Here is a 113,870-nt window from a genome sequence, read left to right on the forward strand (position 1 = left end):
TCGCATCGACTTCGGATAGCGGCACCCCGCAAACCGAATACCGCATCGCGAGGCTAGCTCTTCTGGCCGCCGAGACCATGAGGTACCACCAACACCAAGCACGCGTGGCGAGCGTCGTTCGCGAGCAATTCATTGCAGACCTCGCAAACGGCTTGGGAGGCAAGGGTCACTGGTCGATCACACGAATCGCATCTCTTGTCGGACTGGGACCTTCCCGAGTGAGCATGATTCTGAACAGCCGCGACTATCGGAAGTAATACGAGTTCAGACCGGCCGTACCTTGCGTATACGCCACGGGTAAACCCGTACACACCGCCCAGCCCCCAGTTGTTTCGAGGACGACCAGGCGGCCTGATCGCATCGATCTTCTCGCTCGAAAATGAGATTCAGAACACGGCTACGGGCTCTGGTATCGACAGCGTGCTCCGTCTATCTCCGCGCACCGACGAGAGTCTTGGCGCGCCCTGACGGATCGCACCCGGAGAGCGGAATCTGCAATTTGCTCTAATTCACGTTGTATATCCGCTGCCTGGGCGTCTAAATTGTGAATCTTCTTTTCGCGTGGCCGTCAATCACGGATCCACAAGCGCGATCAGAGCGTGGGTCGGCTCACCTCTCGAGCCGGGTGAGATGGTAGGTGTGACGATTTCCGTAGAAGCTGGCGTGCGTAAGGACTTGCGCATTCCCAAGGAAAGACGGAGTGAACTGCGGCGGGAAGCGGTGATCGACGTCGCTCGCGAACTTCTTATTCAACGAGGCTCGCTGAACACGGGAATACCCCAGGTCACAGCATTGAGCAATTTGGGATCAGGAACTTGCTATCGCTATTTCAGCGATAGAGAGGACCTCATTCTGGGTGTATGTCAAAACGACCTCGACAGGTTGCTCCGTGAATTCACGCGCCATCTGGCCATCGGAGATCTAAAGACAACGGAGCAGGTCATCCACACTGCTCTCTCTGCCTTGGTGAGTATCAGAGGAAGTCGAAAAGGCGCAGTGCCTCTGTCCCTGTCCTCGACGTTCAATCGAGAAGAGCCGAGGGACGACATCCGAATCTACGTGGAGACCATCACCTCGGTCCTTGATCAGATATTTCCAAGGCCCGAGGTCGGGGCATCCAGTCTTCAACTCACGATAGTCATCACGCTTGCTGACGCCTTTCTCACCAAGAATTTACCGGCGATGGGCAACGACGCCGCGCTGGCCGCAGTCCTTCTCTTCGCCCGGATAGGAATAAAAGCAACCAATTCGTCTCTCGCGGGCAGCTAGAAAACGTGGCATCAAGTCGCCAGGTCTCAAAATTTTTTCTGAAATCAGATAAAAAACTCTGAACTCTCGTTATGAAACGCAACTCATTACGTCTGCGATATTGAGCTATTTTCTTTCTTTCATCTGATGTGCGATTTATCGGATACCAGTTAGTCAAGGCTCGTTACCGACAGCCCTGCAACGACCTTGAGAAGAGGCCCCGATGACCCGGTCCGGATCACCCGCGAGAACAGCGCCACCTGAGGCAGACAAGGTTGTCGCTGCCCTAAGCGGATCGCCTCGTCATACCAAATTCGGCACTGGCCCTTTCGCCCGCTCGAGCGTCACTTTCATGTCATCGAGTGGCTCGGTGGTTCGCGCCATCAGCTTGGGTCTGATTATGGCTCTCATGCTGTCGCTTCTTTCGGCTTGGCAGATCGCCGCTGCGCCACGAGCCAATGCAGCAACGGTTTCCTGCGTGAATACCGCTTATGCGGTCGACTGGAACAGCGGCATCGTCCGGCAAATCCAGTTCGGCGCGGGAGGATCTGCAGCCGGTTCAACGGTCAGCGCTGTTGTGGGAGATCTAGGTCCTGATCAACAAGCTTTCTACAATGGATTGGCGGTCTCGGGGGACGGAACAACGTTGTTCGCCGCCGGCGGCACCACGATCTACCGTATGGACGTCGCAACCGGTGCGACCCAAACAATTCCCGTGATATCCGGTATCGACGGAGGAATCCTCGGCGGCGCCATCAACCCCCAAAACGGTCAGTACATAGTTCTTTCGTTCGGGTCAACACTGGCGACCCTGTATGCCTACGACCCGGCAACAAACACTTGGCTGGGGCGCATCGGCTCGTTCCCCCTCAATGCAGCCGGCATGAACGCAACCAACATTTCCGACATTGCGATCGATACGGATGGAATTGCGTACATCACGGCGAATACGACCTCGAATGGACATTCTCTCTACCGGATAAACGGCGCCCTCCCGTCAACGTCAGGCAACGCGCCTCTGGCTCCAGTCCTTATTACGACGAACCTCCTTGCTAACAATCAGAACATTGGTTCTCTTGCTTTCGGTTCGAACGGCAATCTCTACCTCGGGCAGATCGCCTCCCCACAGATCATTCAGCTGAACCCTTCCTCGGGTGCTTTAGTAGATCAGTCCGCCGCACCCATCCCGGGCCTGCCGGTTGACTTCGCCTCGTGTTCCACCCCGAGCACCCTCACAGTGCAAAAAAACATCACGAGTCGGTTCAAAGCAGCCGACCAATTCGGTCTATCGATCACTGGACTACGTACCCCGGCTACCGCAACTACCAGCGGAACCGCAACCGGCATCCAGCCGCAAAAAGCCGGCACCGCAGTAGTCACTCCTGGCTCCACATACACCGTGGCGGAATCTGCGGCTTCGGGCACAAACCTCAGTGACTATTCCACGACCTGGCAGTGCATCAACGGTGACGGCACAGAGATCAGTTCCGGGACTGGTGTGTCCTTCAGCTACAGCCCTCCACCGGTGGTCGATGGAAAAGGGCAGGCAGTCACCTGTACCTTCACAAACGCACCCCTCCAACGGAGCTACACCGTTGCAAAGTCTGTCTCAGCATCGAGCCTGACACCTGGCTCAAGTCTCACCTACTCAGTAACGGTGACGAACACCGGCCAGCTTGCATACACGACTAGTAACCCAGCATCGTTCACTGACAACCTGTCCGATGTCCTCGACGATGCCACCTACCAGAACGACGCGACAGGTGGCGCAACGGTCACCGGTAACACCCTCAACTGGTCTGGTGCACTGGCGGTCGGTGAAACTCGAACCATCACGTACTCAGTTGTTGCGAACACGCCCGGCCAAGGCAACCACATCCTGAACAATGCCGTGTCACCCACGGGTGTCGGCGGAACTTGTGCAACTACAGGAGGATGCACCACCTCCACGCCCGTCCAAGCTCTCCGCATCACCAAAACTGCAGACCGCACACAGGTCGTTCCTGGACAACAAATCACGTACACGGTGACGGTCCAAAACGTCGGAGCAGTGGACTACACCACGGCGTCGCCCGCAACATTCTCGGATGACCTCACGGCCGTGCTCGACGACGCCACGTGGAGTGACAACGCCACTGCCTCGAGCGGAACCGTCACCTACACGCAACCCACTCTGAGCTGGTCCGGCGCGATCGCGTCCGGGGGAACCGTCACGGTCACCTATTCAGTGGTCGTGAACGATCCGCCAACAGGAGATTCCCAGATCAACAACGCTGTCACATCCACGACACCGGGAAACAATTGCCCCGTCGGTAACAGCGACCCTGCATGTATCGTGCGGATCCCGTCGTCGTCATATACGGTCAGCAAAGTCGCTTCAGCGACAGTTGCGAGCCCGGGAGACACCGTGACTTACACAGTCACAGTGTCTAACACAGGTGTCGAGAACTACACCGCGGCCAACCCAGCCTCATTTTCGGACGACTTGACGGCTGTTCTCGACGACGCGACCTACAACGGTGACGCGACGAACGGGGCAACTGTCACGGCGAACACCCTGACCTGGTCCGGTGCGCTCCCAGCCGGTCAGACCGTCACGATCACCTACTCGGTGAAGGTCAACAACCCGGATACCGGCGACAAGAGGATAACGAACTCGGTCGTTCCAACAAGCCCCGGCGGCCGCTGCCCGACACCAGGAGACTGCACGACGACAACAAACGTCAGGTCCTACACGGTAGCGAAGACCTCGTCAGTTGAATCGGCTGAGCCAGGCTCGATCGTCACCTACACGGTCACCGTCACAAACACCGGAACCGCGTCATACCCGGCAGACGGGCCAGCATCATTCGCTGACGACCTCACAGATGTACTCGATGACGCGACCTACAACAACGACGTGACAGCGACCGTAGGAACGGCAAGTTTCACGAGTCCCACCTTGTCCTGGACAGGCGCACTCGAGACTGGAACCTCAGTCACGGTCACTTATTCGGTCACCGTGAATGCCCCCGGGGCAGGTAACCAAACACTGACAAACACCGTCACCCCCACCGGACCAGCAGGCAACTGCGCCACGGATGGAGGCTGCACCACGACCACACCGGTGCAATCGTTCTCGGTGGTGAAGTCGGCGTCGTCGGCGTCGGTGACTCCGGGGTCGGTGTTGACGTACACGGTTACCGTGGTGAACACGGGTCAGGTTGCGTAGCCGGCGTCGTTCTCGGATGATCTGAGTGCGGTGCTTGATGATGCGAGCTACAACGGGGATGCCGAGAGTTCGGATGATGCTGGGGTCGTTGCCTTTGAATCGCCGGCGTTGACGTGGTCTGGTCCGCTTGCGATTGGTGCGACGGTCACGGTGACGTATTCGGTGACGGTGAATAATCCGGATGCGGGTGACCGGATTCTGACAAATGCGGTCTCTCCGACGTCTCCTGGTGGGGCGTGCGCGACAGCGGATGGTTGCGTGACGAGCACTCCGGTTCAGTCGATTGTGTTCACGAAGACGGCGGATGCGACCGAGGTTGTTCCTGGCGCGAAGGTCACTTACACGATCACCGCGACGAACACCGGCCAGGTGGATTACACCGTTGATGCGCCGGCGACGTTCACGGATAGTTTGGTAGCGGTCCTCGATGACGCCACCTACAACGCAGACGCCACCTGTCGTGGACTGGGCCGGTCGCGATCGGACAGACCGTCACGATCACCTACTCCGTGACCGTGAACGATCCAGACACGGGGGATAAGGTCCTCGCGAACACAGTGGTGTCAACGGTGCCAGGCTCCAACTGCGTCGAAGGCGTAGGAGATCCGAATTGTACGAGCACAGTTCCGGCCGGGTCCTTTGCCGTCAGCAAAACGGCGTCGACCAGCTCCGCTGTCCAGGGATCCACAATCACCTATACCGTGACGGTCACTAACACAGGAAAGGTTGCATATACAGAAGACAAGCCGGCGTCATTCCGCGACGACCTGACCCGAGTACTCGATGACGCGACGTACAACGGTGATGCCAACGCGAGTGCCGGAACGGTGTCTTACGAGAGGCCGAACCTTGCGTGGCAGGGTCCGCTTGGCGTTGGGCAGTCGGTGGATGTGCGTTACTCCGTCACCGTGAACAGTCCTGACCTCGGCGACAGGAAGGTCATCAACGCCGTTGTTCCCACTGGCCCAGGCGGAAGTTGTGCTGTCGGTGCCTGCACCACGACAACCGACGTGCCGCCAGGTCTCCTCGTTCACACGGGAGGCTCTGCGGTCACAGAAGGGTTGATCTTGGCGCACCTGCGATCTGTCGCCCTTGCGCTGCTGTCGATGCTTGGCCTCGGCGGGGTATGGGTGTACGCGCGACGTCGGCTGCGAAACTAGTCAATGCCAGTGACTCGAAGTACCCGAGCGCGTCGGCGGTGGATTATCGCCGCCGGCGTGCTCGTTGCCGCCGGAATCGCAGCGGTCGCGATAGTTTCAAACGGCGCGCTCTCAAGTCTCCCTCGCGACATGAACGGCAAGCCTGTTACTTACGAAGCGGACTCCGCTCCAAAATCGGAAGCATCCGCGGTTCCGAACGGCGATGGGCGATTAGTCGTTTCTTCGGTCGGGCTCGATGTCCCGATCGGATCGCTGAATGCTGTCGAGGGTATTGTCTCTCCGCCGGGATTCACATCGGCGTATCTGATCCGCAATTATGGGGTCACACCGAAGGACTCGGGCCTGGGAACGGTCTATATCGTTATGCACTCCCTCCGGAACGGAGGAACCGGTCCAGGAAATTACCTCATCGATGTCGAGAATGAGAAAGCTCAAGTTCGCCGAGGAGACGAAATCGATGTGGATGGTACGAAATTTCGCGTGACAGGCAGTCAGCGTTTATCCAAAGATCAACTACCGTCGAGCGAGATATGGTCCGCATCACCGAACACTCTTGTTGTCATTACATGTTTGCAACGCCCCGACGGCCAGGCCTCCACTGACAACATGGTGATTACCGCCGAGAGAGTTCTGAGTACATCACAATAGGCAGAAGTCCGATCGCACCTCGCGACCCACCCTCGAGTTGTACGCCGCACGAGCTCATTTAGACCGGTGACATCTGGTCAAGCGCCAGCGACGTCCGGTCGTCCCGCACTAATCCACTCTTCGTAACTGTGCTCGTGTCCTATGCTGCACCAACACGGCACCCGAATGATTCGACCACTACCTCGACCCCCAAATCTCTCGAAGTGCACGACCCCATTCAGAGGTGAATCGGAACTACTCTCCATGCTTGTTCTCGCTTCAAATTAGGGCGACTCGAAAGGCGAGTGTCGGTCGACCTACGCGACGACGCACCGATGCGGATAAAAGCGTCCATACCGAAATGATTTGTCTTGGCAGAGCCGACTCAGAGGCTCACTGACGTAGACGGCACGAGGACGCAAACATCACGCAGGCGCTGCACCTGAATTCGCTGCGCTAGAAATTTGCATCTCTCTACTTGGGCCAAATCGGTCAGCTGAAAAGTGCCGTACAAGCACAGATCTCCGTTTGGGGTCTTCCCAAAGGTACATAGCGGACCACTGAGATTGGCCCGCTGAATCGGCCAGATTCGTCCAGGACTGACCGGAATCGGTCGAAACCTGCAGGGGAATAGTTGATGCTCCCGTCAGGGTCACGGTGAACTGCGGCTGTCCCGAGGGTGAAGGCGATGAGTTGGTGACGGTCGAGGACACGGCAGGGAACGACAGGGTAAATTCCTTGGTCGAGGGAGGAGAGGTCCGACCGTCAGCTGTGGTCTGGCTGACGCTGACTGTGTTGATCGCCGATTTAAACCCTGTGAGCTGCGCAGTCTTCCACTCGCCGTCCGAGTTGGCAACGACATCGACCGGCTGACCCGAGCCACTACTTACTGACACCGTGGCACCCGGCAAAGCTGTGCCCGAAACAATTGGAAGAAAAGCCCCCCGCTGCACGTCGCTGCCGGTGTCGATCGCACTTATGGATGGAGAATCTATGGTCGAAAGTTCGGGTGCGAGTAGTTGACGGGGGTTATCAGGGCTGGGCTCCTCTCTGGGATCGGGGCTTGATTCCGAGGACTCAGGTGCGGGAGTTGTTTGGCCACTGTTAACCGATTTTGTTGGTTTGTCGGCTGCTGGCGTGGAAGGGACATGCGATTCGGTCGCCCGGGAAGTGTCTGTCAGCTCTGCAGGCCCTTCAAGGCTCATACCCAACGCCATTCCGAGTCCAATGACAGCCGAGGACGCTATGACTGCTACCAGGACCTTCCGGACTCGTGTGTGTCCGCTCTTCGTCATAGATGCCGCGTTTGCGGACGACGCGGGCGTTGCCAAGAATACTGTCGCAGGTCCGCCCACTAGGGGTATCAGCGCCCAGGGCAGCATTTGAGCAACGCGCACTGCTTCTGCTGCAACGGCCGTACACGGTGCGCACGAGGCGAGGTGGCTTTCGACGGCCACTCGTTCGCGTTTTCCGAGAGCCCCGCGAGTATAGGCGCCCAGGCGACTGATCGTGCTCGCGTGCTCTGGGCCCGTTTTGGACACGCCCAAGTGAACTTGAATCCAAGATTGGCGGAGACCCTCACGTGCCCGAAGAGCAAGAGAAGAAACCGCCGTTGACGACATATTCATCAGGGGAGCTATTTGTCGGGGTTTCAGGCCCTCCATCTCTGAATACCAAAGGACCTGTTGCCATCGATTTGGCAGACCTCCAAAGGCCTGCATCACCATGTTCTTGTCGATCGAAAAAAGAACCTCTGCGTCCTCAGTTTTAGGATCCACGACCGTGGTTGCATCTTCGAGTGAACCTTCTGAGGCCGCTCTATGCCAAGAGACCGCCACATTTCTCACGGTCGTCACCAGATATGCACGAAAAGCGGTCTGCGGTCCGCCTCCTGACATGATCAAACGCAGAATCCGAACAAAGGCTTCCGATACGAGGTCTTCAGGGTCGTGGCTTCCGGTAAATGCCCGCGCGGCAGCTCTACCTGCCGGCGCGTACCGTCGCCAAAGCTCACCGTAGGCTTTCGGGTCTCTCTCCCGTGTTAGTTCGACCAGCTCGCTATCAGTCGCGCTCTCTAGGCCGCCGTCCGGGCGTGGCATGAACGGCTCCTTCCATCGCGGCGTCACTCATTGAAAGCGCTGCCGAGAACGCATCCTTCACTCAGACGACTTCAGGCCCGTTTCATAACGCGAAAAATTAAGAAAATTTATGAACTACGGGCGCGGTTCGTATTCGACCCCGACTGTCGTGGCGGTGGGGGCCGGATCCGAAAATTGGAGCTAGCTCGTCGGCGGCGTCGGCTATCAAAATAGAATTATTTCGCTTGAACGAGGTCCGTTGCCTGACGAAGACAGACAGACCTGTTGTGAGGCGATGTCGAACCGCGTGACATCACCAGAAGATGCTGTTGAGCTTGCCCGCTATATGTGGACGCCTGCAGATGTGTTCGCAGCGAGCAACAGCCCGTCGGTATGGGAAAAACCAGGGGGCACGGCAGGTGGGTCCGGATCATCCACGTGCTCTTGCTGCTCCTCTAGTGCTGATCGCTGTGGAGACAACGAGGTGTCACAAGATCACGGCGCGACACGATTGGCAGGCTGGGTCTCTCATGTCTCCCTACCCAAGTGCATGGCTGTTCGTCCCTGATTTAGGAGCTCATCGAGTCGCTGACGTCCTGGGCGAGCATCCGATTCGTTGAGGCTACGTGCCGCAGCTTCTGGACTAGCGCGGTGGCGTCATCAGTCATCCGAAAAGCGGCGCACGTCCGACGACGACATCGGCCTTCACGTCGCTTTCCGTAGCGAGCCGTTCGTAGGCTGCGATGATCTCGTTGAGCTGTTCTGCTCCGGTCGTTTTGTCCATCGCCCGCTACCGCGCTCTCAGGATCGGACCGGTCTAGGGCTTTAAGTGAGACGCTCCTCGTGCGAGCGCATCAGTTCGGGCAGGTTTGCCAGCGCCGTGCGGGCCGTATCGGCTGCAGTACTGTCGCCCGCGCTGTCGAAGAGGTCGATCGCCTCGTTGAGCCGCGAGCCGGCCTGAAGGCGGTAGCCATCTTTAATGGCATGCCCAGCCAGCAATGTTGCTGCACGTCCCGCGTACCTGTCTTCATTAAGTTCCGAAGCGAGACGTTTCAGTAGCCAAGAAAACGAGACGCTCGCTGCCCGGTCCTGGTCGTCGAGTTCTGTCGTTGCCCGGAGGTACAGTGCAAACATCAGCGCATCGAGTATCTCTGGTAGTTCTGCATCAGATTGACCCAAAAAGGTTCGTCTGGTGCCGCGGGATGTAACCAGCGTCAGACTCCAGGCGTCGTCCGGGATTGCGAGGATCGCAGAGTGCGGCTCTTCCACGCTCATTGAGAGAGCAGGAACCCCGTCGACGTTGACTCGTTGCCAGCCGGGCTCCATCCGAACGTGACGTGCCCATCCCTCGAGCCTCATCAGCGCAGCGGTGCTCGCGGCATGGTCAACGGTCACAGGCTGGTCAGCGGTTATCGGCTGATCGGCCGTCATCTTGGTCCCTTGACCGAGAGTTTCCCTGGAGATAATTTTATCGAAAGTGGCTCTGCTGCCGGGTGGAGTTGGCTACCGGATAACCTGCAACGTGCGATGCCAGAGCTGGAGTGCATACGCGCGGTTTCCTCGTCCGATGCAAGCTCTGACCGGATGATCAACGCATCCTCATAGGATACGAAGGCTGCATACATCGATTTTTTCACTGTGCTGTGAGCCTGTGTCGACATGATTTCCTTTGACCTGTGTTGAGCTGTACTGGACGCCACGCGGTGCCCGCACGGCGCTCGATCAGATGGCGTATTGGGTGATTCCGGCGAACAGAAACGTGCTGAGAGCAACGGCCGCCACGAACAGCCCGGCGAGCACAACCTTCTCTGACAAACGTGACCGCGGTGTCGCCGAAGCCTGCCTTGGCACGCTATGCGAATCGATAGCGGTGGAGACCGCTAAGAATTTGGATTGCTGCGATGGACGAACCACTATGACCTCGTTCTCGGCTTGACTTCTGCCGACGCGAAAAACCTGCTCGCGCGGGGGTGCGGGAGACAGTGCAATCTCCACATATGAAGAGACGCCGACGATGTGATTTCATGACGCCGAGACGGGAAATTCGCACCCTAGAAATGGCGAATTTCCTCCGCGCGGTCAGTGCAGCGGTTCTCATGTTCCGTATTAGCGAGAAGGCGAATATCGACGCCGGTATCTCGGCGGGCAACCGTCACTAATGTGTGATTCATGGCCACCATTCTCCGTACCGTTTGCTGAACCGTTCTTGCTCACCCGATGACGCCGTAGCCCTGGCGACGAAGACGGTCGACACGTTAAATGAACGAGTCTTGGGCGAGGGATGACCTTGCACGTGTGAACTCACGGCTGTGACGTCGGGTTCGCGCGGCCGGCTATGCGAGCATTACTCGACTCGCCTCGTTTCGTTGAGCAGGGAGTGAAAGTAGTTGATGTGTTGACGGCAGATAGCGCACGCATTCAGATGCGCAACAGCTTTTATAGGCAGTACTGGTGGGCGACCTGATATGCGTCGAGCGTAACGTTGGCATTCGAATGTGCCGCGAATCAGGAGCAGCCGGAGTACTTCGTTTCCGAGAGCCCGGCGTGCCCGGTGCGCCGTGTTCGCAATGTTCTGGGGTGTCATATCGAATTCCCCGACTAGGTCTCTGGGGGGCCGCTTATAAATAGTCGTCTCGATCAACACGCGCTGCTGAATTTCGGTGAGATTGATAAATGCGTTGCGCAGAAGCTTTCGTTCTGGGGATGTCTCGATGTGATGGTGGAAGTCTTCATCGGAGTGGATGAGCCTTCCCGTGAACTCGGGTGCGGCGGGGTCTTGGAGTTCTTCTCGTGATCGTGGTGACCGGTAGTAATCGATCACCGCGTTCTTAGCGGCGCGAATGAGATATGCCTCAAGATGATCCGGTAATGTATCTCCGGCGCGGAGGCGCTCGAATAAACGCAGCACGGCGTCCGAGAGAAGGTCCTCCGGATCGAGCCCACCAGCGTGATAACGCAGAGTATTAATCAGTTTCTCTCGTTGCGCAAATAAGTGCTGCATAGCTCTGGTCTCGTCCTCCATTGGAACCCCCCAACGCGTCGGCTGCGGAGTCTTTCGCGCAGCAAGATGAAAGATCATTGGTGGTTCGGAATCCCAAACACAATCGGATTGCGCTGATACCGAGGCTCGTGCTCGCCGGGGTGGCCATCGGCTATCTCATCTCGGCCTTCACGTACTTCTTGCAGACCGTGGCCACACCCGGCCAGCTGCAGCGCGTGCTGTTCTGGACGCTGGGCAGTGTTTCCGGTGCAACGTGGCAGGACCTTCCGATTCTGGCGGTCGTCGTCGCCGGGGGAATGGTGTGGCTGGTCGCGAACGGACGGCGCCTGAACGGCCTCGCCGGCGGCGCCGAGCTGGCCTCCTCGCTGGGGATCAACGTGGGCCGGTTCCAGCTGCAGCTCATGGCCTTGGTCGCGTTGATGACCGGCGCGGTCGTCGCGGTCGTCGGGGGCATCGGCTTCGTCGGACTGATGATTCCGCACCTCGCTCGTCTGCTCGTCGGCGCCGACCATCGGCGAGTTCTCGTCGTCTCGCTCCTGGGAGGGGCGATCTTCTTGCCGCTCGCCGACATCGTCGCGCGCGTCCTCATCCCTCCCACGGAGATCCCGATCGGTATCGTCACGGCTGCGGTCGGCGCTCCGTTCTTCATCTGGCTGCTGGCGGCCCTCGGCCGATCGGGAGCCCGTGCATGAGGGTCGACGCCGATCACGTCAGCGTGCACATCGACAACACCCCGATCGTTCACGACGCGACGATCGCCGTCGCATCCGGATCGTTCGTCGGCATCATCGGCCCGAACGGATCCAGTAAGACGACGATGCTCAAGAGCATCCACCGCGCACTGCGTCCCGTGCGGGGGTCGATCACCGTCGGCGGAGACGATCTGTGGGAACTGAGCGCCCAACAGAGTGCCCGCCGCACATCCGTCGTGTTGCAAGACGACGCATCCGAATTCGCCTTCACCGTGAGAGAAACGGTCGAGACTGGGCGCCTGCCCCACAAGCGTCTCTTCGAGCGTCAGACGTCGACCGATGGCGATGCCATCGACGACGCGCTGGAGACGGCGGGCGTGGCCCACCTCTCTGATCGCCTGGTCGGCACCCTGTCGGGAGGCGAACGCCAACGCGTGTTCGTGGCTCGTGCCTTGGCCCAATGCGCGGCCGTGATGGTGCTCGACGAGCCGACCAATCACCTCGACATCTCGGCCCAGATCGATCTCCTCGAGCTGCTCACCTCTTTGCCGCTGACCGTCGTCGCCGCCTTGCACGACCTCAACCTCGCCGCGGCTTATTGCGATGACCTCTACGTGATGGCGGCGGGACGCGTCATCGCGCACGGCCCTCCCGCGGTCGTGCTCACGCCGGAGATGATCGGCCACGTGTACGGAGTCGCCGCGCATTGCTCCACGCACCCGTTGACAGGCAAGCCCCTGATCGCATTCGCTCCTGCGCGAACAGTTCCGCCGACACTCGACCCCCCCCTATCCGTTCAACAATCACGAAAGCAGAACAGTGAGACCTCACCACCGTCGCACCGCATCCGTCGTCGCCCTTGCGATCAGCGCAGGAGTCATCCTCAGTGGGTGCGCATCTCCCACGAGCGCGTCACCCTCGACGCCCGCCGCCTCCGGCTACCCGGTGAGCGTGGACAGTTGCGGCGTGAAGGGCAAGTATGCGCAGGCGCCGTCCCGCGTCGTCTTGGGGTACCCGCGCACCCTCGAGACGCTGGCCGCCCTCGGATTGGACGACAGCGTCTATGGCTACACGCTGGGTGGCTACGACGCGCTGCCGACGGACTATCCGGCGACGATCGTCGAAGTCTCACCCGACTACGCGCCGGCCAGAGAGGCGATGATCGCGGCTGCCCCAGACCTGTATCTCGCCAACGACGAGGGGCAGGTTCTCGGTGACGGCACGGTGAGCTACGACGATCTCGCTCAAGCGGGCACCAACGTCTACGTTCTCGGTCAGTACTGTGCAGATGCTCCCGCGCCCACGTCGATCACCCGCGTCTACGACGATGTCACAGACCTCGGCGCCATCTTCGGAGTGCCCGAGCGCGCCTCCGAGGTCGTTGCCTCGCTCAAAGACCGAGTCTCGGCGGCAGCCGCACGGAACCCCGGCGATCCCCTCTCGGTGGCATACCTGCAGGTTTACGACGGCAAGATCTATGCCAATGGCGGGTACCCGGCCGCAGGCATCCTCAACGCCCTGAATGTGACCAACGTATTTGCCGATCTGCCGCACAATTTCACCGAGATCACCAAAGAACAGGCGCTCGTGCTCACCCCCGACGTCATCATGGTCAACTACGTCGGCGCCGGCAATGAGCAGGCAGGCATCGACGAGGTGCGGGCGCTTCTTCCCGACAGCCCCGCGGTGAAGAACGGGCGCGTCTATGGATCGGATGAGACCGACTACGAGGCCGGGGGAGTGTCTCTCATCGCCAACCTCGAGTACGTGGCCGACACTCTGTTCCCGCGATGACGCTCGCGGCGCGGGGGATCCCGGACGGCCTGACGGTGTCGCTGCATCGCGCGCGCATCCGGCCAGGAATGGAAGACGAGGCCACTCGATGGATGCAGATGCTTAACGACCGGCACGACGAGGCCGTCGCAACCCTCGATCGAGAGCACATGGCCATCGAGATCGTCTTTCGATCCTCTGAACCGACCGGCGACCACCTGACCTGGGTCACGGTGCGCGGGCCGGGCGAGGAGGTCGGCACGAGCACCCACCCGCTCGATGTCGATCACCTCGAGTACGACCGACGAGTCCGTCTGCCGGGCTGGACGACGGCGGAGGTGCACCTGCTCCTCGTGCCCGAGCCTGTGCTGGCGGCGATCACCGATTGGGCCCGCGTGTCCGGGTCTACGTAGACTCTTGCGATGGACGTGGCCGAGGATTTCACTGTCAGCACCGACCTTGCGCGGATCGACCTCGACACCGTGCATCGATGGCTGTCGACGGACACGTTCTGGGCGAGGGGACGCGCACGGCAGACAGTGCAGCAGGCCGCAGAAGGCTCGATGAACTTCGGCGTCTTCGATCCAGACGGTGCGCTCTGCGCATACGCGCGTGTGGTGACCGACCGGGCCACGTTCGCGTGGGTGTGCGATGTCTACGTGGAGCCTGCCCGCCGCGGGCTGGGGGTCGGTCGACTCGTCGCGGATGCGGTGGTTAATGCTCTCGTGCCGTTGGATCTCACGAGGGTGATGCTGTCGACGCTCGACGCTCATGGGCTGTACGAGCAGGTCGGATTCGTACCCTTCCCAAACCCAGAGAAATTGATGATCCTCGACAACTCTCGCTGACGAGCGTCGTCGGCGCGGAGGGCGATCAGGCCGAGACGGCTTTCTCCGCCTCGTCGACAGCGGCCGCGATCGTATCCAGCGAGATGTCGAGGGCTGCTGCGACCGCCGCCACCGTTGCGAAAGAGGGGGTCAGCAGCCTGCCGGTCTCGATCTTTCGCAGTGTCTCGGGCGAGATGTTCGCTGCAGACGCGACGTTGGCCGCCGGGCGTTCACCGCGTGCCTGCCTCAGGTAGGCGCCGAGACGCCGGCCTCGCGCTATCGCTTCGGGCGAATGGGGCAGGCGAACCATCATGACCACCAGCTTAGCGGTATAGTTATCCTGGTATTTTTATACCGAGAGAGAGTGGCAGATGATCGAGATCTTCGCCCCGTCAGACATTGCACGTGCACGATCGACGGGCGCTGTCGTCGGCAGCATCCTTCGCGAGCTTCGAGACAGAGCGACGGTGGGGGTGAATCTGCTCAGCATCGACGAATGGACACGCGAGCTCATCGCCGCATCGGGTGCTCGGTCCTGCTACGTCGACTACGCTCCATCGTTCGGAACCGGACCCTTCGGCCACTACATCTGCACCGCGGTCAACGACGCCGTACTTCACGGGATGCCGCACGACTACACGCTCGTCGACGGCGACCTGCTCACTCTCGACCTCGCCGTGATCAAAGACGGCATGGCGGCCGACGCGGCCATCAGCTTCATCGTCGGGCGATCGAGACCGGCCGGTTCCGTCGCGTTGATCGATGCCACGGAGCGGGCTCTCGCAGCCGGTATCGATGCGGCTCGCCCGGGCAATCGGATCGGAGACATCTCCCACGCCATCGGCACGGTGCTCTTCGATGCCGGGTATTCGATCAACGTCGAGTTCGGTGGGCATGGAATCGGCACGGTGATGCACGGTGACCCGCATGTCGCGAACGCCGGCCGGCCGGGGCGAGGATTCACGCTGCGCCCTGGACTGCTTCTCGCTCTCGAGCCGTGGGTCATGGAGGACACGGATGTCTTGGTGACCGACGACGACGGCTGGACTCTGCGCAGCTCGACCGGGTGCAGAACGGCGCACACGGAGCACACGATCGCTATCACCGACGGTGCCGCCGAGATTCTCACGGCCTCGTCATGAGAGATGCCGGCGCCATCCGTCAGGACAACGGTCGGAGCTGGTCTTCGGTGACCGGAAAGGGGAGCGAGTAGTAGACCTGGGTGGCGCTCATGTCGCCCCAGTCGTCTTTCTTGACACGGATCGCGGAGGGAGACACCTCTGCGATCCGGACACGCAGCCAGGAACCGTCGTCCAGCCGAAACTCGTGCGGGTCAGCGAGGTAGGCGAGCCCGAGTTCGTCGAGCGTCTCCTCTGCCACCATCCAGTCCACAGGATCCGTTCGGTGTCGGCCCAGCAGATCGATGGCGACGAATCCCTCTCCGACCGGTTTCATCCACCCCACGAGTTCACGATCGTCCGATCGACGATGCTCGATCCAGTCGCTGTCCATGGTTAGAGGGTAGCTCTCCACGGCCGCAGAGCCCGGATGCCGCGAACCCCGGCGATCGGCTTCACCAGGGTGATCTCGCCGAAACGGTAGTCTCTCTCCGCCACCAGGCGTTCTGCGACATCGGGCCGCTGCTTCCAGAGGTGGGCGCGTGCTTTCTCGGCGTGCATGCTGTTCGACGCGATCTTCACCGTGTCGAACTCGGCCACGAGGTCGACGACGTTCGCGATGTTCTCCCAGGTTGTGCGGCTGTGTCGGTCGAGAAGGTAGGCGCCGTCGTAGCCGCGCCCGGCGCGGGCGTAGTCGAGCATGAGATCGGCTTCGGGCACATCGCTGGCGACGCCGCCTCCGCAGAAGACGAGTACTGTCTCGGTCGAGCGGGGGTCGACCGATCGCAGCGCCACGCGCACGCGATACCTATTGAGGTAGTTGGCGCGCGAGCCGCGGTTTCGGCATCCGAGCACCACGATCGCCTGTCTGCCCGGCCCAGACGGGGGATTACCCAGCCTGCGAGTGCTCGCGCCCCAATGCATCCATTCGGCCCAGGCCAGGATGCCAGCGATCGCTGCGGCCGGAACGACGGCGAGGACCCTCATTCAGACGTCGACGCTGTAACCGAGTGCGAGGTCTGCACCGTTCCGGCCTCGGATGCCCCAGTTCACTCGCGGAGTCTCTGTGATGGTGATCTCGACGCTCTGAGGCGGGATGCCGGCCTCGGTGTCGAAGCGAGCGAAGAGCTCTTCGATGAGAGCGCGTTTCGCCGATTCGCTGCGACCATCGAACATCGAGATCTCGACGATCGTGTAGTTCTCCCCGCGATCCTCGGAATAGATGAAGTCCTCGGCATTGAGAGCGATAAAACGATGGAACCTTTTCTCGGCGGGGTACGCGAGGGCGGACATGATTGCCCCGTGGATCGCGTCGGAGATGGCATTTCGGCGTGCCTCGATGCACTCTCTCCGCGCATAGATGGTGACCTGTGCCATGACACGAGCCTATTGTGCTGGCGCGGTATCGCCCGGCAACGTCACGCCCTCGATCGTACGCGCGACGGCCGCGATCGCATCGGTGACAGCATGCTCGCGCGCGCTGGCATCGTCGCGTTCGGACTCGTATACGAACGCCGTTGCCCCGCGGCGGCTGCCGCAGTAGTCGATGATCCCGTGCTCGATCTGAGTGCGCAGCGCCTGCTCATAGCCGTGACGTTTGTACACTCCGGCATCGTCACCGGCAATGGGAATGAGATGAACCATCAGCCGGCCGAGATTACGACGCATGCCGTGCTCCGTGTCGACATCGAACGCCCAGCCGTTGACGAAGACGCGGTCGATCCACCCCTTGAGCAACGCGGGCATCGACCACCAATAGACGGGAAAGACCAAGACCAGGTGGTCGGCCTCATCGATTCGCCGCTGTTCGATGGCCACATCGGATGCGACGACACGGCCGGTGCTGTACGTGCGGCGGTCATCGAGAGTGAACCGGGGATCGAATCCTTCCTCTGCCAGATCGGCGATCTCGACCTCGGAGTCGAGCACGTGAGCCAGTCGTCGGGCGACATCGTTGCTCAGCGATTCGGGATCTGGGTGGGCGGTAACGATGAGAGTCTTCACCTCCCTATCCTCCTTCGTAGACTGAACGGGTGCCCGTCGTCTCTCTCGAATCTCCTCGTCGCGACGACGTGCTGACGCTTCTTCAGCAGGCCGACGACTTCGCCTTGTCTTTGTACCCCGTCGAGAATTACCACCGGCTCGACATCGACGGCCTCGAGAAAGCGTCCGTCGGCTTCTACGTCGCGAGAGAGAACGGTGAGGCTCTCGGCACGGCCGCGATCGTCGACAGAGGCGATGGGTCGGCCGAGCTGAAGCGGATGTTCGTCACGGCATCGGCGCGCGGTCTTGGAGTGGGCAGGGCGTTGATGTCTGCAGTCGAAGAGCACGCACGCGCTCGCGGTGTCACTCTGATCCAACTCGAGACGGGCCTGCCTCAGACCGCTGCGATCGCGCTCTATGAGAAGTCGGGCTACCGCGCTATCCCCGCCTTCGGCCCGTACATCGACGACCCGACGAGCTACTGCATGGAGAAGTCGCTCTAGCGAAGAGCGAGCGTGGTCCGCGAGGAAGCCTTAGTGCTCGGGGCAGTGCAACTGCGTGCGCTCTCCCGAACGGTCGATGGTGTGCAGTGCCATCGACATGCCGCACAGTGGGCAGTGCGGGTCGGCCGGGGGAACGTACGGGTCTTCCTTGCGACCGATGCCCACCTGAGCCGGCCCCGTGAACGTATAGACGATGCGGTTGAGGTTGTTGATGAACCCCGGTTTGCCGTCGAACGGATTCATGGGGTTGGGCGTGCGGGCCTGCCTGGTCAACTCGGTTCCTCAGGTGCTGAGTGCTGCAATGATTAGTGCCCTAAGTATATCGCGGATCGGGAGCGTTGGGGTCTCAGGTCCACGCCTCGTAGCCGTGATCGCCAGCCTGAATTCGTGAGCCGATCACGCCGGGCATCATGACGACCCCGTTGCCCATTCGAAGGGGCGCGTACGTCGTCGAGGCCGTCCATGTTCGACCGTCGGCCGATTCGACGACCGTCTCGAACTCGGTCGATTCCTCGCTACGGCGCACCTTTTCGTGAACCCGGCCCGCGGCCGCGGCCGCGAGCATCTCGCGCAGCTCGAATGCGTGCTCCACATCGGCATCGAGTGAGAATTGACCTTCGCCCACCTTCACCGAGATGAGGTCGGAGCCGGCATAAGTCGACCGTGCCCACGAGATGCTCGCTCCCTGCGCAGAGAGCGGTTCTATCGTCACGGCCGCGCCCTCCTCGGATTGTTCGATCGTCGCGACCGTCGAGTAGGCGGCGAGCGCGTCATCGGCGATCGTGTCGAGCAGACGACCGAGAGAATCTGCCCTCAGCTGCGCTGCGCGCTCCTGTTCGCGCGCCGCGCGCTCTGCGGCCGCGCGACTCTCGTCGCTCACGACATAGGCAGGCAGCGCCGTATCGTCGTCGAGGTCGATCAGAAGAAGAAGTTCACCGTATCCACCGGTCTCGCGGGCATCGACACCGTCGAGCTCAGCCGACGACGCAATCGCATCTCCTCTTTCGAAGACCGGATGCGGGCCCGGTCTGCGGCGCTGTTCGTAGCTGACGCCGGTAACGCGAGCGACCGTACCGGTCACATCCCATTGCGGTACGTCGGCCGGTGTCTGGCCGTGGTGCTCTTCGAGAAACCGGGCCGGGGCATCCGGTGCGGTCTGGGCGGGGTCGAGCGCGACGATCGAGACCGTCGTCGTCTCGCCCCGCCTGTATGCCTTGCCGCAGCAGTGCTGTTCCCACCCTGAAACCACGACCTCGATGCGCATGTGCCCAGCCTAGAGAAGCCGCGCGAGGGGCGGGCTGCGGCCTGCCTGCGAATCGTCGTAGTCTGCTGGCATGGACGAGACCCCCTCCGAGCAGGTGCGCCGCCTGGTGGCGCGCAGCATCGAGGCGCTCGAGGCGCAGAACGTGCACGACGAGGCGCTCGGAGTGATGCGCGAGCCGCGCGGCTTCTCGGTGTTCAAGACCGCGCCGATGATCGTTCCCGCGGGCCGGGCGTGGAGACTCGGCGTTCTGCTCGTCGACCGCTTGGGCGGCGTCTACGAGACCGGTGACGTGACGAGAGCCATCGAGCCACTTCGCGCCGTCACCAACAGGTCGGCTGAAGCCGAGGCGCGGCGCGATGACCGCCGGGCTGCGGCTCGAGGCAAGTTTCCCCAGGGCGAGGTCGTGAACCATCGCTACGCCCCGCTCGCACTCGACGACGAGAGCCTGGCCGCCGGATCCGGCCCCCTGGAGGTGCGCGACGGCGCCGTCGTCGTGCACTGGGATCGGTCGAGCCCGGGGCGGGGAGTCTCGACGCTCGATCGCTACCTGGCCGACCGGGTGAGTGTGCTGACCCTCGACTGACTCTCAGCGCTGGATGGCCCCGCGATCGAGGCCGACACCGGGCAGGGGCGCCTCGACCCACGGCGTGGCCGGCAGGCCTCGTGCATCCGGATGCGCGGTGAAGAGGCCGCCCGCGTCGGGCCAGCGCATCCGTTCTGCTTCGTCGAGGTCGCGAGACGCGCTCGTGATGACGAGCTGGTCGAGCGCGGGCCGGGCGAACGCGACGCTCGACGAGTGCGGGGGCGGGATGCTTGCTCCGAGGTCTGCGAGCTCGTCGCCTCGGTCGTCGAAGACGCGAATGCCGTGGCCGCCCCAGATGGCGACCCAGAGCCGGCCCGCGGCATCGAGCGTGAGACCGTCTGGATTGACACCCTCATCGAACACGATGAAGGGCTCTCGTTGGCCGACGACGTCTGCGCCATAGCTGCGTCGGTAGATCGTGCGCGCGTCGGTATCGGTGGAGTAGAAGACGGAGCCGTCGGGCGACCAGCCGAGGCCGTTGCTCAGTCCGAGGTCGTCGTCGAGCACCGTGAGCTCGCCGGTGGTCTCGAGGCGGAGCAGCATGTTGTCGTTCGCGTCACCCGAGAGCGAGAGCGACCCCACGACGAGGCGGCCCTGCGGGTCGATCGATCCGTCGTTGAAACGCTGGTGGGCGGGCAGCAGCTCGGAGCCGCGGTCGACCGAGCCGTCGGCGCCGACGATCGCCAGGCGTCGGGTCAGCGCCACGAGCGTCCGGTCGTCGTGGAGGGGGATGGCGCAGCCCACGTACTCGCCCAGCTCTGTGCGGCGGATCACGGAGATGCGCCCGCGATCGTCGAGCTCGCCGCGCAGCACGAGCCCGGCCTCGATGTCGACCCAGACCAGGGTGTCGGTGGGCCCGTGCCATACCGGTCCCTCGCTCAGAACGTAGTTCGGTGTGCCGGCGGGCTGCGCGTCGATCATCGCGTGCGCTCGAATCCGGCGGCGGCGTAGATCGAGTCGATGGCCTGCATCTGAGCGACGGAATCCTCGCCCTCTGTGAGCAGCTTCTCGCCGCTGGCCAGGCCGTCGACGATCGCGGCGAGCTGATGATCGTAGGTCTCTCGACCGGCGACGGTCCAGTTGCGGACGATGCCGTCGCGCGTCTCACTGACGTAGTGCCCCTTCGACGGAAAGACCATGTTGTCGACGTGCAGCGTCGCGAGGGTGCCGACCACGTCGAGCGACGAGTTCAGCTCCGTGCCGTCGACCATGCTGCAGGTCATGCGCGCCGTGGTGCCCGAGGCGAAGCGCAGCGAGGCGTCCATGCTGAGATCGGCGCCGAGCGAATTGACCGTTGCCGTCGCATCCAGAACCTCGGGCTCGTCGGCCATCAGCGCCCGCAGCCAGTGCACCGGGTAGCAGCCCAGGTCCATCAGCGACCCGCCGCCCACGGCCGGGTCGTGGCGGATCGACGCGGGATCGAAGGGAATGGATGCGCTGAAATCGGCGTGCGCAGACACGATGTCGCCGAGCCGCCCGGATGCGACGATGCGATCGACCTCCGCGCTGAGCGGGTGGTAGCGATCGTGGAACGCCTCGATGAGGCGCAGACCGGTATCGCTGGCGGCCGTCGTCATCAGCCGGGCCTCCTCGGCCGACATGGCGAAGGGCTTCTCGCAGAGAACGTTTTTACCGGCCTCCAGGGCGGCGATCGACCAGCGCGCGTGTTCAGACGGAGGCAGGGCGTTGTAGATGAGGTCGACGTCGGGGTCGGCGAGCAGCTGTTCGTATCCTCCGTGGGAGCGTGGGATCGAATGCGCCGAGGCGTATGCGCTCGCCGACGATGCGCTTCTGGATGCGACGGCCGCGATCTCGACGTCGTCGCGACGCCGTGCCGGGGTGATGATGGCGTTGGGGGCGATCCCGGCTGCGCCGAGGATTCCGATTCTGAGCATGGAACCAGAGTGCCATGACCCGAGGTCGGCAGGGGAGGGGGCTAGACGCCGAGCGCGTTGAGCGAGTCGTCGACGATCGTGAGCCCCTCGAGGCCGGGAAGCCCGCTGATGGCAGTGTCGATCTTGCGCGCGGCCTTGCGACCCTCGACGCCACCCATGAGATGGCCCATCACGTGCTTCACCTCGTTCTTCTCCATGATGCTGGAGCCGACGGGGGCCCAGAAGTTGCTCAGGGCGAAGCGTGCGAACTTCTGCGCCTTGGTGCTCTTCGCGAGTCGTTCGCGCGCCTGCGACGTGTAGAAGGCCACGTGACGCGCCTCTTGCTTCGCGATGCGCTTGAGCAGCTCGGCGAGCACCGGGTCTTGCTCGAGCGCGGCCATGCGGTTGTACGCGGTGATCGCCGACCACTCGTTGGCGGCGCCCCAGGCCATGTGCACGGCCACGAAGTCGGCTCCGACGACCTTGCCGATCACGGACTGCTTGATCGGGTCGAACTTGTCGCGCCAGCCGAGCTTGAGCCGCTTGGCCTTGAGCTCGTCGAAGTCGACGTTGATGCCGTGGATTCCCAGCACCGTGGCGAGGGCCTCGCCGTGCCAGAACTCCTCGCGGTTCCACATGGTCATGAACGCGCCCATCTCGGCCTCTTTGTGGGAGGGCGTGGTGAGCAGGTCACGGGTGTAGCAGACCGTGTGGTATTCCACATCGGCCATATAGCGGAGGGTGCGCAGAGAACCCTCGGGGAGGGGGTGTTCACGGAAGCGCTCGAGGTCGAGATCGTCCCAGTTCACGCTGACCGAGGTGGCCGTGTATTTGTCTACGTCGAATGCCATGGTGTGAGGAGAGCTTACTCTCCGGTTCCCTTCGCGAATTGCGGCAGTGCGGATGCTCCGCGGGTGCCGCGTTTCCAGTTGTGAATGCTCCATCTTCTTCGGAGCGCCTCGCGAGAAAGATTGGTGTCGGGGTTGATGGCTGTGGGGTTGCCGAGCAGCTGAAGCCAGACCAGGTCGGAGTGGCTGTCGCCGTAGCCGTAGGACTTCGACAGATCCATGCCGTGCGTCTCGGCGTAGCGACGCAGCCACGCAGCGCGTGCCTCGTCTACCAGAGGTGGCTGCGCGAGGTAGCCGGTCAGGATGCCGTCGCGCTCATGCATCGATCCCGCTACGACGTCGTCGAACAGCGCGGCGAGCGGCGAGGCCAGGATGCCGATGGATCCGGTGACCAGTACCGTGCGGTGGCCGGCGGCGCGGTGTTCTTCGATACGCGCGATCGCCGAGGGCATCGTGTGCCGCAGCAGCGTCTCGCGGTAGCCGCCCGACACGACCTTCTCGAGGCGCTTCGCGGGCATGCCGCTGTAGCGACGAAGGAACGCGCGGATGAACTCGCCGCGGTCGCGGTGTTCGGCCTTCAGATATCCGGGGAGCGAGGTGAGCAGGCTCGCGACCTCGCTGGGCCACGCGGCCTTGCGGAAGCCCGCCGAGCGCACCCAGAGGTACTGCTCGACGATGTTGGAGTCGACGACCGTGCCCTCGAAGTCGAACACGGCGAGGACATCGCTGCGCGTCGGAAGGGCCTTCGCCACCCGCTCGGATGCCGCCGGGCGCAGCGCGAAGGCGCGTGTCAGAGCGGTGATCGATGGGAAGTGCACCTTCTGCAGGTAGTCCTCCCAGTCGATGGCCGTGACATCGAAGCCGATGTCGTCGCGCAGCTCGGCGGGCAGGGCGTTGTGCAGCGCTCGCGTATTGCGGTCGTCGAAGATGATCTCGGTCTGCACATAGGCGCGGTAGAGCTCGACGAAGGTGCGGAGGTTCTCGAGGTCGTCACGTCGCTTGAGGGCCTTCTTCACATGCACGCGAGTGCGTTCGGTCGAGGGCAGGCGCTCGAGTGCCCGCTCGAGGCGTGCGTTCCAGACCTCCTGGTTGTGCAGCACGCGATCGACCTTGCGGGTGCCGGGGAAGGTCCAGTACGGAACCTCGATGTGGCCGTCGCTCTCATGCGGCAGGGGCGTGGCGGTGAAGAACTCGTTCATGTTCGTGAACATGCGGTGGATCGGCAGCGGGTTTCGGGCGCCGGAGCTCACGTGATAATACGCGGCGTCGACCTCGGACTCTGCCGAAGGCGGGTTCGCAGCGACGGCGAGGATGACGTTGACCACGTAGTCGACCGGGATCACGTCGAGCACCGTGTCTGGTAGGGCGGGGAACTGGGTGAGGTTGCCGCGGGCGTAGGCGAGAACCAGGGGATCGGCCACCTTGAAGCCGTCGATCCAACCGGGATACGGGTGTCGCAGAGCGCTCTCGATGATGGCCGGGCGCACGACCGACAGACGGTGACCGGTCTCGCGCCACAGCTCTTCTGCCGCGCGCTCGGCGAACGACTTGGTCAGCGTGTAGACGTCGGTCCAGCCCAGGCTCTGCGCGCGGCTCCGGCCGTAGTCGACGAGCCGCTCGCGCACCCACTCCACGCGTCCGGTCTCGGCTGCGGTGGCAACCGCCTGCGGGCCTTCCTTGCCGTGCACCGCGCGGGCGTCGTTCATGAACGTGCGCAGCGTCTCGGGTTGACGCGATGCCATCTCCACCCGCACCCGGGCATCCCGAGCGGCGGAGAGCTCTGCGCGCCAGTCGACCTCGTGCTTGAGTCGACCCTCGGGCACGATGCCCTTGCGCAGGCCGCCCACATAGGCGGTCGAGACGTGCACGACGTGGGGGTCGCTGCCGGATTCGGCCAGAGCCGTGTAGAGGGCGATCGCGCCGCCGAGGTTCGTCTCGAAGGCCTGGTCGATGGGCGGGTCGAACGACACGGTGGATGCGCTGTGGATGACGACGTCGAGGTCGGCCGGCAGCGGGGGGACATTTGCTAGGTCGCCCTCGACGACACGCAGTCGCTCGCGCATCGCGCGTTCGACCTCGTCTTCGCCGACGCGCTCGCGCCACGGACCGAACACGGGCTTGCGCAGCAGCGTGCGCAGACGGTCGTCGGCGGTGGTGCTGCCTTTGGTGCGGATGAGCAGTGAGATCGTGGTCGCCGGATGCGACGAGAGCAGCCGTTCGACTATGGCCTGGCCCACGAAGCCGGTTCCGCCCGTGATGAAGACGTGGGCGTCGCCGAGATCGGAGGACGCCGCCCAGGACAGCGCGTCGTCGACGGTGGTGTCCACCGCGTCGCTCACGATCGAAGCTTCCGGGCGACGGCGTCGCCGGTCTGCGGGGTCAGGCCGGGAAGTTCTGCCACTCTGTGTCCGATCGTGGTTGCGCGCTGAAGTCCGTCGGCACCGCCGAAGACGGTCTGTTCGAAGAAGGTTCGATCTGTGTCGGAGCGATCGACCGCTCCGATCGGCCAGGCGGCGTGAGCGAGTTGGCTGGTCGCCTGCTTCACGGTCTTGGGCGACTCGGCGAGACGTCGTCGCGCCTCTTCGGCGAAGAACGACTCGTGCCGGCTCTTGATGCTGCGAATCGTGCCGAGCGTCACGCTGAGGGTGGGGTGTGCGGCCAGAGCATCGAGCCGTTCGTAGGCCGTGTCCATGACCCATGCGTCGATGAGGCCGGCCGTCATGTGCACACCGGTGAGCGGCACGCCCTGGCCCATGGCGAGGATCGCGCGTCGGATCGGCCCGCGGCGCTCGGCGGACTCGGAGCGATCGGCCCGAGCCGCGCCCTCGTCGCCGACCTGAGCCCCGACGCTGCCGTTCGCCACGAGGATCTGGTCGATCGCGTCTGCGATCCAGAACTTCTCGAAGGCCCAGGTGACGAGAAAGGCGGTGACTCGGGCGTCTTTGTGCGTAGCGGTCACGAGGAGGTTGCGCAGCTGCTCCATGGTGGCGCTCTCGAGGCGACCGAGGTAGCGGAGCAGATGAACCGCGTCGGGAGAGAGCTGCGAGGCCTCGTAGGCCTCGAGCTGGAGCTCGGGGCGCAGACTGCCGCGAGCCGTTGTGGCGAAAGCCCGCACGTCGAAGCGCGCACGAGAAGCTGCGTCTGTGGATGTCATGAGAGCCCTGCCGACTGGTCGAAAACCTGCGTGCGTAAACGACGCCGTGAAGAGCAGACTAACCTAACCCCATGGCTGTAGCTCTCGTTACGGGAGGAACGTCTGGCATCGGTGCTGCGTTCTCCCGGTCCCTCGCTGCGCAGGGATATGACCTTGTTCTCGTCGCTCGAAGCGTTCCGAGACTGGAGGAGATGGCCGACGAGATCCGCGCGCTGGGTCGATCGGTCGAGATCTTTCCGGCCGACCTCGCCGACCGTGCCGACGTGGCACGCGTCGCCGAGCGCCTCGAAGACCCGTCGAGACCGATCGACATGCTGGTGAACAACGCCGGATTCGGCGTGCACACGTCGTTGATCGACTCCGACGTCTCGGCGCACGATCGCGCGTTCGAGGTCATGTGTCGCGCCGTGCTCGTGCTCTCCGGCGCCGCGGCGCGGGGGATGCTGCCGCGCGGCACGGGCAAGATCGTCAACGTCTCGAGCACCGCGGGTTTCGTGACCATGGGTGCCTACTCGGCGCTGAAGGCGTGGGTCACGTCGTTCACCGAGGGCCTGGCCGTCGAGTTGCGCGGCACGGGTATCGGCGTGACGGCGCTCTGCCCGGGCTGGGTGCACACCGAGTTTCACGAGCGTGCCGGAATCAAGGCGTCGAGCATTCCAAACTTCTTGTGGCTCGACGCCGAACAACTTGTCACGGCATGCTTGCGCGACGTCGACCGGGGCAGGGTAATCTCCATACCGACTGTTCGGTACCGAACCCTCATCTGGTTGGCTCGCCACGCACCGAGGAGTGCGATACGCGCAGTCTCCGGGTCGATTTCCTCGAGTCGAAAGAAGCCGGTCACCTAGATGGCTGCAGAAGAAGACGCCCCAGCAGGGCCCGTCAGCGTCGCCCCCGGCGCACGGGATCGTTTCAACTCTCCCGGCGTCGCGGCCGCCCGTTTCGTGGTGCAACGCGGCCTCCTGAAGCCCCTGATCTGGTCGCTCACCCGCGTCACGGTGATCGGCAGGGAGAAGCTCAAAGACCTGTCCGGCGGCTTCGTGGTCGTCGCCAACCACTCCAGTCACCTCGATGCGCCCCTCATCGTCGGCTCCCTTCCCCGCCGGCTCGCACGATATCTGGCCACCGGCGCCGCAGCCGACTACTTCTTCGCGGTGTGGTGGAGGCGCGGCCTCACCGCCCTGTTCTTCAACGCCTTCCCCGTGAAGCGCATGGAATCGAAGGCGAAGTCGATCAGTGCCCGCTCGCTGCTGTCACGGGGCATTCCGATCCTGATCTTTCCCGAGGGAACCCGGTCGAAAGACGGCGAAGTCGGCAACTTCAAGCCGGGAGCCGCTGCGCTCGCGGCCTCGTGCGACGTTCCCACCATTCCGATGGCACTCATCGGCGCCCACGTCGCCCACCCGCGCGGCGCGAACTGGCCCCGTCGGGGCCGCTACCCGGTCGGCGTCGTCTTCGGCGAGCCGCTGCGGCCCATCGCGGGGGAGACCCCGGGCCACTTCGCCGAGCGCACCAAGCAGGAGATCCTGCGCCTGCGCGAGCTGCATTCCGCGACTATCCTTGGCCAGTCCCCACGATCTAGAGGAGCCCTGCAATGAGCGATGTCAAGCACATGAAATGGTGGGGCTGGGGCGTCGACGGCGTCGCATTCCACCACGAGAACAAGCCGGGCTTCGCGCCGTTCGTGAAGAAGAATCTGGGACTCGACCTCACCAAGACCAAGGGCGAGCCGCCGACATTCGCGGACATCGATGTTCCGTCCAGCCGTGCGGCGGAGTCGTTCGTTCTGCTGCTCGCCGGCATCGTCGGTGACGACCACGTCGAAACCGACGACATGTCCCGCGTGGTGCACACGTTCGGCAAGAGCATCCGCGACCTCATCCGTGTTCGCACCAGCGCGTTCCCGCGCGCTGTCGACGTCGTCGTCTACCCGGCCAACGAGGCCGAGGTCCGGCTGATCGTGGATGCGGTCGTCGCTGCCGACGCCGTGCTCATCCCGTTCGGCGGCGGCAGCAACATCGCCGGCAGCCTCGAGCCCCTCGCGAACGAAGAACGCACTGTCGTCTCCCTCGACCTCGGCCGGCTCAATCGGGTCATCGAGGTCGACGCCGAGTCGAGCCTCGCCCGCATCCAGGGCGGCGCCCAGGGGCCCGACCTCGAGGCCGAGCTCAACGCGGCCGGCTGGACCCTCGGACACTTCCCCGACAGCTTCACGCACTCCACGGTGGGCGGCTGGGTGGCGACGCGCTCCTCGGGCATGCAGAGCGACAAGTTCGGCGACATCGCCGACATCGCCAAGGGGCTGCGCGTCGTTCGCCCCGGCGGGGTGCTCGTTCTGCGCGCCCTGCCCAGCACGTCGACCGGGCCCAGCGTGCGCGAGATGATCCTCGGCAGCGAGGGCCGCCTCGGCGTCATCACCGAGGTCACCGTGCAGATCCACCGCATCCCGGCCAAGCGCGAGATCCTCGCCTATCTCTACCCCACATGGGACGCCGGACTCGCCGCCATGCGCGAGATCTCCGAGAGCGACGCGACGCCCTCCATCACCCGCGTCTCCGACGGCAACGAGACGCTGTTCTCGTTCGCCACCTCGAAGAAGAGCAAGGGCTTCTCTGCGCTCGCCACCAAGGGCCTCGGCGTCGTCTTGAAGGCTAAGGGCTGGGACACCGAGAAGATGTGCCTGTCGTTCGTCGGCAACGAGGGCGGCGAAGAGCTCGTGGCGACGAACCAGAAGATCATCGCCGGCATCGTCAAGAAGCACGGCGGCATCACCGTGGGCAAGGGTCCCGGCGTTCTCTACGACCAGAAGAAGTTCGACACCCCGTACATCCGCGACTGGTTCCTCGACTGGGGCGGATCGGCCGACGTCTCGGAGACGGCCGCGCCCTGGGCCAAGCTGCCCGAGCTCTACCGCAACGTGATCGCCAGCGCCAACCACGCGTTCGACGAGATCGGCGTCAAGGGCTGGATCATGGCTCACCTGTCGCACTCCTACACGTCGGGCGCCTGCCTGTACTTCACGTTCGCCTACCTCGACACGGGCGATGCGATCCCCAACTACGACGTCGTGAAGGGTGCGATCCAGCAGGCCTTCATCGATGCCGGCGGAACGCTGTCGCACCACCACGGCGTCGGTCTCGAGCACGCTCCCTGGATGGAGCAGGACATCTCGACGGAGGGCGTCAAGATCATGCGCGGTCTCTTCGGAGCTGTCGATCCCGGTCGCCACTTCAACCCGGGCAAGGTTCTGCTCGACGAATGAGCCGTGCCCGTCTCGGCGGCCCCGTCGGAGCGGCGGGGCTCGTCGTCGCAGGGCTGGCGTGCCAGGAGGTGGGCGCGGCATTCGCCGTGCTGCTGTTCCCCAGCGTCGGCGCGCTGGGTATGGTCGCGCTGCGGCTCACCTTCTCCGCCCTCATCCTCCTCGTCATAGCGCGGCCGTCGGTTCGTGGCCGCAGCCGCGGCGACTGGATGACGGTGGTGCTGTTCGGCGTGGCCCTCGCCGTGATGAACGGCTTGTTCTACGAGGCCCTGGCGCGCATCCCGCTCGGCGCAGCCGTGACCATCGAGGTGCTCGGGCCGCTCGTGCTCTCGGTCGCCACGAGCCGACGCGCATCCAGTTGGCTCTGGGCGGTTCTCGCCTTCATCGGCGTCTTTCTGCTGGGCCAGGGCAGCTTCGGCGAACTCGACCCCGTGGGGGTGCTCTTCGCCGCCGGCGCGGGAGCGAGCTGGGCCGGCTACATCCTGCTCTCGTCACGCACCGGCAGCCGCTTCGCGCGGCTCGACGGACTCGCGCTGGCCATGGCCATCGGCGCCGTCCTCACGCTACCGCTCGGGCTCGCCACGGCCGGACCCGCCATCGTGCGGCCGGACATCCTGCTTCTCGGCGCGGCCGTCGCCGTTCTGTCGTCGACGATTCCCTACGCGCTCGAGTTGTTCGCCCTTCGCCGCATCCCCTCGTCGAGTTTCGCGATCCTCATGAGCCTGGCTCCCGCGATCGCGGCGCTCGCCGGTGTGGTGCTGCTGGCTCAGCACATCTCGCTCATCGGAGTGCTCGCCATCGCTCTCGTGGTGACCGCGAGCATCGGTGCGGTGCGGAGCGCGGGCCCGGGGGCTACTCCCGTCGCTCGTGCCGAACCGGTTTGAGCCGGGCCGGAGCTTGCACAGCAGGCGGGAAGTCGCAGCTGAAGGTGCCGTCGTAGCCGAAGAGGAAGCCGAACCAGCGGTTGCGTACCTCGAGCTTTATTCGATAGAGCTGCGCCTCGTCGTCGTAGCTCTCGTGCAGCTCGGCGCGACCGCTGAACAGCATCGGAAAACGGAACGCGAACGGGCCCTCGTAGAAGCGCTGAGCGTCTGAGAGAAGGAGCAGGGAGCCGTCGTCGTTCACCGTGAGGTCGAGGTCGACGGCGAGGTGCTGATGCGTGCCGAGGTAGTCGATCACCCGCCCAGCGCGCTCGCTGTAGATCATGGTGGCGTCGAAGCGATGTGGCCGAGGTCCACTGCCATAGCTGCGCACGAACGTGATCGTCTCGCGGCCCAGCGGATCGAGATACGGGTAGTTCTCGACGGTGAAAGGAACATCGGTGCCCTGAATCGGCACCAGGATGTTGCGGATGCGCCCGATCCACAGGAACGGGACGGTCCACCAGGGTCCGCCACGGATGCGGCTCATCACCCCCGTTCCCACGCACGCGTAGCCCGCCTCGAGGCCGACGCCGAACCTTTTCTGCATCATCGGGTGCAGCCGCTCGAACTGCTCGCCGAGTGCGAGCGCGAAGACGGCGGTCATTCGTGGGCCAGCCCAGCCAACGACGCCGGGGCCTCGGACATCGCGTCATGGTCGCGAGCAGCGCGCGCTGGGCGAGAGCGGCAGCGCGAGGCCTTCGGCCTCTCGGCCTTCCAGAATGCGGCGGCGGATGCGAGCGGCCAGGATTCCGGTGGCGTTCCGGTCTCTGCCCAGATGCGCAGTCGATCGAAGCTCCACGCGGTCATCCACCACACAACGCGACGCAGGATGATCCGATCGAGCAGTGCTCCGGCCCGACCGGCGAAAGGCACGTAGTCGTAGCCCGTGATGAATGTGGTCGAGCCATCTGCGTTCGGCAGATAGCGCCAGTAGCCACGGCCGGAGGCGAGCGGTGAGAGGGGATCGCGGGTCGAGAAGACGAGTGCGGAGGTGCGGGCGCCGCGAGTTCCCGTGCGCTCGCCGAGGGATACTCCTGTGCCCCGAATGGTGTGGAACGGAAGCCGCCGTTCGTAGCGGAACCGGGAGGGGGCGTCGACGGCCGCGGACTGCGCGGCTTCGGGTGCGATCACACTGAATCTCAGATCCCAGCGTGAATGCAGCTGCGGGGTCTGCGTCAGGCGCCACACCTCATCGATGTCGGCCCTCATCGTCGACTCGACATACAGTGCGCGGTTCTGCCGAACCATAGCGTGCTCCTTTGGGAATCGTTCCGTCTGCCAGCGTAGTGTCGGTGCAGCAGACCATAGACACGAGGAGAACCCTGATGCCACTGACAGGCGACTACGAGCCGAGCACGTCTGACTGGGCGCGTGAGCAGGTCGAGGAGTACGAGTCGTCGGGTGGCACCCGCGGCACCACCATGCGCGGCATGCCGGTGATCGTGCTCACCTCTGTCGGTGCCAAGTCGGGCAAGCTGCGCAAGACCGCCCTGATGCGGGTGGAGCACGGGGGCGAGTACGCCGTCGTCGCGTCTCTGGGAGGCGCCCCGAAGCATCCTGTCTGGTACTACAACCTGCTCGCCCACCCGCATGTCGAACTGCAAGACGGTGCGGTGAAGAAGGACTACATCGCTCGCGAGGTGACCGACGAAGAGAAAGCCGTGTGGTGGGAGCGTGCGGTCGCGGCCTATTCTGACTACGCCGACTACCAGAAGAAGACCGAGCGCGAGATTCCGCTGTTCGTGCTGACCGAGAAGGGCGTCGAATGACGAACCCACCCCGTTTCGACAACGTCCCACCGGCTGCGGGATGGTTCCCGGATCCCTCCGGCGGACCGGGAAGTCGGTGGTGGGACGGCCAGAACTGGACGGAGCACGTCTCCGACCCCACGCTTCAGGCCTACGCTCCGGCCGGAACGCCGCGACGGGTGGCGCAGGGCACGCCGGTCTACACGCCCTTCATCTGGCTGATCACGTTGCTGCCACTGCTCTCGATACTCGGTGTCGCCCTCTGGGACACCGACGCCTACATGCGCGTCTCGCTCGACTCGGCGAACGACCCCCTGGGGCAGTTCCGTGACCCGGGGTACCTGCTCGTGCAGGCACTCGGATTCGTCATCTACGGCGTCTCGGTGCTGTTGGCCTACTTCGACTGGAAGACCCTGCACGCGCGCGGATTCGACCGACCGTTCCACTGGGCCTGGACTTTCCTCGGCAGCACCGTGTACATCATCGGCCGAACGGTCATCGTTCGGCGCCGGGCGGGCGGCGGCGCGATGGTGCCGATCTGGATCACCATCGGCGTCTTCGTCCTGTCGATGATCGTCGTGGTCGTCAAGGTCGTCGACATCATGTCTGCGGCGTTCTCGTACGTGACCTCCTACTGACCGGTCATCCTCCCAAGTCGCCTGGATGGTCGAGCGTGAACACCCGCAGGGCATATCGTCGAGTCAAGGGTCATCCGGGCTCTCGAAACGAGGATGCACCATGGGCGAGAAATCAGCACGCAAGGCCGTCGCCAAGCCGGCAGCACGCTCTCTGAAAGAGAAGCGGGCAGACAAGAAGACGAAGAGCGGTACCGCGAACCACTCCTCCGACGCCGTGACCAACGTCAAGAAGAAGTAGAGTCAGGTTCAGAACCTCAGCGGCGAGCTCGCCGAGAACCCCGGCAGGATCAGGAACGTCGCGCTGCCGGTGGGGGTGGCATACGTCATCAGATCGTCGTTCTCGTCGAGCCGCTGCTGCGTGACGACGAATGTGCGCAGGGTGTTCTGAAAGCAGATGAACGCCAGGCCCGCGTCGGCCTCGCCGTTCGGCAGCAGCCCGTCGTCGAAAGCGTAACCGCGCCGCAGCATCAGCGATGATCCTGTGAACGACGGATGCGCGGCGCGTGCGTGGCTGCGCAGCGGGGTGATGAATTCGCCCTCCGGCGTCTTCGCGTTCAGGTTGACCTCGCCGTCTTTCGGCCCACCAGACAGTGGCGTCCCATCGATGCGCTGGCGGCCGATGACCCGCTCCTGCGCGGGTGTGCCGAGCGCCGCGAAGCGCGCGGTGTCGAGGCGCAGCCGCCGGATGACGCATACGGTGCCCGCCCCCAGCGCGGCGTCGGCGGCTCCGATCCAGACGTTCTCGGCGAGTTCCTCGTCGCCGTGCGGCACGATCACGCCGTCGAGGAATCCGAAGGGGTTGCGCACCACACCCCGCTCGCCGTGACCACGGAACAGGCGCTGACGCCAGCGTGGGGTGGCGCCCGGCACGAGAGCGAGCAGGTCATCGCCCACGGCCGTGAGCACGCTCGGATCGTCGGAGTAGAGCGCCAGCAGAAGGTCTCCGCCGCGGCGGTGCGGTTCGATCGCGTCGTCACCGGCGAATGCGGGAAGATCCTCGGCGCCGGGCAGCGTCGCATCCCGAGCGGCCACGATTCGCGGTCCGAGACCGACGGTGACCGTGAGATCGCCCGGACCGTCGGGCAAGACGTCTGTCGGCGTCGACGTCGTCGTCAGCTCGAGGATCCGCTCGCCGATCGCGCCGAGCCACGGGGTGTCGGTGCCGTCGAGGTCGCAGACGAGCAGCAGGCCGAAATGCTGAGGAGTCGCGGGCCTGGCTATTCCCGCCTGATACCGACCGGCGGCGGGCACCGGCTGGCCAGACGAGCCCGCGGGCGTGACAGCGGCATCCGGTCTCTGTGTCTCACTCGGCCATGAGCCCGTAGCGGTCAGCGCGCCAGCAGCGCCCGCGGCGCCCGCGCCCACCGCGACGCCGAGCGCGCCGAGGAGTGCGCGCCGGCTGGGACCCGTGCGCGGTTCTCCGTCGGTCATCGCGTGCCCGCGCTGCCGGCCAGCAGATCCGCGGCGGGGAGCGCGACGCCAGAGGTGTCGAACGAGCCCGCCGGGCCGCTCTTCGGCAGGGCGTCGGGAACAGCGGTCAGGTCGCCGTCGAGGTTCGGCTGAGGCACGGGCCGGCCGACCTTGAGGAACGACACTCCCGCGGGCGCCTGCACCTGGGGCAGGGCCGAGGTGGGCACACCCGCTGAGGCGCCCGCCGAGCAGGAGGCGGCCAGGTCGGTCGGCAGCAGACTGAGGCCGGTGTCGGGGGTGATGCACGTGGTGCTCGTGGGGCTTCGGGGTGCGGAGACATCGGCGACGTCGACTCCGTTGCCGGAGAGGGCGTTGTCGGTGAGGCGCGTTCCCGTCGTCGCGATGTCCTCGGTGTTCGAGAGCTGCACGCCCGAGACGCTGTTACCGGCGATGATGTTGCGCTCGAGGGTGTCGCTCTGTGCGCCCGAGAGCCCCACGCCGATGCCGAAGCCGCCCTGCGCCTGGGCGGGTGAGTCGGCGGAGTTGTTGTCTGAGATCACGTTGCCGACCACCGTTGCGCCGCGCTGGGGAACGAAGGCCTCCTGGTACCAGCTGAGCAGGGTGAGGCCCACGCGATTGCCCGAGAACCTGTTGCCGGTGACCACGACGGAGTCGGAGGCGTTCGCGTTCTCGTAGCCGATGGCGTTGCGTTCGGCCACGTTGCCCGAGACGAGGATCGCGCAGTTCTGGCATTGGCCGACGTAGAAGCCGGAATCCGCGGAACCGGAGGCGTAGTTGTTGCTGAGCACGCCGTTCTGCGAGTTGAAGGCGTAGATGCCGTAGAGGCCGTTGTTGGTGGCCGTGACATGGTCGACCTCGAACCGCTGCAGGGGAGGGAACTTCTCGGGGTCGAGCTTCTGGTAGCCCGTGAGGTTGTGGGCCTGGGGGCCGTTCTCGTCGTGCATCCCCGTGACGAGGACGCCGTTGAACGTGTGCCTGGTCACCGTGAGGTTCTGCACGCGAACGCCGTCGGCGATCACCTGGATCCCGTTGGCTCGGAGCCCCTCGCCGTCGATGATCACGCCATCGCGATCGAGCCCGCGCAGGGTGATGTTCTTCGTCGCCACCGTGACCTCTTCGGTGTAGGTGCCGGGCGAGACGAGCACCAGGCCGCCCTCGGGCACCTCGTCGACCGCCTGTTGGATCGTGGCGGCGTCGGCCGGCACGCGCACAGTCGACGACGAGGCGGTCGTGGGGCCGGACGGGCTCCCGTCGACGGCACAGCCGCTGAGGGTGGCGACCAGGGCGAGTGCCAGTACTGCGGGGAGGAAGCGATAACTCACAGAGCGAGTTTATCGTCACAGAGGCGACGATACTGTTCGCCGGCCGCCGCGGTCAGCCCAGAGCGAGTCCTAGACGCCGGTCGTGCCGAAGAGGAGCCCGAGCAGGTACGTGACGGCGGCCGCGCCGTAGCCGATGGCGAGCTGGCGCAGCCCGCGCTTCAGCGGAGAAGCGCCGGAGAGAATGCCCACGATGGCGCCCGTTCCGAGCAGCGCCAGGCCCACGAGCAGGGCGGCTATCAGCACGGCCGGCAGACCTTCGACGCCGAACAGATAGGGCAGAATCGGGATGATCGCACCCGACGCGAAGAAGCAGAAGCTCGACAGGGCCGCGCTCAGTCCCGTGCCGACGGCCTCGTGCTCGTCGCTCTCCGCGTGCACGGCGGGGTCGGCTGTGAGAGCGAGGTCGTGGGTGCGCAGCACCTCGCGCGCGTGCTCCTCTGCCTCTGCCTCGCTCATGCCCCGCGCTCGGTACACGAGTGCGAGCTCATTGGCATCCACGTCGAGGTCGGCGACGGCCGAACGCGCCTCGGGATCGGGAGTCGACGACTCGAGCAACTCGCGCTGTGACCGAACGGAGACGTACTCGCCGGCGCCCATCGACAGGGCACCCGCCAAGAGGCCTGCGATGCCGGTCAGCAGAACGACGTGCGTCGGCACCCCGCTCGCGGAGATTCCGATGACGAGGGCGAGATTCGAGACGAGGCCGTCGTTCGCGCCGAAGACCGCGGCCCTGAACGTTCCCGAGAGACGCATGCGCCCCCGAGTCGCGAGACCTCGCACGACCTCCTGGTGGATGCGCTCGTCTGCGGCCATCGCGGCCGTCGCGTCGGTGTCGGTGTCGTAAGGCGAGCGACCCTCGGCCCTCTGCGCGAGGGCGAGAACGAAGACCGAGCCGAAGCGTCGGGCCAGAAAGCCGAGGATTCGAGTGCGGGTGGCCCCCCGCAGCGTGCGCCCGACGTCATCTCCCAGCAGGCGGCGCCAGTGCTGCTCGTGCCGGGCCTCGGCATCGGCGAGAGCCAGCAGGATCTCGCGTTCCTCGCCCGTGCGTCGCTGGGCCAGGTCGCGGTAGACCGCTGCCTCGAGCTGTTCGTCGGCGAGGTAGCGCCGCCACCGCCGGATGTCGGCGGCACGGGGCGCCGAGGTGCCCGGTTCGGCCGCGACCGGTCGGTCAGGAACCGATGCGTTCACCGCGGATCAGTTGGAGGCTGCGGCGGCGCGCTGGCTCTCCTGGCGCGCGAGATGGGCTGCCTTGCGGGCCTTCTCCTCGTTCAGCTGCTTGACGCGGGCGGCCTCGCGGCGCACCTCGGCCTGCGTCGCGCGCTCGCGCACGAGCCACTCAGGGCGGTTCGCCAGCAAGTCCTGGATCTCGGCTGTGGTGAGCGGCTCGGTCACTCCGCCGCGGGCCAGGCCCGAGATGGTCACTCCCAGCTTCGAGGCCACGATCTGGCGCGGATGCGGGCCGTTGAGTCGCAGCTGCACGACCCACTCCGGGGGCGTGGCGAGCAGCTCGTCGAGCTCTGTGCGCGACACCGTGCCCTGCTGGAAGTCGGCGGGCGTCGCATCCAGAAGCACGCCGAGCTTCTTGGCCGCGGTGGCGGGCTTCATTGTCTGGGGGGTTTTCGCGGGCGTCATGATGCCAAGGGTAGCCTGAGACCGCACCGGTTGCCCGGTCACAAGCCTTCGAGGAGCCCAGTGGACATCGACCCGACCACCCTGAGATGGTTTTCCGCCGTCGCCACGGAGCTGCATTTCGGCCGCGCCGCGACGTCGTTGGGCATCGCCCGCACGCGATTGAGCAAGGCCGTCGTCGAGCTCGAGGCTCAGCTCGGCTACCCGCTGTTCGACCGCGAACAGCCCGGCACACAGCTCACGGATGCGGGTCGCTCGCTTCTCGAGGCGGCTCCCGAGCTGATCGTGGCGGCAGACGAGCGGACGGCCATCGCGGCGGAAGAGGCGGCGCGGCCCGTTCCCTTCCGCATCTCGTTCGTTCCCGGCGTCACGATCACCAAGTGGACGACGGAATGGGAAACGCGCTTCCCCGACATTCCGCTCGTGGTGCTGCCGACGCCCGGAGATGAGGCGGTGTCCGTCTTGCGCGAGAACTCGGTCGACGTGGCGTTCGTGCGCCTGCCCATCGACCGCGACGGGCTCAGCGCCATCCGGCTCTACGACGAGGTGCCCGTCGTCGTCGTGGCGAAAGACAATGCGCTCTCGATTCTCGAGGAAGTCCGCCTCGCCGAGCTCGCGGGCGAGCATCTGATCCAGCACCCCGACGAGGTCGAGGGATGGGCCGACGTGGCGACCGAGATGCTCGAGGGTACTCGTCCCGATCTGCCCGAGCCCGCCTCGGTCGAGGATGCACTCGACCTCGTGGCCGCGGGAACCGGCATCGTGGTGTTGCCGCACTCGGTGGCCCGATTGCACGCGCGCAAAGATGTGGTCGCCAGGCCCGTGCTCGACCTGCCCGAGACGCAGATCGCCCTTTGCTGGCTCGCCGGTGACCCGAGCGATCGTATCGAGGAGTTCATCGGCATCGTCCGCGGACGGCGCGCCACGAGTTCTCGTGCCCCGGCGACCGCCCCGGCCTCGGGCCAGGGCAACACCGAGAAGACGCCCAAGGCCGAGGCCAAGAAGCCCCGCACCGGGGCCAAGGGAGCGAAGGGTGCGAAGGGTGCGGCGGCGAAGACGCCACGCCCTCTGGGAACGGCGCGTAAGCCCCGCCCGTCGGGTGGCTACCGCCAGAAGGGCCGCTAGACGCGGGCTCCGCGCTCGGCGTGCGGAAGAATGGGTCGGTGACCTCATCTCGCCGCTTCGGACTTCTTCTCGACGTCGACGGACCGATCGCCAGCCCGGTGACCCGCTCCATCAACCTCCCGTCGATCGGTCGTGATCTCGCCACATTGGCGAACGCGGGCGTTCCGGTGATCTTCAACACGGGTCGCTCGGATGCCTTCATCGCCGACGAGGTCGTCGAGCCGTTGCTGGCCGCCGGACTCGAGGCGCACGCTCGCGTCTTCGCCATCTGCGAGAAGGGAGCGACCTGGTTCGCGATCACCCCGGAGGGCGCGGGGGAGCTGTCCATCGACGCCTCGCTCGCGCCGCCACCCGGATTCGACGACGATGTGCGAGCGCTCGTCAGGGAGCACTACGCCGACCTGGTCTTCTACGACGAGACCAAGCGCGCGACTGTGACGTACGAGCAGCGCCTCGACGTGTCGAAGGAATCGTTCCTGGCGCGCCAGCTCGAGATCGACGAGACCGCCATCGCGCTGCTCAACGCTCGCGGTTTCGGGGCGCGACGCGGCGCCGTCGACTATGCCGACGCATCCGGTGTCGTGCAGTATCGCGCAGACCCGTCGATCATCTCGACCGACTTCGAGTCGATCAGAGTCGGCAAGGATTTCGGGGCGGAGCGTGCGCTCATGCTGCTCGAGGGAACCGGCCCGATGCCGACGGAGTGGCGCACGATGGGCGACTCGCGCGGCGACTACGCCATGGCGACGTGGCTGCACGAACGCGGCGAGACCGTGGCGCACGCCGACGTGCGCCCGGAGGACGGGATCCCCGAGACCGCCTATCCGGTGCTCACGGCGGGTGAGCTGATCCACGACGACGCGGGAGCGGCTTTCCTCGCCCGCTGGGTCGAGATGCTCAGCGACGAGGCGCTCACCGACAGTGAGGTCGCCGCATAGCGCGCACCCTCGTCAGAGGCGACGGATGCGTGCGGCCCTTCCCCGGGTCACGGCCAGCAGGTCCGCGGGAGCGATCTCGATGTCGAATCCGCGGCGGCCCCCTGACACCAGGATCGTGTCGAAGTCCAGCGCGGAATCGTCGAGCACGGTCGGCAGCGCGGTTCTCTGCCCGAACGGGCTGATGCCGCCCACGACGTAGCCGCTCTTGCGCTCGGCGATCGCGAGATCCGCCATGGCGGCCTTCTTGCCGCCCAGGGCCGAGGCCAACGCTTTGAGGTCGAGCATTCCGCTGACGGGCACGATGCCGATGCCGAGCCCCGCGTCGGTATCGACCATCAGGGTCTTGAACACCCGCTCGGCGTCGATCCCGAGCGCCGTCGCCGCCTCTGTGCCGAAATCCGTGACCGCGGGATCATGCGTGTAGGCGTGCGGAACGAACGCGACGCCGGCTCTGCTCAGCGCTGTCGTGGCCGCGGTCGTCGGCCCGGCCGTTGCCGACTTCTTGGCCACCGTTCTCAGGCCTCGGCCGCGACCAGCAGCGTCTGGTCGAGGAACTCGCGTACCGCCGTGATCTCGTCTCCGACGATGCCGTGCCCCGCGCCCGGGTACAGACGCGCGTCGACCTCGGCGTGCGTCTCGAGCCAGGTGTTCGTGCGGGCGACGGCGGAGGGAGGGATGATCGGGTCGCGCTCATCACGCCCCCAGAAGACGCGGGGGCGCAGGGTCTCGAGTGCGGCATCGGCGGGGGCGTCGCCAGAGACGACGAATCCCGACAGGACGACGGCAGAGGCGAAGCGCTCCGGCGCGTGGCGCAACAACTGCAGGGCCATGGCGCCGCCCTGCGAGAAGCCGAGAGTGGAGACGGCGGCAGGGGCGCCGTGTTCGACCGCGAGGCCGTCGAGCCAGGCGAGCACCCCACGGGCCGCGGCATCCACCCCGGCGGGCTCGGGGTTGCCCGGCTCGCCGATCTGGAACCAGGCGAAGCCGTTCTCGATCGGGGCCGGCGCGATGAGGGGGGCGCGGAGGCTGGCGCAGACGATGCCACCCGGCAGGTACGGAGCGAGCGACATGAGGTCGGCCTCGTGCGATCCGTAGCCGTGCATGATCACGAGCAGGGGAGAGCCGGGGAGACGGGTCGCGAGCTCGTCGCGGGGGATCGACCACACCACGGCCGAATCGTCGATCTGCGGCTGGGTCGGAGAGAAATCGGTCACGGGCACGACGTTACCGGATGCCCGCGCGGGCGCCGCCGGTCAGGAGCGATTGCGACTGAGCTCGTAGATCTTGACGAGCTCGTCGATGGCGCCGTCGCGGGTCTCGCCGCCGGCCTCGAACATGTCGGTCACGTGGGTCTTCAGGTGGTTCTCGACCATCAGCTTGTTGAGCGAGCCGAGCGACTTCTGAATCGCGAGCGACTGCGTGATGATGTCGAGGCAGTACTCCTCGCTCTCGATCATCTTCTCGAGGCCGCGCAGCTGACCCTCCAGGATGCGGGTGCGGTGCAGGGCGCGCTTCTTGATGTCGTCGATCACCCGGCCAGGATACCCGTGTTGACGACGTACCTCCCCGGGGTACGCCGAAGCGTTATGTCTGGCAGCGCGGGCACCAGTACACATCGCGCAGCGTCAGTTCGTCGGCGCCCAGTTTGCCGGCCCGGATGCGCGTGCCGCAGCGACGGCACGGCTGGTTCTCGCGGCGATAGACCCAGCTCTGCCGGCCCGTACGCAGATCTCCGGTCGTGGATCTCTCGGTGCGGTCTCGGTTCACCAGAATCACCCGGTGAGCGAGCGCGACCAGGGGCGCAAGATCGACCGACGACACGGGCCGGGTCGGCAACAGGCCCCTGAGAAAACAGAGTTCGTTCGCGTAGACATTGCCGAGGCCGGCCAGGTTGCGCTGGTCGAGAAGGGCGACATGGATCTCCCTGTCGGGCGAGGCAGCCAGATGGGCGACCGCCTCGGCCTCCGCTGACTCGTCCCAGTCGGGTGCGAGCACATCCGGACCCAGATGTCCGACGACGGAGGCCTCGTCGTCACGGCCGACGACGTCGATGGTGCCGAGATCGAACCCCACGGCGACCCAGTCGTCGGTGGTCAGGATGAGCCGGGCGGTCGATGCGGGGCGCTTCCATCTCGTCCCCGGTCGATAGAGATGCCAGGAGCCCTCCATCTTCAAATGACTGTGGATGCTCACGTCGCCGACGCGGGTGAGCAGATGCTTGCCTGCACTCACGACGCCGTCGACCGTGCGTCCGGAGAGGTCGATCTCCGCATAGCGGGGGACACGGAAATCGGAGCTGAGGAGCGTCTGACCAGCCAGCGCGGCATCGAGATGTCGAGCCGTGCGGTAAACGGTATCTCCCTCGGGCATGGCTCAAGACTACGCGGGCGGGGGCTGCGCCCGGTCTGGGCGTCAGGGCGTCGAGCGAGGGTGAAATCCCGGGTGAAATCGGCTCGATCGAGGCGAGAACCCCCGATTCCGGGCCAAAAGTCGGCATATTCTCAGCTTTCAACTGAGAAAACCTCGCGTGTTTTCACCCCGGCCTCGCCGCCTTCGAATGATCCTTCCCACGGAAAGAACTGCCTTGCATTTCAGCGTCCAGAAACATCCCGGTATCCGGGTCCAGAAGCACGGAAAGACGGCTCTCGCGTTCTCCGTGATCACCGCGCTCGTCGCGGGGGGAATTCTCGCGGGAGCGAGTACTCCCGCCTTTGCTGCCGACGGCAGCGTCTCCGGTCGTGTGTATCGCGACTTCAACTCGAACGGATCCTTCGACTCCGGCAACGGCGCCACGACCGGCATCGCGAATGACAAGGGTCTCGCCGGCGTTGCCGTCACCGCGACGGATGCTCACGGCAAGAACTGGTCGACGACCACGCAGGCGGATGGCACGTACTCGATCTCCGTCGACGGGTCAGCGGGAAGCGCTGTCCGCGTCGAGTTCGACGATGTGCCGGATGAATACGAGCCGGCCAGCCACGGAGACGACAACGGCACCAGCGTGCAGTTCGTCTCGGTCGGCGACAGCGGAGTCGACTACGGCGTCAACGCGCCGGGTGACTTCTCGCAGGGCAACCCGCCGATCGTCACGGCGATCCAGTACTCGGGGCTCAGCACGTCGGCGGGCCTGGCGTCGACGCCGGCCATCGTCGCGCATCCCTGGGGCACGAACTTCAACACAAGTACCCAGGGGCAGCCCACGGGCAGCTATCCCGACCGTGTGGTCCTGGCCACTGTGCCGCAGGTCGGAGGCACGTGGGGGTCGTCGTTCCAAGCGAGCACGGGCAGCCTGTTCGCCGCGGCGACCTACAAGCGTCACGCGGGTTTCGGCCCCTTGGGCCTGGGCGGCATCTACCGCATCACCGGAGCGGTCGAATCCGACGGAGACCTGGCCGCGTCGGGATCCTCCGACGTGCAGTCCTGGCTCGACGTCACATCGCTCGGAATCGACGTGGGCGCCGTGCCCGCAGACGCGGCTCCCGCGTCTGCGGGAGGGCGTGGACTCGGCACGCCGAACAGCCCCGCGGTCGACGCGGACGCCTTCGCGCAGGCCGGAAAGGTCGGCATCGGTTCCATCGCCGTGAGCACAGACCAGAAGTCGCTGTACTTCGTGAACCTCTTCGACAAGAAGATCTACCAGCTCGACATCAGTGACCCGAACGCGGTGCCGACCGTCGCCAACGTCATCGATCTCGGTCTCGGCGGCGGTGAGCGCCCCTGGGCGCTGAGCGTGCACCGCAATCAGCTCTTCGTGGGGTACGTCGACAGCGGCGAACAGCTTCCCGTGGGTTCGACGGCGGCGACTCTGCAGCTGCACGTGAAGAGCGCGTCCGAGTCCGACCTCGGCGTCTGGACGACCGTGCTCGACGGCTCGCTCGGCTACGCGAAGGGCGATACCCTCTCCGGAGCCAACGTGCCGGACGCGCAGCGACCTCCCATCCTCCGCTGGAACTCCTGGGTCGACGTCTGGTCGGGCGCCTGGGGATCGGTCTCTCGCACGGCGTGGAACAGCCCTGTGCAGGACTACCCGCAGCCCATGCTCACCGACATCGACTTCGACACCGACGGGTATATGAACCTGGCGCTGGCAGACCGTACGAGCATCCAGGGCGGAAACCGCAACTTCGGCACCAACACCGGCGACACCGCGTACTACCAGACGGTCGCGAGCGGCGACCTCCTCGTCGCCGCCCCCACCGCCACCGGCTACGCGCTCGAGAACAACGGCAAGGTCGGCGACCGGCCCGCCTCCGCGAATACGGGAAACAACGAGGGCCCCGGAGGGGGCGAGTACTACAACGATCGTCAGGCGCTCGGCGCCGGAGGCAGCCACCGCGAGATCGCTCTCGGCGGTCTCGCCACCCTGGCCGGAGTCGACTCGATCGTCGCCACCACCTACGACCCGCTCACTCCGGTGCGCGTCACCGGATTGAACTGGTTCCAGCCGTCGACGGGAGCCGTCGTGCGCGGCTACCAGCAGATCGCCGACGCGGGAGACAGCGCCACCCCGAGCACCGCGGGCACGTTCCAGAAGGGCGGCGGTCTCGCCGTCGTGCAGGCGCTCGCCCAGCTCGCCCCGGTAGAGATCGGCAACCGCGTCTGGTTCGATGCCGACCAGGACGGCGTCCAGGATGCCGATGAGCCGGCTTTCGACGGCGTCGAGGTCGAACTCGTGAACGCCGACGGCAAGGTCATCGGAACCACGACGACCAAGGATGGCGGGCAGTACTACTTCTCCACCACCGACCCGGCTCTCGAAGCCGAGGGCTTCGTTCCCGGCAGCGGAAGCTACACGGTTCGCTTCATCAAGCCGACGACGGGCAACGCCTTCACAGACGACTCGCGCTTCGGCACGGTCGGCTGGAGCCAGGTGAGGTTCACGACCCCGGATGCGGGCGGTGACGACACCGTCGACTCCGACGCCGTGCCCGTCGAAGACAACTCCTCCGCGTCGATCTCGATCCCGACGATCGGAGCGCCGGGCGAGAACAATCACACATTCGATGCGGGGCTCGTCGCCGACGCCACGCTGGCCGTGGTCAAGAAGATCTCGGAAGACGGAGGCGTTGCCCCGTCGGGAGCCACGTACACGGTCGATCTGGCCGCCACCGACTTCCGCGGCGACACGATCGACGCGGGCACGAACGCGAAGATCGTCGTCGACCCGAGCGACCCGGTCGGCAAGACGGTCACCCTGCCGGTCGGTTCGTCGGCCACCATCACCGAGGGTGCGGATGCCACGGTGAAGAGCTACTCCGTGAGCCCGAAGGGTGCGGTGAAGGTCACGGGAACCCGTGCCGCGCCGACCCTCATCACGGTGACGAACACCCTCTTCGCCGACGGCTTCTTCGAGGTGACCAAATCGGTGACGGGCGACGCCGCCGCGTCGGTCTCTGCGCAGCAGCAGTTCACCGTGAGCTACACCTACCCCGGTCTGGAGGAGCCCAAGACGCTCATCGTCACGCCCGGCGAGACGGTGAAGTCGGATGCCATTGCATACGGCACCGTCGTCACGGTCAGTGAGGCGGTCCCCACCGGTGCTCCGGCGGACGTCCTCTGGCAGACGCCGATCTGGACGGTCGGTGACGGTGCCGCGAGCCCGGGCGCCTCGACGACGCTGACCATCGGCGACGGCTCGACGATTGCTGTCGGACTGGAGAATCCCACGACGCAGCTGGTCAACGGCTTCTCTGTGACCAAGCTCGTCACGGGTGATGCATCGGAGTCTGTTCCCGACGACTTCGCCTACACGGTCAGCTACACGACGCCCGGTCAGGCGGCCAAGCAGCTGACGCTGACCAAGGCCGATTCGGTCAAGACGGTGACGGGCCTTCCTGTCGGCACCGTGGTGACGCTCTCCGAGGCGGCACCCGGCGCCGCGGCTCCCGACGTGAAGTGGGGCACCCCCGTGTTCTCCGGAGCGGGCGTCACGCCGAACACCGATGGCACCGCGAGCTTCACGATCGGCGTCGAGCCCGTGCAGGTCGTGCTCACGAACCCCACGGAACTCGTCCTCGGATCGTTCTCGATCACGAAGCAGGTCACCGGTCCCGCCGCGGACACGCTGACGCCCGGCTTCTCGTTCACCGGCACCTACCTGCCGGCGGGCGAGACGGTGCCCGCACCGTTCTCACTGACGAACGGTTCGACCTTCACGAGCCCGCAATTGCCAGCCGGCACGGTTGTGAACCTCACGGAGGATGCCCCCAAGGGTGGTCTGCCGGAGTTGTCGGGCTGGGCGAAGCCGATCTTCCTGGTCGACGGCCAGCCGATCGGTACCGATGGAGCGGTCACGATCACGATCGGCCAGAACTCCACGCTGGCCGTGACGCTCGAGAATCCCACGACGGTGACGCCGAAGGTCTCGATCGTCAAGGGTGATGTCGTCGCCGGCGTCTTCCACAACGCCGACACGATGATCGACGGGGAGTTCTACGCGCCGGGGGAGACCCGCCAGATCAGCATCACGGCGACGAACACGGGAACCGACAGGCTGCGCGAGGTCGTGCTGCACGACGACACCCTCTCGGGTGCGGCGATCCAGTCGCTGGTCTGGACGTTCCCCGACGGAAGCTCGGCCGCGGCCAGCATCGTCGATGGTGAGCTGACGGCCCGCTGGGACGCGACATTCGAACCCGGCACCGCCGAGTGGATGCCGGGAGCGACCATCACAGGCACGGCGACGCTGACGATCGCCAACTCGGATGTGGCCGCTCACGTCGACCGCGTGACGGTCGACGCGAAGGGCTCCGCCACCGGCACTCCGGTGACCGATCGGAACGACTACAACGCCTACACGGCGGCGATCCAGGTGATCAAGTACGACGGCTCGGTGGCCGACCCCGCGGTCAAGGATGCGGCAGGAAACTGGATCGTACCCACCAAGCCGCTCGTCTCCGCCGCGCAGGACGCGAACGTCGCCGATCACGCGGTGACCTACGAGTCTGGCAAGGCGAAGCACGTGCGCTGGGTCGTGACCAACACCGGAAACACCTGGCTCACCGAGATCGACCTTGCCGATGCGACCCTGTCGGGCCCGAACGTCACCGACTGGACGAGCGATCTCAGCGCGTTCGGTGGACCGAGTTCGTACAGCTTCGTGAAGGACGGAACCTGGCACGGCATGCTGCCGCCCGGAGCGTCGTTCTTCTCGGACGGCACCCTGACCCTGGGCGTCGCCGACTCGCACGCCGACGACGTGACTGTCGTCGGAATGCCGATCGTGCCGGAGGTCGACGAGAACGGTGTGCCCACCGGCAAGCCGCAGCTCGACGACGACGGCAAGCCCGTTCTGTCGCGAAACCCCGACGGAACGCCGCGCACGTTGACCGATCACGACCCGTTCCACGCGGCCACGCCGGCTGCGTCCTCCGTCTCGGCGCTGCCGAACACGGGCCTCGACGCGGGTTCCAGCCTGCGGGTCGCCCTGCTGGCACTGGTCACGGCGGTCGCGGGCCTCGGAGCGCTGCTTCTGGTGCGTCGCCGACGCTCCTCGGAGTAGCGGACTGACCTAGCTGAACGGCGAGGGGCCCAGGGAACGACACGTTGCCTGGGCCTTCTCACGTCACGAGGCGCGGAGCCGGAGCCCTTGCGGAGTCGCGCCGAAGCCGGCTGTCTCGAGGGCGCGACCGATGTCGGTGCCCACGGCGTAGTCTCCGTTGACTTTCTCGACGGTGAGCTTGGCCACTCGACCGCTGATCACGGTGGAGGCAAGGCTCGCGCTCGCGCTCGCGAGCTCGCCCTCGTTCTCGGCGAACGAAAGCAGGGTCTTGCCGCCCCGTTCGACGTAGAGCACGAGTCGTCCGTCGACGAGAACCACGAGCGCGCCGGCCTTGCGGCCGGGGCGGTGACCCGTTCCTGCTGGCCACGGGAGCGCCGCACCATAGGGGTTGGCCGGGTCTGTCGCGGCCAGGGTCACAGCCTTGAGCGCCGCCGCGTTCTCGGCGCCCGCGTCGGTCGGGCCCGACCGCCTCTCTGCCATCGCCTCGGAGGTGAATGATCGCAGACGATCGATCGTGCCGCCGGTGGCGAATTGGGATGCGCCGAGGGTCTCGACGAAGTAGCCGCGTCGTGCGCGGCCCGTCTCTTCGAAGCCGGAGAGCAGGCGGTAGGCGAGGGCGAAGCCGCCCACGATGCGCTCGGCCACGACGGCGCCCTTGGTGACCACTCCGTAACGCTCGAGCAGCATGTCGCCCAGCGCGTGACCGCGAACGGTCGCATCGGTCTCGGGAGCGGGCAGCAGCGACCAGCGGCCGCCCGCGGTGGGCGGTCCGACGCGGGTGACCATGGTGGGCCGAGCGTAGGAGCGCCCCCTGTAGAGCTTCGACCGGGGCGCACTGCGTTTGGTGCTGTGGGCCGTCTTGCCCCCGCCGGTGAGAGAGCGCAGCGGAGCCAGCGTGTCGTTGGTGATGCGCCCCGCCCACACCAGATCCCACAGCGCGGTCACCAGCTCGGCATCATCGACGGCCGAGCCCAGCGCGGTGCCGACCGTATCGGAGAGGGTGCGGAAGAAGAACGCGCCCCCGCCCTCGAGCGCGCCGAGCACGGCATGCTGCAGCGTCGTCGGTTCGAGCGGCTCGGCCAGGGGAATGGTGAGAGGCGCGGTTTCGGCGAGATGCATCGCCACCCAGCCGTCGTTGCCGGGCAGCGAGCCGACGCCCGACCAGACGACCTCGCCCGTCGCCGTGAGCTCGTCGAGCATGGCAGGGCTGTACTCGCGCACGCGGCTGGGCAGAATCAGCGTCTCCCACGCAGAGGCGGGAATGGGGACTCCGGCGAGCTGGTCGATGACCGTGGCCACGCCGTCGACGCCACGCAGATTGCCGCCGACGTGCTGCCACGACGGCAGGAAGCGCGCGAGGGTGGTGGTGTCGACGGGCTCGACCTCGTGCCTGAGGGCGGCGAGCGAACGCCGCCTGAGTCGACGCAGAACCTCGGCGTCGCTCCACTCGGTTCGCGCAGCGCCGGGAGAGTCTGCACCCAGGGGCCGGAACTCGCCCTCGAGCACGCGCCGCGCGCTCTCGAGCCGGCGCAGCGCATCCAGAACGACGGCGGAGCCGAGGCCATACCGAGTCGCCGCCTCGGCAACGGTGAAGGGCGTGTGGGTGCGAGCGTAACGCGCCACGAGGTCTGCGACAGGATCGGGAACGGGCTCGATGAACGCGTCGGGAACGCCATAGGGAATGGGTGTGCCGAGCGCGTCGCGGAGCCGACCGGCGTCTTCGATGGCTGCCCAGCGCTCGTCGCCCGCGATGGTGACGACGAGGGCGCGGCGAGAGTCGACGAGGCCGGCGAGCAGATCGGATGCGTGGGGCGCGGCCTCGTCGACGAGCCTCGCCGTGACCTCGGCGAGAGACAGAGGGCCGAGCACCCGGATGAGATCGGCCACGCCCTCGAGGTCGCGGGCCTTGCGGTCGGGCGCGAGTCGCTGCAGTTCGAGTTCGGTCTGTGCGATGACACCGGGGTCGAGCAGTTCGCGCAGTTCGGCGCGGCCCAGCAGCTCTGACAGCAGCGTCGGGTCGAGCGAGAGCGCGGCCGCCCGGCGCTCGGCCAGGGGGCTGTCTCCCTCGTAGACGAACGACGCGACGTAGCCGAACAGCAGCGACTTGGCGAACGGCGAGGGGTCGTGCGTCTCGGCTTCGACCACACGGATGCGCCGCGCGTCGAGGTCTCGGGCCAGGCCGATGAGCGCGGGCAGGTCGTAGACGTCTTGCAGGCACTCGCGGATCGTCTCGAGGATGATCGGGAAGCTCGGGAACTTTCGGGCGACATCGAGCAGCTGAGCGCTGCGCTGACGCTGCTGCCAGAGCGGCGAGCGCTTGCCCGGGTTCTGCCGCGGCAGCAGCAGCGCGCGCGCCGCGTTCTCGCGGAAACGCGAGGCGAACAGGGCGGACCCGCCGACCTCCTGGGTGACGATCTGCTCGAGTTCGTCTGCCTCGAAGAGAAAGAGCTCGGCGCCGGGCGGCTCGCTCTCGGTGTCGGGCAACCGCAAGATGATGCCGTCGTCGTTCGCGACGGACGCCCCATCGATGCCGAAGCGCTCGCGCAGGCGTGCGCCGATCGCCAGAGACCAGGGCGAGTGCACCTGCATGCCGAAGGGCGAGTGCAGAATGACGCGCCAGTCGCCCAGCTCGTCGCGGAAGCGCTCGATGACCAACGTCTTGTCGCTCGGCACGTGCCCGGTGGCCTCGCGCTGCTCTGTCACGAAGGTGACGAGGTTGTTCGCGGCGCGCTCGTCGAGCCCCGCGCTCGCGGTCATGCGCGCGGACTCCTCGGCATCCGCCCCTGCGAGCTTGCGGGTGAACTCGCCGATCGCCCGGCCGAGTTCGGCGGGCCGGCCCTGACCGTCTCCGCGCCAGAACGGCAGGCGACCGGGTTCGCCGAATGCCGGTGTGACGAGCACGCGGTCGTGGGTGATCTCTTGGATGCGCCAACTCGTGGCGCCCAGCGCGAAGACGTCGCCGACGCGCGATTCGTAGACCATCTCTTCGTCGAGCTCGCCCACGCGATTGCCGCCCTTGGCGGTAGACGCCGTGCCCGACGCCTGTTCTGATGCGGCTCCGCCGACCATGAAGACCCCGAAGAGGCCGCGATCGGGAATGGTGCCTCCGCTCGTGACGGCGAGGCGCTGGGCGCCGGGCCGCCCTGTGAGCGTTCCCTCGTCTCGATCCCACACCAGGCGCGGGCGCAGCTCGGCGAACTCATCGGAAGGGTACCTGCCCGCGAGCAGGTCGAGCGTCGCCTCGTAGGCCGAGCGGGGGAGCCCCGCGAAGGGAGCGCTGCGGCGCACGGTGTCGAACCACTCCTCGACATCGATCGGCTCGAGCGCGCAGGCGGCAACGGTCTGCTGAGCGAGGATGTCGAGCGGGTTCGTGGGCACGGAGAGCGACTCGATGAGCCCCTCTGTCATGCGCAGGGAGGCGACCGCAGAATGCAACAGGTCGGCCCGGTGTTTGGGGTACAGGATGCCGCGCGAGATCTCGCCCACCTGGTGACCGGCACGACCCACGCGCTGCAGGCCGCTGGCGACGCTCGGGGGAGACTCGACCTGGACCACGAGGTCGACGGCGCCCATGTCGATGCCGAGCTCGAGACTCGACGTGGCGACGACGCAACGCAGACGACCCGTCTTGAGATCGTCTTCGATGACGGCTCGTTGCTCTTTCGAGACGGAGCCGTGGTGCGCACGCGCGAGGATCGGCTCATCGGCACCGTCGCCGGCTCGGGCGCTGACGCTGGCGGGAAGGCCCTTGGTCTGGCCGGCCTGGCCCATGATGGCCGCGGGGGGCCGCTTCGAGCCCGTCGTCGCCTGACCCTCTGAAACGGAACCAGCCTCGTCGACGGCCTCGGGGAGTGCGGGCGTCGAGGCCGCCTGCTCGAGCCGCTCGAGGTAGATCTCGTTGAGCCGGGCGGTGAGCCGCTCGGCCAGTCGGCGGGAGTTGGCGAAGACGATGGATGAGCGGTGGGCGAGAATGCGATCGACGATGCTCTCTTCGACATGCGGCCAGATCGAGCCCTGCCCGCCCCCGGAGCCATCGTCTTCTCTGAGAGCCCCCGCTGCGGAGCCCTCACGCTCGCCGGCCGAGGGCAGCGCGGTCATGTCGTCGACGGGAACGACGACCCGCAGATCGAACTTCTTGGTCGAGGTGGGGGCCACGATGGCGACGGGGCGGCCCCCGGCCAGAAAGCGCGCCACCTCTTCGCGCGGTCGCACCGTGGCCGAGAGCCCGATGCGCTGGGCGGGCTTCTCTAAGAGCCCGTCGAGTCGCTCGAGCGACACGGCGAGATGCGCTCCACGCTTGGTGGCCGCGACGGCGTGCACCTCGTCGATGATGACCGTCTCGACCGTCGAGAGCGACTCCCTGGCCGCCGAGGTGAGCATGAGAAAAAGCGACTCGGGCGTCGTGATGAGGATGTCGGGAGGATTCTTCGACTGGTTGCGTCGGTCGGCCTGCGTCGTATCGCCGCTTCGCACCCCGACCTGGATGTTCGGAGGTTCGGTGCCGAGACGCTTGGCCGTCTGGGTGATGCCGACCAGGGGGGACCGGAGGTTGCGCTCGACGTCGACGGCCAGCGCCTTGAGAGGGGAGATGTAGAGGACGCGCACGCCGGCCTTCTCGGGCGGCGGCTCGGAGGTGAGCCTGTCGATCGACCACAGGAAGGCAGACAGCGTCTTGCCCGAGCCGGTCGGTGCCACCACCAGGGCGTTCGACCCGGATGACACGGCCTCCCATGCGCCGAGCTGTGCGGGTGTGGGCGCGCTGAACGCCCCGCGGAACCATTGCTGCGTCGCGGGGGAGAATCTGTCGAGCACATCGCCCATAGGCTCCATCCTCACGCATACCGCCGACAGTGTGTCCTGCGGCGCCGGTGGCTGGCCACGTGGGGTAAGAATGGACTATGAGCGTGAGAACTCCAGACCCCGATCCCGAGTGGACCCCCGAGGGCAGCAACATCCCGCCCACACCGTCGCAGAGTTCCAACCCGGGCTGGCTCAGCGATGTCGAACTCGCCGAGATCAGACGGCGTCTGCCGCTGCTCTACGTCGAGGCGGTTCCGGTGCGCGTCGACGGCCTCGGTCAGGTGACCGAGGTGGGCATGCTGCTTCGAGCAACGCCCACGGGGTCGATCACGCGAACGTTGGTCTCCGGCCGCGTCATGTACGGCGAGACGCTCCGGGACGCCCTCTTCCGCCACCTCGAGAAGGACCTCGGGCCGATGGCGTTTCCCCAGCTTCCCGCGAGCCCCATCCCCTTCTCCGTGGCCGAGTACTTTCCGCTACCGGGCGTCACCCAGTTCTACGACGAGCGTCAGCACGCGGTCTCGCTCGCCTACGTCGTTCCGGTCACCGGAACCTGCGAGCCTCGCCAGGACGCTCTGGAGGTCACGTGGATGTCGCCGCAGGAGGCAGCGTCAGATGAGCTGTCCGCCGAGTTCGAGGGCGGGCGCGGGTCGCTGCTGCGAGCTGCATTGGCCTCTGTCGGCCGTCTGATCTGACGCCTCACGCACGAACGGGCGGAGATTCCGCAGCACCGGGGCGCAGAGCGCATCGGTGTGCAGGAATCTCCGCCCGTTCAGGCGAAGCGGGGTGACTAGCCCTGGGCGCGGCGACCCTGGCGACGTGCGCCAGATCCATTGCCACCGGATGCGGCGGCGCCGGCAGCGTAGCCACCCTGTCCGCCGGTCGACGTCGAGTAGGTGCGCGAGGAGCCTCCGGCGGGAGCCGCGGTGCGACCTCCACCGGCGCCGCCGCGACGAGCGCCGCTCGCCGACGTCGGGGCGCCTGCTGCAGCGGGGCGACCCGAGCGATCGCGACGGGGACGGCCTTCGCCGCCTCCGGCCGCGGGCGAACCGTCGCGCTGGGCGCGCTTGCGCTGCGCGTTGGCACCCTGCGATCCACCCTGGCGACGCGGGGTTCCCTGAACCTGCACGGCGGCACGGGGAGCGGGCTTGACCCACTCGGCCAGCTCGCCGACGAGCTCGGTGACCGCGGGGGAGTTGGCGGTGACGCGCTGCGGGGTGACCTGGATGGCCGCCTTGCGCAGCAGATCTGCCGTGTCCTTCTTCTGGGTCGGCAGCATCACGGTGACGACGTCTCCGGCGCTTCCGGCGCGGGCGGTGCGGCCCGAGCGGTGCAGGTACGCCTTGTGCTCTGCCGGCGGGTCGACGTGGATGACGAGTTCGATGTCATCGACGTGCACACCGCGGGCGGCGACGTCGGTGGCGACGAGGACCTTCACGTCGCCGGCGCTGAACGCGGCGAGGTTGCGGTCACGGGCGACCTGCGAGAGGTTTCCGTGCAGGTCGACGGCGGGGATGCCGGCATCGATCAGCTGGCGGGCCAGCTTCTTGGCGTGGTGCTTGGTGCGCATGAACAGGATGCGACGGCCGGTTCCGGAGGCGAGCTTCTGAACGAGTTCGGTCTTGGCGGTGGCGCCGTCGACCTCGAACACGTGGTGCGTCATGAGCTCGACGTGGCTGGTGGCCTCGTCGACCGAGTGCAGCACCTCGTTCTGCAGGAACTTGCGCACCAGCTTGTCCACGCCGTTGTCGAGCGTGGCCGAGAACAGCAGGCGCTGTCCGCCGCGAGGGGTCTTGTCGAGGATGCGGGTCACGACGGGCAGGAAGCCCAGGTCGGCCATGTGGTCGGCCTCGTCGAGAACCGTGATCTCGATCGCGTCGAGCGAGACGAAGCCCTGCTTCATGAGGTCTTCGAGGCGGCCCGGGCAGGCGACGATGATGTCGACGCCGGCCTTGAGGGCGGCGACCTGGCGCTGCTGTGACACACCACCGAAGATGGTGGTCGACTTCAGGCCGTACGCATCGGCGAGCGGCTGGAGCACCGCCGAGATCTGCGTGGCGAGCTCACGGGTCGGGGCGAGCACCAGCCCAAGGGGACGGCCGGAGCGACGCTGTCCGCCGGACAGGGCGCCGCCGAGGCGGGCGACCATCGGAATGGAGAACGCGAGCGTCTTGCCCGAGCCCGTCTTTCCGCGGCCGAGCACGTCGCGTCCGGCGAGGGTGTCAGGAAGGGTGTCGAGCTGGATGGGGAAGGGCTCGGTGATGCCGGCGCTGGTGAGCGCGGCCACGACGGGGGCGGGAACGCCGAGCGAAGAGAAGGTGGGTGTTGACATAGCTGTTTCGGTGCCTTTCAGGCATCGGATCCGCAGTGTGACACGACGGCATCGCACAGAGCTTCTGATTCGCACAGACTCTCTCGGCAATGCCGCGACTGTGCGGAAATGATGGCGAAGGTGCCAGTAGGCACTTCCGTTCGCCGTGAGAAAGTTTTCGCGAAATCCAGACACGAGGCCCGAACCGCAAGGTGCGTTCTACGACGCAGGGAGCGCACGATCGCGCTCGCAAGTGATTACAGCCTAGCGCACATGCCCCGGGAAAGCTCCCGGGTATCCCCAGGGACGCTCCACTGGCGCCCAACACGACTCAGAGTGCATCTCGGTATCCCAGATTGCGCATTTTTTACAATCCAGAAACGTGCGAGAAACCTGCCGGGCCTCGCTGCTTCCTAGCGTTGTCCTCATCCTCCCCGAACACCATCGAAAGGCGCGGCCATGACCTCGGTTCTCGAACCACCGAAGACGCTCAGCAGTCAGATCGAATCCGCGTACTCGAGGATCGGCCTCTCGGGTGCGCACCTCGGAATCATCGCGATGATCCTGCTCGGCGCATTCTTCGACGCGATCGAGCAGAACACGGTCGGCATCGCCGGCCCCCTGCTGAAGGCCGACTGGGGAATCGGAGCAACCGAGATCGGCCTCCTCAACACGGCGACGTTCACCGCTGTCGCCCTCGGCCGTCTCTTCGCAGGATTCATGATGGACAGGATCGGACGCCGAAAGCTGCTCGGCCTGAACCTGCTGGTCTTCAGCGCCGGTTCGCTGCTGTGCGCTCTCGCACCCGACTACGGCGTGCTCGTCTTCGCACGGTTCCTCGTCGGGCTCGGCCTGGGCGGAGAGATCGCGACGGCCGTCATCATGATGAGCGAGTTCTTCTCGGCCAAGCACCGGGGAACGGCGGTCGGTCTCATCAACGTGGCCGCCGCAGGCCTCGGCAACATGCTCGCCCCTCTCGTCGGTGTCCTCGTCTTCGCGGTCTTCACCGGCCAGGATCAGTGGCGATACCTCTTCGGCATCCTGATCGTTCCCGCCCTGCTCGTGGTCGTCTACCGGCGCGCGTTGCCCGAGACGCCTCGATACCTCGCCTCGCAGGGCCGGTTCGCCGAAGCCAACACCGTGATCAACAGACTGGCTCAGGGCAAGCTCACCGGGAAACTCTCCTTCGAGGAGTCCTACCTCGACGCCGGTTCCCTCGCCACAGACCCGGCTGCTCCCCGCGTCTCGTGGACGGCCGTCTTCCGGGGGCGCTACCTGCGCACGACTGTCTCCCTGGGTGTCGCGGTCACCATGTCGTATGCCGCCCAGATCTCGATGCTGACCCTCATCCCGGTGATTCTCACGGATCGAGGCTTCAGCATCACGAGCGCGCTCTGGTACACGCTCATCATGCAGTCGGGAAGCCTGCTCGGAGCCATCGTCGCCGCCTTCATCGCGCGGAATCTGCCACGCAAGGCCGTGATGAGCGTCGCCGCCGTGCTCGGGCTGGCCGCCGCCCTCGGATTCGGATTCGTGGCCACGAGCATCCCGCTCGTCCTGGTCTTCGGCGCCCTCTTCAACTTCTCTGTCATCGTGCTCAACACCACGATCTGGCTGTTCGCTCCAGAGCAGTACCCCACGCGGATCCGAGGGCTCGGAACGTCGATCATTCTCGCCATCGGTTCGCTCTCTGGCGGGCTGTTCCCGCTCATTGCGGGAGCCGTCCTCGAGAACCAGGGCGTGGGCGCCATGTTCGCTGTGCTCGCCACCCTCTTCGTGCTCTGCGGAATCGCCGTACAGTTTCCCCGTGAGACCGTCGGACGCCCGATGGTCGAGGAGGTCTAGCTGGTGCCCAGACGTGCCGTGCGCGCCGACGACGGTCACCTGCTGATCGTGAATCCGAATACCAACGCGGCCACGACTCGCCTGCTCGAGACGGTGGCTCGCCAGCAGCTCGAGGGTACGCATCTCGCGGTCCGCGGTGTGACGGTCGACGAGGGGCCCCGCATGATCGTCGAGCCGGCGGCCCTCGATGCGAGCGTCTCCTATGTCGTCGAGCGCACCCGCCGCGCCGTCACGGAGCAGACACGGGGAGTCATCGTCGGAGCCATCGGTGATCCGGGAGTCGACGAGCTCCGCCGGCTCTACGACATCCCGGTGATCGGAATCGGCGAGGCGTCCGTGCGCGCGGCGGCTGAGGGCGGGCGACGCTTCGGCATGGCGACGAGCACCGGGCTGCTCTCTCTGCGCCTCGAGCAGCTGGTGGCGCGACATTCCGCGGCCGGCCGATTCACCGGCATCCGGTTCACCCCGACTCTGGCCGACGACCTCGCGGCCGACCCCGAGCAGCAGTTCGTCGAGCTCCAGCGCGCTGTGCACGACTCGGCGGTGTTCGACGGGGCTGAAGCCGTGATCATCGGAGGAGGCCCGCTGAGCGAGTCGGCCCGCCGGATCGCGGCGGCATCCAGCGTGCCGATCATCGAACCCGTCCCCAGCGCGATCGCCCGGCTCCTCGCCTATTCTGCGGCGTAGTGCGGATGCTCGGGTAGCACCGCGAGGGTGCGAGAGCGTCCGCGTTCCGTGTGCGTATAGGCGGTCGCGGCCGCGAGTTCGGCGTGGCCGCTCACGATCGCGTCGACCAGGGCGGCGTGTTCGCTGTGTCGCGTCAACGGGTCGCTGGCGATCGTCACGCCGCTCAGCCTGTCGATGCGATCCTGCAGGGGAGCGAAGGTCTTGTTGAGCAGCCGGGTGTCGGCAAGCTCGACGATCGACGCGTGAAGCGCTGTGTTGAGTCGGTCCAGTTCCGCGAAATCGGAGCGGTGCAGGGCCTCGGCAGCGGCAGCGAGTGCACGTTCCACGTCGTCGGAGTCGGCTCCGTTCGAGACTCGCTCGGCGGCCGTTCGCGCGATCAGGGGCTCGAGCACGGCGCGCAGATCGTAGAGCTCGCCGACCTCGCGACTGGTGATGTGCGTGACCACGGCCGTTCGCCTCGGCAGCACGCGAACGAAGCCGCCCACTTCGAGACGGGGCAGCGCCGTGCGGATGGGAATGCGCGAGACGTTGAACTCGCTCGCGATATCGCGCTCGCGGAGGGGCTCACCGGCGGCATAGCGCCCGCTGATGATGCCCTCGCGCAGGCGCTCGTAGACGAACTGCGACAGCGCCTTCGATTCGTCGTTCGTCTCGGCGCCGCCCTCGTTGTCCACACCCACGACAGTAGTGCGGGTCAGTGCGCCCCGGAGTAGAGCTCGCCGACCGGGATGCCGCCGGTCACGCGGTTTCCCAGAGGGGCCAGCGGGCAGGCCCACGCCGGGTCGTAGGCGCACGACGGGTTGTAGGCGAAATTGAAGTCCAGTACGAGCGAGCCGGCGGTCGCGCCGAGGCCGAGGTGCGCTCCTTTGATCGAATCGATGAGGTAGCGGCCGCCGCCGTAGGTTCCGCCGGACGTGCCGGCGAGGCCATCGCGCACGGGGATGAAGAGGCCGCCGCCGTACGAGCGCAGCCGCCACACATCGAGGCGGCCCACCTCGTCGATGCTGGCGTGACCGACGAGTTCGAAGGGCACGATGCCGTCGGTGCCGGTCTCGAAGTCGAAGCCGACCGGCGCATCCGGGGCAGTGATCTCGACCTCGAACCGCCATGCCGGGTCGTAGGGCGCGACGGGCAGGCCGGTGAAGCCCGGCCGGTCCTCCGCCAGCAGCGGGGTCTGCGGATGCGTGCGGAACAGGTCGTCGCGACCGTCGCGCCACGCTCCGTGAGCCGATTCGGGATCGACGAGGGCGAGCATCCGCACCTCGTCGTAGAGCGCGAAGACGCCCTGGCGCCAGTCGGCGACCTGGATTGCTGATTGCGCGTTCGTCACGAGTTCAGGCTACGCGGCGATATCGGGGTCGACGCCCTGTGCGCCGGACTCCGGGGTCGGCTCGGGATCGAACGCCCAGTTCGGGGCGAGTTGGCGCAGTCGCGCGCCCCGCCACTGCCAGAACGCCCACATGCCGTACCAGGCGGCGGGGGTCAGCGCCCCGGCACCGATGATGAGTCTGTCGCGGTAGAGCGTCTTGCCGGTTCCCGCGGGGTCTGGGGAGATAGCCATCTGGTGATCCCAGGTGGTGGGGATGGCGACGGCGCCCGAGACGCCGCGCCCGGAGTCGCGCACGATGCGCACGCCGTCGGGGCGCTCGAGGAAGGAGAGCCTGATGATCTGCTTTCCCAGGGGAACCAGTCCGCCTCCCTCGATCTCGACCGGGTGTTCACCCGGCTGCCAGATCGTGGGGAATCCGTCGGCGCTCAACGAACGGATCTTCAGGAAGGGACTCGACACCTCGCGAAAGACGGCGGGGCTGCGGATCGCCCGCCACGCGGCATCCGGGTCGGTGTCGAGCACGAACTTCAGCAGAACTCTCATGTGGGCCTCCACGCCTCAGTCTGGGTGGTGAGGCAAACGACGACAAGTCGTGGGCCCGGCATTGCGTGTCGGCTCAATACGCCGTAATGCAATTGGTGTTCCCAGCGGCGAGGTGACACCGTGGAAATCATGACCCAGAGCCTTCCCGTACTCGACTTCTCTCGCCTCGATGCCTCCCCGGAGGAGGCCGCCGGATTCCGTGAGGATCTCCGTCGCGCAACACACGACTACGGCTTCTTCTATCTCACGGGCCACGGAGTTCCCGAGTCTCTGGTGAGCGGCATCCTCGAGACGTCGCGGCGCTTCTTCGAGCTGCCCGAGGCCGACAAGCTCTCGATCGAGAACGTGCTGAGCCCCCAGTTCCGCGGTTACACCCGTGTCGGTGGCGAACTCACGCAGGGTCTGGTCGACTGGCGTGAGCAGATCGACGTCGGAAGCGAACGCGAGACCGTCGAGCGCGGCGAGGGTGTTCCGGACTACTGGCGGCTCGAGGGGCCCAACCTCTGGCCCGAAGCGCTGCCCGAGCTGCAGGATGTCGTCACCCGGTGGCACGACGAGCTCTCGGCCATCAGCATCCGGCTTCTTCAGGCGTGGGCGCAGTCTCTCGGCGCCGACCCGCATGTGTTCGACGACGCTTTCGCCGAGCGACCCTCGACGCTGATCAAGATCGTGCGCTATCCCGGCAAGAGCGACCCGACCCCGAAGCAGGGCGTCGGAGCTCATCGTGACGGCGGCGCCCTGACACTGCTGCTCGTCGAAGAAGGCAAGGGCGGCCTGCAGGTCGCCTATGGAGACGAGTGGATCGACGCGCCTCCCGTTCCCGGCGCTTTCGTCGTTAACATCGGCGAGCTGCTCGAGTACGCCACGAACGGCTACCTCAAGGCCACGGTGCACCGGGTCATCTCGCCGTCGATCGGCAGCGATCGCATCTCGATCCCCTTCTTCTTCAACCCGGCTCTGGATGCGTCGATCCCGTCGATCCCGCTGCCCGTGGCACTGCAGTCTGAAGCGACGGGCATCACGCCGGATCCCGACGACAGCCCGATCCTGCAGGTCTACGGTGAGAACGTGCTGCGCTATCGGCTGCGGGCGCACCCCGACGTGGCAGCCATCCATCACTCCGACCTGCTCTGAGGCCATGAATCTCCGCCCTGCGGAGACGGTTCCGTCCACTAGCCTCGAGCAATGACACGAGCCGACATGCGTTCGCCGGGCCGGCGACCGACCACCTCGCCGCGAATCCGCTCGACCCTCGGCAGGGTGCCCAGTCGACGGGCCGAGGAAGACCGTGTGCCCCAGCGGCGCATCCGGTTCAACCCCTTTCTGATCGGGCTGCTCGGGGCACTCGGAGCCTGCGTCGGTCTCGGACTGTGGGGTGCAATCGGATCGCTCTCGACCGTGTTCGTCTACATGGGTATCGCCTACTTCATCGCGCTGGCACTCGAGCCGCTGATGAAGCTGGCGGAGCGGCACAGGATCCCCCGCTGGGCGGCATCACTCGGAGTCGCCCTCCTCGCGCTCGCGGTCATCGGCGGCGTGGCCCTCGCCATCGTTCCGAACCTCGTGCGCCAGGTGAACTACCTGATCACCCACGCGAGCGAACTCACCGACCGTCTTCTCGCCCAGCCGTGGGTGACCTGGATCAGCGAGCAGCTCGGCACCTCGCTCGACCTCGATTCGATCATCAAAGACATCACGTCGTTCCTCTCCGACCCCGACAAGCTGCTCTCGATCGGCGGAGGGCTCCTCTCTGTCGGATCGGGGGTCTTCGAGGGTGTGACCGCCGTGATCGTCGTGACCGTGCTCACGATCTACCTGACCCTCACCCTGCGTGGCGTGATGGCGACCGTCTATCAGGCCGTGCCCCGATCCCGGCGAGACGGCTTCATCGACATCACGGAGGAGATCCTCGAGTCGGTCGGCAAGTACGTGGCGGGTCAATTCGTGCTTGCGTTGGCCAACGCGACGATCACGCTGATCCTCGTCACCATCGTGGGCGGCCCCGCGCCGCTTCTGCTCGCCCTCGTCGCGTTCGTCTGCGCTCTCATCCCCGTGGTCGGGCCGATCCTCGGTACGTCGATCGGTGCCGTGTCGATCCTCACCGTCAACCCGATCGGCGCCCTGATCTTCGCGATCATCATGTTGGTCTATCTGCAGGTCGAGGCGTACGTGCTGACGCCGCGCGTGATGGCCAAGGCCGTCGCCGTGCCCGGAGTACTGGTGATCGTGGCCGCCATCGGAGGCGCGGCTCTCGGCGGCATCCTCGGTGCGCTCGTCGCTGTTCCGGTCGTGGCTGCGGGAATCCTGATCTTCCAGCGTGTGATCCGTCCGATTCAGGACGCCAGGTAGCCTCCAAGGCGTAGCGTGACTGCAGGAGGTTTCATCATGAAAGCAGTCGTCAACGGCACCGTCATCGCCGAGGCACCCAAGGAAGATCTGATCGCCATCGAAGGGAACTGGTACTTTCCCCCGTCGAGCGTGAACTTCGATCTGCTCACGCCCACGGACACGCCCTACACCTGCCCGTGGAAGGGCGAGTGCCAGTACTTCAGCGTGAGCGACAGCGGCGTGAGTCTCAAGGATCGCGCGTGGAGCTACCCGAAGCCGTATCCGGCGTCGTTCGATCGCGTCGGCCAGGACTACAGCAACTACGTGGCGTTCTGGAAAGAAGTCCAGGTCACCGAGTAGTTCTCGTCTCATCGAGTTGCCTGAAAACGCCGCCTCCCCGTTGGGTGAGGCGGCGTTTTCGTGCAACTCGGCGGAATCTCGTGCCAGATTGGCCGGTTGCAGAGCATCGACCTCAAGCGCCCGGGGCTAGCGTCGAGAGCATGACGGAACTTCTGCTGCTGCCCACCGCAGACACCGCGCGTCGCGCGCTCGACTGGGTGCAGCGCACCGAGGAGCTCTCGATCGCCAACCACAGCGTTCGCACCTTTCTGCATGCCCGCGTGGTCGCGGCATCCGACGGTCTTGTCGCGGGTCAGGACTACGACGCCGAGGTGCTCTTTCTCGCGTGTGTTCTGCACGACATCGGCACGACGGATGACGCCGACGGCGAGCTCCGTTTCGAGGTCGACGGCGCCGATGCCGCCGCCCGCTTTCTCGCCGCCGAGGGCAGGACCCCCGCCGAGATCGACCTCGTATGGGAGGCCATCGCGTTGCACACCTCGCCGCAGATCGCGGAGCGCAGGGGCCCGATCACGAAGCTGACGCGGCTCGGCGTTCGTGGCGACTTCGGCCTCGAGACGGTCACCGATGCCGAGCGCCAGGCGATCGAGGATGCCTACCCGCGGCTCGACGTGGAGAAGCACCTGGGCGACGCGGTGCTGGAGCAAGCGCTTCGCACCCCGGAGAAGGCCCCGCGGAATTCGTGGCCGGCGAGCCTGGTGCGTGCTCATCGCGACGACCCGCACAACACCGGAGTCAGCGAGGCGTTCTGAGTAGTGCCGCGATACCCGACGGCGTGGCGGATAGGGTTTCTTCCATGACGAAGCACATCGGAATCCTCCTGTTCGACGGCGTCGAAGAGCTCGACGCCGTGGGCCCCTGGGAGGTGCTCTCGTGGTGGACGCGGACGAGCCCCGACGACGGGTACGACGTGTTCACGATGGCCGACTCGCTCGACCCGGTCACCTGCGCCAAGGGCCTGCGCATCCTGCCCGACGTGCAAGTGGATGCCGCACAGCCTCTCGACGTGCTCATCTATCCGGGCGGCCGCGGCACCCGCGGGCACCTGACCGACGAGCGGCGTCTCGCGCGGGTGCGCGGGCAGCGCGAGACCGTGCCGCTGATGACGAGCGTCTGCACCGGATCGCTCGTCTACGCCGCCGCGGGCATCCTGAACGGGAGGCCGGCGACGACGCACTGGAGCACTCTCGACCGGCTCGGTGAGCTCGACCCGACCATCGAGGTACGGCCCGACGACCGCTTCGTCGATGACGGTGATGTGATCACGGCGGCGGGTGTCTCCGCCGGCATCGACATGGCCCTGCATCTCGTCGCGCGACTCGCGGGGGTCGAGCGCGCACGTGAGGTGCGCCGCGGCATACAGTACGACCCGCAACCGCCCGTCTAGCGGGCGCCTCAGCCGCGGAAGGCGGCCTGACGACGACGTGCCGGGTCGATGTCGCGGCGTTGCCAGGCGATCACGTTGGCCGGATCGAAACGCTTGGAGCAGGTGCCGCACGCGAGGGTACGAGCGGGCTTTCGATAGCGGAAGTGCTCGTGACCCGCAGGGCAGACGCCCACCCACGGCGCCAGTTCGTCGGCGACGGAACCGCTGTGGGTGCGCGAGCCGACGTACCCGATGGATGCGGCGATGCGCTGCCACGAGGGACCGTGCCCCGCTCGGTGACCCGCCATCGCGTGCGCGACCTCGTGCAACAGCACCTGGTGGATCTCGTCGTCGTCGAATGTGGCGGCAAGGTAGCGCGAGACAGTGATGCGCTTCGTGGTGAAGCTGCAGAGCCCCGCGCGCGTCTTGGCGTTGTCGAAGCCGAACGACCACAGCTGGGGATCGAGGTGCAGCGAGATGAGCGCGTCTGCCCAGACGCGTACTTTTGCAAGATCAGCCACGGGAAGACACTAACCCGACCGTGCGACATCGTGACCCGAGAGCGGGCTCGAGCTACTCAGGACTCGGTGAGAAAGGACTCCGTGACGGCCACGGCGACGAGTGAGCTCTCGAGCTGGTCGAGCGACGCGCCCATCTTCTCGTAGAGGAAGACGGTGGCCTTGAAGTCGACCAGGGCGGCCTCGTAGTCGCCCATGTCGAAGAGCACCTTGCCCCGGGTGAGCTGCGAGGCGGCCTCGAGCGGGCCCCACTCGTGCACCCTCGCCTCGTCGACGCACAGCGACAGCTCGGAGAGAGCCGCCTGCAGTTTTCCCTGGTACTGCTGCACCTGGGCGCGGCGGATCCGTGCCCCGAGCAGCTGCTCCCGGTCTCCGGAGAAGCGGGTGTGCCTGACGGCCTCGTTCGCCACAGTCCAGGCTTCGTCGAGCCGGCCGAGCAGGCGGTAGAGACCGACCTTCTCGTTGAGGGCCGAGAGGCTGCGCAATTGGCCCAGCTCGCCGAGTCGAGCGGATGCCGCTTGGACGTCGATCTTCTCCCTGAGATTGCGAGGGTCGTAGCCGGTGATGATGCTCACTAGGTCAGGTACTCCGTTGATTGTCACGCGGTGCTGCCGCGTTCGACGTTCTGAAGTCTCGCGGGCTGCGAACAACCCTATCCGGAGGTCGGCACCAGCGTGACTCGGTACAGCGTGTCGTCCCCGGGGCGGGGTTCTCCGCGGCCGTCGGTGTTGTTGGTTATCAGCAACAGACTTCCATCGCCGGCTGAGTAGACGTCGCGAATCCGTCCGAGTTGACCGGAGAAGAACTCCCTCGTCTGCGCTCCCGATGCAGGATCGATCGTCCACAGCCTCTCGCCACCGAGACCCGCCATGAAGACCGTGTCGCCGATCACCGCGATGCCGCTGGGGCTGGCATCGTCGGTCGCCCATTGTGCGATCGGGGCGACGAAGCGGGTGTCGGAGGAGTCGGTCCCCTCCACATCAGGCCAGCCGTAGTTGGCGCCGGGGTCGATGACGTTGAGTTCGTCCCACGTGTCCTGCCCGAATTCCGCGGCGAACATCCTGCCGTCGGCGCGCCAGGCGATGCCCTGCGGGTTGCGGTGGCCGAGGCTGTAGACCGGGGAACCGGCGAACGGATTGTCGGCGGGAACCGAGCCCGAGGCATCCAGGCGCAGGATCTTGCCGCCCAGATACGCCACGTCTTGCGCGCGATCGCGCTGGTTGGCGTCGCCCGTGGTGATGTAGAGCAGGCCATCGGGACCGAAGGCGATGCGTCCACCGTTGTGGTTGGACGCCTTGGGCAGACCCGTGATCACCTCTGCGGCCGCGCCGAGAGCGAGGGACGCGCCGGTTCCGGTGAGCGGAAACGACACGACCCGGTTGTCGTCGGCGGTGGTGAAATAGGCGAAGAGTCGGCGCTCGGCACCCGCGCTCTGCACCGCGATGCCGAGGAGGCCTCCCTCGCCGGTCGCCGCAACTCCGCCCACGCCGCCGATGACGCGCTTCTGCCCGGCGGTGTCGATCAGAACGATCTGAGCCGAGTCCCGCTCCGAGATCAGGATGCCGTCGGCACCGACGGGCGCGATCGACCAGGGGGCGTCGAGGTCGTTGGCCAGGGCGGTGAGGTCGCCGGTGGGCGAGTACGGCCCGGCGAGCGGGTTCGCGCTCTCCGTCGGCGTGGGGGAGGGCGAGGTGGTCGCGACGACCGGCGGCGTCGCGGTCGAGACCGTGCGTTCGGGTCTCGGCGAATCGCATCCGCTGAGCACGAGCATCGAGACCGCGGCGGCGGCCAGTGCGGTGGCGGTGCGGCGGACGCTCATGGTGATGCTCCTGTCTGCTGCCCGGTCAGGGCTTGATCTGGAAGATGCTGCGCCCCGGGGGAGGCGACTTGACGGCCGTCTGATCGGTGACGATCGCTGCGCCGGCGATGAAGTTGCGCAGCTCGGCCCCTGTGACGACCTTGGATGCGACGGGGTCGCCGGCGACGAGCCGTGGCATGCGCTCGAACGGCAGAGGGGAGGTAGAGCCGAACATGACCACGTTGCCGAAACGCTTCGCCTTCAGCATCTGCGAGTCAAGGACGATCGACACGTGCTCGAAGACACTCGACAGCGTCGCCGCCTGCCCGCGGGCGAACGCGAGGCCGGCACCGTCGGCGACATTCACCGCGATCATGCCGTCGTCTGCGAGGAGCGTACGACCCAGCGTGTAGAACTCGGCGCTCGTGACGTGGGCCGGCGTTCGGGCGCCCGAGAAGACATCCACGACCAGCAGATCGACGTTGCCCACCAACCCGGGTGGGAAGGCCGCGAGCTGCTCGCGGGCGTCGCCGTGCCGGATGCGGATCTGCGCGTCACGAGGAAGGGGCAGCTCCCGGCGAACGAGCTCGACGAGTTCGCTCTCGTACTCCACGACCTGCTGGCGCGAACCCGCTCGGGTCGCCGCGACGTAGCGGGGGAGAGTGAGACCGCCGCCGCCCAGGTGCACCGCCGTGATCGCGTCGCCCGCGGGCCTCAGCAGGTCGATGCCGTGACCGATGCGGCGTACGTATTCGAAGTTCAGGTGTGTCGGGTCGTCGATGTCGACGTGCGACTGCGGAGTGCCGTCGACCACGAGCAGGAAGCTGCCGGGGGAGTAGCGATCCGACTCGATCCGGGCGTGGAAGCCGCTCTTCGAGAGCGTCGCCGATGGATGCTCGGGCTCGGCCCGATCGGCGCCTCGCGTGGATCTGCTCATGGTTCCAGTATCCCCTCGACGGGCTCGAGGGACCGCGGCGATGGCGGTTATACCGGAGATTCAGAAACTAATCAAGAAAAGCGGTGGACAGGCGCGTCGGATGCGCATATAGTTGACCTTTGCGCTCCCAGTAAAACCATGCCCTCATATCGCGGTCGGCAGCCATGGTCTTACATCCCCGAACTTCTTGACAAATGTAGGTCGAAGCCGGGTGCGATCGCAAACGAAACATCCTTATTAGTCAACCGACAGTACTGAGACCCGACGGGGTCCACGGAGGTTATTTCCTTGGCTGCTGCGCGCAACGCAACCACCAACTCACCCAAGACCGGGAGAAACGCATCGCGTCTCTCGTTCGCGAAGATCACAGACACTCTGACGGTCCCGGATCTGCTCGCTCTGCAGACCGAGAGCTTCGACTGGCTCGTCGGCAACGACATCTGGAAAGAGCGCGTCGCCGAGGCGAAGAAGGCCGGTCGTCAGGACCTCGCCAACAACTCGGGACTCGAGGAGATCTTCGAAGAGATCTCTCCGATCGAGGACCTCGGCGAAACGATGCAGCTGAGCTTCACCGCTCCGTTCCTCGAGCCTGAGAAGTACACGATCGACGAGTGCAAGGAGCGTGGCAAGACCTACGCGGCTCCGCTCTACGTCGAGGCCGAGTTCATGAACCACCAGACCGGTGAGATCAAGACGCAGACCGTCTTCATGGGCGACTTCCCGCTCATGACCGAGCGCGGCACCTTCATCATCAACGGCACCGAGCGCGTCGTCGTCTCGCAGCTCGTGCGCAGCCCCGGTGTCTACTTCGAGCGCGCCCAGGAGAAGACGTCCGATAAGGACATCTACTCCTCGCGCATCATCCCGAGCCGCGGTGCATGGCTCGAGTTCGAGATCGACAAGCGCGACCAGGTCGGCGTTCGCATCGACCGCAAGCGCAAGCAGAGCGTCACCGTCTTCCTGAAGGCCCTCGGTCTCACGAGTGAAGAGATCCTCTCCGAGTTCAAGGGATACGCGTCTATCGAGGCCACCCTCGAAAAGGACACGATCCTCACGAAAGAAGAGGCGCTCAAGGACATCTACCGCAAGCTGCGTCCGGGCGAGCAGGTCGCTGCCGAGGCTGCGCGTGCGCTCCTCGACAACTTCTACTTCAACTCGAAGCGCTACGACCTCGCGAAGGTCGGTCGGTACAAGATCAACCGCAAGCTCGGCATCGAGAGTGCACTGAGCAACTCCGTGCTCACGGTCGAGGACATCATCGCCACGATCAAGTACCTGGTCGCTCTTCACGACAACCAGACCACGATCCCCGGCACCCGCGAGGGCAAGAAGGTCGACATCCGTCTCGACGTCGATGACATCGACCACTTCGGAAACCGTCGTATCCGCGCCGTTGGCGAGCTCATCCAGAACCAGGTCCGCACGGGTCTGTCTCGTATGGAGCGCGTCGTCCGCGAGCGTATGACCACTCAGGACATCGAGGCCATCACGCCGCAGACCCTGATCAACGTGCGCCCCGTCGTCGCCGCGATCAAGGAGTTCTTCGGAACCAGCCAGCTGTCGCAGTTCATGGACCAGAACAACCCCCTCGCGGGTCTGACGCACAAGCGTCGACTTTCCGCGCTGGGCCCGGGTGGTCTGAGCCGTGAGCGCGCCGGCGTCGAGGTGCGAGACGTTCACCCGTCGCACTACGGCCGCATGTGCCCCATCGAGACCCCTGAAGGCCCGAACATCGGTCTGATCGGATCGCTCGCATCGTTCGCGCGCATCAACTCGTTCGGTTTCATCGAGACCCCGTACCGTCGCGTCGTCGACGGCGTGGTCACGGCGACCATCGACTACCTCACCGCCAGCGAAGAAGACGAGTACATCGTCGCCCAGGCCAACGCCCCGCTCACCGGCGAGGCCCGCTTCGCCGAGACGCGCGTTCTCGCCCGCCGCAAGGGCGGAGAGGTCGACCTGTTCCCGGCCGAGGACATCGGCTACATGGACGTCTCGCCGCGCCAGATGGTGTCGGTCGCGACCAGCCTCATCCCCTTCCTCGAGCACGACGATGCGAACCGCGCCCTCATGGGTGCCAACATGCAGCGCCAGGCTGTTCCGCTGCTGCGCAGCGAGAGCCCGCTCGTGGGTACCGGTATGGAGGGCTACGCGGCCATCGACGCCGGAGACGTGGTCACCACGCTCAAGGCCGGTGTCGTCTCCGAGGTCTCGGCAGACGTCGTCACCATCCAGCTCGACGAGGGCGGAACGCAGGACTACTACCTGCGCAAGTTCGACCGCTCGAACCAGGGCACCAGCTACAACCACCGTGTGATCGTCGCCGAGGGCGAGCGGGTCGAGGTCGGCCAGGTCCTGGCCGATGGTCCCGCCACCGAGAACGGCGAGCTCGCGCTCGGAAAGAACCTGCTCGTGGCATTCATGCCGTGGGAAGGCTACAACTTCGAAGACGCGATGATCCTGAGCCAGAACCTGGTGAAAGACGACGTGCTCTCCTCGATCCACATCGAGGAGTACGAGGTCGACGCGCGCGACACGAAGCTGGGTAAAGAGGAGATCACCCGTGACCTCCCCAACGTCTCGCCCGAGCTGCTTGCAGACCTCGACGAGCGCGGCATCATCCGCATCGGTGCCGAGGTCCGCCCCGGCGACATCCTCGTCGGCAAGGTCACGCCCAAGGGCGAGACCGAGCTCAGCGCCGAGGAGCGCCTGCTGCGCGCCATCTTCAACGAGAAGAGCCGCGAGGTTCGCGACACGTCGCTGAAGGTTCCCCACGGTGAGCAGGGCACGATCATCGCCGTCAAGGAGTTCTCTGCCGAGAACGACGACGAGCTGGGCTCGGGCGTCAACCAGCGTGTTGTCGTCTACATCGCCCAGAAGCGCAAGATCACCGAGGGCGACAAGCTCGCCGGCCGTCACGGCAACAAGGGCGTCATCTCCAAGATCCTCCCGGTCGAAGACATGCCGTTCCTCGCCGACGGAACCCCCGTCGACATCGTGCTGAACCCGCTGGGAATCCCCGGTCGAATGAACTTCGGCCAGGTTCTCGAGACGCACCTCGGCTGGATCGCCAAGCAGGGCTGGGAGGTCGAAGGCAAGCCCAAGTGGGCTGCCGAGCTGCCCGAGCAGGCCCGCAAGGCCGCTCCGAACACGAAGGTCGCGACCCCCGTGTTCGACGGTGCGTTCGAGGAGGAGATCGCCGGTCTGCTCGACTCGACGACTCCGACCCGCGACGGCGACCGCCTCATCGGTTCTTCCGGAAAGGCCCGTCTGTTCGACGGCCGCTCCGGTGAGCCGTACCCCGAGCCCATCTCGGTCGGTTACATGTACATCCTGAAGCTGCACCACCTCGTCGACGACAAGATCCACGCGCGTTCGACGGGTCCGTACTCCATGATCACGCAGCAGCCGCTGGGTGGTAAGGCACAGTTCGGTGGACAGCGTTTCGGTGAGATGGAGGTCTGGGCCCTCGAGGCCTATGGAGCCGCGTACGCGCTCCAGGAACTCCTGACCATCAAGTCCGACGACATCCTCGGCCGCGTCAAGGTCTACGAGGCGATCGTCAAGGGCGAGAACATCCAGGAGCCCGGTATTCCCGAGAGCTTCAAGGTGCTCATCAAGGAGATGCAGTCGCTGTGTCTGAACGTCGAGGTCCTCTCGGCCGACGGAACAGCAGTGAGTCTGCGCGACACGGATGACGAGGTCTTCCGTGCAGCTGAGGAGCTCGGCATCAACATCTCCACCCGGTTCGAGTCGTCGTCCATCGACGACATCTGATCCGGCTTAGTTACTTAGCTGACGCAACCTTCAGGAGAAGAGAAAACATTGCTGGACGTTACAACATTTGACGAACTGCGTATCGGTCTTGCCACGGCAGACGATATCCGCAAGTGGTCACACGGTGAGGTAAAGAAGCCGGAGACGATCAACTACCGCACGCTGAAGCCCGAGAAGGACGGCCTCTTCGGAGAGCAGATCTTCGGGCCGAGCCGTGACTGGGAGTGTTCCTGCGGCAAGTACAAGCGGGTGCGATTCAAGGGAATCGTCTGCGAGCGCTGCGGCGTCGAGGTCACCAAGTCCTCGGTTCGTCGTGAGCGCATGGGCCACATCGAGCTCGCCGCTCCCGTCACCCACATCTGGTACTTCAAGGGCGTTCCGTCGCGCTTGGGCTACCTGCTCGACATGGCGCCGAAAGACCTCGAGAAGGTCATCTACTTCGCCGCCTACATGATCATCTCGGTCGACGAAGATGCTCGCCACGAAGACATGCCCGGCCTCGAGAACGAGCTCCGCCTCGAGATCAAGACCCTGTCCGACCAGCGCGACTCCACGATCGCGAACCGCCTCCAGCGGCTCGAGACCGACCTGGCAGCCCTCGAGGCCGAAGGCGCGAAGAGCGACCAGAAGCGTCGGACGAAGGACTCCGCCGAGAAGGAGATGGGACAGACCCGCAAGGCGTACGACGAGCAGATCGGTCAGCTCGAGCGCGTGTGGGAGGACTTCCGCAGCCTCAAGGTCGGCGAGCTCAAGCCCGAGGACGCCGTCTTCCACGAGCTCCAGGACCGCTACGGCCAGTACTTCAGCGCCTACATGGGTGCCGAGGCCATCAAGAAGCGCCTCGAGGCCTTCGACCTGGTGACCGAGGGTGAGAACCTTCACCTTCAGATCGCCGAAGGCAAGGGCCAGAAGAAGATCCGTGCCATCAAGCGCCTGCGCGTGGTGTCCTCCTTCCTCGCGACCGGCAACTCGCCGGCAGCCATGGTGCTCGACGTCGTTCCCGTGATCCCGCCGGAGCTGCGCCCGATGGTGCAGCTCGACGGTGGCCGCTTCGCAACAAGCGACCTGAACGACCTCTACCGTCGTGTGATCAACCGCAACAACCGTCTCCGCCGCCTGCTCGACCTCGGTGCTCCCGAGATCATCGTGAACAACGAGAAGCGCATGCTGCAGGAGGCCGTCGACGCTCTGTTCGACAACGGTCGTCGTGGACGCCCCGTCACCGGTACCGGCAACCGCGCCCTCAAGTCCCTGAGCGACATGCTCAAGGGAAAGCAGGGTCGTTTCCGCCAGAACCTGCTCGGAAAGCGTGTCGACTACTCCGGTCGTTCGGTCATCATCGTCGGTCCGCAGCTCAAGCTGCACCAGTGTGGTCTGCCCAAGCAGATGGCACTCGAGCTGTTCAAGCCGTTCGTGATCAAGCGCCTGATCGATCTGAGCCACGCTCAGAACATCAAGGCCGCGAAGCGCATGGTCGAGCGCAGCCGTCCGCAGGTCTGGGACGTGCTCGAGGAGATCATCCGCGAGCGTCCTGTGCTGCTGAACCGTGCACCTACGCTTCACCGACTGGGCATCCAGGCTTTCGAGCCTCAGCTCGTCGAGGGCAAGGCGATTCAGCTTCACCCCCTCGTCTGTGCGGCGTTCAACGCCGACTTCGACGGTGACCAGATGGCCGTTCACCTGCCGCTGAGTGTCGAGGCCCAGGCCGAGGCGCGCATCCTGATGCTCGCATCGAACAACATCCTGAAGCCGTCCGACGGTCGCCCGGTGACCCTGCCCACCCAGGACATGATCATCGGTCTGCACCACCTCACCACGGTGAAAGAGGGTGCGATCGGCGAAGGCCGTGCGTTCTCCTCCGTCGCCGAGGCGATCCTGGCGCACGACCAGAAGTCGCTCGACCTGAACGCACCCGTCAAGATCCGTCTGCACGACGTGCACTTCGGCGAGAACGAGGGTCCGGCCGACTACGTCGACGGCCCCGTCATCGTCGAGACCACGCTGGGTCGCGCCCTCTTCAACGAGGCGCTTCCGGTCGACTACCCCTACATCCAGGCTGTGGCCGACAAGGGTCAGCTCTCGGAGATCGTCAACGACCTCGCCGAGCGCTACCCCAAGGTCGAGGTCGCTGCATCGCTCGACCGCATCAAGGACGCCGGTTTCTACTGGGCCAGCCGTTCCGGTGTGACCGTGGCGCTCTCCGACATCCTGACTCCGCCGAACAAGCGCGAGATCGTGCAGGGTTACGAGAAGCAGGCCGCCAAGGTGCAGGGCCAGTTCGAGAAGGGTCTCACGACCGACCTCGAGCGTCGCCAGGAGCTCATCCAGATCTGGACCAAGGCAACCGAAGAGGTCGCGCAGGCCATGCGCGACAACTTCCCGAAGGACAACACCATCAACCGCATGGTGACCTCCGGTGCTCGTGGTAACTGGCTGCAGGTGCGCAACATCGCCGGTATGCGAGGCCTGGTGAACAACCCGAAGGGTGAGATCATCCCTCGCCCGATCATCTCGAGCTACCGCGAAGGACTCTCGGTCGCCGAGTACTTCATCGCGACGCACGGTGCCCGTAAGGGTCTGGCCGACACGGCCCTCCGTACGGCCGACTCGGGATACCTCACGCGTCGTCTCGTCGATGTGTCGCAGGACGTCATCATCCGTGAAGACGACTGTGGTACCTCCAAGGGTCTCGATCTCCCGATCGCGATCGAGGGTGCCGACGGCAAGTGGACCAAGGACCCGAACGTCGAGAACTCGGTGTTCGCCCGGTCGCTCGCGGCCGATGCAGTCGACGCCAAGGGCACTGTCGTGGCCGAGGCCGGAGACGACGTCGGAGACGTTCTGATCGACAAGCTGGTTGCGGCCGGAGTCAACATCATCAAGGTGCGCTCCGTTCTCACGTGTGAGTCGGCTGTCGGTGTGTGTGCTGCGTGCTACGGTCGCTCGCTCGCCACGGGTCTGCTCGTCGACATCGGCGAGGCCGTCGGTATCATCGCGGCCCAGTCGATCGGTGAGCCCGGAACCCAGCTGACGATGCGTACCTTCCACACCGGTGGTTCGGCATCCGCAGATGACATCACGCAGGGTCTGCCCCGTGTGCAGGAGCTGTTCGAGGCTCGTACCCCCAAGGGTGCGTCCCCGATCGCCGAAGCCGCAGGCCGCGTGCACATCGAAGACACCGATCGCAGCCGCAAGGTCATCCTGACGCCCGACAACGGCGACGAGCCGATCGCCTACCCGGTGCTGAAGCGTTCGACGCTTCTCATCGAAGACGGTCAGCACGTCGAGCTCGGACAGCAGATCATCATCGGTGCCGTCGACCCGAAGGAGGTTCTGCGCGTCAAGGGTGTCCGCGAAGTGCAGAAGCACCTCGTGGGCGGCGTGCAGGGCGTGTACCGCTCGCAGGGTGTTCCCATCCACGACAAGCACATCGAGGTCATCGTTCGTCAGATGCTCCGCAAGGTGACTGTCGTCGAGCACGGTGACACCGATCTGCTGCCGGGCGAGCTCGTCGACCGGGCGCGTTACAACACGCTCAACCGCGAGGCGCTCACCCAGGGCAAGAAGACGGCATCCGCTCGTCAGGAGGTCATGGGTATCACCAAGGCCTCCCTCGCGACCGAGTCGTGGCTGTCGGCCGCGTCGTTCCAGGAGACCACGCGTGTTCTCACGCAGGCCGCCATGGAGGGCAAGTCCGACCCGCTGATGGGTCTGAAGGAGAACGTCATCATCGGTAAGCTCATCCCCGCCGGAACGGGACTGCCGCGTTACCGCGACGTCGCCGTCGAGGCGACCGATGAGGCGAAGGCGGAGCGTTACCCGAACCGCATCTTCACCGATGACGCGTCGTTCTCAGAGGCCGACCTGTCGTTCGTCGACTTCGACAGCTTCTCGAGCGACGACTACACCCCGGGAACCTACAACTAAGCAGGTTCTGCACGACACAGAGCCCCTCACCGTTCGCGGTGAGGGGCTCTTTGTCGTTGTGGTGACCCGGTGCACGGATGTGCACAGATGTGCACGTCAGACGGGGCGTCAGCGGCCGGGGCGGTGAGTAAAGTTAGCGAGCGGTCACTACCGCATACTTCAAAGGGGAAATATGAAACGCACATTCCTGCGCACCAATGCCTTCATGCTGGTGCTCGCCCTGGCACTCTGCCTCGTCTCAGCGATCGGCGCCTTCTTCGTTCAGAACGACGGCGGCCACGTGACCACCAAGGACATGGAGTGGGAGACCTCGTCCGGCGAGACGCTCAGCGCCCTCCTGTTCAAGCCCGACACGGCGACAGCCGACAGCAAGGCCCCGGCCGTCGTGGTGTCGCACGGCTGGTGGAACAACCGCGAGATGCAGGACGCCGTGTACGTCGAGCTCGCGCGCCGCGGATTCGTCGTCGTCTCCGTCGACCTCTACGGCCACGGCAACTCAGGCCCGCTCGATCAGAAGGACATCCCCGTCAACGGCACGGGCATGTACGACGCCGTGAAGCTCGTGGCCCAGCTGCCCTACGTCGATGTCGACAGCATCGGTGTCGAGGGGCACTCCAATGGAGCCCGCGCCGCCAACTACAGCGTGATCGCCGACAACGCGGCCGACACCCAGCTCATCTCGTCCGTGCTGCTGGTCGACAACGAGGCGTTCTACGCGCAGGAGGACGGCTCGTACTACAACCTCTACGGCTCGCGTGACGTCGGACTCGTGGCCGACCAGTACGACGAGTTCTTCTTCCGCAGCTACGACGCGAACGGCGTCGCCATCACGAAGCCCCGCGACTTCGTCACGACGCCCAATGCCCAGTCGTTCCTCAACTTCGGCCAAGACCCGAGCAGCCTCACCGAGAAGCGGGTCGCCGGCGAGTTCTACAGCGACACGATCGACGGCACGGATGCGTCGCGCGTCTTGTATACGCCGGCCCAGACCCACCCGTGGGGGCCCTTCTCGAAGCAGACCGTCGCCGACACGGTGGCGTATTTCGAGAAGACCCTCGGAAGCCCGAACCCTGTTGCCGCCGACTCGCAGGTCTGGCAGTGGAAGGAAGCGTTCAACGCGCTGGGCCTGGTCGGTTTCGGAATCTTCCTGGTCGCCTTCGCCAAGGCCCTCTTGAGCACGCGCGCCTTCGCCGGGCTTCGTCGCACGGAGCAGGCACCGCTCGAAGGCCGAAACCGTGCCGGCCTCGCCTGGTTCTGGGGCGGCTTGATCGTCTCTGCGATCGTGTCGGGCGTGAGCTACATCCTTCTCGCGCAGAACGCCCCCATCGGAGCTCTCTCCTTCAACTCCGTGCCGTCGGCGTTCCCGCAGGGCGCCGTGTTCTTCATCGCTCTCTGGGCGGCGATCAACGGCGTGGTGACGCTGCTGATCGCGGCGATCTCGTATCTCGCCTACGGACGGCGTACCGGTGTCGATCTGCGTGCGACCGGGCTGCTGCCCGGCTGGAAGAAGTTCTTCCAGGGCATCGGTCTCGGCGCGGTCGTCGTCGTCGCCGCGTTCGCGATCGTCGCGGTCGTCGACTACTTCTTCAAGACCGATTTCCGCATCTGGGTTCTGGCGGTCAAGTGGTTCACGCCGGACAAGATCTGGTGGTCGTTCCTCTACCTGCCGTTCTTCCTGGTCTACTTCGTCTCGAATTCCATCGCGATCAATGTCTTCAGCCGCTTCACGATCCGTGGCAAAGAGTGGGTGAACACGGCGATCCTCGCGTTGTTCAATGCGCTCGCTCCGCTGGTGCTCGTGGTGGTGCAGTACACGACGTTCTTCGTCACGGGTGAACTGGTGCCCGGATTCCCCGGTATCAACAGCATCTGGCTCTTCCCTGTCATCGTCATCCTCGCGGTGGCCGCCGTGGTGTCGCGCAAGATCTACCGGGCGACGAACAATCCGTACATCGGAGGGTTCATCATGGCCGCCACGGTGGCGCTCGTGTCCGTGAGCAACACACTGACGGTCACGGGATAACCGGCTGAGTTCAGGTGAGAAGGCCGATTCCCAGCGCCGACGTGACGACGAGCCGAGCCCCCCGGGCGAACAGTTCGTTCATCTCGTCGGCGCTGGAGCCGGTCATCTCCCGGCCCAGCTCGAGAGATCGCACGAAGCGCGCGGCCACCACGGCCTTGATCTCGGGATGCGCCCCCGATGCTGCCCAGGCCTGAAGCTGGAACATCAGCAGATCCGTATCGGCGATGCTCTGTTGATAGGCGTCGCCGATATCGTCGAGGGACGGCACCCGGCCGTGCTCCGATGCGGCCTTGAGCGCGGAGATCGCGTTCCGCTCGATCATGTCGTAGCAGAGATTGACGCACTCCAGGAAGAGAGCCGACTTGCTGGTGAACAGCTTGAAGAGATACGGCTGAGACACCCCGAGTTCTGACGCGATGGCGCTCACCGCGGTGCCGTCGTAGCCGCCTCTGGCGAAGTGCGAGAGAGCGACTCTCGCGGCATCGGAACGGCGCTCGACGGCGGTACTTCTCATGAGGTGACCGTACCGCGCTTTGCGCGATGAACTCTCACGAATCCGTCGAGATCGTCAGAGCGAGGCGACGAGGCACGAGCGTACGTGCCCCGCCTCACTCGTTCACGACGATGCGCCAGGCGACCGGATGCGGCCCGGCCGCCGCGAGGGCCGGCATCCGATCGAGGATGGCCGGGTCCGCTCCGGCGAGAAACACGACGTTTCCCCCCTCGCGGCCGGCGAGCACAGCGGACGGGCCGATCACCGCGATGACGGGAAAGACCGCTCTGAGGGCCGCGAGCTGAGCTTCGCTCCGCGAGAGATCGGCGTCGTCCGCCACGTTCACCAGAACAACGCCATTCGGAGCCAGAACTCTGTCGACGGCCTCGAAAAACGCCGGCGTCACGAGGTGCGCGGGGGTCTCGACCCCCGCGTACACGTCGCAGATCACGACGTCCGCCCGCTCCCTCCAGGCCGAATCCGCGGCGGCGAGCGCGCCGAGCGAGCCGAGAGCGTCGCCCTCGATCAGATCGATCGTCGAAGATCGTGGCAGGGGAGCCGCAGCCAGCACGAACGGAACGAGCCCCTTCTCGCTCTCCACGGCGAGCTGGAGGGATCCCGGTCGCGTCTCGGCGACATAGCGGGCGAGGGTGAGCGCCCCCGCACCGAGGTGCAGGACATCGATCGGCTCGCCGGCCGGAGCGGCGAGATCGATGGCGGTTCCCATGCGTCGCACGTAGTCGTAGAAGAGATCGCGTGGATCGCGCAGGGAGATGTGCGATTGCGGCGCTGAATCGAGGTGCAAGGTCAGCGCCCCGGCGACGAACGGATCGGGTGTCAGCCGGGCGACCGTCTTCGACGGGAGCGTCTTCATCACAGCCTCTGCCACAGGCTCGAGCCTAAGCCGTCGGTCAGGAACGGAGGCGAGCTCCGGCGTAATAAACTGGGCCGCGACAGGCGACGACGACCGTCGACGGCAGGGCGGGAGTTCAGGTGGGTGCTGGGTTGATGCGCGTCGAATGGCCTGAGCCGGTGACTCTTCACATTCACCCCGATGTCATCGATCCGAAAGCGAGTCAGCTTCGACGCTCGGCCGATGGCGCCGTGCAACTGCTGGTCGGAGCCGACGTGTCCGTGCTGGTCTGGGTCCGCGACGCCAGCGCGCCTTCCTCCGCGCATGTCGGAGATGTCATCGGCGACGTCGCGACGCTCGAGTTGGAGGACGGCGTCGACGACGACACGATCATTCGCCGGAGCGCAAACGTGGCGGTCGAAAACACGGTTCCCGAATCGCTGACCCGAACAGGCAACGATGTCGACGACACGATCATCGGCCAGCCCGCCCTCGCCGCCGCCGCCGAAGGCAGGCACGCCATCGCCGACGATCAGACCATCCTGGGACAGCCGCCCGCGATGACGGACCCGACCGATGATCCGGATGCCTCCGCCGATACCGTCATCGGCCCGGGCCGTTCGCGCCCCGAATCGTCGACAGGCACCTCCTCGCCACGCCCCACAGCAGACCCGGTCGCCGCCCCGCTCCTGCCGCCCTCGCTTCCGGCGATCCCGAGCATCCCCGCCAGCGCCCACGTCAACGCAGGGGCTCCCTCCACGAGCGGTCGGCGAACGCGCATAGATCCGACGGCTGCCGCCGGTGCCTCACATGGTATGGCCGTGGCCTTTCCCGACGGTCGCACGGTCGCGCTCGACCGCGCCGTCTATGTCGGGCGATCGCCGAAGAGCCCGCGCATCACGTCCGGCCTCGTGCCCGAACTCGTGGCGGTGCCGTCGCCTCGCCGTGAGGTCAGTTCGACTCACGTCGAGATCCTGCAGGAGGGCCGCGCGGTCGTGGTCCGCGATCTCGGGTCGACGAATGGAACGCGCGTGCGTGCACCCGGAGCGGCTCCGTCGTTGCTCAGCCCCGGTGCGAGTCGGGTCGTCGCGGCCGGAACCCTGCTCGACCTGGGTGACGACGTCGTGCTCCAGATCGTCGAGCGATCGGGCGCTCTGCCCGCCGAGGGGGCGTCGTGGTGAACGTCGCCGCCTCGACCGTGGGCGCAGTAACGGTGGCGCTGCCCGATGACGGCGGGCAGTTGGCTCTCTCGTGGGCGGCCCAGACGAACACGGGACTCAAACGCGCGGGCAACCAGGACAGCTACCTCGCCGCTGCACCGGTCTTCGCTGTCGCCGACGGCATGGGAGGACACGCCGCGGGCGACGAGGCGAGCGCGGCCGTCGTCATGCGGCTGGCGGAATACATGTCGGGCGACTTCGCGTCGACCGAAGACATCGCCCGAGCTCTCCGCCAGGCGAGCGACGACATCGGAGAGATCGCCGGCAGCCGTGATCGAGCCGGATCCGGGACGACCGTCACCGGAATCGCTCTGACCATTCAGGGCCGGAGACCGTACTGGGCGGTGTTCAACATCGGCGACTCGCGCGTGTACTCGCTGGTCGACGGTGTGCTGACACAGGTGACCGTCGACCATTCCGCCGTGCAGGCGATGGTCGACTCGGGCCGGATCACGGCACTCGAGGCAGAGTCGCACCCGAACCGGAACATCATCACGAGGGCGGTGGGATTCGGCAAGAACCCCGTTCCCGATCTCTGGTTCATCCCCGTCTCGGAGGGCGCCAGGCTGCTTATCTGCTCCGACGGCCTGACGAAAGAGGTCGACGTCGACCTCATCCGCCTTCTGCTGGCCGAGGCCACCGACGCCGACGACGCGGCCGGTCTGCTTCTCGAGGCGGCGCTCGCGGCCGGAGGACGAGACAACGTGACCACCCTCGTCGTCGAGGTGCTGCGGAGCGATGACGTGGCCGATGCCGACACCACTCTTCCCCGGTACGACTGATCGTGTGACCCTGATTGGGGGCACCCCACTGGAGGCTCCAGGTGCACGATGCCGGGGATGGCATATGTACAGTGGAGGGACGGCTTCTGGGGGACAGTCAAGAGGTTCTCGCCCCGCCCCACGTACCCGTCTCGAAAGAGGAACGCCCATGGCTCGCAGGCTGCCGTCACAGCCGCCGGTTCTCGCGGGCTACACGCACCTGCGTGCATTGGGCAAGGGTGGATTCGCGGACGTCTTCCTCTACGAGCAGGCGCTGCCCCGGGCCGACGTCGCCGTCAAGGTCCTGCTGCCGGGCGTGGCCAGCAACAGCGTGCGGGCGATGTTCCTCTCCGAGGCGAATCTGATGTCGCAGCTGGCGACGCATCCGTCCGTCGTGACGGTGCACGCCGCGAGCATCGCACCGGACGGACGCCCGTACCTCGTGATGGAGTACTGCCCCTCGTCGTTCGGCATGAGGTACAAGACCGAGCGCATCCCTTTGGCTGAGGTGCTCACCGCGGGCGTCAAGATCGGCAGCGCGCTCGAGAGCGCCCACCGGCTCGGCTTTCTGCATCGCGACATCAAGCCGTCGAACATCCTCATCACGCAGTACAACCACCCGGTGCTCGCCGACTTCGGAATCGCGGCGACCGTGGCCGAGGCCGATCGCGATGAGGCCGAGGGCATGAGCGTTCCCTGGTCTGCACCGGAGGTGCTGCAGTCCGAGACGCGCGGAACGGTGCGCAGCGAGGTGTGGTCGTTGGCGGCGACCCTCTACTCGATGCTCGCGGGTCGCAGTCCTTTCGAGTATCCGGGTAAGAGCAACACGCGCGATGACCTGCAACGCCGCATCGTCGGCCGCGACCGGGTGCCGCCCACGGGCCGACCGGATGTTCCGGCCGAGCTCGAGACGCTCCTCGCGTCATGCATGTCGAAGAGCCCCGCGGCGCGCCCCGCGAGCGTTCTCGAGGTCGTCCGCGGGCTCCAGCTCATCGAGTCGACCCTCTCGCTCCCGCAGACCGCGGCCGACATCTCGAACGAAGCGTTCCCGTCTGCAGCTCAGAGAGCGTCCGCCACACCGCTCACGAGGGCGGCGCAGGGCGGCGTCTCGGTACGCGGTGCGGGCGGTGCTCGCACGCGTCATCGTGGTCGACGGGGCGAGTCGGCTCATGACTCGACCGACTCGAGCGTCACCGTCATCAGGCAGGCCACGACGGCCAGGGCGAAGCCGCTGCGCAGGCCCGGAGTGATCGCCGCGGTCGTCGGCAGCGCCTTGGTGCTGGTCGCTGCGGTCGTCGCTGCGGTCGTGCTCGTGCTGGGTGCACTCAACACCTCGATTCCTGCCGTCAGCGACATCCGCGCCAGCTCCGGCGCCGACACCATCGTGTTCTCGTGGCGCGACCCCGGGGTCGCAGACGGTGACCTCTATGTGATCCGTTCGGCAGACGGCTCGACATCGACCCAGTCCACGACCGAATTCACCGTTCAGGCCGACCCTCTCGTTCCCGAGTGCATCACGGTGCGCGTCTCGAGAGACGGCCGACTCGGCGATCCATCGGCCGAGAAGTGCGCATCGGCCGGGGCCGGCTGATGATCTTCCGCTGGCTCCGCGCCCACGCTTCCCAGGCGATCACCACGGTGAGCGTGCTCGTCGTCACGGCCGTGGTTCTCGTGATCGCACTCGTGTCGACGGGGTACACCGAGCAGAAACTCGAGCTCGACGACGCGTCGGTCTGGGTGACGAACGGTGCGCGCCAGGTCGTGGGGCGGGCGAACACCGATGTCTTCGAACTCAACACGGTGGTGACGAGCGAGGGCAGCGACATCGACGTGCTGCAGCGGGGAGACACCGTGCTCGCCCACAATCACACGAGCAACACACTCCAGGTGATCGATCCCGCTTCGTCGCAGGTGACCTCCACCACCCCGCTTCCGGCGGGTGACCCCGACGTGATGCTCGTCGAGGGCCAGATCGTCATCCATTCGGGCGCCACGGGCGAGGTGTGGGTCGTGCGCCAGGCCAATCTCGAGGCCTTCGACGACTCGGCCCAGCCGTTGCTGAGTCTCGATGCGGGCAGCGTCGTAGCCGTCGACGACACCGGAACGCTGGTGGGATTCGACCGCCAGTCTCAGCGGCTCGTGACAGCGGATCTCGCTTCCGGCGCCGAGCCGCGTTCCGAGCCTGTGTCGGGCCTCGATGTTGAGGATTCCGACGAGCTGCAGATCACACGCACGGGCGGCGTCGCATCCGTTCTCGACGTGACGAGTCGCGCCGTGCTGGTGGGCGGATCGCGGATCGATCTGTCCGACCGCATCGCCTCGTCGGCGGAGCTCCGGCTCGCGGCGTCGACCACGACGGACGGGCCCCTGCTGCTCGCCTACACGGGTGGCCTGCTGAGCATCGACACGTCGACGGGCGACGTCGAGCAACTGGTCGACGGTGCCGACGGGCGACCGACACAGCCGCTCGTCGACGACGGATGCGCGTACGCGGCCTGGGCAGACGGAACCACCTGGCAGCGCTGCGGCTCGGCGGATGCCGTGCGCGGCCAGCTGGCCGGCGTCTCGGCCGAGGACGACCTGGCATTCCGGAGCAACGGACGCTACGTCGTCCTCAACGAGCGCGGTGCAGGACGCGTGTGGGCGGTGCAGCACGAGAACCGTCTCATCGACAACTGGGATCAGCTGATCGACGACGACGACGATCCCCAACAAGACGACGAGGTCGACGACGACACCCCGCCCGAGCTCGTCAAAGACCAGCAGCCGCCCGTAGCCACCCCCGACGACTTCGGCGCTCGCCCGGGCGTCTCCAGCATCCTTCCCGTGCTGCTCAACGACTACGACCCGAACGGCGACGTCCTCTCGATCACGGCGACCTCCGAGATCGATCCTGCGATCGCGAAGGTCGACCTCGTCAGCACCGCGCAGCAACTGCAGGTCACGCTGACGCCGCAGGCATCCGGAACATTCTCGTTCGACTACACCATCTCCGACGGCCGAGGCGGCACGGCAACGAGCACGGTCTCGGTGACAGTGCGCGCCCCGGGCGAGAACTCGGCTCCCGTCCAAGCGAGGACGACGAAGGCGACCGTAGCCGCCGGGGGCTCCTTCACGGCGAATGTGCTCGGCGACTGGTACGACCCCGACGGCGACCCGATGTACCTGGAGGACGCGCAGACGGCCGAGCCCGACCGTGTGTCGTTCTCGCCCGCTGGCGAGCTCGACTTCCGTGACGGCGGCACAGCAGCAGCCGAGAAGGACATCGGGCTGCAGGTCTCCGACTTCACGCTGTCGGGAACGGGCCAGGTGCGGGTAGCCGTGTCCGACCCGGGTTCCGTTCCGATCCTCACCGACGGATTCCTCGTGCAGGGCTACACGGGCCAGGAGCTGCAGATCTCACCCCTCCCGCATGTGCGAGGGGGCACGGGCGTCATCCGCCTCAGCAACGTCGCCGACTACCCGGAGACGAAGATCACGCCCAATTACTCCAAGGGCACCTTCCGCTTTCAGGCGCAGAAGGCGGGAGTGCACTACCTGTCGTACTCGGTGACCGACGCGGCGCAGCAGACGGCCACGGGCATCATCCGGGTCGACATCGACGCGGCGCCCGACGCATCGACCAAGCCGATCACCGTTCCGACGGTGGCGTTCCTCTACCAGCAGCAGACAGACATGGTCGACGTGCTCGCGTCCGACATCGACCCCGCCGGGGGAGTGCTGAGCATTGCGGGCGTGAGCGGTGTCCCCACCGGGTCCGGCGTCGTCGTCGAGGTCATCGAGCACCGCATCCTGCGGGTCCGGCTCAACAATCCTCTCGCCGCCCCCGTCACGTTCACGTACACGGCCACGAACGGATTCTCGAGTGCCGACGGTGTCGTCACCGTCTACCAGGTTCCCGAGCCGAAGCGGCTGCAGGCGCCCGTCGCTGTGGCCGACAGCGTATCCGTGCGCGTGGGAGAGGTCGTCGACATACCCGTGGTGGCCAACGACGAGCATCCGAATCGCAAGCCCCTCGTGCTCGATCCGCAGCTCGTGCAGAACGTGCCGTCGGGCGGCGGGCTGCTGTTCGTCTCCGGCAACCGCCTGCGTTACCTGGCGCCGGATGAGCCGGGGGACTACACGGCCATCTATCGGCTGGGCACGACGGCCGACGTGCAATTCGACACGGCCCAGGTGACGATCGCGGTGAGGGAGGCCGACGCCGCGACCAACACGGCGCCGGTGCCGCCCACCCTGTCGGCTCGAGTGCTCGCGGGCGACACCGTCACGATCCCCGTGCCGCTGGGCGACATGGATGCCGACGGCGACTCCGTGAGGCTCGTCGGCGCCGCGTCGAATCCGACTCAGGGAAACGTGACCGTCGCGGGCGAGGTGCTGACCTACACGGCGGGTGCCGCCTCGCAGGGCACGGATACCTTCTCCTACGAGGTGGTCGACAGCCTCGGAGCGCGCGCGACCGGCGTCGTGCGGGTGGGCATCAGTCCGAGCTTCGATACGGCTAGCCTCCCTGTCGCGGTCGACGACGTCGTCGTCACCACTCCGGGCACCGCTCTCACCGTGCGGGTGCTCGAGAACGACTCCGATCCGAATGCGAGCCCGCTCCGCATCGAGGGAGCGGAATCCGCCGTCGCCGTCGTCGACGTGCCCAAATCGGCCGACCGCATCACGTTCCACGCACCAGACGCCGAGGGTGACTACGCGGTGCTCTACACGATTCAGAACGACGGCGGGCAGCAGGCATCCGCCTGGCTTCGCGTCCGCGTCGATGCCGACGCGCCTCCGGTGCGGCCGGAGGCCGACGACACCGTGCTCAACCTCAGCGACATCCAAGGACGCGACGAGGTCACGGTCGACGTGATGCGCAAGGTCTTCTATGCCGAGGGCGATCTCGATTCGCTCACTCTGTCGCTCGTGCCGGGGTACGACACGACGGCCTCGGTGCTGCCGAACGACCGGGTGCGCGTGACGGTGCAGCAGAAGAGTCAGATCATTCCGTTCGTGGTCTCGAGATCCGACGACCCCGCTGTGAGCGCCACCGCGTTCATCTGGGTGCCCGGCCTCGAGGACGCACTGCCCGAGTTGCGCACGACCGCCAAGCCTCTGCAGGTTTTGAGCGGCGATGCCCTGTCTATCGACATCAATGACTACGTGGTCGCCGCCGGCGGCAGGCAGGTGCGTCTGACCGACGAGGCGACCGTGAAGGCGAGCAATGCCGACGGCTCGAATCTGGTGGTCGATTCCCGCACCCTGACGTTCACGAGTCGCGACGGATACTGGGGCCCGGCGTCGCTGTCGTTCGAGGTCACCGACGGATCCAGCGCGGATGATCCGAACGGCCGCAAGGCGGTGATCGTGCTCGCGATCACGGTCACGCCCCGCGACAACCAGCCTCCCGTCTTCTCCGGCGCCCAGCTCGGGCTGCAGCCGGGCGACGCCCGGGTGATCGAGCTGCGCGACCTCACCAAGTACCCGTATCCGGCCGATGTGGATCAGCTCGTGTACGCGCTCACGTCTCAACCGGGCTCAGGATTCACGACCTCGCTCTCGGGCACCCAGCTCACGGTCGCGGCGGCCGCCGATGCCAAGGTCGGCAGCGCGTCGGAGTTCACGGTGGGTGTGCGCGATGCGAAGACGGAAGGAAAGGCCGGTATCGTCAGGCTCTCTGTCGTCACGTCGACACGACCTCTCGTGAGTCCAGGAGCCGACAGCCTCACGATCCGTCGAGGCGAGACCGCCACCATCCCTGTTCTCGAGAACGACGCGGCCACCAACCCGTTCCCCGACAAGCCTCTGAGCGTGGTCGCCGTGCAGGGAGCCGTCCCGGCCGGCGTGCAGGTGACCCCGAGCGCCGACAAGAGCACCCTCTCCGTCACGGTGTCGCCCCAGCTCGATCTCAAGGCGACGGGTCAGGTCTCGATGCAGTACCAGGTCGCCGACGCGACCAAGGATCCGACGCGCGCCACATGGGGAACGGTGACGATCACGATCGTCGACGTGCCGGATCAGCCCGCTGCGCCCGTGCTCTCCGGTGCCGGGTTCGTCAACGGTCAGCTCAGCGTGTCTGCCGCGCCGCTTCCTTATCCCAACGGAGCCGCCATCACCTCGTTCATCATCCGCAGCGATGACAACGGCGGGTACTCGAAAGACTGCGGTGCATCGGCGACCTGTCTGCTCACCGATCTGCAGGCGGGAAAGAACTACACGTTCTACTCGATCGCGGTGAACCAGTACGGTCAATCCGCACCCAGCGGCCGCAGCGCGCCGATGCGCAGCGACTACATTCCCGCGCCTCCGCAGCAGGTCACGATCGCCCGCGAGGCTGCCGATCAGACGCAGTCGAACGAGGGATACGTCGTGGTGTCGTGGAAGCCGATCGCCGACCCGACACCGGGCAGCGCGGTGCAGCGCGTGCAGGTGCAGATCGGTGGATCGACGATCACGCTCGACCGTTCGGCCACGTCGCTGCGATTCAAGGGCGTTCCCGGCACCGAATACACGGCCGAGGTCTGGGCGGAGAACGGTGCCGACGCGCTGTACCCCGGTCAGATCCCGTGGAACAGGTCGAGTTCTGGTGCGGTCACCGCTGCGGGTCGGCCAGCCGCGACCGCGGTCACCGCGACGATCGTCGACAATGCCGGGTCCGTTCGAGTGGACTGGTCGCCGTTCGGCGCGAACGGCGCATCGGGCGTGACGTACTCCGTTGTGCGCTACGGGGCGACGGCGTCCGTGCCCGGCTGCAGTCAGGCATCCGGTACCCCCGTCGTCTCGCCCGGCGTCGTCATCCCGTCAGCCGGTGGCGATGTCGGCTCCCGCTTCGTGTACGTGGTCTACGCGGACAACGGCTGGGGCTGCGCGTCGGCACAGACAGGCAGTGTCCGTGTGCTGATTCCTCCGGCGCCACCGACGGTCACCCTGACACACCAGCAGCCGGTTGACGGTCGCTACGGAGTGGCCGTCGACACCGCGACGCCGACGACCTTGCCCAACACCGCAGAGTCCGAGTACACCGTCCAGGTCTCGGGTGGCGGCGCGGTTTCGGCAGGGTCGCCGCTCTCCGGGTCGGGCCCGTGGACCTTCACATCGTGTATCACGAGCGACGGCACCACTCGATGCAGCGAGGCGGCGGCCCCCACCACCTCGGTGAGCCCTGTGAACGCGAACGCGACGGTGGTGTCCTGCGTGGCAGGCAGCCCCGTCTCGGCGGTGCTCGAGAGTCCCGGCTCCGTGTCGTGGGAGTTCCAGTACTCCTTCCGATCGTCGCTCGCAGGCATCCCTGGATTCTGGTCGGCCTGGTCCGACGATCCCACCGTGCCGCCGTTGGGTGCCCTGGCGGACGCCCAAGAAGTGGTCGTGCGCACGATCGGCAATGGGGGAGACTTTACGAACGGTATCGACCAGAACCAGCTGCGTCAGCGCGGCAGCGGCAAGTCGTGCGGCTGAGGCGCCGACGACCATGACATCAGGAGCACGACCATGACCATGAACCGTGAGCAGGCCGTCTGGTTCGCCGATGTGTTCGGCCGGCTCGTCACGAACGTCGAGCGCGTCGTCTTCGGCAAGACCCACGTCGTGAAGCTGGCCTTCGCCACCCTGTTGAGCGAGGGTCACCTGCTGCTCGAAGACTCGCCGGGCACGGGAAAGACGTCGTTGGCTCGCGCCATGGCGCAGACCGTGCAGGGCACATCGAGCCGCATCCAGTTCACCCCAGATCTGCTGCCGGGCGACGTCACCGGGATGAGCATCTACGACCAGAAGCAGGGCGTCTTCGAGTTCCACCGGGGGCCGATCTTCGCATCGATCGTTCTGGCCGACGAGATCAACCGGGCGAGCCCGAAGACCCAGTCGGCCTTGCTCGAGGTCATGGAGGAGGGCCGCGTGACGATCGATGGCGCCACGCACGGGGTCGGCCGCCCCTTCATGGTGGTCGCCACACAGAACCCCATCGAGCAGGCGGGAACCTACCGACTGCCGGAGGCCCAGCTCGACCGATTCATGATGAAGGCATCGCTCGGATACCCCGACCGATCGTCGACCATCGCGATCCTCGAGGGCGCGGCCACGCGCACTCACGACAGCACCATTCCCGCCGTGGTCACGAGCGCCAACATCGTCGAGATGGCCGATCTCGCCCGCACCGTGCACGTCGGTCACGCGGTGCTCGACTATGTCGCCGACATCGTGGATGCGACGAGGAGCGCCGTCGAGGTGCGTCTCGGCGCCAGCGTGCGCGGCGCGGTGGCGCTCGTGCGCGCCTCGAAGACCTGGGCGGCTGCCGAGGGGCGGCATTTCGTGACGCCGGACGATGTCAAGACCCTCGCGGAGAACGTCCTGGCCCATCGGCTGGTCCTCGATCCCGAGGCCGAGTTCGACGGCGTCACGGCGGCCAGCGTCATCGGCCAGATCCTGCTCGAGACCCCGCCGCCCACCGACAGGGCGCAGGCGGGGTGAGCGACGAAGCGCGGCGCACGGCCGGGGCCGACGGTCCTGGCGCGCCGGAGCGCCCGAGGCGCGCGGTGCGCGCGAAGAGAACGGCGTTCGGCCGCCGAGCCGCGCGCCGTGCGCGCGAGCAGGCGGCATCCGGAGCGACCGAGACGCAACGCGATCTCACCGGTCTGACCGGAACGCACGCCTACACCAGGACGCGTGCGTCGGGCGCCGACGACAACGAGATCCATCTGACCGCGCGTGTTCGGCTGCGCCGCGTGTTGCGTACCGTCCGTGCGTCGATCGAGCGCGCGTGGCGCTGGGTCTCCGCCACGGTGACCGGTCTCGGCCTATCGGTCGCGGCCGCCGTCGTGATCGGCGCCGTCTTCGGCTATCTTCTCGGCTGGATCGAACTCATCGTGGTCGCGTTCACCGGGTTCGCGCTGCTCGTTGTCGGGGTCTTCTTTCTCCTCGGCCGAAACTCGTACGACATCGGACTCTCGATCGACCGAGACCGGGTTGTCGTCGGCGACGCGGCGAGGGCGACTCTGACGGTGCGCAATCCGAGCCGCTTTCGCCTGCCGCCCGCCAAATCGGAGGTTCCTGTCGGCCGCGGCCTGGCCGAGTTCTACCTCGGCGGCATCTCCCGAGGGGGCAGCACGAGCAGGGACTTCTCCGTGCCCACCTCGCGGCGTGGGGTGGTGCGAATCGGGCCCGTGAGAACGGTCAGGGCGGATCCCGTCGGACTCCTCCGCCGGGAATACGTGTGGACCTCCCACCTCGACCTGTTCGTGCATCCCCTCACCATTCCGATTCCCGCCACCAGCACGGGGCTCATCCGCGACCTCGAGGGCAATCCCACGCGCGACCTCACCGATTCGGACGTGTCGTTCCACGCCCTCCGCGAATACGCGCCGGGTGACGATCGTCGCCACATCCACTGGAAGAGCACGGCCAGGACAGGCCAGCTCATGGTGCGCCAATTCGAGGAGACGCGGCGCAGTCACCTGGTGATCGCGCTGTCCCTGGCCAGCGCCGACTACCACTCCGAAGAGGAGTTCGAACTCGCGGTGAGCGTGGCAGGCTCGATCGGAATCCGCGCGATCCGCGACGCACGCGACGTGTCGGTTCTCGCCAGCGAGGAGACCCCCGAGTTCGCCCGGAGGGCCGTGACCGCTCCGAAGCGGCTCAGCTCGCTCAGCCGGGCACGGCTGCTCGACGATCTCGCGCGCATCGACCACAGCCCACTGGCGTCGGGGCTCGTGGCCCTCGCGCGGGGGAGCGCGGAATCCGTCTCCGGGGCGTCCGTCGCCATCCTCGTCTGCGGATCGGAGGGGACGGCGGCGCAGCTGCGCACCGCCTCGGCCGCCTTCCCTCCCGGAGTCGAGGTGCTCGCCATCGTCTGCAACCCGGGGATCGTTCCCAGCCTGCGCCGGGTCGGCGAGCTCCGTGTTCTCACGGTCGGGTATCTCGACGACGTGCAGAAGGCTCTCGCGAGGGCGGCCTCGTGAGACGGGCACGCGCCGTCGAATTGCGCTCCGCAGCGGCCGATACCGTGTTCTTCGTGGCGCTCATGGCCGTTGCTGCCTCGACCCTGTGGCCCATCTACCAGACGCCGCGGCTCATCGTTCTGGCCGCAGCGGCGTTCGTTCTCGGTGCGGCGGTGGCCTGGGCGGGGGCGCTCCTGCGCTGGCCTGGCTACGTCGTCTTCGGCGTATCCATCGCCGTGTTCCTGGTCTCCGGCGTGGCCCTGGCCGTTCCCGGCCGGGCCATCTTCGGTCTGCTGCCGAGCTTCGACGGCCTGCGTGACCTCGTGACGGGAACGGCACTCGGGTGGAAACAGCTCGTCACGGTCGACCTCCCTGTCTCGAGCTACCAGTCCCTCCTCTCGCCCGCGCTCGTGCTGCTCCTGGGCGGAACCGTGCTGGGGCTGTCGCTCGCCCTGCGAACGCGCCGCGGCGGTGTCGCGGTGCTCATTCCGATCGCCGTCGCCGTCACGGGCCTCGCGCTCGGTCCCGCGGTCTCCTGGTCGCCCTTCGCCCCGGCGGTCACGTTTCTCGTCGTGGCGATCACCTGGATGACCTGGCGGGCGCGGCGGGCTCGACGACGGGCGATCGCGTTGCTGGCAGGCCAGACAGAACCGGATGCCCGCTCGCCCGAGCCTGTGTCCGATCGACGGGGATCGGTGCGCCCTGTGATCGCGGCGGTTGTCGTGCTCTCCGTGGCCGTCGCTGCCGGAGTGTCCGGCGCCGGAGCGCTCGCGCCTCAGGGGGCTCGCAGCGTCGTGCGGACCGCGGTCGAGCGGCCCTTCGATCCCCGTGACTACGCCAGCCCGCTCAGCGGATTCCGTTCCTATTGGAGCTCAGACGCGGTGGGCGAGTCGCTCTTCGACGTGGAGGGGCTCCCCGCCGGTGCGCGCATCCGACTCGCGGCCCTCGACACGTACAACGGCGTGGTCTACAGCGTCGGCGACGCAGTGAACGACAGCGCATCCGGCTTCTTCGCCCGGGTGCCGTCGACGATCGACAGAACGGGCGAGGCGGGGATGCCCGTCTCGGCTCGGGTCGTCGTGTCCGGGTACCGGGGGGTATGGCTTCCGACGACGGGCGACGTGGAACGGGTGTCGTTCGACGGGGCTCGCGCGTCGCAACTGACCGATGCGTTCTACTACAACCGCACGTCGAACACGGCGGCTGTGCTGGGCGGAGTCCGCGAGGGCGACAGCTACACCGTCGACGCGATCGTTCCCTCGGTTCCCGACGACGACGAGCTGCGAGCGGCTCAGCCGGGCGACGCATCCGTGCCGCAGCCGACGAATGTGCCCGACGCGGTCGCGACCGCGGTCGCCGCCGACACGCAGGGACTCGACGCTCCCGGCGAGAAGCTGGCGGCCGTCGTCGAGGCGATCAAAGCATCCGGGTACATCAGCCACGGAGCAGACGACGGCAGGCCGTACAGTCGCTCCGGCCACGGCGCCGATCGCATCGCCGAGCTCTTGACCGCGCCCTTGATGCTGGGTGACGCCGAGCAGTACGCCGCCACTGTCGCGCTGATGGCGCACGAGATCGGTTTTCCGTCTCGGGTCGTTCTGGGCTTCGCGCCCCAGGCCGGCAGCACCACGGTGACGGGGTCGGATGTGTCGGCCTGGGTCGAGGTGGATCTCGCCGGCTACGGATGGGTCGCGATCGATCCGACGCCCGAGGACCGGCCGATACCCGAGAAACTTCCGGACACGAAGCAGCAGGTCTCGAGGCCGCAGGTGGTCATCCCGCCGCCCCCTGCCGCCGACGACACTCCCGTCGAGCCCAACAGGCCGGACGCCGACGAGAAGAAGGCCGACGACCCCGATGCGTTCTGGCCTGTGCTGCTCGGCATCGTGCGCGTCGTCGGTGTCGTCGCGCTGGCTCTGCTGGTCGTATGCGCGCCGGCGATTCTGATAGCCGGAACCAAAGCGGTGCGGCGGAGACGGCGGAGACGGCAGCCGGATGCCGCATCCCGCATCGCCGGGGGATGGCAGGAGCTCGTCGATGCCGGTCTCGATTACGGGTACGACGTGCCGGCGTCGGCGACCCGGCTCGAGGCTTCGCGCGTGGTCGACGGGGTCGACCTGGAGACGCTCGCGAGGCGGGCCGACGCGGCCGTGTTCGCGGATGAACAGCTCGACGCGCGCGAGGCAGACCAGTACTGGTCCGACCTGGTCACCCTCAGGGCCGCGTGGGCACGGGAGTTCACGCTGTGGCAACGCATCCGGGCAACCGTACGCCTCCGGTCGCTGTCGACGCCGTCGCGACCAGCCGTTCGAGCGGGAGGTCGGCGTGGGTGACCCGGTACTGCCTCCGTTCCCGCATAGCGCCGGCGCCGGACTCTGGAATGCCCGGTCACCCCGGATCCCCTACGTCGAACCGTGGCCGGTCGATGCGCGGGACGAACCGGCGCCAGCTCCGCATCCGGCGTCGTTCGTTCTGGAGTTCAGCTCCGGACAGCTCGTCACGATCGCGGGTACGGGAGTCATCGGACGGGCTCCGCGCGACGGGGGAGCCCACGGCGCGCTTCAGCTGGTGAGCATCGACGACCCGGCGCGTTCGGTCTCCAAGGTGCACGCCCGTTTCGAGATCGACGCCCTCGGCCTGTGGATCGAGGACCTCGACTCCGGCAACGGCACGGTGATCGTGCAGCCCGGCGGGTCGCCTGTCGCCCTCCGGCCCGGTGAGCGGAATCGGGCGGAGGTCGGAGCCGTCGTACGCCTCGGGCGTCAGTCCTTCACCGTGCGCTGACACGGGCTCGCTGCACGTTCGTTCGCGCAGAAGCCACGCGCCGCGCCTCCTGGCGAACCGGCATGCCGGGAGGCAGGATGGCCTTATGAGCACCGACAACGATCCCGACCGCGACCAGCTTTCCCCGGACGGCCCCGAGCGCCGGCGAGAGCCTCAGGCCGAGCCGCCGACCGAATCCGCCCGGGAGTTCGTCGTGGCCGAACCCTCGAGCGTCGAGCCGGGCACCCTCGAGCCCGTGGTCGTCCGCCCCGGCGGCGAGCGCGAGCAGGGTGCGCCCGAGTCGACGGGCTGGACGAGCCCCGCCGAGAATCGTGAGGCGGAAGAAGCCAACCCCTACGTCGTCCGCACCACTGTTCCGCCGATGAACCCTCACACCACGGGCGCGCCGCTCGCCCAGCAGAACGAGACTGCAGCTCCGACCGCTCCGCCAGCTCCGGCCTCGGGCATCCCGGGTGGAGAGATCTACTCGCAGGCACCGACGCCGGTCTACGTGGCCCGCCCCGAGCAGCCCGCCCGCCGTGGCAACCGGCTCTTCGGCACCGTCATCGCGCTGTTGGGAACGGTGGCCTTCGCTGTCGTGTACGCGGCCGTGGCGTCGCTGTTCTTCGCCTTCAACCCCGCGGTCGAGAACGCGGTGTCGACGCTGACGCGATTCCTCGTCAACTTCGCCTTCATCGTTCCGGTGCTCTTCTTCGCCATCGCGTTCATCCTCCTCGTGCTGATCCTCAACCGGGCAGGCTGGTGGGCCTACATCATCGGCGGCTTCGTCGTGGCCGCCGTCGTCTATGCGGGCTCCATCGTCGGCGCCTACCTCGCCGTGCAGGGCTGGACGATGAGCCAGGAAGCCCTCGGTGAGTTCCTGCGCTCGCTTCTGATGGACCCGCTGCCGATCGTCGCGGCGATCGTCGCGCGAGAGGTCTCCGTGTGGACGGGGGCCTGGGTCTCCTCCAGGGGCCGCAAGGTCAAGGAGCGCAATCAGGCCGCACGTGAGGATTACGACAAGACGATGGCTGAGGCGCCCGCCACGGCGCCTCAGGGTTCACCAGCCTGGTAGACGCTGTGCCGAGTCGAGGTCTCCGCTACGGACGGTCGGTCTTCGCGACCGCGCTCTACGTCGCCCTCGTCGTCGCGGGCTGGGGATTCGTCAGCCTTCTGGGCGAGACAGATGTCGTGGTCGATCCCGAGGTGGGACCGATCGTGGTGCCGGTGTCCGTTGCGGTCAGTGCCATCGCCGTCATGATCGCCCTGGCCTCGCCGAGCTGGTCGACGGTGAGCGGGAGGGGTCTGGGCGCTGTGCTCGGATCAGCCGCCGTTCTCGCGCTGGGGGCGGTCGCCGTACAACTCGCTGCCCTGGGAATCCTCCAGTTCGTGGCGACAGGCCGCATGACGGCCCTCCTCTTGGTCATCGCGGCCCAGGCCCCCACGGCGTACACGATCGTGGTGATCGGGGCCGCGTTCGTGTCGGCCGTCGGTCTGGCGATTCTCGGCGCCGGGCAGGGCAGGGCGTCCTGGCCCTGGGAGAAAGAGGGCGAGTGATCGGGCCGGCCGCAACCGGGTAGGCGGCCTGCCCCACGGCGATCTCTGCTTGGATGGGAATCCGGGATTCGAAGCGAGGAGCCGCCGATGTCTGACAACAGCCTTCCCCCTGTGCCGCAGGGCGGATCGTCCGTACCCCCGGTGCCGCCCGTTCCCCCGGTGCCGCCCGTACCCCCGGTGCCGCCCGTTCCCCCCGCGTCGTCCGCTCCCGTTCCACCGGTTCCCCCGGTGCCATCCGCCGCGTCGGCGCAGGGATATCCGGGCGGGCCGCAGTTCCAGCAGCCCCAGTTTCAGCAGCCCCAGCAACCGCAGTTTCAGCCCCAGCCCCAGCCGCGAGCACCCAGATCGCGCAAGGGTCTGATCATCGGCCTCTCCATCGGCGCCGCCGTCGTCATTCTCGGCGGCGTCGGCCTCGCCGTGGCCGGCTCCTCCATCTCGTCGAGCGTTGCACCGGACACTCAGGTGAAGGCGTTCCTGCAGGATCTGGTCGACGGCCGAGCGGAGTCGGCACTCGAGGCGATGGGGGAGAAGCCATCGGGTCTGCTCACCGACGAGGCCTACAACGCGTCGACCAACCACATCACCGACTTCAGCGTGGGCAAGCCCAAGACGATCGGGGATACCGCCACGGTCGCGGCCAAGATCACCCAGGGCGGAACGAGCTACACGCAGGAGTTCGAACTGGCGAAGGCCGGAAAGACGTTCGTCGTCTTCGACACATGGCAGCTGCAGCCCCTGCCGCTCGGCGTGGTGGACGTGCAGGTCCAGGGTCCGTCTGGTCTTGCCGTGCAGGTCGACGACAACGCCCTTGACGACGACGCCGACGAGTCGAGCCTTCGGGCCTTTCCCGGCGACTACGAGGTCTCGGTCGTCGATGACAGCGATCTGTTCGATGCCGCGCCAGCAACGGCCAACGTCGTCGGCCTCTCCGAGGATGCGGCGGGAAGCGTCGCGACGGCGGCGGTCACCACGACGCTCACCGGGGCCGGAACCTCCGCCGCCCAGGCCGCTGTCGACGCTTACGTCGACGGATGCGTGGCGCAACAGAGTCTCGCGCCCACCGGCTGTGGGTTCGAGGCGCGAGCGCAGGACGGAGTCAGCTATTCGAATATCCGCTGGACTCTCACGGTGAGGCCCACCTACTCCATCGGCGACTGGGTCGGCAGCGGCTGGGTCGTCTCGACCGCGACGGCAGGAACGCTCGACGTGCTCGCGGACTCCGTCGACAGCGCCGGTCGCTCCGGCCCGTCGGGCACGAGCCTGCCGAATTACCGGCCCGCCGGCACCGTCTCTGTCGCCGACGGAGCGATCACGTTCTCCTCGTCGGTGCTCCCGTTCTAGCGGTCTGGCTCGCTTGACCGAAGCCCCGGTTCGGGCTAATATTGCCGGGTGTGTGCATTCTTGCACGCCCACTTTTCAACTCGGATTCGTCCGGGACGAGATTCTTGCGACAGACCAGTCTGATGCAAGACAAGGGCAGCCCCTCTCTGGGGCAGGCCCCCACGGCATACCCACCATCACAATCTCTGCAGACGCTCGCGTGTGCAGTCGGCGGGTCCACAAGAACATCGGTCGAATCCCGCACGCGGGCGCCGCCGATTGCTACGCGAAAGCAAGCTGTCACCGTGCAGTAGAAAATAGGAGAAGTAGTGCCAACCATTCAGCAGTTGGTCCGCAAGGGCCGAACTCCGAAGGTCACCAAGACCAAGACGCCGGCCCTGAAGGCCAACCCGCAGCAGCGCGGCGTCTGCACCCGCGTCTACACGACCACGCCCAAGAAGCCCAACTCGGCTCTTCGCAAGGTCGCCCGCGTCAAGCTGTCCAACGGCACCGAGGTCACCGCGTACATTCCCGGTGAGGGCCACAACCTGCAGGAGCACTCGATGGTGCTCGTGCGTGGCGGTCGTGTGAAGGACCTGCCCGGTGTGCGTTACAAGATCGTCCGTGGCGCACTGGACACCCAGGCCGTCAAGGGCCGCAAGCAGGCTCGCAGCCGTTACGGCGCGAAGATGGAGAAGAAGTAATGCCTCGTAAGGGACCAGCACCCAAGCGCCCCGTCGTCGCAGACCCCGTCTACGGCGCACCGATCGTCAGCCAGCTCGTCAACAAGATCCTTCTTGATGGCAAGAAGGGCCTCGCCGAGCGCATCGTCTACGACGCACTCGAGGGCGTCGCGGCCAAGAACGGCGCAGACGCCGTCGTCACCCTGAAGAAGGCGCTCGACAACGTGCGCCCCACTCTCGAGGTCAAGTCGCGCCGCGTCGGCGGATCGACCTACCAGGTTCCGGTCGAAGTCAAGCCTCACCGTGCCAACACTCTCGCACTCCGCTGGCTCACGAGCTACGCGAAGAGTCGTCGCGAGAAGACGATGACCGAGCGTCTCACCAACGAGATCCTCGACGCGTCGAACGGCCTGGGTGCCGCGGTCAAGCGCCGCGAAGACACCCACAAGATGGCCGAGTCGAACAAGGCATTCGCTCACTACCGCTGGTAATCGCGTGTGCTGGTCGAGAGGCCGGTTCGCCCCGCGAACCGGCCCCTCGATCGGTGCCGCCATCGTTCGACAAACCCCTTAGTAAACAACCGGAGGCAATCTGTGGCACAGGACGTGCTCACCGACCTGAACAAGGTCCGCAACATCGGCATCATGGCTCACATCGATGCCGGCAAGACCACCACCACCGAGCGCATCCTGTTCTACACGGGTGTCAACCACAAGATCGGTGAGACCCACGACGGCGCATCGACGACGGACTGGATGGAGCAGGAGCAGGAGCGTGGCATCACGATCACCTCTGCTGCCGTCACCTGCTTCTGGGACAAGAACCAGATCAACATCATCGACACCCCGGGTCACGTCGACTTCACGGTCGAGGTGGAGCGTTCGCTCCGCGTCCTCGACGGTGCCGTCGCTGTCTTCGACGGTAAAGAGGGCGTCGAGCCCCAGTCGGAGACCGTCTGGCGCCAGGCCGACAAGTACGAAGTCCCCCGCATCTGCTTCATCAACAAGATGGACAAGCTCGGAGCCGACTTCTACTTCACGGTCGACACCATCATCAACAAGCTCGGAGCGAAGCCGCTGGTCATCCAGCTGCCCATCGGAGCCGAGAACGGATTCGTGGGTGTCGTCGACCTCGTCGAGATGCGCGCGCTCGTCTGGCCTTCCGACTCCAAGGGTGACGTCACCATGGGAGCCAAGTACGAAGTCCAGGAGATCCCGGACGACCTCAAGGAGAAGGCTGACGAGTACCGCCAGCTGCTCCTCGAGACCGTCGCCGAGACCGACGACGCTCTGCTCGAGAAGTTCTTTGCCGGCGAAGAGCTGACGGTCGCCGAGATCAAGGCTGGAATCCGCAAGCTGACGGTCGCCAGCGAGATCTACCCGGTTCTCTGTGGCTCCGCCTTCAAGAACCGTGGCGTTCAGCCGATGCTCGATGCGGTCGTCGACTACCTGCCCAGCCCGCTCGACGTTCCCGCCACCGTGGGAACGGACCCCCGCGACGAGGAGGTGAAGGTCGAGCGTCACCCCGACGCCTCGGAGCCTTTCGCCGCCCTCGCGTTCAAGGTCGCCGTTCACCCCTTCTTCGGTCGTCTGACGTTCATCCGCGTCTACTCGGGTCGTCTCGACTCCGGTGGACAGGTCACGAACTCGACCAAGAGCAAGAAGGAGCGCATCGGCAAGATCTTCCAGATGCACGCCAACAAGGAGATCCCCGTCGACAGCGTGACCGCAGGTCACATCTACGCTGTCATCGGCCTGAAGGGCACGACAACGGGAGACACGCTCAGCGATTCGAACGACCAGGTCGTTCTCGAGTCGATGACGTTCCCGGAGCCGGTCATCGAGGTCGCGATCGAGCCGAAGACGAAGGCCGACCAGGAGAAGCTGGGTGTCGCCATCCAGAAGCTCGCTGAGGAAGACCCGACGTTCCGCACCGAGCAGAACCAGGACACGGGCCAGACGGTCATCAAGGGTATGGGTGAGCTTCACCTCGACATCCTGGTCGACCGCATGCGTCGCGAGTTCAACGTCGAGGCCAACGTGGGCAAGCCGCAGGTCGCGTACCGCGAGACGATCCGTCGCGTGGTTCCGAAGCACGACTACACCCACAAGAAGCAGACCGGTGGTTCGGGTCAGTTCGCCAAGGTGCAGATCTCGATCGAGCCCATGGAGGTGACCGCGGAGAAGATCTACGAGTTCGAGAACAAGGTCACCGGTGGTCGCGTTCCGCGCGAGTACATCCCCTCGGTCGACGCGGGAATCCAGGATGCCCTCCAGGTCGGCGTTCTCGCCGGCTACCCCATGGTGGGTGTCCGGGCTGCCCTGCTCGATGGTCAGTTCCACGACGTCGACTCCTCGGAGATGGCGTTCAAGATCGCTGGTTCCATGGCGTTCAAGGAAGCCGCCCGCAAGGCGGACCCGGTCATCCTTGAGCCGTTGATGGCCGTCGAGGTGCGCACCCCTGAGGAATACATGGGTGACGTCATCGGCGATATCAACTCGCGCCGTGGCCAGATCCAGTCCATGGAGGACGCGACCGGTATCAAGGTCATCCGTGCCCATGTTCCGCTTTCGGAGATGTTCGGCTACATCGGTGACCTGAGGTCGAAGACCTCGGGCCGAGCGGTGTACTCGATGACTTTCGACAGCTACGCCGAGGTCCCCAAGGCTGTCGCCGAAGAGATCATCAACAAAAACAAGGGCGAATAGTCCTGTATCGTGTTCCGGTGCTCAATATTGTTGCGAGCACCGGAGCGCGTAACATCAATACACAAACACCCCCGCTCTTCACCCGGTAGCTTTTTGTCCGGATGCGGAGCAAGAGAGTCCTGAGGAGGACCCAGTGGCCAAGGCCAAGTTCGAGCGGACCAAGCCGCACGTAAACATCGGAACGATCGGTCACGTCGACCACGGAAAGACCACGCTGACTGCAGCGATCTCCAAGGTCCTTGCCGACAAGTTCCCGTCCAAGACCAACGTTCAGCGCGACTTCGCGTCGATCGACTCCGCTCCCGAGGAGCGCCAGCGCGGTATCACGATCAACATCTCGCACGTCGAGTACGAGACCGAGAAGCGCCACTACGCGCACGTCGACGCCCCGGGTCACGCTGACTACATCAAGAACATGATCACCGGTGCTGCTCAGATGGACGGCGCGATCCTCGTGGTCGCCGCTACCGACGGCCCGATGGCTCAGACCCGTGAGCACGTTCTGCTCGCCAAGCAGGTCGGCGTTCCCTACCTGCTGGTCGCACTCAACAAGTCCGACATGGTCGACGACGAGGAGATCCTGGAGCTCGTCGAGCTCGAGGTTCGCGAGCTGCTCTCCAGCCAGGACTTCGATGGCGACAACGCTCCCGTCGTTCGCGTCTCGGGCCTCAAGGCTCTCGAGGGCGACGAGAAGTGGGTCGACGCGATCCTCGAGCTCATGCAGGCCGTCGACGACTCCATCCCGGAGCCCGTCCGCGACAAGGACAAGCCCTTCCTGATGCCCGTTGAGGACGTCTTCACGATCACCGGTCGTGGAACGGTCGTCACCGGTCGCGCAGAGCGCGGAACCCTCGCCATCAACTCCGAGGTCGAGATCGTCGGCATCCGCCCGACCGTCAAGACCACGGTCACGGGTATCGAGATGTTCCACAAGCAGCTCGACGAGGCATGGGCCGGCGAGAACTGTGGACTGCTGCTCCGCGGCACGAAGCGCGAAGACGTCGAGCGCGGCCAGGTCATCGTCAAGCCGGGTTCGGTCACGCCGCACACCGGTTTCGATGGAACCGCCTACATCCTGTCCAAGGATGAGGGTGGCCGTCACAACCCGTTCTACACGAACTACCGCCCGCAGTTCTACTTCCGCACCACGGACGTGACCGGCGTCATCACCCTCCCCGAGGGCACCGAGATGGTCATGCCCGGCGACACGACTGACATCAGCGTCGAGCTGATCCAGCCCATCGCCATGGAAGAGGGCCTCGGCTTCGCGATCCGTGAGGGTGGCCGCACCGTCGGTGCCGGTACCGTCACGAAGATCACCAAGTAGTCGATTCTTCACCAGTAGTACACGAGCAGGGCCTCACCTTCGGGTGGGGCCCTGCTCCTGGTTAAAGCCGCACAATGAAGCATGACTTTCGTCAAGACCAACCTTCATGCGCCCGGGGCGTTCTTCGAGGCGGAGGCGGCCGGTCTGGCCTGGCTCGCAGAGCCCCATGAGCTCGGCGGGGCCAGGATCGTGCGCGTCGAGGCGGTGAGTCGACATTCGATCGAGCTCGAGCAACTCGTGTCGGGCCGCCCGACACCGGATGCCGCTGCCGACTTCGGCCGTGCGCTGGCGGTCACGCACAGAACGGGAGCCGACGCGTTCGGGTCGCCGCCGGCAGGCTGGAACGGCCCGAACTTCATCGGGTCGCGGCCGATGGAGTGCCGCCCCGACCCGTCGTGGGGAAGGTTCTACGCGCAACAGAGGGTCCGGCCGTATCTCGATATCGCACTCGCGGTGGGATCGATCGAAGGGCCGGACGCGGCGGACGCGATGTCCGTCTGCGAGCTGTTGGAGTCGGGTGCGGCCGATGACGGAGAACCCGCGCGGCGCATCCACGGCGATCTCTGGAACGGCAACGTGGTCTGGACGAACGACGGGGTGGTGCTCATCGATCCGGCCGCGCACGGCGGACACCGGGAGACCGACCTGGCCATGCTGGACCTCTTCGGTGTGGCTTATCTCGACGTCGTGCTCGAGTCATACGACGACGAGTTCGCCCTGGGCGGCGGATGGCGTGAACGGGTCGCGATGCATCAGCTTCATCCGCTCGCGGTGCACGCGGCCGGTCATGGGCCTTCATACGGTCGCGCTCTCGGAGAGGCGGCGCGGAAGACCCTCGACTTGTTCTGATGCGTGGGAGCAGAATGAGGGGACCGCCTCGCATACGAGGCCCGATCAAAGGAGAATCGTGGGACTCGAAGACATCACCAAGAAGGCGCAGGAATTCCTGGGCGACAGCAAGGTGCAAGAAGCACTGAAGAGCGAGAAAGCCGAAGATCTCAGCGACAAGCTGCTCGACGGCGTCGCCGGGGCCGTCAATAAGGTCACGGGGGAGAAGTTCGACGAGCAGGTCGAGGGCGCGCGGGCGGCAGCCGACAAGGCCGTCGGCACCGAGTAGGCGCCTCGTCTGTCAAGCCCCGGGGCCGGATGCGTGTGGCCGGCCCCGGGGGATTCACAATGGGGTGATGGTGAGGCTGAGGCGAAGCAACTCGGCGGGCGCGGGCCTGCACAGAGTTCGTGCTGGACGGGGATTCTCGTACCGCAACCACGACGGCACGGTCGTGGCGGACACGGAGTTGAGAGAGCGCATCGAGAAGCTCGCTATACCGCCCGCCTGGACCGACGTCTGGATCGCCCCCTACGCGAACGGCCACATCCAGGCCACGGGAATCGACGCCGCGGGTCGGCGTCAGTACATCTACCACCCGACGTGGCGCGAACAGAAAGACCGCATCAAATTCGACCGTGCCCTCGCCCTGGCCGAGTCGCTGCCTTCCGCTCGGCGGGCCGTCACCATCGACCTTCGGAGCGGCGAGCCCACGAAGGAGCGGGCGCTGGCCGCGGCTTTCCGCATGCTCGACACCGGATCATTACGCGTCGGCAGCGAGCGATACGCCGAGTCGAATGGCAGCCACGGGCTCTCGACTCTTCTGGGTGCGCACGCCCGAGTCAGCGGAGACACCGTGCATCTCGCCTTCCCCGCGAAAAGCGGGCAGGCCTGGGAGAGCGACATCACCGATAGCGATCTCGCAGCGGTCGTCAGGGCGCTGAAGCATCGGGGCCCGCGTGCGCGACTGCTGGCCTGGCGTGCGGGAGCCGGCAACTGGCATCCGATCGCTGCGGACGAGATCAACGACTACGTGAGACAGAAGACCGGAGGGAAGTTCACGGCAAAGGATTTCCGTACTCTTCACGGCACCGTCGCGGCCGCGATCAGCCTTGCCAAGCACGGACCGGAACAGCGCAGCACGGCGCGGACGAGGGCACTCGCTCAGGCGATGCGCGACGCGGCCGAGGTGCTCGGGAACACGCCCTCCATCGCGAAAAAGAGCTACGTCGACCCGAGGGTCGTCGATCACTATATCGAGGGAACGACGATCGACCCCCGCCGACTGGGGTCGGCGGAATCGGAACTGAGAGCACTCCTCTTCGAATGACCGTTTCGCCGCGTGTCTCCGGGGAACGGCGCGACACGCCCAACGCGACACGCCCGGGTTGCACGATGCCCCTCGGGTGTGGCAAACTCGTCTAGTTCAACATTTTCGTGTCGCCTCGTGTGCGCGGAATCACTGCCAGGCAGTGCACAGCTAGCCCACTGGGTCCCCGTGATCCGAGGTTGAGAGCTGGGCCGCGGGCAGCAGAACACACTTCAATCCTTTTTCTTCGGTGTTCAGGCGTGTCCTGCGCGCGGGGCGAGACGGGTTGAGTCCGAGAGGACATTGACAGAAGAACAGTGGTGCGACCGACTGCGGGCGTATCGAGCACGGGCTGCAAGGCCCGGGCAAGCAAGCGCGTCCAATGCTGCCCACAGGCGGTAAGACGCAAGACAAGAGAGTGAGTCACACATGGCGGGACAGAAGATCCGCATTCGACTTAAGTCGTACGACCACGAGGTCATCGACTCCTCGGCGCGCAAGATCGTCGACACGGTGACCCGCGCGGGTGCAACCGTCGTCGGTCCGGTGCCGCTGCCGACCGAGAAGAACGTGATCGCAGTGATCCGTTCGCCCCACAAGTACAAGGACAGCCGCGAGCACTTCGAAATGCGCACGCACAAGCGTCTGATCGACATCATCGATCCCACGCCCAAGGCCGTCGACTCGCTCATGCGTCTCGACCTGCCGGCTGACGTCAACATCGAGATCAAGCTCTAAGCGGGGGACTGAACACTATGTCTACGCCTACACAAGCAGCCGCCACCAAGACCAGCAAGGGTCTCCTCGGCAAGAAGCTCGGCATGACCCAGGTCTGGGACGAGAACAACCGTCTCATCCCCGTCACGGTCGTCGAGATCACGCCGAACGTGGTCACTCAGATCCGCACCGTCGAGCGCGACGGCTACGTGGCCGTTCAGATCGCCGCGGGCCAGATCGACCCCCGCAAGGTGAACAAGCCTGCCACGGGTCACTTCGACGCCGCCGGTGTCACGCCCCGTCGTCACATCACCGAGATCCGCACCGCCGACGCGGCTGACTACACGGTGGGCCAGGAGCTCACCGTCGACGCAGTCTTCGAAGCCGGCAAGAAGGTCGACGTCGTCGGCACTTCCAAGGGCAAGGGTTTCGCCGGTGTCATGAAGCGTCACAACTTCCGAGGCGACAACGCCTCGCACGGTGCGCACCGCAACCACCGCAAGCCCGGCTCCATCGGCGCATCCTCGACCCCGTCGCGTGTCTTCAAGGGCATGCGGATGGCTGGTCGCATGGGTGGAGAGCGCGTCACCGTGCTCAACCTCGCCGTGCACTCCATCGACGCCGAGAAGAACGTCATCCTCATCAAGGGTGCCGTTCCCGGAGCGCGTGGCCGTCTCGTTTTCGTTCGTACCGCAGTGAAGGGGGCCTAGTTCATGGCTACCGCAACTACCACGGTTGACGTCGTCGACGTCACGGGCAAGAAGGCCGGCACCGTCGACCTTCCCGCCGAGCTGTTCGACGTCCAGACCAATGTCCCGCTCATCCACCAGGTCGTCGTCGCTCAGCTCGCCGCCGCCCGCCAGGGAACTCACAAGACCAAGCGTCGTGGTGAGGTTTCCGGTGCCGGTCGCAAGCCGTTCAAGCAGAAGGGAACCGGTCGCGCTCGTCAGGGCTCGATCCGCGCTCCTCAGATGACCGGTGGTGGCATCGTCCACGGACCGACCCCGCGCAGCTACGACCAGCGCACCCCCAAGAAGATGATCGCCGCAGCTCTGCTCGGTTCGCTGTCCGACCGCGCACGCGGTGGACGCGTTCACGTCGTCGAGTCGCTTGCTCAGGGCGATGTGCCCTCGACCAAGGGTGTTCTCGAGCTGCTCAGCCAGGTCGCGACCTCAAAGCACGTTCTGATCGTGCTCGAGCGCGACGATGTTCTGAGCTTGAAGAGCGTTCGCAACCTCCCGACCGTGCACGTGCTGCCGGCCGACCAGCTGAACGCATACGACGTGCTCGTCTCCGACGACATCATCTTCACCAAGGCTTCGTTCGACGCGTTCGTCGCAGCCAAGTCGAAGAACACTGCTCAGGAAGAGGTCTAGACATGAGCAACGCTGCATTCAACAAGGATCCGCGCGACATCATCCTGTCGCCGGTCGTCTCCGAGAAGAGCTACGGCCTGATCGACGAGGGCAAGTACACGTTCATCGTCGACCCCCGTTCGAACAAGACCGAGATCAAGCTCGCTATCGAGAAGATCTTCAAGGTCGAGGTCGCGTCGATCAACACGCTCAACCGTGTCGGCAAGACCCGTCGCACCAAGTTCGGCATCGGCAAGCGCAAAGACACCAAGCGCGCCATCGTCACGCTCAAGTCCGGCACCATCGACATCTTCACCGCTGTCGGCTAGGGCCAGAGGGATATAGAAATGGCTATTCGCAAGTACAAGCCCACCACCCCGGGTCGTCGCGGTTCGTCCGTCGCCGACTTCGCGGAGATCACCCGGTCGACGCCCGAGAAGTCGCTGCTGCGTCCGCTCTCGAAGACCGGTGGACGTAACAACGCAGGTCGCATCACGACGCGTCACATCGGTGGTGGACACAAGCGCCAGTACCGTGTCATCGACTTCCGTCGCAACGACAAAGACGGCGTCAACGCCAAGGTCGCTCACATCGAGTACGACCCCAACCGCACGGCGCGCATCGCTCTGCTGCACTACCTCGACGGAACCAAGCGCTACATCCTGGCTCCGAACAAGCTGTCGCAGGGTGACATCGTCGAGTCGGGAGCGTCTGCCGACATCAAGCCCGGCAACAACCTGCCGCTCAAGAACATCCCCACCGGTACCGTCATCCACGCGATCGAGCTGAAGCCGGGCGGTGGCGCCAAGATGGCCCGCTCCGCCGGAGCCTCGGTTCGTCTCGTCGCAAAAGACGGTCCCTACGCGCAGCTTCGTCTTCCCAGCGGTGAGATCCGCAACGTCGACGCCCGTTGCCGTGCAACGATCGGCGAGGTCGGCAACGCCGAGCAGTCGAACATCAACTGGGGAAAGGCCGGCCGCATGCGCTGGAAGGGCGTTCGCCCGACCGTGCGTGGTGTCGCTATGAACCCGGTCGACCACCCGCACGGTGGTGGTGAGGGAAAGACCTCCGGTGGACGTCATCCTGTGAGCCCCTGGGGCCAGAAGGAAGGCCGCACCCGGCACATCAACAAGGAAAGCGACAAGCTCATCGTTCGTCGCCGTACCGTCGGCAAGAAGCGTAAGTAGGAGTTGTAGAAGATGCCACGCAGTCTCAAGAAGGGCCCCTTCGTTGACGACCACCTGTATCGCAAGGTTGTCACTCAGAACGAAGCCGGTTCCAAGAACGTCATCAAGACCTGGTCGCGCCGATCGATGATCATCCCCGCGTTCCTCGGCCACACGATCGCCGTCCACGACGGTCGTAAGCACATCCCGGTGTTCGTCACCGAAACCATGGTTGGGCACAAACTCGGCGAGTTTGCTCCCACCCGCACCTTCCGTGGTCACGTGAAGGACGACAAGAAGGGCCGTCGCCGCTAACGCGGTGGCGAAAGGAGGAGAGAAATGGTGGAGTCAATCGCACGTGTGCGACACATCCGCGTCACCCCCATGAAGGCTCGTCGCGTCGTCAACATGATCCGCGGCAAGCAGGCAGTCGAAGCTCTGGCGATCCTGAAGTTCGCCCCGCAGGGTGCGTCCGACCCGGTCTACAAGCTCGTCGCGTCCGCCATGGCGAACGCTCGGGTCAAGGCCGACGCGTCGAACAGCTACCTCGACGAGCAGGACCTGTTCGTCTCGGCTGCGTTCGTCGATGAGGGAACCACCCTCAAGCGTTTCCAGCCCCGTGCACAGGGTCGCGCGTTCCAGATTCTGAAGCGCACGAGCCACATCACGGTCGTGCTGAACACGCCCGACGAGGCAGCAGTGGCACCGTCCACGAAGAAGGCAGGTAAGAAGTAATGGGACAGAAAGTAAACCCGTACGGCTTCCGTCTCGGTATCACCACCGACCACGTGTCGCGTTGGTTCTCCGACTCGACGAAGCCGGGACAGCGCTACGCGGACTTCGTTGCAGAAGACGTCAAGATCCGCAGGCTGCTCAGCACCTCGCTCGACCGTGCCGGCGTCGCCCGCATCGAGATCGAGCGCACCCGTGACCGCGTTCGCGTCGACATTCACACCGCCCGTCCGGGCATCGTGATCGGTCGTCGTGGCGCCGAGGCCGAGCGCATCCGCACCGACCTCGAGAAGCTCACGGGCAAGCAGATCCAGCTTAACATCCTCGAGGTCAAGAACCCCGAGGCCGAAGCCCAGCTCGTGGCCCAGGGAATTGCGGAGCAGCTCACCGCTCGCGTCGCGTTCCGTCGTGCCATGCGCAAGGGAATGCAGGGCGCTCAGCGCACCGCGTCGGTCAAGGGTGTTCGTATCCAGGTCTCCGGCCGTCTCGGCGGCGCCGAGATGAGCCGTTCGGAGTTCTACCGCGAGGGTCGCGTGCCGCTGCACACCCTTCGCGCGAACATCGACTACGGCTTCTACGAGGCCAAGACCACCTTCGGCCGCATCGGCGTGAAGGTCTGGATCTACAAGGGTGACATCACCAACAAGGAGCTTGCCCGCGAGCAGGCCAACCAGAAGTCGACGCGCCCCGACCGTCGTGACGACCGCCGCGATGGCGACCGTCCCCGTCGTGGAGCTGCCGGCACGAATTCAGGCGCTGGCGCCTCCGCCCCCAAGGCAGAGGCTCCCGTTGCAGCAGGAGTTGAGGCATAACCATGTTGATTCCACGCAGAGTCAAGCACCGTAAGCAGCACCACCCCGGACGCAGTGGCCACGCCACCGGCGGCACGACGGTGAGCTTCGGCGAGTACGGCATCCAGGCCCTTACTCCTGCATATGTGACGAACCGCCAGATCGAGTCCGCTCGTATCGCCATGACGCGTCACATCAAGCGCGGCGGAAAGGTGTGGATCAACATCTACCCCGACCGCCCGCTCACCAAGAAGCCCGCCGAAACCCGCATGGGTTCCGGTAAGGGTTCACCCGAGTGGTGGATTGCGAACGTCAAGCCGGGTCGCGTGCTCTTCGAGCTCAGCGGCGTCAGCGACACGATCGCACGCGAAGCCCTCACCCGGGCCATCCACAAGCTGCCACTCAAGGCACGCATCATCAAGCGCGAGGAGGGCGACGCATAATGGCGATCGGTTCCAAGGAGCTCGCCCCTGTCGAGCTCGACACATTCGAAGACGCCCGCCTGGTCGAAGAGCTGCGGAAGGCGAAGGAAGAGCTGTTCAACCTTCGCTTCCAGTCGGCTACCGGCCAGCTCGAGAGCCACGGACGCCTGCGCGCCGTGAAGCGCGACATCTCGCGCATCTACACGATCATCCGTGAGCGTGAGCTGGGCATCCGTGCCACGCCCGCTCCGGTTGCCGTGGCTCCCAAGGCAGAAAAGAAAAGCAAGGCCAAGAAGGATGCGGCCGCTCCGGCGGACGCCCCGGCCGCTGAGGCTGAGGAGGCCAAGTAATGGCAAAGGTTAACGAGGCGGCTGCAACGCCGGCCGACGAGACCAAGGCAGTCGTTCGCGGCTACCGCAAGTCACGTCGTGGATACGTCACGAGCGACAAGATGGAGAAGACCATCGTCGTCGAGGTCGAAGACCGCGTGAAGCACCCCCTGTACGGCAAGGTCATCCGCCGCACGTCCAAGGTCAAGGTCCACGACGAGGCGAACTCCGCCGGCATCGGCGACCTCGTCCTCATCAGCGAGACCCGTCCCCTCAGCGCCACCAAGCGCTGGCGCCTGGTCGAGATCCTCGAGAAGGCCAAGTAGGCCTCGCGCTTACTTCGCCTAAGGAAGAGTAGAAAATGCTGCAGCAGGAATCCAGAGTCAAGGTCGCCGATAACACCGGCGCCAAGGAGCTCCTCACGATCCGCGTTCTCGGTGGCTCAGGCCGCCGGTACGCCGGTCTCGGTGACGTCATCGTCGCCACCGTCAAAGACGCGATCCCCGGCGGAAACGTCAAGAAGGGCGATGTGGTCAAGGCCGTCATCGTTCGCGTGAAGAAGCAGACCCGTCGTCCCGACGGTTCGTACATCAAGTTCGACGAGAACGCCGCAGTGATCTTGAAGACCGACGGTGACCCCCGTGGTACCCGTATCTTCGGCCCCGTCGGCCGCGAGCTTCGCGACAAGAAGTTCATGAAGATCATCTCGCTGGCACCGGAGGTTATCTAAGTCATGGCAAACATCAAGAAGGGTGACCTGGTTCAGGTCATCACGGGCGCGACCCAGGCCCGCGGCGGAGACCGCGGCAAGCAGGGTCGCGTTCTCGAGGTACTCGTCGAGAAGAACCGCGTCGTCGTCGAGGGCGTGAACTTCATCACGAAGCACGTCCGCGTCGGACAGACGCAGCGCGGCACGAAGACCGGCGGCATCGAGACCCACGAGGCCCCGATCCACGTGTCGAACGTCGCGATCGTCGATCCCGAGACCAAGAAGCCGACCCGCGTCGGTTTCCGCACCGAAGAGGTAACGAAGGACGGCGTCACCAAGACGGTCCGCATCCGTTACGCCAAGAAGTCAGGTAAGGACCTGTAATGACCGATACTGCAGTGGTGTCTGGCAAAATCCAGCCCCGTCTCAAGCAGAAGTACCGCTCCGAGATCTCGAAGCAGCTCCAGGAGGAGTTCGGCTTCACGAACGTGCACCAGGTGCCCGGGCTCGTGAAGATCGTGGTCAACACCGGTGTCGGCGAGGCCGCTCGCGACGGCAAGATCATCGATGGGGCCGTCAAGGACCTCACCGCGATCACCGGCCAGAAGCCGCAGGTCACGCTCGCCCGCAAGTCGATCGCTCAGTTCAAGCTGCGCGAGGGCCAGCCCATCGGTGCACACGTCACGCTTCGTGGCGACCGCGCCTGGGAGTTCCTCGACCGCCTGCTGTCGCTCGCGCTTCCCCGTATCCGCGACTTCCGTGGTCTCAGCGACAAGCAGTTCGACGGACGTGGCAACTACACGTTCGGTCTGACCGAGCAGTCGATGTTCCACGAGATCGACCAGGACAAGATCGACCGCGTTCGTGGCTTCGACATCACCGTCGTCACGACCGCCAAGAACGATGACGAGGGTCGCGCGCTGCTCAAGGCGCTCGGTTTCCCGTTCCGTAACGCGGACAACACCCGCGCATAGTCTCGTCCCGCGCGGTTTCCGACCGCGTGGGATAAGCTTTGTTGTTTGCCGTTTCGCCTGGGCCGTGTTTCACTGCCCAGGCGTAACGCATGCAGCGAAAAGCTCCGCAGGTTTTGCGGAGTTCACCACCAAAGGTCGGCACCTTCGTAAAGGGTGTCGAAACCAGGCGAAAGGCACCACACAATGACAATGACAGATCCGGTCGCAGACATGCTGACCAGACTGCGCAACGCGAACTCGGCATATCACGACACCGTGTCCATGCCGCACTCGAAGCTCAAGTCTCACATCGCAGACATCCTCAAAGCCGAAGGTTACATCTCGGCGTGGGACGTCAAAGACGCAGAGGTCGGCAAGACCCTGACGCTCTCCCTGAAGTTCGGACCGAACCGCGAACGCTCCATTGCGGGCATCAAGCGCGTGTCGAAGCCGGGCCTCCGGGTCTACGCGAAGTCGACGGAGATCCCCACGGTTCTCGGCGGCCTCGGCGTTGCAATCCTCTCGACTTCCTCCGGTCTGCTTACAGACCGCCAGGCTTCCAAGAAGGGCGTAGGTGGGGAAGTCCTCGCCTACGTTTGGTGATCACTGATGTCACGTATTGGACGACTTCCCATTGAGATCCCCACGGGGGTCGAAGTAAAGATCGACGGCCAGGCCGTCGCCGTCAAGGGACCGAAGGGTGAGCTCGCGCTCACCGTTGCAAGTCCCATCGAGGTCAAGATCGAGGATGGCCAGGTTCTGGTCACCCGTCCCGACGACGAGCGCGAGTCGCGTTCGCTGCACGGTCTTACCCGTACCCTGATCGCCAACCAGATCATCGGTGTCACCGAGGGCTACTCCAAGAGCCTCGAGGTCGTCGGAACCGGTTACCGCGTTGCAGCCAAGGGCGCTGGCGTCGAGTTCGCGCTCGGCTACTCGCACCCCATCACCGTCGAGCCGCCCGCGGGCATCAGCTTCTCGGTCGAAGGCGTCAACAAGCTCACGGTCACCGGAATCGACAAGCAGGCCGTCGGTGAGGTTGCCGCAAACATTCGTAAGTTGCGCAAGCCTGAGCCCTACAAGGGCAAGGGTGTGCGTTACGCCGGCGAGGTCGTTCGCCGCAAGGCCGGAAAGAGTGGTAAGTAACCATGGGTCTCGGAACTAGAGGAAAGAGCAAGTCTGCTGCGCGTTCGCGCCGGCACGACCGTCTCCGCAAGAAGGTCGAGGGCACTGCCCTCCGCCCCCGTCTCGTCGTGTCTCGATCGGCTCGTCACGTCTTCGTTCAGGTCGTCGATGACGCACTGGGTCACACCCTGGCGTCGGCATCGACCCTCGAGGTCGACATGCGTTCGTTCGATGGCGACAAGACCGCCAAGGCCCGCAAGGTCGGCGAGCTCGTCGCCGAGCGTGCCAAGTCAGCCGGCATCGAAGCAGTCGTCTTCGACCGCGGCGGAAACCGTTACGCAGGACGCGTTGCGGCTATCGCCGAGGGCGCTCGTGAAGGTGGGCTGAACCTGTGAGCACCGAAAACACTACTAAGGAGAACGCTGTGGCTGTTGAAGCCCCGGTAGAGACCGCCGCATCGACGGAGGCAAACCAGACCGAGCCCCGCGAGGCTCGTCGCGGAGGCCGTGAGCGCAACCCCAACCGCGGAGACCGCGGCAGCCGTGACGCCGATAAGAGCCAGTTCCTCGAGCGTGTCGTCACGATCAACCGTGTCTCGAAGGTCGTCAAGGGTGGTCGTCGCTTCAGCTTCACCGCTCTGGTCGTCGTCGGAGACGGCAACGGACTCGTCGGCGTCGGCTACGGCAAGGCACGCGAGGTTCCCACCGCCATCTCGAAGGGCGTCGAAGAAGCCAAGAAGAACTTCTTCCGCGTTCCCCGCGTCGGCAACACCATCCCGCACCCGGTTCAGGGAGAGGCCGCCGCAGGCGTCGTTCTCCTTCGTCCCGCGGCCGCCGGTACCGGTGTTATCGCAGGTGGTCCCGTTCGCGCCGTGCTCGAGTGCGCCGGCATCCACGACGTCCTCTCGAAGTCGCTCGGTTCGTCGAACACGATCAACATCGTGCACGCGACCGTCGAGGCTCTGAAGATGCTCGAGGAGCCCCGCGCCGTCGCAGCACGTCGTGGCCTTTCCTACGAAGACGTGGCTCCGGCCCGTCTGCTCCGCACCGAGGCAGCGCTTCGCGAGGCCGCGGCAACTGCGAAGGCAGGTGCATGATGGCCGCGCGCCTCAAGGTAACCCAGATCAAGTCCAAAGTCAGTGAGAAGCAGTACCAGCGCGATACCCTTCGCAGCCTGGGACTCAAGCGCATCGGCGATGTCACGATCCGCGAGGACAACTCGCAGAACCGTGGCTACGTCAACACCGTCGCTCACCTGGTGAAGGTTGAGGAGATTGACTAATGGCTGAAGAAGCTAAGAAGGAGACAGCCGCCAAGGCTGCTCCGAAGAAGGCCGCTGCCCCCAAGGCAGAGACCGCAGCGAAGGCCCCCAAGGCCGCGAAGTCCGAGGCCGCCCCCAAGGCGGAGAAGGCTGCTGCTCCGAAGAAGGCCGCAGCCCCCAAGGCTGAGAAGGCCGAGTCGGCTGCAGCCGCTCCCAAGGCGACGGCAAAGGCCGCACCGAAGGCTGAGAAGACCGAGGAAGCCGCTCCCCGCGAGCAGGTTCTCAAGGTCCATCACCTCCGCCCCGCGCCCGGCGCCAAGAAGGCGCGCACGCGCGTCGGCCGTGGTGAGGGATCGAAGGGTAAGACCGCCGGTCGTGGAACCAAGGGAACGAAGGCTCGTTACCAGGTGCGCGTCGGGTTCGAAGGTGGGCAGATGCCTCTGCACATGCGTACGCCGAAGCTGCGCGGGTTCAAGAACCCGTTCCGCGTCGAGTACCAGGTCGTCAACCTCGAGAAGCTCGCCGAGCTCTACCCGTCCGGCGGAGAGGTCACCATCAGCGACCTCGTCGCCAAGGGTGCCGTACGCAACAACGAGAAGGTCAAAGTTCTCGGACAGGGCGACATTACGGTTAAGCTGAACGTTGCAGTCGACAAGGTCTCCGGTTCAGCCGAACAGAAGATCGTTGCCGCCGGTGGCTCCGTAAAGTAACGCACCTTCCGGTGCGGTGAGTGATACCTCGCTCACGCGCTACGGTTTCGACGAGAGCCCCCGATAGACTCCCTGAGTCTGCCGGGGGCTTTCGCGCCATCACTTTCGCCAAATAGCAGGAGGCATTTTTTGTTTAGAGCCGTCGCGCGGATCTTCCGCACCCCGGATCTCCGCCGGAAGATCGGGTTCACGCTCGGCATCGTCGCGCTGTTCCGTCTGGGATCTTTCATCCCCGCTCCATTCGTGGACTTCGGAAACGTGCAGTTGTGCCTCGCTGCGAACCAAAACACCTCGGGCCTCTACGAGCTCGTCAACCTCTTCTCGGGTGGCGCACTCCTGCAATTGAGCATCTTCGCGCTGGGCATCATGCCGTACATCACGGCATCGATCATCACCCAGCTGCTCCGCGTGGTCATCCCGCACTTCGAGACACTCCACAAGGAGGGTCAGGCCGGACAGTCCAAGCTCACGCAGTACACGCGCTACCTGACCATCGCGCTGGCGGTGCTGCAGTCGACGACGCTGATCACCGTCGCGCGTTCCGGCGCTCTCTTCGGCACGACGACGGTGGCGGAGTGTACGCAACTCATCACCGACGACGCCTGGTACGCGATCATGCTGATGGTCATCACCATGACCGCCGGTACCGGCCTCATCATGTGGATGGGCGAGCTCATCACCGAGCGCGGCATCGGCAACGGCATGTCGCTGCTCATCTTCACGTCGATCGCCGCTCAGTTCCCCACGTCGCTGTGGAGCATCGCTCAGGCGAAGGGCTTCGAGACGTTCCTTCTCGTGATAGCCGTCGGTCTCGTGATCGTCGCGGCGGTCGTCTTCGTCGAGCAATCGCAGAGGCGCATCCCCGTGCAGTACGCCAAACGCATGGTCGGCAGGCGAACCTACGGCGGCAACAACACGTACATCCCGATCAAGGTCAACATGGCGGGTGTCGTGCCGGTCATCTTCGCTTCGTCGCTGTTGTACCTGCCGGCGCTTATCGCCCAGTTCAACCAGCCGGCGGCCGGCCAGTCGCCTGCTCCCTGGGTCACGTGGGTCACGAACTACCTCACCAAGGGCGATCACCCGCTCTACATGATCCTGTACTTCCTGCTCATCGTCGGATTCACCTACTTCTATGTTGCGATCACCTTCAACCCTGAAGAGGTCGCCGACAACATGAAGAAGTACGGCGGCTTCATCCCCGGCATCCGCGCCGGTCGTCCCACCGCCGAGTACCTCGACTATGTGCTGACCCGTGTCACCCTGCCCGGCTCGATCTACCTGGGTCTGATCGCCCTGATTCCCTTGGTGGCGCTCGCCCTGGTCGGCGCCACATCGAACTTCCCCTTCGGTGGAGCTTCGATCCTGATCGTGGTCGGCGTCGGACTCGAGACGGTCAAGCAGATCGACTCGCAGCTGCAGCAACGTCACTACGAAGGCCTGCTGCGATGACCTCGGTCGACACGCTCGCGGGAACCGTGCGGCTGTTGATCATCGGTCCTCCCGGGGCAGGCAAGGGCACTCAGGCGGCCAAGCTCGCGCAGATCTACGGTATTCCTGCGATCTCGACCGGCGACATCTTCCGAGCCAACATCAAAGAGGGCACCGAACTGGGCAAGAAGGTGCAGGCGTTGGTCGAGGCGGGCTCGTATGTTCCCGACTCGCTGACCAATGACCTGGTGCGAGACCGGCTTCTGCAGCCCGATGTCGAGGGCGGATTCCTGCTCGACGGCTACCCTCGTACGACGGAGCAGGTCGATGAGCTCGACCGCATCCTCGACAAAGCGCACGCACGGCTCGACGCGGTCGTTCAGCTCGTCGCCGATGTCGACGAGGTGGTGGAGCGTCTCCGCAAGCGCGCCCTCGTCGAAGGTCGTGCAGACGACACCGAAGAGGTCCTGCGACACCGCCAAGAGGTCTACGCCGACCAGACCGCTCCGTTGATCGATGTCTATGCGGGCCGCGGGCTCGTCGTCGCCGTCGATGCGTTGGGCGAGGTCGACGAGGTCACCGAGCGCATCGTCACGGCACTCGCCTCTCGATGAGTTTTCGCAAGAACATCTACAAGACGCCCGAAGAGCTTCGGCTCATGGTGCGTCCGGGCCTGGTCACGGCTTCGTCGCTCGATGCGGTCCGCGCGGCGATCCGTCCTGGCATCAGCACGCTCGAGCTCGACACGATCGCCGAGCGTGTGATCGTCGAGGCCGGGGGAGTGTCGAACTTCAAGCTCGTGCCGGGGTACCGTCACACGATCTGCGCGTCGGTCAACGACGATGTGGTCCACGGCATACCGGGCGATCGCATCCTGCAGCCGGGTGACATCGTGTCGATCGACAACGGTGCAGAGGTAGAGGGCTGGAACGGCGATTCTGCGTTCACCGTGGTGATCCCCGACGAGTCGCGGCCCGAACTCGTCGCCGAGCGCCAGCGCCTCTCCGATGTGACCGAGGGCTCGCTGTGGGCGGGTATCGCTCGTCTCAGCACGGCACGCCACCTGAACGAGGTCGGCGAGGCGATCGAGGAGTACATCGAGGCTCAGGGCACGTTCGGTATCGTCACGGATTACATCGGTCACGGCATCGGGCGCAGCATGCACGAGGCCCCTCCCGTCTTCAACTACCGTGTGCGAGCCAAGGGCCCGGATGTCAAGCCCGGCCTGGTCGTCGCCATCGAGCCGATGGTGACCCTCGGATCGATCGAGACCTATGTGCGAGATGACGACTGGACCGTGGCGACCGACGACGCCAGCGTGGCTGCGCACTGGGAGCACTCCGTCGCCGTGCACGCCGACGGCATCTGGGTGACGACGGCACACGATGGCGGCGCAGCAGGCCTGGCTCCGTTCGGAGTCACGCC

Annotated in this window: 108 protein-coding genes and 3 pseudogenes (1 of these 111 only partly in view); 75 read left to right on the top strand and 36 right to left on the bottom strand. The window is 65.7% G+C overall.

Features of this window, described 5'->3' with window-relative positions; translation table 11 throughout:
* Window positions 1–639 precede the first annotated feature (639 nt).
* The 5 genes and pseudogenes from ASF79_RS17130 to ASF79_RS17150 all read left to right on the top strand — a co-directional run bounded on the left by ASF79_RS17130 (window position 640) and on the right by ASF79_RS17150 (window position 6,267).
* A complete protein-coding gene (locus tag ASF79_RS17130) occupies window positions 640–1,269 on the top strand; it encodes a TetR/AcrR family transcriptional regulator (protein ID WP_162239086.1) in 630 nt (209 codons plus the stop codon).
* 349 nt (window positions 1,270–1,618) lie between these two features.
* Entirely contained in the window at window positions 1,619–4,459 is a 2,841-nt protein-coding gene (locus tag ASF79_RS17135) for a beta strand repeat-containing protein (RefSeq protein WP_162239087.1), read from the top strand.
* Between the two features lie 30 nt (window positions 4,460–4,489).
* Window positions 4,490–4,672 (top strand): annotated as a pseudogene (locus tag ASF79_RS17880) (DUF7927 domain-containing protein); the annotation flags it as partial.
* Between the two features lie 23 nt (window positions 4,673–4,695).
* Window positions 4,696–5,619, top strand: a pseudogene (locus tag ASF79_RS17145) (DUF7927 domain-containing protein); the annotation flags it as partial.
* A 57-nt stretch (window positions 5,620–5,676) separates the two neighbouring features.
* Window positions 5,677–6,267, top strand: a complete 591-nt coding sequence (locus ASF79_RS17150) for a class F sortase (protein WP_235500758.1) — start codon at window positions 5,677–5,679, stop codon at window positions 6,265–6,267.
* A gap of 404 nt (window positions 6,268–6,671) precedes the next feature.
* On the opposite strand, the gene ASF79_RS17885 is transcribed toward ASF79_RS17150, so the two are convergent.
* From ASF79_RS17885 to ASF79_RS17160, 3 genes are all read right to left on the bottom strand, one after another.
* Window positions 6,672–8,345 carry a sigma-70 family RNA polymerase sigma factor gene (locus ASF79_RS17885; RefSeq protein ID WP_082495891.1) on the bottom strand — a complete coding sequence of 558 codons (1,674 nt, stop codon included), beginning with the start codon at window positions 8,343–8,345 and terminating at the stop codon, window positions 6,672–6,674.
* Between the two features lie 804 nt (window positions 8,346–9,149).
* The gene (locus ASF79_RS12975) at window positions 9,150–9,755 is read right to left on the bottom strand and encodes a hypothetical protein (RefSeq protein WP_055855474.1); all 606 of its coding nucleotides are present in this window, start codon (window positions 9,753–9,755) and stop codon (window positions 9,150–9,152) included.
* A gap of 913 nt (window positions 9,756–10,668) precedes the next feature.
* Window positions 10,669–11,346 (bottom strand): sigma-70 family RNA polymerase sigma factor, encoded by a 678-nt coding sequence (locus ASF79_RS17160; RefSeq protein WP_162239090.1) that lies wholly within the window; start codon window positions 11,344–11,346, stop codon window positions 10,669–10,671.
* Window positions 11,347–11,405: 59 nt separating this feature from the next.
* On the opposite strand from ASF79_RS17160, the gene ASF79_RS12980 reads away from it, so the two are divergent.
* From ASF79_RS12980 to ASF79_RS12995, 5 genes and pseudogenes are all read left to right on the top strand, one after another.
* Window positions 11,406–12,017 (top strand): FecCD family ABC transporter permease, encoded by a 612-nt coding sequence (locus tag ASF79_RS12980; protein ID WP_162239091.1) that lies wholly within the window; start codon window positions 11,406–11,408, stop codon window positions 12,015–12,017.
* Window positions 12,014–12,454 (top strand): annotated as a pseudogene (locus tag ASF79_RS17890) (ABC transporter ATP-binding protein); the annotation flags it as partial. The gene ASF79_RS12980 and the pseudogene ASF79_RS17890, both read left to right, overlap by 4 nt.
* Window positions 12,455–12,836: 382 nt before the next feature.
* The gene (locus tag ASF79_RS17720; RefSeq protein WP_235500759.1) at window positions 12,837–13,811 is read left to right on the top strand and encodes an ABC transporter substrate-binding protein; all 975 of its coding nucleotides are present in this window, start codon (window positions 12,837–12,839) and stop codon (window positions 13,809–13,811) included.
* Window positions 13,808–14,203: a DUF6176 family protein gene (locus ASF79_RS12990; protein ID WP_055855481.1), complete on the top strand. Its 396-nt coding sequence runs from the start codon at window positions 13,808–13,810 to the stop codon at window positions 14,201–14,203. The genes ASF79_RS17720 and ASF79_RS12990 overlap by 4 nt, the downstream gene beginning before the upstream one ends.
* Window positions 14,204–14,212: 9 nt before the next feature.
* Window positions 14,213–14,638, top strand: a complete 426-nt coding sequence (locus ASF79_RS12995; protein WP_055855483.1) for a GNAT family N-acetyltransferase — start codon at window positions 14,213–14,215, stop codon at window positions 14,636–14,638.
* A 25-nt stretch (window positions 14,639–14,663) separates the two neighbouring features.
* Here the strand turns inward: ASF79_RS12995 and ASF79_RS13000 are convergent, their stop codons facing one another.
* Entirely contained in the window at window positions 14,664–14,930 is a 267-nt protein-coding gene (locus ASF79_RS13000) for a helix-turn-helix domain-containing protein (RefSeq protein WP_326939272.1), read from the bottom strand.
* A 58-nt stretch (window positions 14,931–14,988) separates the two neighbouring features.
* Between ASF79_RS13000 and map (ASF79_RS13005) the strand changes: the two genes are divergently transcribed.
* Window positions 14,989–15,759 carry a type I methionyl aminopeptidase gene (gene map, locus ASF79_RS13005; RefSeq protein WP_055855485.1) on the top strand — a complete coding sequence of 257 codons (771 nt, stop codon included), beginning with the start codon at window positions 14,989–14,991 and terminating at the stop codon, window positions 15,757–15,759.
* Between the two features lie 19 nt (window positions 15,760–15,778).
* Here map (ASF79_RS13005) and ASF79_RS13010 read toward each other — a convergent pair whose 3' ends face one another.
* The 4 genes from ASF79_RS13010 to ASF79_RS13025 are packed head-to-tail and all read right to left on the bottom strand — an operon-like array spanning window position 15,779 to window position 17,739.
* Window positions 15,779–16,129: a hypothetical protein gene (locus ASF79_RS13010; protein ID WP_055855487.1), complete on the bottom strand. Its 351-nt coding sequence runs from the start codon at window positions 16,127–16,129 to the stop codon at window positions 15,779–15,781.
* 2 nt (window positions 16,130–16,131) lie between these two features.
* A complete protein-coding gene (locus ASF79_RS13015) occupies window positions 16,132–16,722 on the bottom strand; it encodes a YdcF family protein (protein ID WP_200933582.1) in 591 nt (196 codons plus the stop codon).
* Window positions 16,723–17,112, bottom strand: coding sequence for a tautomerase family protein (locus ASF79_RS13020; RefSeq protein WP_055855489.1), 390 nt, complete (start codon window positions 17,110–17,112; stop codon window positions 16,723–16,725).
* A 9-nt stretch (window positions 17,113–17,121) separates the two neighbouring features.
* Entirely contained in the window at window positions 17,122–17,739 is a 618-nt protein-coding gene (locus ASF79_RS13025) for an NAD(P)H-dependent oxidoreductase (protein ID WP_055855491.1), read from the bottom strand.
* Window positions 17,740–17,768: 29 nt separating this feature from the next.
* Here ASF79_RS13025 and ASF79_RS13030 point away from each other — a divergent pair, with 29 nt between their 5' ends.
* The gene (locus ASF79_RS13030) at window positions 17,769–18,221 is read left to right on the top strand and encodes a GNAT family N-acetyltransferase (protein ID WP_055855493.1); all 453 of its coding nucleotides are present in this window, start codon (window positions 17,769–17,771) and stop codon (window positions 18,219–18,221) included.
* 30 nt (window positions 18,222–18,251) lie between these two features.
* Here the strand turns inward: ASF79_RS13030 and ASF79_RS13035 are convergent, their stop codons facing one another.
* Window positions 18,252–18,494: a hypothetical protein gene (locus ASF79_RS13035; protein ID WP_235480531.1), complete on the bottom strand. Its 243-nt coding sequence runs from the start codon at window positions 18,492–18,494 to the stop codon at window positions 18,252–18,254.
* A gap of 73 nt (window positions 18,495–18,567) precedes the next feature.
* Complete coding sequence (locus tag ASF79_RS13040; RefSeq protein WP_055855494.1) at window positions 18,568–19,485, bottom strand: DUF6578 domain-containing protein; 918 nt, start codon at window positions 19,483–19,485, stop codon at window positions 18,568–18,570.
* Window positions 19,486–19,555: 70 nt separating this feature from the next.
* On the opposite strand from ASF79_RS13040, the gene ASF79_RS13045 reads away from it, so the two are divergent.
* Entirely contained in the window at window positions 19,556–20,068 is a 513-nt protein-coding gene (locus ASF79_RS13045) for a hypothetical protein (protein ID WP_055855496.1), read from the top strand.
* A 3-nt stretch (window positions 20,069–20,071) separates the two neighbouring features.
* Here the strand turns inward: ASF79_RS13045 and ASF79_RS13050 are convergent, their stop codons facing one another.
* The 5 genes from ASF79_RS13050 to ASF79_RS17725 are packed head-to-tail and all read right to left on the bottom strand — an operon-like array spanning window position 20,072 to window position 25,944.
* Window positions 20,072–20,989: an SMP-30/gluconolactonase/LRE family protein gene (locus ASF79_RS13050; RefSeq protein ID WP_055855498.1), complete on the bottom strand. Its 918-nt coding sequence runs from the start codon at window positions 20,987–20,989 to the stop codon at window positions 20,072–20,074.
* Window positions 20,986–21,963 (bottom strand): Gfo/Idh/MocA family protein, encoded by a 978-nt coding sequence (locus ASF79_RS13055; protein ID WP_055855501.1) that lies wholly within the window; start codon window positions 21,961–21,963, stop codon window positions 20,986–20,988. Before ASF79_RS13055 ends, ASF79_RS13050 begins: the two co-directional genes overlap by 4 nt.
* 41 nt (window positions 21,964–22,004) lie before the next feature.
* On the bottom strand, window positions 22,005–22,793 hold the full coding sequence (locus ASF79_RS13060) for a hypothetical protein (RefSeq protein ID WP_055778245.1): 789 nt from the start codon (window positions 22,791–22,793) through the stop codon (window positions 22,005–22,007).
* A 14-nt stretch (window positions 22,794–22,807) separates the two neighbouring features.
* Complete coding sequence (locus tag ASF79_RS13065) at window positions 22,808–25,129, bottom strand: SDR family oxidoreductase (RefSeq protein ID WP_235500760.1); 2,322 nt, start codon at window positions 25,127–25,129, stop codon at window positions 22,808–22,810.
* The gene (locus tag ASF79_RS17725; protein WP_055855503.1) at window positions 25,126–25,944 is read right to left on the bottom strand and encodes a hypothetical protein; all 819 of its coding nucleotides are present in this window, start codon (window positions 25,942–25,944) and stop codon (window positions 25,126–25,128) included. Before ASF79_RS17725 ends, ASF79_RS13065 begins: the two co-directional genes overlap by 4 nt.
* A gap of 71 nt (window positions 25,945–26,015) precedes the next feature.
* Here ASF79_RS17725 and ASF79_RS13075 point away from each other — a divergent pair, with 71 nt between their 5' ends.
* Genes ASF79_RS13075 through ASF79_RS13090 form a run of 4 tightly spaced genes read left to right on the top strand, consistent with a single transcriptional unit; the run spans window position 26,016 to window position 30,087 of the window.
* Window positions 26,016–26,792 (top strand): SDR family NAD(P)-dependent oxidoreductase, encoded by a 777-nt coding sequence (locus ASF79_RS13075; protein ID WP_055855505.1) that lies wholly within the window; start codon window positions 26,016–26,018, stop codon window positions 26,790–26,792.
* The gene (locus ASF79_RS13080) at window positions 26,793–27,542 is read left to right on the top strand and encodes a lysophospholipid acyltransferase family protein (protein WP_055778236.1); all 750 of its coding nucleotides are present in this window, start codon (window positions 26,793–26,795) and stop codon (window positions 27,540–27,542) included.
* Window positions 27,539–29,206, top strand: a complete 1,668-nt coding sequence (locus tag ASF79_RS13085; RefSeq protein ID WP_055855506.1) for an FAD-binding oxidoreductase — start codon at window positions 27,539–27,541, stop codon at window positions 29,204–29,206. Before ASF79_RS13080 ends, ASF79_RS13085 begins: the two co-directional genes overlap by 4 nt.
* Window positions 29,203–30,087 carry an EamA family transporter gene (locus tag ASF79_RS13090; RefSeq protein WP_055855508.1) on the top strand — a complete coding sequence of 295 codons (885 nt, stop codon included), beginning with the start codon at window positions 29,203–29,205 and terminating at the stop codon, window positions 30,085–30,087. The genes ASF79_RS13085 and ASF79_RS13090 overlap by 4 nt, the downstream gene beginning before the upstream one ends.
* Here ASF79_RS13090 and ASF79_RS13095 read toward each other — a convergent pair.
* Window positions 30,056–30,730 (bottom strand): DUF4166 domain-containing protein, encoded by a 675-nt coding sequence (locus tag ASF79_RS13095; RefSeq protein ID WP_055855510.1) that lies wholly within the window; start codon window positions 30,728–30,730, stop codon window positions 30,056–30,058. The genes ASF79_RS13090 and ASF79_RS13095 overlap by 32 nt on opposite strands.
* Window positions 30,727–31,374, bottom strand: a complete 648-nt coding sequence (locus ASF79_RS13100; protein WP_082495896.1) for a hypothetical protein — start codon at window positions 31,372–31,374, stop codon at window positions 30,727–30,729. The genes ASF79_RS13095 and ASF79_RS13100 overlap by 4 nt, the downstream gene beginning before the upstream one ends.
* A 77-nt stretch (window positions 31,375–31,451) precedes the next feature.
* Between ASF79_RS13100 and ASF79_RS13105 the strand changes: the two genes are divergently transcribed.
* The 3 genes from ASF79_RS13105 to ASF79_RS17560 all read left to right on the top strand — a co-directional run bounded on the left by ASF79_RS13105 (window position 31,452) and on the right by ASF79_RS17560 (window position 32,750).
* On the top strand, window positions 31,452–31,895 hold the full coding sequence (locus ASF79_RS13105) for a nitroreductase family deazaflavin-dependent oxidoreductase (RefSeq protein ID WP_055855512.1): 444 nt from the start codon (window positions 31,452–31,454) through the stop codon (window positions 31,893–31,895).
* A complete protein-coding gene (locus tag ASF79_RS13110) occupies window positions 31,892–32,512 on the top strand; it encodes a DUF2510 domain-containing protein (protein WP_055855514.1) in 621 nt (206 codons plus the stop codon). Before ASF79_RS13105 ends, ASF79_RS13110 begins: the two co-directional genes overlap by 4 nt.
* Before the next feature lie 100 nt (window positions 32,513–32,612).
* The gene (locus ASF79_RS17560) at window positions 32,613–32,750 is read left to right on the top strand and encodes a hypothetical protein (RefSeq protein WP_181035743.1); all 138 of its coding nucleotides are present in this window, start codon (window positions 32,613–32,615) and stop codon (window positions 32,748–32,750) included.
* Between the two features lie 8 nt (window positions 32,751–32,758).
* Here the strand turns inward: ASF79_RS17560 and ASF79_RS13115 are convergent, their stop codons facing one another.
* From ASF79_RS13115 to ASF79_RS13130, 4 genes are all read right to left on the bottom strand, one after another.
* A complete protein-coding gene (locus ASF79_RS13115; RefSeq protein WP_055855516.1) occupies window positions 32,759–33,943 on the bottom strand; it encodes a Dyp-type peroxidase in 1,185 nt (394 codons plus the stop codon).
* Window positions 33,940–35,265, bottom strand: coding sequence for a right-handed parallel beta-helix repeat-containing protein (locus ASF79_RS13120; protein WP_082495897.1), 1,326 nt, complete (start codon window positions 35,263–35,265; stop codon window positions 33,940–33,942). The genes ASF79_RS13115 and ASF79_RS13120 overlap by 4 nt, the downstream gene beginning before the upstream one ends.
* Window positions 35,266–35,334: 69 nt before the next feature.
* Window positions 35,335–36,453: a VIT1/CCC1 transporter family protein gene (locus ASF79_RS13125; protein WP_082495898.1), complete on the bottom strand. Its 1,119-nt coding sequence runs from the start codon at window positions 36,451–36,453 to the stop codon at window positions 35,335–35,337.
* 6 nt (window positions 36,454–36,459) lie between these two features.
* The gene (locus ASF79_RS13130; protein WP_055779739.1) at window positions 36,460–36,897 is read right to left on the bottom strand and encodes a DUF5997 family protein; all 438 of its coding nucleotides are present in this window, start codon (window positions 36,895–36,897) and stop codon (window positions 36,460–36,462) included.
* Between the two features lie 60 nt (window positions 36,898–36,957).
* Between ASF79_RS13130 and ASF79_RS13135 the strand changes: the two genes are divergently transcribed.
* Both ASF79_RS13135 and ASF79_RS13140 read left to right on the top strand, forming a co-directional pair.
* Window positions 36,958–38,019, top strand: a complete 1,062-nt coding sequence (locus ASF79_RS13135) for a LysR family transcriptional regulator (RefSeq protein ID WP_055855519.1) — start codon at window positions 36,958–36,960, stop codon at window positions 38,017–38,019.
* A 38-nt stretch (window positions 38,020–38,057) separates the two neighbouring features.
* The gene (locus ASF79_RS13140; protein WP_156366253.1) at window positions 38,058–38,957 is read left to right on the top strand and encodes a hypothetical protein; all 900 of its coding nucleotides are present in this window, start codon (window positions 38,058–38,060) and stop codon (window positions 38,955–38,957) included.
* 12 nt (window positions 38,958–38,969) lie between these two features.
* Here the strand turns inward: ASF79_RS13140 and ybaK are convergent, their stop codons facing one another.
* From ybaK to ASF79_RS13160, 4 genes are read right to left on the bottom strand one after another with little or no spacing between them, the layout of a single operon-like run.
* A complete protein-coding gene (gene ybaK / locus ASF79_RS13145) occupies window positions 38,970–39,467 on the bottom strand; it encodes a Cys-tRNA(Pro) deacylase (protein ID WP_055855523.1) in 498 nt (165 codons plus the stop codon).
* 5 nt (window positions 39,468–39,472) lie between these two features.
* Window positions 39,473–40,171: an alpha/beta hydrolase gene (locus ASF79_RS13150; RefSeq protein WP_055855525.1), complete on the bottom strand. Its 699-nt coding sequence runs from the start codon at window positions 40,169–40,171 to the stop codon at window positions 39,473–39,475.
* 39 nt (window positions 40,172–40,210) lie between these two features.
* Window positions 40,211–40,489, bottom strand: coding sequence for a metal-sensitive transcriptional regulator (locus ASF79_RS13155; RefSeq protein WP_044439959.1), 279 nt, complete (start codon window positions 40,487–40,489; stop codon window positions 40,211–40,213).
* Between the two features lie 52 nt (window positions 40,490–40,541).
* Complete coding sequence (locus tag ASF79_RS13160; RefSeq protein ID WP_055855526.1) at window positions 40,542–41,327, bottom strand: DNA-formamidopyrimidine glycosylase family protein; 786 nt, start codon at window positions 41,325–41,327, stop codon at window positions 40,542–40,544.
* 214 nt (window positions 41,328–41,541) lie between these two features.
* On the opposite strand from ASF79_RS13160, the gene ASF79_RS13165 reads away from it, so the two are divergent.
* A complete protein-coding gene (locus ASF79_RS13165; protein ID WP_055855529.1) occupies window positions 41,542–46,458 on the top strand; it encodes a DUF5979 domain-containing protein in 4,917 nt (1,638 codons plus the stop codon).
* Window positions 46,459–46,521: 63 nt separating this feature from the next.
* Here ASF79_RS13165 and ASF79_RS13170 read toward each other — a convergent pair whose 3' ends face one another.
* Window positions 46,522–51,279: an ATP-dependent helicase gene (locus ASF79_RS13170; RefSeq protein ID WP_055855531.1), complete on the bottom strand. Its 4,758-nt coding sequence runs from the start codon at window positions 51,277–51,279 to the stop codon at window positions 46,522–46,524.
* Window positions 51,280–51,356: 77 nt separating this feature from the next.
* Between ASF79_RS13170 and ASF79_RS13175 the strand changes: the two genes are divergently transcribed.
* Window positions 51,357–51,953 (top strand): NUDIX hydrolase family protein, encoded by a 597-nt coding sequence (locus ASF79_RS13175; protein WP_055778194.1) that lies wholly within the window; start codon window positions 51,357–51,359, stop codon window positions 51,951–51,953.
* A 95-nt stretch (window positions 51,954–52,048) separates the two neighbouring features.
* Here ASF79_RS13175 and ASF79_RS13180 read toward each other — a convergent pair whose 3' ends face one another.
* Complete coding sequence (locus ASF79_RS13180) at window positions 52,049–53,590, bottom strand: DEAD/DEAH box helicase (protein ID WP_055855533.1); 1,542 nt, start codon at window positions 53,588–53,590, stop codon at window positions 52,049–52,051.
* Between the two features lie 438 nt (window positions 53,591–54,028).
* On the opposite strand from ASF79_RS13180, the gene ASF79_RS13185 reads away from it, so the two are divergent.
* Together ASF79_RS13185 and ASF79_RS13190 are read left to right on the top strand one after the other, a co-directional pair.
* Window positions 54,029–55,414, top strand: a complete 1,386-nt coding sequence (locus ASF79_RS13185) for an MFS transporter (protein ID WP_055855536.1) — start codon at window positions 54,029–54,031, stop codon at window positions 55,412–55,414.
* 3 nt (window positions 55,415–55,417) lie between these two features.
* Window positions 55,418–56,101 carry an aspartate/glutamate racemase family protein gene (locus tag ASF79_RS13190; RefSeq protein WP_156366254.1) on the top strand — a complete coding sequence of 228 codons (684 nt, stop codon included), beginning with the start codon at window positions 55,418–55,420 and terminating at the stop codon, window positions 56,099–56,101.
* On the opposite strand, the gene ASF79_RS13195 is transcribed toward ASF79_RS13190, so the two are convergent.
* From ASF79_RS13195 to ASF79_RS13205, 3 genes are read right to left on the bottom strand one after another with little or no spacing between them, the layout of a single operon-like run.
* A complete protein-coding gene (locus ASF79_RS13195) occupies window positions 56,086–56,775 on the bottom strand; it encodes a GntR family transcriptional regulator (protein ID WP_055855538.1) in 690 nt (229 codons plus the stop codon). The two genes, ASF79_RS13190 and ASF79_RS13195, sit on opposite strands and share 16 nt — an antisense overlap.
* A gap of 20 nt (window positions 56,776–56,795) precedes the next feature.
* Window positions 56,796–57,431 (bottom strand): DUF1684 domain-containing protein, encoded by a 636-nt coding sequence (locus tag ASF79_RS13200; RefSeq protein WP_055855541.1) that lies wholly within the window; start codon window positions 57,429–57,431, stop codon window positions 56,796–56,798.
* Window positions 57,432–57,440: 9 nt separating this feature from the next.
* Window positions 57,441–57,974, bottom strand: a complete 534-nt coding sequence (locus ASF79_RS13205) for a hypothetical protein (RefSeq protein ID WP_055778177.1) — start codon at window positions 57,972–57,974, stop codon at window positions 57,441–57,443.
* Window positions 57,975–58,103: 129 nt separating this feature from the next.
* Between ASF79_RS13205 and ASF79_RS13210 the strand changes: the two genes are divergently transcribed.
* From ASF79_RS13210 to ASF79_RS13230, 5 genes are all read left to right on the top strand, one after another.
* On the top strand, window positions 58,104–59,108 hold the full coding sequence (locus ASF79_RS13210) for an isopenicillin N synthase family dioxygenase (RefSeq protein ID WP_055855544.1): 1,005 nt from the start codon (window positions 58,104–58,106) through the stop codon (window positions 59,106–59,108).
* 51 nt (window positions 59,109–59,159) lie between these two features.
* Window positions 59,160–60,323: an AI-2E family transporter gene (locus ASF79_RS13215; RefSeq protein ID WP_055855546.1), complete on the top strand. Its 1,164-nt coding sequence runs from the start codon at window positions 59,160–59,162 to the stop codon at window positions 60,321–60,323.
* Between the two features lie 36 nt (window positions 60,324–60,359).
* Window positions 60,360–60,662, top strand: a complete 303-nt coding sequence (locus ASF79_RS13220) for a DUF427 domain-containing protein (protein WP_055778169.1) — start codon at window positions 60,360–60,362, stop codon at window positions 60,660–60,662.
* A gap of 140 nt (window positions 60,663–60,802) precedes the next feature.
* Window positions 60,803–61,414, top strand: coding sequence for an HD domain-containing protein (locus tag ASF79_RS13225; protein ID WP_055855551.1), 612 nt, complete (start codon window positions 60,803–60,805; stop codon window positions 61,412–61,414).
* Between the two features lie 44 nt (window positions 61,415–61,458).
* The gene (locus ASF79_RS13230; protein WP_055855555.1) at window positions 61,459–62,049 is read left to right on the top strand and encodes a DJ-1/PfpI family protein; all 591 of its coding nucleotides are present in this window, start codon (window positions 61,459–61,461) and stop codon (window positions 62,047–62,049) included.
* Between the two features lie 8 nt (window positions 62,050–62,057).
* Here ASF79_RS13230 and ASF79_RS13235 read toward each other — a convergent pair whose 3' ends face one another.
* The 4 genes from ASF79_RS13235 to ASF79_RS13250 all read right to left on the bottom strand — a co-directional run bounded on the left by ASF79_RS13235 (window position 62,058) and on the right by ASF79_RS13250 (window position 65,281).
* Window positions 62,058–62,549, bottom strand: coding sequence for a SprT-like domain-containing protein (locus ASF79_RS13235; RefSeq protein WP_055855558.1), 492 nt, complete (start codon window positions 62,547–62,549; stop codon window positions 62,058–62,060).
* A gap of 56 nt (window positions 62,550–62,605) precedes the next feature.
* Entirely contained in the window at window positions 62,606–63,121 is a 516-nt protein-coding gene (locus tag ASF79_RS13240; RefSeq protein ID WP_235480529.1) for a hypothetical protein, read from the bottom strand.
* Window positions 63,122–63,198: 77 nt separating this feature from the next.
* Entirely contained in the window at window positions 63,199–64,365 is a 1,167-nt protein-coding gene (locus tag ASF79_RS13245) for a PQQ-dependent sugar dehydrogenase (RefSeq protein WP_055855559.1), read from the bottom strand.
* 25 nt (window positions 64,366–64,390) lie between these two features.
* Complete coding sequence (locus tag ASF79_RS13250) at window positions 64,391–65,281, bottom strand: spermidine synthase (RefSeq protein WP_055778154.1); 891 nt, start codon at window positions 65,279–65,281, stop codon at window positions 64,391–64,393.
* Window positions 65,282–65,569: 288 nt separating this feature from the next.
* Here ASF79_RS13250 and rpoB point away from each other — a divergent pair, with 288 nt between their 5' ends.
* The 3 genes from rpoB to ASF79_RS13265 all read left to right on the top strand — a co-directional run bounded on the left by rpoB (window position 65,570) and on the right by ASF79_RS13265 (window position 75,008).
* Window positions 65,570–69,058: a DNA-directed RNA polymerase subunit beta gene (gene rpoB / locus ASF79_RS13255; protein ID WP_055778151.1), complete on the top strand. Its 3,489-nt coding sequence runs from the start codon at window positions 65,570–65,572 to the stop codon at window positions 69,056–69,058.
* 48 nt (window positions 69,059–69,106) lie between these two features.
* Window positions 69,107–72,985: a DNA-directed RNA polymerase subunit beta' gene (locus ASF79_RS13260; RefSeq protein WP_055778148.1), complete on the top strand. Its 3,879-nt coding sequence runs from the start codon at window positions 69,107–69,109 to the stop codon at window positions 72,983–72,985.
* Between the two features lie 172 nt (window positions 72,986–73,157).
* Window positions 73,158–75,008 (top strand): dienelactone hydrolase family protein, encoded by a 1,851-nt coding sequence (locus ASF79_RS13265; RefSeq protein ID WP_156366255.1) that lies wholly within the window; start codon window positions 73,158–73,160, stop codon window positions 75,006–75,008.
* Window positions 75,009–75,018: 10 nt separating this feature from the next.
* Here ASF79_RS13265 and ASF79_RS13270 read toward each other — a convergent pair whose 3' ends face one another.
* Together ASF79_RS13270 and ASF79_RS13275 are read right to left on the bottom strand one after the other, a co-directional pair.
* The gene (locus ASF79_RS13270) at window positions 75,019–75,522 is read right to left on the bottom strand and encodes a TetR/AcrR family transcriptional regulator (protein WP_055855562.1); all 504 of its coding nucleotides are present in this window, start codon (window positions 75,520–75,522) and stop codon (window positions 75,019–75,021) included.
* A 94-nt stretch (window positions 75,523–75,616) separates the two neighbouring features.
* On the bottom strand, window positions 75,617–76,390 hold the full coding sequence (locus ASF79_RS13275; protein ID WP_055855565.1) for a spermidine synthase: 774 nt from the start codon (window positions 76,388–76,390) through the stop codon (window positions 75,617–75,619).
* A gap of 143 nt (window positions 76,391–76,533) precedes the next feature.
* Between ASF79_RS13275 and ASF79_RS13280 the strand changes: the two genes are divergently transcribed.
* The 41 genes from ASF79_RS13280 to map (ASF79_RS13480) all read left to right on the top strand — a co-directional run.
* Complete coding sequence (locus tag ASF79_RS13280; RefSeq protein WP_156366256.1) at window positions 76,534–77,535, top strand: FHA domain-containing protein; 1,002 nt, start codon at window positions 76,534–76,536, stop codon at window positions 77,533–77,535.
* Entirely contained in the window at window positions 77,529–78,356 is an 828-nt protein-coding gene (locus ASF79_RS13285; RefSeq protein WP_235500761.1) for a PP2C family protein-serine/threonine phosphatase, read from the top strand. The genes ASF79_RS13280 and ASF79_RS13285 overlap by 7 nt, the downstream gene beginning before the upstream one ends.
* Window positions 78,357–78,504: 148 nt before the next feature.
* Complete coding sequence (locus ASF79_RS13290) at window positions 78,505–79,926, top strand: serine/threonine-protein kinase (RefSeq protein ID WP_055855571.1); 1,422 nt, start codon at window positions 78,505–78,507, stop codon at window positions 79,924–79,926.
* Complete coding sequence (locus tag ASF79_RS13295) at window positions 79,902–85,778, top strand: Ig-like domain-containing protein (RefSeq protein WP_055855574.1); 5,877 nt, start codon at window positions 79,902–79,904, stop codon at window positions 85,776–85,778. Before ASF79_RS13290 ends, ASF79_RS13295 begins: the two co-directional genes overlap by 25 nt.
* A gap of 33 nt (window positions 85,779–85,811) precedes the next feature.
* Complete coding sequence (locus ASF79_RS13300) at window positions 85,812–86,786, top strand: AAA family ATPase (protein WP_055855578.1); 975 nt, start codon at window positions 85,812–85,814, stop codon at window positions 86,784–86,786.
* On the top strand, window positions 86,783–88,273 hold the full coding sequence (locus ASF79_RS13305; protein WP_156366257.1) for a DUF58 domain-containing protein: 1,491 nt from the start codon (window positions 86,783–86,785) through the stop codon (window positions 88,271–88,273). The genes ASF79_RS13300 and ASF79_RS13305 overlap by 4 nt, the downstream gene beginning before the upstream one ends.
* A complete protein-coding gene (locus ASF79_RS13310; protein ID WP_055855579.1) occupies window positions 88,270–90,585 on the top strand; it encodes a transglutaminase-like domain-containing protein in 2,316 nt (771 codons plus the stop codon). The genes ASF79_RS13305 and ASF79_RS13310 overlap by 4 nt, the downstream gene beginning before the upstream one ends.
* Window positions 90,578–91,036, top strand: a complete 459-nt coding sequence (locus ASF79_RS17500) for an FHA domain-containing protein (RefSeq protein WP_055855582.1) — start codon at window positions 90,578–90,580, stop codon at window positions 91,034–91,036. Before ASF79_RS13310 ends, ASF79_RS17500 begins: the two co-directional genes overlap by 8 nt.
* An 85-nt stretch (window positions 91,037–91,121) precedes the next feature.
* The gene (locus tag ASF79_RS13320; RefSeq protein WP_055855584.1) at window positions 91,122–92,090 is read left to right on the top strand and encodes a hypothetical protein; all 969 of its coding nucleotides are present in this window, start codon (window positions 91,122–91,124) and stop codon (window positions 92,088–92,090) included.
* A 5-nt stretch (window positions 92,091–92,095) separates the two neighbouring features.
* The gene (locus ASF79_RS13325) at window positions 92,096–92,572 is read left to right on the top strand and encodes a hypothetical protein (RefSeq protein WP_055778119.1); all 477 of its coding nucleotides are present in this window, start codon (window positions 92,096–92,098) and stop codon (window positions 92,570–92,572) included.
* Between the two features lie 87 nt (window positions 92,573–92,659).
* Entirely contained in the window at window positions 92,660–93,913 is a 1,254-nt protein-coding gene (locus ASF79_RS13330) for a hypothetical protein (protein ID WP_156366258.1), read from the top strand.
* 308 nt (window positions 93,914–94,221) lie between these two features.
* Window positions 94,222–94,596, top strand: a complete 375-nt coding sequence (gene rpsL, locus ASF79_RS13335) for a 30S ribosomal protein S12 (protein WP_044439998.1) — start codon at window positions 94,222–94,224, stop codon at window positions 94,594–94,596.
* On the top strand, window positions 94,596–95,066 hold the full coding sequence (rpsG, locus tag ASF79_RS13340) for a 30S ribosomal protein S7 (protein ID WP_044440000.1): 471 nt from the start codon (window positions 94,596–94,598) through the stop codon (window positions 95,064–95,066). The genes rpsL and rpsG overlap by 1 nt, the downstream gene beginning before the upstream one ends.
* Window positions 95,067–95,168: 102 nt before the next feature.
* Window positions 95,169–97,283: an elongation factor G gene (gene fusA, locus ASF79_RS13345; protein ID WP_055778113.1), complete on the top strand. Its 2,115-nt coding sequence runs from the start codon at window positions 95,169–95,171 to the stop codon at window positions 97,281–97,283.
* Window positions 97,284–97,416: 133 nt separating this feature from the next.
* Window positions 97,417–98,610 carry an elongation factor Tu gene (tuf, locus tag ASF79_RS13350; RefSeq protein WP_044440003.1) on the top strand — a complete coding sequence of 398 codons (1,194 nt, stop codon included), beginning with the start codon at window positions 97,417–97,419 and terminating at the stop codon, window positions 98,608–98,610.
* A gap of 81 nt (window positions 98,611–98,691) precedes the next feature.
* Window positions 98,692–99,459 (top strand): fructosamine kinase family protein, encoded by a 768-nt coding sequence (locus tag ASF79_RS13355; protein WP_055855590.1) that lies wholly within the window; start codon window positions 98,692–98,694, stop codon window positions 99,457–99,459.
* Between the two features lie 58 nt (window positions 99,460–99,517).
* Window positions 99,518–99,727, top strand: coding sequence for an Rv0909 family putative TA system antitoxin (locus ASF79_RS13360; protein WP_326942875.1), 210 nt, complete (start codon window positions 99,518–99,520; stop codon window positions 99,725–99,727).
* 67 nt (window positions 99,728–99,794) lie between these two features.
* Window positions 99,795–100,766 (top strand): DNA topoisomerase IB, encoded by a 972-nt coding sequence (locus ASF79_RS13365; protein WP_082495902.1) that lies wholly within the window; start codon window positions 99,795–99,797, stop codon window positions 100,764–100,766.
* Window positions 100,767–101,174: 408 nt separating this feature from the next.
* Window positions 101,175–101,483: a 30S ribosomal protein S10 gene (rpsJ, locus tag ASF79_RS13370; RefSeq protein WP_018171443.1), complete on the top strand. Its 309-nt coding sequence runs from the start codon at window positions 101,175–101,177 to the stop codon at window positions 101,481–101,483.
* Window positions 101,484–101,500: 17 nt separating this feature from the next.
* Entirely contained in the window at window positions 101,501–102,172 is a 672-nt protein-coding gene (gene rplC / locus ASF79_RS13375; protein WP_044440007.1) for a 50S ribosomal protein L3, read from the top strand.
* Window positions 102,173–102,175: 3 nt separating this feature from the next.
* Entirely contained in the window at window positions 102,176–102,838 is a 663-nt protein-coding gene (rplD, locus tag ASF79_RS13380) for a 50S ribosomal protein L4 (RefSeq protein ID WP_055778108.1), read from the top strand.
* 2 nt (window positions 102,839–102,840) lie between these two features.
* A complete protein-coding gene (gene rplW, locus ASF79_RS13385; RefSeq protein ID WP_044440011.1) occupies window positions 102,841–103,146 on the top strand; it encodes a 50S ribosomal protein L23 in 306 nt (101 codons plus the stop codon).
* Window positions 103,147–103,164: 18 nt separating this feature from the next.
* Window positions 103,165–104,004: a 50S ribosomal protein L2 gene (gene rplB / locus ASF79_RS13390; RefSeq protein WP_055778105.1), complete on the top strand. Its 840-nt coding sequence runs from the start codon at window positions 103,165–103,167 to the stop codon at window positions 104,002–104,004.
* A 12-nt stretch (window positions 104,005–104,016) separates the two neighbouring features.
* Window positions 104,017–104,298 (top strand): 30S ribosomal protein S19, encoded by a 282-nt coding sequence (rpsS, locus tag ASF79_RS13395; RefSeq protein ID WP_044440015.1) that lies wholly within the window; start codon window positions 104,017–104,019, stop codon window positions 104,296–104,298.
* A gap of 24 nt (window positions 104,299–104,322) precedes the next feature.
* Window positions 104,323–104,718: a 50S ribosomal protein L22 gene (rplV, locus tag ASF79_RS13400; RefSeq protein ID WP_055778102.1), complete on the top strand. Its 396-nt coding sequence runs from the start codon at window positions 104,323–104,325 to the stop codon at window positions 104,716–104,718.
* Window positions 104,718–105,527: a 30S ribosomal protein S3 gene (gene rpsC / locus ASF79_RS13405; protein ID WP_044440017.1), complete on the top strand. Its 810-nt coding sequence runs from the start codon at window positions 104,718–104,720 to the stop codon at window positions 105,525–105,527. Before rplV ends, rpsC begins: the two co-directional genes overlap by 1 nt.
* A 2-nt stretch (window positions 105,528–105,529) precedes the next feature.
* Window positions 105,530–105,949: a 50S ribosomal protein L16 gene (gene rplP / locus ASF79_RS13410; protein ID WP_044440018.1), complete on the top strand. Its 420-nt coding sequence runs from the start codon at window positions 105,530–105,532 to the stop codon at window positions 105,947–105,949.
* Window positions 105,949–106,278, top strand: coding sequence for a 50S ribosomal protein L29 (gene rpmC, locus ASF79_RS13415; RefSeq protein WP_055778099.1), 330 nt, complete (start codon window positions 105,949–105,951; stop codon window positions 106,276–106,278). The genes rplP and rpmC overlap by 1 nt, the downstream gene beginning before the upstream one ends.
* On the top strand, window positions 106,278–106,583 hold the full coding sequence (gene rpsQ, locus ASF79_RS13420; protein WP_055778097.1) for a 30S ribosomal protein S17: 306 nt from the start codon (window positions 106,278–106,280) through the stop codon (window positions 106,581–106,583). The genes rpmC and rpsQ overlap by 1 nt, the downstream gene beginning before the upstream one ends.
* A gap of 35 nt (window positions 106,584–106,618) precedes the next feature.
* Window positions 106,619–106,987, top strand: coding sequence for a 50S ribosomal protein L14 (rplN, locus tag ASF79_RS13425; protein ID WP_044440021.1), 369 nt, complete (start codon window positions 106,619–106,621; stop codon window positions 106,985–106,987).
* Window positions 106,988–106,990: 3 nt separating this feature from the next.
* Window positions 106,991–107,350 (top strand): 50S ribosomal protein L24, encoded by a 360-nt coding sequence (rplX, locus tag ASF79_RS13430; protein ID WP_044440022.1) that lies wholly within the window; start codon window positions 106,991–106,993, stop codon window positions 107,348–107,350.
* Complete coding sequence (gene rplE, locus ASF79_RS13435; RefSeq protein ID WP_055778093.1) at window positions 107,350–107,940, top strand: 50S ribosomal protein L5; 591 nt, start codon at window positions 107,350–107,352, stop codon at window positions 107,938–107,940. The genes rplX and rplE overlap by 1 nt, the downstream gene beginning before the upstream one ends.
* Window positions 107,941–108,123: 183 nt before the next feature.
* The gene (rpsH, locus tag ASF79_RS13440) at window positions 108,124–108,522 is read left to right on the top strand and encodes a 30S ribosomal protein S8 (RefSeq protein ID WP_044440024.1); all 399 of its coding nucleotides are present in this window, start codon (window positions 108,124–108,126) and stop codon (window positions 108,520–108,522) included.
* A gap of 6 nt (window positions 108,523–108,528) precedes the next feature.
* Window positions 108,529–109,065, top strand: coding sequence for a 50S ribosomal protein L6 (gene rplF / locus ASF79_RS13445; RefSeq protein ID WP_055778089.1), 537 nt, complete (start codon window positions 108,529–108,531; stop codon window positions 109,063–109,065).
* Between the two features lie 2 nt (window positions 109,066–109,067).
* Window positions 109,068–109,439, top strand: coding sequence for a 50S ribosomal protein L18 (rplR, locus tag ASF79_RS13450; RefSeq protein WP_055778086.1), 372 nt, complete (start codon window positions 109,068–109,070; stop codon window positions 109,437–109,439).
* Between the two features lie 29 nt (window positions 109,440–109,468).
* Window positions 109,469–110,140 (top strand): 30S ribosomal protein S5, encoded by a 672-nt coding sequence (gene rpsE / locus ASF79_RS13455; RefSeq protein ID WP_268750572.1) that lies wholly within the window; start codon window positions 109,469–109,471, stop codon window positions 110,138–110,140.
* The gene (gene rpmD, locus ASF79_RS13460) at window positions 110,140–110,325 is read left to right on the top strand and encodes a 50S ribosomal protein L30 (RefSeq protein WP_044440029.1); all 186 of its coding nucleotides are present in this window, start codon (window positions 110,140–110,142) and stop codon (window positions 110,323–110,325) included. Before rpsE ends, rpmD begins: the two co-directional genes overlap by 1 nt.
* A complete protein-coding gene (gene rplO, locus ASF79_RS13465; RefSeq protein WP_055778079.1) occupies window positions 110,325–111,014 on the top strand; it encodes a 50S ribosomal protein L15 in 690 nt (229 codons plus the stop codon). The genes rpmD and rplO overlap by 1 nt, the downstream gene beginning before the upstream one ends.
* A gap of 129 nt (window positions 111,015–111,143) precedes the next feature.
* Window positions 111,144–112,466, top strand: coding sequence for a preprotein translocase subunit SecY (secY, locus tag ASF79_RS13470; protein WP_055778078.1), 1,323 nt, complete (start codon window positions 111,144–111,146; stop codon window positions 112,464–112,466).
* Window positions 112,463–113,059 carry an adenylate kinase gene (locus tag ASF79_RS13475; RefSeq protein WP_181035740.1) on the top strand — a complete coding sequence of 199 codons (597 nt, stop codon included), beginning with the start codon at window positions 112,463–112,465 and terminating at the stop codon, window positions 113,057–113,059. The genes secY and ASF79_RS13475 overlap by 4 nt, the downstream gene beginning before the upstream one ends.
* On the top strand, window positions 113,056–113,870 hold the 5' portion of the coding sequence (gene map, locus ASF79_RS13480) for a type I methionyl aminopeptidase (RefSeq protein ID WP_055778076.1). Its footprint extends 16 nt past the window's final position; the window shows 815 of its 831 coding nt (coding positions 1–815); its start codon is at window positions 113,056–113,058; its stop codon lies beyond the right edge, outside the window. Before ASF79_RS13475 ends, map (ASF79_RS13480) begins: the two co-directional genes overlap by 4 nt.

This window comes from Agreia sp. Leaf335 (assembly GCF_001423605.1).
Classification (GTDB): Bacteria; Actinomycetota; Actinomycetes; order Actinomycetales; family Microbacteriaceae; genus Agreia.

What these genes read in the sequence shown, in the direction of transcription:
- ASF79_RS17725 (WP_055855503.1), bottom strand. Translation starts at nt 25,944, where the DNA reads ATGACATCCACAGACGCAGCTTCTCGTGCGCGCTTCGACGTGCGGGCT.
- rplV (WP_055778102.1), top strand. Translation starts at nt 104,323, where the DNA reads ATGGTGGAGTCAATCGCACGTGTGCGACACATCCGCGTCACCCCCATG.
- ASF79_RS13045 (WP_055855496.1), top strand. Translation starts at nt 19,556, where the DNA reads ATGGACGAGACCCCCTCCGAGCAGGTGCGCCGCCTGGTGGCGCGCAGC.
- rpsH (WP_044440024.1), top strand. Translation starts at nt 108,124, where the DNA reads ATGACAATGACAGATCCGGTCGCAGACATGCTGACCAGACTGCGCAAC.
- rplR (WP_055778086.1), top strand. Translation starts at nt 109,068, where the DNA reads ATGGGTCTCGGAACTAGAGGAAAGAGCAAGTCTGCTGCGCGTTCGCGC.
- rpsS (WP_044440015.1), top strand. Translation starts at nt 104,017, where the DNA reads ATGCCACGCAGTCTCAAGAAGGGCCCCTTCGTTGACGACCACCTGTAT.
- rplE (WP_055778093.1), top strand. Translation starts at nt 107,350, where the DNA reads ATGACCGATACTGCAGTGGTGTCTGGCAAAATCCAGCCCCGTCTCAAG.
- ASF79_RS13075 (WP_055855505.1), top strand. Translation starts at nt 26,016, where the DNA reads ATGGCTGTAGCTCTCGTTACGGGAGGAACGTCTGGCATCGGTGCTGCG.
- ASF79_RS13265 (WP_156366255.1), top strand. Translation starts at nt 73,158, where the DNA reads ATGAAACGCACATTCCTGCGCACCAATGCCTTCATGCTGGTGCTCGCC.
- ASF79_RS13160 (WP_055855526.1), bottom strand. Translation starts at nt 41,327, where the DNA reads ATGCCCGAGGGAGATACCGTTTACCGCACGGCTCGACATCTCGATGCC.
- ASF79_RS13180 (WP_055855533.1), bottom strand. Translation starts at nt 53,590, where the DNA reads ATGTCAACACCCACCTTCTCTTCGCTCGGCGTTCCCGCCCCCGTCGTG.
- ASF79_RS13270 (WP_055855562.1), bottom strand. Translation starts at nt 75,522, where the DNA reads ATGAGAAGTACCGCCGTCGAGCGCCGTTCCGATGCCGCGAGAGTCGCT.
- ASF79_RS13110 (WP_055855514.1), top strand. Translation starts at nt 31,892, where the DNA reads ATGACGAACCCACCCCGTTTCGACAACGTCCCACCGGCTGCGGGATGG.
- ASF79_RS13115 (WP_055855516.1), bottom strand. Translation starts at nt 33,943, where the DNA reads ATGACCGACGGAGAACCGCGCACGGGTCCCAGCCGGCGCGCACTCCTC.
- ASF79_RS17160 (WP_162239090.1), bottom strand. Translation starts at nt 11,346, where the DNA reads ATGGAGGACGAGACCAGAGCTATGCAGCACTTATTTGCGCAACGAGAG.
- ASF79_RS13010 (WP_055855487.1), bottom strand. Translation starts at nt 16,129, where the DNA reads ATGGACAGCGACTGGATCGAGCATCGTCGATCGGACGATCGTGAACTC.
- rpsG (WP_044440000.1), top strand. Translation starts at nt 94,596, where the DNA reads ATGCCTCGTAAGGGACCAGCACCCAAGCGCCCCGTCGTCGCAGACCCC.
- rplN (WP_044440021.1), top strand. Translation starts at nt 106,619, where the DNA reads ATGCTGCAGCAGGAATCCAGAGTCAAGGTCGCCGATAACACCGGCGCC.
- rplX (WP_044440022.1), top strand. Translation starts at nt 106,991, where the DNA reads ATGGCAAACATCAAGAAGGGTGACCTGGTTCAGGTCATCACGGGCGCG.
- rpmC (WP_055778099.1), top strand. Translation starts at nt 105,949, where the DNA reads ATGGCGATCGGTTCCAAGGAGCTCGCCCCTGTCGAGCTCGACACATTC.
- ASF79_RS13100 (WP_082495896.1), bottom strand. Translation starts at nt 31,374, where the DNA reads ATGGTTCGGCAGAACCGCGCACTGTATGTCGAGTCGACGATGAGGGCC.
- ASF79_RS17885 (WP_082495891.1), bottom strand. Translation starts at nt 8,345, where the DNA reads ATGCCACGCCCGGACGGCGGCCTAGAGAGCGCGACTGATAGCGAGCTG.
- ASF79_RS13055 (WP_055855501.1), bottom strand. Translation starts at nt 21,963, where the DNA reads ATGCTCAGAATCGGAATCCTCGGCGCAGCCGGGATCGCCCCCAACGCC.
- ASF79_RS13300 (WP_055855578.1), top strand. Translation starts at nt 85,812, where the DNA reads ATGACCATGAACCGTGAGCAGGCCGTCTGGTTCGCCGATGTGTTCGGC.
- ASF79_RS13080 (WP_055778236.1), top strand. Translation starts at nt 26,793, where the DNA reads ATGGCTGCAGAAGAAGACGCCCCAGCAGGGCCCGTCAGCGTCGCCCCC.
- ASF79_RS13225 (WP_055855551.1), top strand. Translation starts at nt 60,803, where the DNA reads ATGACGGAACTTCTGCTGCTGCCCACCGCAGACACCGCGCGTCGCGCG.
- rplC (WP_044440007.1), top strand. Translation starts at nt 101,501, where the DNA reads ATGTCTACGCCTACACAAGCAGCCGCCACCAAGACCAGCAAGGGTCTC.
- ASF79_RS12995 (WP_055855483.1), top strand. Translation starts at nt 14,213, where the DNA reads ATGGACGTGGCCGAGGATTTCACTGTCAGCACCGACCTTGCGCGGATC.
- rplP (WP_044440018.1), top strand. Translation starts at nt 105,530, where the DNA reads ATGTTGATTCCACGCAGAGTCAAGCACCGTAAGCAGCACCACCCCGGA.
- ASF79_RS13365 (WP_082495902.1), top strand. Translation starts at nt 99,795, where the DNA reads ATGGTGAGGCTGAGGCGAAGCAACTCGGCGGGCGCGGGCCTGCACAGA.
- ASF79_RS13290 (WP_055855571.1), top strand. Translation starts at nt 78,505, where the DNA reads ATGGCTCGCAGGCTGCCGTCACAGCCGCCGGTTCTCGCGGGCTACACG.
- rpmD (WP_044440029.1), top strand. Translation starts at nt 110,140, where the DNA reads ATGGCCGCGCGCCTCAAGGTAACCCAGATCAAGTCCAAAGTCAGTGAG.
- ASF79_RS13085 (WP_055855506.1), top strand. Translation starts at nt 27,539, where the DNA reads ATGAGCGATGTCAAGCACATGAAATGGTGGGGCTGGGGCGTCGACGGC.
- ASF79_RS13330 (WP_156366258.1), top strand. Translation starts at nt 92,660, where the DNA reads ATGTCTGACAACAGCCTTCCCCCTGTGCCGCAGGGCGGATCGTCCGTA.
- ASF79_RS12990 (WP_055855481.1), top strand. Translation starts at nt 13,808, where the DNA reads ATGACGCTCGCGGCGCGGGGGATCCCGGACGGCCTGACGGTGTCGCTG.
- ASF79_RS13050 (WP_055855498.1), bottom strand. Translation starts at nt 20,989, where the DNA reads ATGATCGACGCGCAGCCCGCCGGCACACCGAACTACGTTCTGAGCGAG.
- ASF79_RS13320 (WP_055855584.1), top strand. Translation starts at nt 91,122, where the DNA reads ATGAGCACCGACAACGATCCCGACCGCGACCAGCTTTCCCCGGACGGC.
- ASF79_RS13250 (WP_055778154.1), bottom strand. Translation starts at nt 65,281, where the DNA reads ATGAGCAGATCCACGCGAGGCGCCGATCGGGCCGAGCCCGAGCATCCA.
- ASF79_RS13020 (WP_055855489.1), bottom strand. Translation starts at nt 17,112, where the DNA reads ATGGCACAGGTCACCATCTATGCGCGGAGAGAGTGCATCGAGGCACGC.
- rplF (WP_055778089.1), top strand. Translation starts at nt 108,529, where the DNA reads ATGTCACGTATTGGACGACTTCCCATTGAGATCCCCACGGGGGTCGAA.
- rpsQ (WP_055778097.1), top strand. Translation starts at nt 106,278, where the DNA reads ATGGCAAAGGTTAACGAGGCGGCTGCAACGCCGGCCGACGAGACCAAG.
- ASF79_RS17560 (WP_181035743.1), top strand. Translation starts at nt 32,613, where the DNA reads ATGGGCGAGAAATCAGCACGCAAGGCCGTCGCCAAGCCGGCAGCACGC.
- ASF79_RS13060 (WP_055778245.1), bottom strand. Translation starts at nt 22,793, where the DNA reads ATGGCATTCGACGTAGACAAATACACGGCCACCTCGGTCAGCGTGAAC.
- ASF79_RS13105 (WP_055855512.1), top strand. Translation starts at nt 31,452, where the DNA reads ATGCCACTGACAGGCGACTACGAGCCGAGCACGTCTGACTGGGCGCGT.
- ASF79_RS13210 (WP_055855544.1), top strand. Translation starts at nt 58,104, where the DNA reads ATGACCCAGAGCCTTCCCGTACTCGACTTCTCTCGCCTCGATGCCTCC.
- rplD (WP_055778108.1), top strand. Translation starts at nt 102,176, where the DNA reads ATGGCTACCGCAACTACCACGGTTGACGTCGTCGACGTCACGGGCAAG.
- ASF79_RS13015 (WP_200933582.1), bottom strand. Translation starts at nt 16,722, where the DNA reads ATGAGGGTCCTCGCCGTCGTTCCGGCCGCAGCGATCGCTGGCATCCTG.
- ASF79_RS13215 (WP_055855546.1), top strand. Translation starts at nt 59,160, where the DNA reads ATGACACGAGCCGACATGCGTTCGCCGGGCCGGCGACCGACCACCTCG.
- rpsJ (WP_018171443.1), top strand. Translation starts at nt 101,175, where the DNA reads ATGGCGGGACAGAAGATCCGCATTCGACTTAAGTCGTACGACCACGAG.
- ASF79_RS13185 (WP_055855536.1), top strand. Translation starts at nt 54,029, where the DNA reads ATGACCTCGGTTCTCGAACCACCGAAGACGCTCAGCAGTCAGATCGAA.
- ASF79_RS12975 (WP_055855474.1), bottom strand. Translation starts at nt 9,755, where the DNA reads ATGACGGCCGATCAGCCGATAACCGCTGACCAGCCTGTGACCGTTGAC.
- ASF79_RS13355 (WP_055855590.1), top strand. Translation starts at nt 98,692, where the DNA reads ATGACTTTCGTCAAGACCAACCTTCATGCGCCCGGGGCGTTCTTCGAG.
- ASF79_RS13175 (WP_055778194.1), top strand. Translation starts at nt 51,357, where the DNA reads ATGAGCGTGAGAACTCCAGACCCCGATCCCGAGTGGACCCCCGAGGGC.
- ASF79_RS13090 (WP_055855508.1), top strand. Translation starts at nt 29,203, where the DNA reads ATGAGCCGTGCCCGTCTCGGCGGCCCCGTCGGAGCGGCGGGGCTCGTC.
- ASF79_RS13095 (WP_055855510.1), bottom strand. Translation starts at nt 30,730, where the DNA reads ATGACCGCCGTCTTCGCGCTCGCACTCGGCGAGCAGTTCGAGCGGCTG.
- ASF79_RS13130 (WP_055779739.1), bottom strand. Translation starts at nt 36,897, where the DNA reads ATGACGCCCGCGAAAACCCCCCAGACAATGAAGCCCGCCACCGCGGCC.
- rplW (WP_044440011.1), top strand. Translation starts at nt 102,841, where the DNA reads ATGAGCAACGCTGCATTCAACAAGGATCCGCGCGACATCATCCTGTCG.
- rpsC (WP_044440017.1), top strand. Translation starts at nt 104,718, where the DNA reads ATGGGACAGAAAGTAAACCCGTACGGCTTCCGTCTCGGTATCACCACC.
- ASF79_RS13040 (WP_055855494.1), bottom strand. Translation starts at nt 19,485, where the DNA reads ATGCGCATCGAGGTCGTGGTTTCAGGGTGGGAACAGCACTGCTGCGGC.
- ASF79_RS13170 (WP_055855531.1), bottom strand. Translation starts at nt 51,279, where the DNA reads ATGGGCGATGTGCTCGACAGATTCTCCCCCGCGACGCAGCAATGGTTC.
- rplB (WP_055778105.1), top strand. Translation starts at nt 103,165, where the DNA reads ATGGCTATTCGCAAGTACAAGCCCACCACCCCGGGTCGTCGCGGTTCG.
- rplO (WP_055778079.1), top strand. Translation starts at nt 110,325, where the DNA reads ATGGCTGAAGAAGCTAAGAAGGAGACAGCCGCCAAGGCTGCTCCGAAG.
- ASF79_RS13230 (WP_055855555.1), top strand. Translation starts at nt 61,459, where the DNA reads ATGACGAAGCACATCGGAATCCTCCTGTTCGACGGCGTCGAAGAGCTC.
- ASF79_RS13220 (WP_055778169.1), top strand. Translation starts at nt 60,360, where the DNA reads ATGAAAGCAGTCGTCAACGGCACCGTCATCGCCGAGGCACCCAAGGAA.
- ASF79_RS13475 (WP_181035740.1), top strand. Translation starts at nt 112,463, where the DNA reads ATGACCTCGGTCGACACGCTCGCGGGAACCGTGCGGCTGTTGATCATC.
- ASF79_RS13205 (WP_055778177.1), bottom strand. Translation starts at nt 57,974, where the DNA reads ATGAGAGTTCTGCTGAAGTTCGTGCTCGACACCGACCCGGATGCCGCG.
- ASF79_RS13000 (WP_326939272.1), bottom strand. Translation starts at nt 14,930, where the DNA reads ATGATGGTTCGCCTGCCCCATTCGCCCGAAGCGATAGCGCGAGGCCGG.
- ASF79_RS13245 (WP_055855559.1), bottom strand. Translation starts at nt 64,365, where the DNA reads ATGAGCGTCCGCCGCACCGCCACCGCACTGGCCGCCGCCGCGGTCTCG.
- map (WP_055855485.1), top strand. Translation starts at nt 14,989, where the DNA reads ATGATCGAGATCTTCGCCCCGTCAGACATTGCACGTGCACGATCGACG.